This is a genomic window from Streptomyces echinoruber (genome assembly GCF_014651135.1).
GTDB lineage: Bacteria > Actinomycetota > Actinomycetes > Streptomycetales > Streptomycetaceae > Streptomyces > Streptomyces echinoruber.
The window spans coordinates 227860-339746 of the sequence record NZ_BMWH01000002.1; the positions used below are offsets into that span (position 1 = coordinate 227860).

Here is a 111887-nt window from a genome sequence, read left to right on the forward strand (position 1 = left end):
CGCACCGAGCCGCCGACGGATAAGGGACCAGGCAGGGGGATCGAGTAGCGCAGTCGCACAGGGATACGTCCTCTCGTGAACGCAGGGGACCGGACGGCCGGATAAACGAACGATGAACGCAGCGGTGACCCCGCACACGTTCACCTGTCCCTGACGCCGCAGTCGTCCCCTCCGGTTTCCGCCTGGCTCACGCCCCCTGGTCGCCCTGCTCGCCGCCGGCCGCCTTCGGCTTCGTCCGCGGCTTCGTCCTCCACGCGCCGGCATGACCGCGCTCGATGCTCTGCACTGTGCTGTGCGACGTGTGGATCATGGCACCGATCTTCCGGTACGAGACCTTGGCGGCGAGCAGGTCGAGGACGGCGTCGCGCCGCAGGTCGCGCCACGTCGGTTCCTTCTTCTCGACGTACTTCAGCACGTCGCTGATCACCGCGGCGCGGGTGACCGGATCCGCGATCCGCTCAATCTCCTCCAAGGCGTTGATCACCCTCTGCGACTCCTCGGCCAACTCGTCAGCCATGCCCGTCCCTTCACGCGGCGGGCCCCTTGCCCGAAGTGTATGGCGTGCCATACGCTTTCGGGTAGGGGCAGCACCTCTGCCTCTGCGCGGGCAGTCCCGGTCTTCGTGGTCGCTCTCGTCGGCCGGGACTGTCCCGCTACCCATCAACAAGACGGCGCCGAGCGGTGTTGTGGAAGGCCCGCCCGGCGCCCGTCGCCCACCTGACGCACCAGGAGGACGAACGTGAGCAAGATTAGCCGGGCGGTTCCCGCCCGCGAGAGCGGACGAGCAAGCGGCCTGTCGGCCGCCGAGAGCGGCGGCGGGCGCGCCGTCCCGCGCCCCCGCGACGGGGGTGACCGCTGATGACGTGCTGCGGTCGGCCGATGCGCCGCGAGGGCGGCGTGTTCGTGTGCGGCAAGTGCGGCGCCTCGTTCGACCCGGGCAGCAACCGGCGCGTGGTCGCGGCGGGCGTCATCCGCCGTGCCCCGCGCGGCCGCGTGCTGCGGCTTGTCGCCACGGCGATCGGCGTGGCCGGCAGCCTGCGCCCCGCGGGGGCGCCCCGGTGAGCCGCCGCATCAGCACCACGACGCCGAACCGCGTCCTGACCCAGCCGGCGACTGTGCAGGCCTGCCGGCAGGACCGGGGCACGCCGCAGGAGCGGGCCGCCCGAGCCGAGGAGGCCATCGGGCAGCGCGAGTCGGCGCAGTTCCACGCGAAGGCAAGCGCCGAGGCCGCCGGGGAGCACCGCTGATGGGCGCCTTCGGCAAGATCCGCTCGGCGTTCGGCGGCGGCCGGCCGACGCACTGGCCGCCGTCGACGCGCGAGATCGAACAGCAGCGGAAGGCGCAGGAGAAGGCGGCCGCGCAGAGCGCGGCCCGCCGCCGGCGCCACAAGGCGCTCGTCGCGCGGAAGGGCGACCGCGCGGGCATCCCCTTCGACCGCTGACCACTCCATGACCGGCCGGGCCCTCGACGTCCCTCGAGGGCCCGGCGGAAAGGCAACCATGATCCGCATCATCGGGTCCGCCGCTCTGGCCGCCCTGCAGGCCAAGGCCGACGCGGCGCAGGCCGACGCCGAGGCGGCGCAGGCCAGGGCCGCCGCAGCGCAGGCCGACGCCGCCCGGCACCGCGACAACGCCACGGCCGCCGCCTCCACCATCGGGAAACTGCGCGCCGCCCTCGCCCGCGCCGAGGGAGAGCTGGCCGTGCTGCGCGCACAGGCACACCTCGACGCCGAGGACCGGGTCGTGCTGCGGAAGCTGCTGAGCACGGCCCGCAAGCAGACGACCGCCCGCAACGAGGTCGCCGTCCTCCTCCGGCACGGGGAGCTCCACAGCGTCCACGCGACCCAGCAGGCAGCGGAGGCCGCGGCCGTGGCTGACGGCGCACCTCCCCAGGGCTGGGTATCGGTCGCCGCCGGCACACCGCTGCCGCCCGCGGCCGACGTCCCGTGGCGCGTGACGGTGCTGCCCGTCCACACCGAGCGGTAGAGGGAGCTGCCCCAGTGCGCTTCCTCTACCTGCTCGCTATGGCTTGGCCGCTGATCCTCGTGGCCTACCTGCTCGGCCGCTGACGTGCCGGCCGGATCCGCCCGAGGGCCTCCGCCGGCGCGCAGGCCCGGCCCTCGACCACACCGACGACCCGCAGAAGGGGCAGACGACATGACCGAGACGCGCAAGCTCACCGGAGGGCAGCGCGCCGTACTGATCGCCGCGAGGCTCCCGATGATCGGGTTCGGCGGACTCGGCGGCTGGGGCACGTTCACGAACGTCCTGTCGGAGTTCGGCCCGGACCGGCAGGCGACGGCGCTCGGCGTCGTCGCGGCCGGCGAGGGAGCGACGCTCGTGCTCGCCCTGGTCATGGTCCTGCTCACCATGTTCGAGCAGGCCGCACCGTGGCCTGTCCGGGCCGGCCTGTGGTCGACACCGACCGCCGCGTCGGTCACCGGGATCGTCGTCGCCGACAACCTCACCGAAGCCGTCGTCTACGGCATCACCCCGATGGCGATGTGCATCGCAGCCGAGGGTCTCGGCCTGGTCGCCCGGCGGCTCGTCGTCTACCGCACGCGCGCCGACGTCGAGGCGCAGCGCCGCAACGCACAGATCATGAGAAAGATCGCGTACCACCGTGCGCGCGCCGAGCGGCACCCGTGGGAGTGGGTGCGGCGCTGGTCCGCGCTCGTCGCCTGGTGGCTGCTGCGCCGGGCGGGGGAGGGTGACGCCGAACTCGGCGTCGACCTGATCCGCGTGCAGCGGACCACGCTCACCGAGGGCGCGGGCCTGGCGCTCGGCGACATGCTCGCCGCCGGCCCGCAGGTTCCCGCGCTGCTGCCCGCGGCTGAGGCCGCGCCCGTCCATGAGCCCGAGCCTGAGCCCGAGCCTGAGCCCGGACCGCGTGAGCCTGAGCCCGCGCGTGAGCCTGAGCCTGAGCCCGCGCCTGAGCCCGCGCCGGAACACGAGCCTGAGCCCGAGCAGCAGCGCGGCGAGACGCCAGACCCGGACGCCGAGGAGCAGCAGACCCACGACGCAGACACGGGCCAACCCCCCCTCGAGCCCGCGCGTGAGCCTGAGCCCGAGTCGGCGGTTGACGTCGAGCAGCGACAGATCATCAAGCTCGCGGCCCGTCTCCAGGACGGCGAGCGGGTCACAAAGAAGACCGCTGCCCCGCTGCTCGGCGTCAGCCCGGCCACGGCTCAACGACGCCTCACCCAGGCGCACCGCGTCGTCGCGCTCGCCAAGAGGCTCAAGGCCGGCGACCGGCTCACCCCGACGAGCGCGGCCCTGCTGCTCGGCATCGACGAACGCACCGCCGGCCGCCGCCTGACCGAAGCACGGCAGCTCACCGGAGAAGGACAGGGACTGTACCTGTGACCACTCACCACACCGAACCCGACGAGGCCGAGGCCCGGGCCGCGCTGCTCCGCCTCGGCGCCCGACCGGCCGGGCACGCCCTCACCGACGACGTCGACGACCAGGCCGCCGCCCCCGCCGCGCCGGCCGCCGTCCCGCCCATGCCCGACCGGCCGCCGACGGTCGGCGTGCCCGGCCCGCGCCGCGACGGCGCGCCCCGCCTGCCGGACTGGTGGAACTCGCACAAGCCCGAGCTGAGCGTCGTCGACGAGCAGCCCGAGCCGGCCGCCGACACCGACGAGCACGACGATGCCGGCGACGAGCCGGCCGCCCCGGAGTCCCGGCGACACCGCGTACTGCGCATCCTCAAGGGCGAGCGCGCTGCCGACAGCAGCGAACGCGACGACGAGGACGAGGACGAGATCCGGGAGACCGGCGGCCGCCGCCCGCGGCTGCGGCGAGTCAGCAAGGAGCCCGCCGCCGACCAGGGCGAAGAGTCCGGAGAGTACGACGACGAGATCCGGCCAGCGGGGGAGGGGAGGGGCCGCTGGCGCCGCCCCGCCGCGACGTCCGGCTACGAGCGCCCGCGCTTCTCCACGCCCGTGTTCCCTCGCGCCGGCCGGGAGCGGAAATCCTTCGCCCAGGCGTGGCGCGAGGTCGACCCGGCCACGAAGTGGGGCCTGTACCACCTGACCGGTCTCGCCGGCGGCCTGATGCTCGGTGTCGTCGGCTACGCGACCGACGTCACCGCGAGCCTCGCCGAGTCGCCCTTGCCGCTGCGCGACAACCCCGCCGCCTACTTCTGGGGCGCCGGTGCCGTCCTCGTCGTTGCTGTCGACCGCGTCACCCGCCGCTGGTTCTGGCTCATCGGCTGGTGCACACGCGCCGTGACGACGTCCGTGGTCGTCGGCGCCGTGCTGCACGGCTTCACCGCTGGCGAGGCCGTCGCCAACATGCCGACCCTCCTCGATCACCTCGCCCACCAGCACTGAGAAGGAATCCCAGCCCGTGAAATCCCTGATGCCCGCACTCGGGCCCGAAGGCCTCGCCCTGGTTCTCACGGCCATGCTCATCTTCGGTACGAAGGAGACCAAGACGGGCAAGGCGAAGCCACTCGGCTGGTGGTGGGTGCTCATCTTGAGCCTGATCGCCGGAGCCTCCTACGTGGCTGCCGGGTGGCCCTTCGACATCGTCCCGACGCTCGTCATGGGCGATCTGGTCGGCGTGATCGCGGCCATCAAACCAGGCCTGTCCCTGCCCGCGATCGGCCTCACGCTCATGGTGGTGCTCGCGTGGGTCGGGCTCACCCGCCGCCAGGTCGCTGTGATCGGCATCATTCTGTTCTACCTGCTGGCCGGCTCGGGCGGCGGGCTCGGCATCCTCGCCGAGAGGATCAGGGCCACCGCGGACCACTTCGCGTCATGACCACCCCCGCCACCCAGCAGGCGCCCGAGCCCGGCGGTGAGACCACTCCGCTCGCTGCCGGGCTCACCGGCGTGCAGGCTCACCCGCGTGAGCCTGAGCCGGTGCATGAGCGTGAGCCGGTGCGTGAGCCTGAGCCGGTGCATGAGCGTGAGCCTGAGCCCGATGGGCCTGATCCGCGTGAGCCTGAGCCCGTCCGTGAGCCCGATGCGGAGGAGGACGACCCCGGGCATGAGCCGGGGGAGCAGCCCGAGCCGCTTCCCGTCCTCGCCCTGCCGGACCTGCGCCCGTACGCCGACCCGAGAGCCGTCGTCGACGTCGCCCGCCGCGGCATCAGGGCGAGCCGCCGCCCGGCCCGCAGCCTCGCCCGGCGCGCGGCCGCCGGCACCGCCTTCACCGCCCGGCACACGCTCGCCGGCACCCGGACCCTGCTCGGCCTGCTCGTCGGCTGGCTCACCGGCGAGTACGGCAAGCACGGCTCGCGGCTGATGAGACTCGGGGGAGTGGTTGTCGTGCTGCTCGGCATCGTGCATACGTTCGCCGAGTACCCCATCGAGGGCGCCGTCGCCGCCGCCGGGGCGTGGTGCCTGGCCGCGATCGCCACCAGCCGCGGCGCCCTCGACACGCTGCTGAAGAAGGCCACAGGCGAGCAGCAGAAGGACAGCCGGAAGACGACGGCGGAACCCGCCGGCGACGCCCCACCGCCCCGCTGGAAGCGCCTCACCGGCCGGCGCGGCAAGAAGCCCGCACCGACCGCCGGCGAACAGCCCGAGCAGGCCCCCGCCGAGGCCCCCGCGGAGCCCCCGCTGACGGCCCTGATCCGGGAGCTGATCGGCGACGACAACGGGGTGCACCTCGCGGTCCTCCGGCCGGCCATGCGGGAGCGTCTCCCCGGCCTCGCCCAGGCCACCGACCAGCAGCTGCGGAAGGTGCTCGTCGACGCCGGCTTCGACCCCTCCCGCACGTTCCGCGCGAGGGGCGTCGCCGGGCGGGCCGGCATCCACCGCGACGAGCTGCCCCCGCCGCCCTCCCCCGATACCGGCCCAGGGGCGGAGAGAATCAGTTCTCCGCCCCCGAAGAGTGGCTCTGACCTGGGCATCTCTTCGCCTGCTCTCCGCCGCTCTCCGAGGGTGAAGAGTCGCGGAGAGCGGCTCCGGCAGCTCCCCGAGGGATGGACGGCCGAGGACATCGCACGCGGCTACCGGTGGGTCAACGACGCCGCGCGCGGCCCGTCCGCCTGGGTGATGGAACGCCTCGAAGACGTCGAGTGAAAGAGGGCAATCACGGGCCATCCGCGCGCCTCGTCGAGCATCATGAGCACCAGGGATGCGCACGTGAGGAAGGTCGCCATGTACGAGTACCGGTGCCGCCTGTGCGGGACGGTCGAACCCGCCGGCACCCGAGCCGAGGCGCGCGCCCTGCGCGCCGCGCATCGGGAGGAGTTCCACGGGCCCGACGAGATCGTTGAGGTGCCGCGCATGCGGTTCGTCGACCTGCCGCGCGAGCAGAAGATCGCGACCGTCGCCGTCGCCCTGGTCCTGCTCGTCGCCTTCCTGGTGAAGACCGGCTGACCCGGAACGTCGAAGGGGCCGCACCCGCGCGGGTGCGGCCCCTTCGACGTTCCGACGTTGGCCAGCTCAGGCAGACTCGGCGGGCTTTTCTCCGGCCGCCGGCTGCTCCTCCTTCCTTGGCCTCTTCCACGCCTTGTTCGGGTTCCGGGGCGGGACATCGAACTCCTGGCCGATGATGCGGAGCGTCGCCTCCGTCCACGGCACGATCGGGTGCGCAGCCACGGCCGCGTAGGGCAGCTCGGGGTTGGCCTTCAGCTCGTCGGCCAGTGCCCGCCGGGCGGCGTGGCGCCTCTCCTCCTCCAGCGCGACGGACTCCTCCCACGCCTTGATGGCGGCGCGGACGGCGTCGCTGGGCTTGTACTCGGGCAGCGGCTGTTTGCCGAAGTAGGGCTTGGGCATGACGCCAGTCTTTCACAACTCGGCTAGGAAAAGCCGAATGGAGAACGGCGGCCGCCGATCTTTGCCATTTCTTTAATTAATTAACTTCCTAAAACTGGCTAGGAAAAGCTAATTAGGTAAGAATGATGGAAGCACCACACACCAACCCCGCACAGGAAGGAAGGACCGACCATGAGCGCCGGACACCCCATCTACGACAACCGGCAGGCCGCAGCCGCTCACCAGCTCGGCCGGATCATCGACGCCGTCGACGCCGCCCGCGCCGCCGAGGCGGCCGAGCCGAAGGTGTGGCACTTCGCGAGCAGCGCCGACGCCCGCGCGGCCATCGACCAGGACCAGGTCGCCGACGGTGACGTCCTGGTCGTCGAGTCCGAGCGCGTCGTCGCGTTCGTCTCCGGCGTCTGGCCGGTCGCGATCACCGAGCAGTGCGGAGCCTTCGCGTCGTACGACAAGCTCGGCAAGCCGGCCCGCGCGTACTGCGCGGGCTCCTACATCCCCAGCGTCGAACGGGCCGAGCAGGCCGCCATCGAGCTGGGCTACACGCTCGCCGACCCGGCGGCCCGGATCACCGCGGGCCGGCCGGTGCCCATCGAGGTCCCGCGTCTGCTCGTCCAGCCCGGCGACATCCTGCACGCCTTCGGCGCCCGACTGCGGGTCGTCGACACCGGAACCCGCATCAGCCTGGAGAGCAGCCGGGCCGAGTGGTGGGCGCTTGTCGAGGGCGCCACCGAGGAGGACCGCCGGCGCACCTACCGCAGCCGGTGGACACTCGCGGTCCCCGTCGCCCTGGCCGCGTGGGACGTGGTGACCGTCGAGCGGAACCTGTCGTCGTCCCACGCCCAGGCTGGAGAGGAGAGCGCCGATGGCCGCTGACCGCGAAGCCGCCACCCGGCGGATGAACTTCGTCGACGACCTCGAACTGCACCTGACGGGCGGCTGCGGGCTCTGCGGCCTGGAGGCCGACTGGATGTGCGCCGCCTGCGGGCTGTGCAACTGCCATCGGCACGACCAGTGCAGCCGACCCTCCTCTGCCACCGCCTGACCTACCCCACCCGCAAGGGGCGATCCGCAGGCCTGTGACCTGCGGTTTTCTTAGGTACCTCTTTCCCTAATCTGCTTTCTCTATCTGGCTATAGAAAGTAGATTAGGGAATAATGAAAGTAGTTCAAAACATATTGACCGGCCCATCAGGAAGGAATCCGACCATGGCGCTCATGTCGCTCGAGATCGAGATCCTGGAAACCGTCCCCTCCGGACCTCGTAGGCCGTACGCCTACGCGGTGTGGACCGACCGGCGCGGTGACCTCCAGATGGGCCCGGTCCGGGACCGCTGGGTCGACCCGGACGACGGCACGGTCTACTACCAGTGCAGCCCGTTCCCGGGTGCGTGGGACAACCACGTTCCGCAGGAGCGGGTGCACCGCGTGCGACACCTCCAGGCGATGAGCCTTCAGGGCGCCGACGACGTGAGGTGAGCGAACCGCAGGCTCCCCGACCTGCGATTTTATTACCCCTTCTTTACTGAATCAGCTTTCAAAAACTGGATAGGTAAAGCTGATTAGGGAAGAATGAAAGTAGTTCAAAACACCACCATCGATGTAGGAGCGGACAATGCGCGCAAAGAAGGTCACTGAGCGCGACAGGTGCCTGAAGTGCCGTCGTCCGCTCCGCCGGCCTTCCCTCGACGGCTACGGCCCGAAGTGCCGGCTGAAGATCCGCCGCGCCGCGCGCACCAACACCACCCACCCGACGTGGCAGGTCGCCAAAGCGCTCGAACTCCTGGAGCTGGGCGCGGTGGTCCCGCTCCGCGCCAACCGGATCTTCCTCGTCGTCTCCGACGACGGCACCGAGATCTACCGGACCGCCGCCACGGGCCAGTGCAACTGCCCGGCCGGCCTGCGCTCCGCCCGCTGCTACCACACGGTCGCCGCCGAGTTCGTGGCCGCCGCCTGACCCGGAAGGAGAGGACACGCATGTCCGCCTACCTCGCCACCGCCCGCCGCTTGATGCACCTGGCCGCCGTCGTGCGCGGCCGGGCGTACCACCCGAAGCGCTACATGATCGACACGCTCGCCGGGGCACTCGAGGACGCCGCGATCGCGATCCAGTCGCACCCGGTCGACGAACCCGGCCAGCTCCCGCAGCCCGCCGCGGACGCGCTGCAGGAGGCCACCGAACTGCTCACCCGTCACGACTTCATGATCCCGGCGGTGATCGTCGGCTACGCGACCGCGCCGATCACCGGGACCATGCCGCAGATGAGGCCGCTCCATGCGGTCAGCACCCAGCTCGCTCACCAGGACGCGGACCTCCGCGCCCGCCGGCTGGCGCTCATCGAGCACGGACACCTCAGCTCGCGCGACGAGGAGGTGCTGCACGCGGCCCTCACCGGCCTGCTCGTCCTGCACCGCCGGCACGAGCGCCTGGCCGCCGTCATCGCCGCCGACAACGAGCGGCCCTGCAACCGCGGCAAGGCCCCCGCCTCCCTCGCCACCCACTGACCCGCCCACATCCAGACAGGAGAACCCCCGTGGTCACGTTCGCCACCCGCGTCGACCTCGTGCCGATCTGGTTCACGATGCCCTGCATCGCGTGCGAGATCACCGGCACGGACGGCGAGGCCGCCGGCCTCGTCTCCGCCACCAGCGGCCTCGGCCTCGCCTCGTGCGCGGCGCACCTGGAGATCACCGCGCGCGTCCTGCGCAGACTCCGCAGCTACGAGCTGACCGGCCTGCGCGCCGCGTTCGTGACGGCCGGGATCACCCCCGAGCCGCAGCACGACCGCGGCCCCGGCGAGGACCCCACCCACGGCAGCAGCCCCGTCCCCGACGCCCGCGACCACTCCCACTGACCACCCCCGGCCCGGCCCCGCCCGGGGCCGGGCCCCCACCCGAGAAAGGCGCGGACATGCCGATCTACCTGGCCGAGTACGAGCTGCGCGCCGACGATCCGGCGAAGAGGGACCTCGAGCTGGTCCACACCCGCTGCGGCGACCGCCTGTGCGACGCCGAGCCCGGCGACCACATGGAGATGCTCTTCGCCGTCCTCGTGGAGCACGCCGCCGCCTGCCCCCTCTGACCGCCTCGCACAGAACAGGAGACCGATCATGAAACGACAGCCGTGCCCCATCTGCGCCGCCGGCGGGGAGTGCCTCGCGTGCGACGGCTGCGGGGCGCACGAGGAACAGCCGTGCGAACCGTGGTGCGAGCACTACGAGGACGACCGGTACGAGACCGGGCCGGAGATCCCGTCGCCGTACGAGGAGCCCGTCCCGCCCGGCTGGTAGCAGCCCCCGATCCGGCAGCCTCCGGCCGCCCCGATCCGGGGCGGCCGGAACCGAGAACAGGACGACGATCATGAGCGGTGTCCAGACCCCCGAGCGGTTCGGCGGCGAGCCCGAGCACGACGAGACGCCCGCGCTGGAGGCCCCGCCGGGCACCGCCCCGGTCGAGGACCTGGCGGCGGACCGTCTCCACCGCGCCCAAGCGGAGGCCCTCGGCTGGTCCACCGGGCGGGTGGAGCGCGAGGAGCTGCCGCCGCTGGAGGCGGACGACCAGACACCCGAACAGCTCTCTTTGCTCAATCTTTAGTTAATAAGCTTTCTAAAACTGGCTAGGTAAAGCTCATTCGGGAAGAATGAAAGTAGTTCAAAACGCATTAACCCACTAGGAAAGGGAGTCATCGTGGACATCATCGGCATCTTCTCCAAGGCGGCCACCTCCACCACCTGGACCCAGACCAACCTCGGCAAGGTCGCCGAGGTCACCCACCAGGACCTGACCTGGACGGTCCTCCTCCCCGGTATGGGCACCGACGAGGCCGGCGAGTCCACCCCGAGCAAGGCCCGGATCACCGGCTACCAGGGCTACGGCGGCACGGAGTTCATGGAGGTGGAGGCCACCTGGGCCCAGACGATCGGCATCGTCGATGCGGCTCTGGCGGCCACCCGGATCTGACCCACCCACCCGGCCCGGCACCCCACGGGGTGCCGGGCCGGCCCATGTCTGCACGGAGGAAGCAATGGAACAGCTCGACCTCTTCGCCAGCCTCGGCGAGCCCGAGGCCCTCAAGCCGGAGAAGACGATCACCCTGCCGAAGCCGGTCGCCGGCCAGTGGGCACCCACCGTGGCGAAGCCGCAGCAGCCGACCGCCGCAGCCGCCGCCGGCCCCGGCCGCCGCGCCGAGTTCTCCATGCGCCCCGCCGACGGCCCCGCCTTCGGGGAGGCGATCGCCTCCGCCTGGCACCGGGCGCACGGCGGCAACCGCATGGAGATCCCTCTCGGCATCGTCGCCACCCTGGCGCTGTGGCCGCTGAAGGGGCACGCGCGCACCCTGGCCGACTTCTTCCGGGGCCTGGACGCGCAGCAGCTCCTCGCGTGCGTCCGGGAGGTCGCCGCCTACTGGTGGATGCGCCGCCCCGACCTCATCGACACCGCCAGCGTGCTCTTCCGGTGGGCCGAGGAGGAGGAGAAGTACACCCAGCACGAGCTGCACGCGATCCGGGCCACCTTCCACGCGGCGCTGGACCACAACGCGCTCGACCACACCGGGCACGAGGACCCCGAGGCGAACAGCTGGATCGACCTGATGTCGTGGACCATCACCAGCCTGAGGCACCACACGGCCCGGCAGGGCCTCGGCGAGTACCACACCCCGCCGGAGGTGTGCGACATGATGGCCGCGCAGATCATCGGCGAGGACCCCGAGGCGATCCACGAGGGCTACTCGCTGCTCGACCCGTGCGCCGGCACCGGCGGCATGTTCCGGTCCGCGGCGCAGCATCTGCGCGGCCTGGACCTGGACCCCGCCAAGTTCACGTGGTTCGCGCAGGAGATCGACCCGCTGGCCGCGGCCGGCTGCGCGGTCAACATGATCGTGTGGGGTCTGGGCCCGAACGCCATGGTGGCGTGCGGCGACACGCTCGCCGAGGGCGACCTGTGGCGCCGGGCCGTCGAGCACCGCCGCGTCATGGTCGAGCGCCGGGACGACGTCGCCGCGCAGATGGCCATCGCCTACGCGGTGCGTCGCGCCGAGCAGCTCATCGGTGCAGCCTCCGAGGCCACCTGACCGGCATCCTTTTAGGTTTCTTTACTGAATTAGCTTATTAAAAATGGCTAGGTAAAGCTAATTCGGGAAGAATGAAAGTAGTTCAAAACGCACCAATCAAGCCTAAAAGGACTGAGTCGCATGGCCTCCCTCCCCGCCTACATCACCACCGGACTCCGGTTCCCCACCACCGAGATCCTCTGCAAGGGCGACCGCGCGCAGCGGGGATGCGCCGCGGCCGACGGCGAGCCGGCCTACGCGATCCACACCTTCGAGGGCAGGCACTTCTGCGGCTACCACTCGCCGTTCGACAACGAGTACGTCCCCTGCGCCGACTGCGGCGAGAAGCCGGCGCTCGTACCCGTCGAGGGCGACGCCGTCTGCGACGACTGCTCCGAGAAGGCCCACGTCTGCGACGAGACCAAGGAGCGCGCCGCCTACGGCCAGTACATCTCCGACGGCCTGGCCGACACGGACGGCCACTTCGCGCCGGTTGACTTCGAGGCCTGGCGGACGCACTACCACCGGGCGATCGGCTACAAGGAGCCGCGCACGGAGAAGTGCACCGAGACGGAGTGCAAGGCTCCCGTCCACGAGCGGCGGCACTACTGGAACACCGGCACCCAGCGGAAGGTGCGCCACACGCACGTGTGCGGCTCCTGCCACGAGCGCAAGTTGGCCGAGTACCGCGGCAGCCGTCGGGCCGCCTGACATCCCCGGCCCGGCCGGGCGCCCGCCCGACCGGGCCGGCAGCCCGGCGAGGAAGTCCCCCAGCGGGGACGGGACGCCTCGCCCCCCTGGACGACTCGCAAGGCACCAAGGAAGGACTGAACAAGGTGAGTTCGAAGAAGACGGACCAGCTGGTCGCCAGGCTCCGCAAGAGCGGCGCGGTCGTGGAGAAACGCGGGTCTCGGTACCGCGTGACTCAGCCGGGCAAGGAGCTGTGCTTCCTGCCCGTCGTGGACCCCAAGGAGCAGAAGGGCCTGGAGAACAAGATCGCCGACCTCAGGCGCAAGGGCTACACGGTGTGATCCCCGACGGCCCGCGGCCCGACACCCCCCACCGCCGGCCCGGCACCCGCCGGGCCGGTCCCCAGGAGAAGAAAGGAATCACGCTCATGGCGCACGCACCGAACTTCGATGTCACCACCGATGCAGGGCAGGCGATCGTCGGCCTGTTCAACAAGATCAAGACCACCATTGAGGGCGGCGACGGCGAATGGAACGGCGGCGACGTCGTGGAAGCCCTCTACGGCTGGTTCACCTCCCTCGGCATCGACGCCGACGGCGCCCCGATCGACCTCGCTCCCTGACCGGCATCCTTTTATGATTATTTACCGAATCAGCTTTCTAAAACTGGCTGGGGAAAGCGAATTTGGGAAGAATGGAAGTAGTTCAAAACACCAACTTCTACGGAATGGGAGCCAGTCGTGAGCGACCTCTTCAAGATCTTCACCTCTCTCTCCGGCACCTACCTCCGGACCGAGGAGGAGGCCCGTAAGAAGCTGGCCCAGTGCATGACCGAGCTTGATCGGCGGGTCGACACGAGCCTGATCCGGGAGGCGATGAAGGCAGCTGCGATGGCCCTCCCGTACCGGACCGTCCTCAAGGACGCCGAGACGGCCGGCATCCGCGAGGCCCTGAAGGGCATGCGCGAGACCCTCACCCGCCAGCTCCTCACCCGCACCCCGGGCCACAGCACCTGCCCGATCACCAACGAGGCCGCTCTCATGGAGATCGAGGCGGCCCAGTCCTTCCTCGCCAACACTGACGGCATCTTGGACTACGCGGAGGACGCCCCCGAGCAGCCGGCCCCGGCGCCCGAGCCCCAGCCGGCCCCCGCGCCGGCTCCGGTGGAGGTCCCCAAGGTGACCCCGGCTCAGCGGCGCACCCTGGAGGCCATCCGGGACAACGGTGTCAAGTTCCAGGAGTTCAGCGTCGGCACCCTCATGGTGAGGGTCGAGCGCGGCACCAAGCCACGCCGGGACATGGTCGAGTGGGTCATCAAGCAGGGCTGGGCCAAGCGCGACACCTCCCACTCCCTCTTCCACGGCCAGCCGGTCGTCCTCACCCGGATCGGCGAGGCGATCCTCGCCGGCTGACCCCGGCCGGGCGGCTCTCGCCGGCCCGGCACTCGGGGCGCTCGAGGGCGCCCGGTGCCGGGCCGGCGGGAGCCGGAGCGGGGGCCGCACCCCGCCCCCCGGTCTGCGGTTCCTTGGAAGTTTCTTTGCCTAATCAGCTTTCTAAAACTGGCTAGGTAAAGCGAATTAGGAAAGAATGAAAGTAGTTCAAACCACCCCACCAGTCACGGTCGAGGAGAGCGCAATGAAGGTCACAGAGGTCATCGAGGAGATCGAGCTGATCGTCGAGGTCGGCGAGGCCGCAGACGCGCTCGACCTTTCCCGGCGCCTGGCCGGCGAGCACCACACCAACTGGGCGATCGGCGTCCGCCGGACCGTGGCGCGCGGCGAACTCGACCGCAACGCGCTCCGTGCGGTCGCGGACCGGATCGCCGAAGCGACCAGGCCGGCGCCGGTCGACTGGAGTCTGGTTGTCGAACTCCGTGCGGTGGAGGCCGGCCTGCGCGCCGCCCTGGCGGCCGACGCCGCGACGCCGAGCGCGGAGCGTCGCGAGCGCAGCAAGCGGCAGTGGGCCGAGCAGCAGCGGCACGAAGAGCGCGTGCGTGCCTACAACGCGGAGGTCGAGCGGGTGAACCGCGAGCGCGGCCGCGCTCGCAACCGAGCCCAGGCTGCTGCGGTGTTCGCGAAGACCTGCCCGACGTGCTTCCAGGTGCCCGCCGCCAGCGGTGAATGCGGCTGCTGACCTGCGGTTTCCTTGGAAGTTTCTTTGCCTAATCAGGTTGTTAAAACTGGCTAGGTAAAGCGAATTAGGAAAGAATGAAAGTAGTTCAAACCACCCACTACCTAGCGATTGGACGCGCTATGGCCACCACCGAGACCACCACCGAGGCCCCCGCGAAGGAGCCGGCGCGGAAGGCCCCCGCGGCGACCAAGGCGGCCCCCGCGAAGAAGCCGGCGCGGAAGGCCCCCGCGGCCACCAAGGCGGCCCCCGCGAAGAAGCCGGCCGACGGCGAGGTGCGGACGCAGCTCCGCACCATCCCGATCAGCAAGATCGACCGCGACCCGGGCCAGCCCCGCGAGCACTTCGACCAGGCGGCCCTCGAGGAACTGGCCGCCTCCATGAAGAAGCTCGGCCAGCTCCAGCCGATCAACGTCCGCTACAACGAGGACACCAAGCGGTACACGATCATCATGGGCGAGCGCCGCTGGCGGGCCGCCCAGATTGCCGGCCTCACCCAGATGAAGGCCGTCGTCATGCACGGCCTGGCGGAGGGTCGCGAGTCGTTCGCGATGGCCGTCGCCGAGAACGTCGGCCGCGCCGACATGACCCCGGTCGAGGAGGCGACGGCTTTCCACAAGCTGGTCGACGCCGGTTACACGGTCGACGAGGTCGCTGAACTGGTCGGTAAGTCCGCCGCCTACGTGCAGTGGCGGATCGACCTGCTGGACCTCTGCCCGGAGGCCCGTGAGGCCCTGGTGAAGGGCCAGCTCCCGGTCGGCCTCGCCTGGTACGTCGGGAAGCTGTCGAACCAGAATCAGGTGCGGTTCCTCGCCCGCTGGGTGCGCGGCGACTTCAAGAGCGCCCGCGACGCCGAGTCCTTCGCGCAGGCCCTCCACACCGAGGAGAAGCGGCAGGAGCAGCAGGGCAGCTTCTTCGTCCTGTCCGACGAGGCGGCCGCGGCCCGCAAGGACAACGGGCAGGACGCCCTGCCGGGCTCCCTCGACCTTCCCGAGGAGGAGCGGGAGCGGATCATCAGCGACCGCAGCAAGCTCGTCGGGAAGATCGACAAGCTGGGCCAGGCCGGGGAGATCCTGTCGCTGCTCGCGGCGAGCGACCCCGAGGAGCTGGCCCTGCTGCTCGCTGGCACCCCCGGCGGCATCGGCGGGCACCGCCTGCGCATCCGGCACCTCCAGGACATCGCGACCAAGGCGATGGCCAATCTCCGCAAGGCCGAGATGGTCGCCGAGGTCCGCGCGTCCGGCCTGACCGTCAACCCGGACGCCGAAGCCGCCGCCTGACCCCCACCGCCCGGGCCGTGTGGCGCACCGCGCCCAGCAGTGCGCCACACGGCCCCCTCAGCCCCGTTCAGGAAGCCTGACTCCCATCCATCCAGGAGGACCCGATGGAGATCCCAAGCGGCGTCTACGACGTCCTCGCCGACCCCCGTACGGTCATCGCCGACAACCGGGTACAGATCCCGTTCCAACTCGACCCCGCCCGGTACGAGCAGGTGAAGAAGGTCCTGAGGGAAATCGGCGGCAGGTGGGACGGCCGCAAGACGGTCCGCGCCCACGTCTTCCCGTTCCCGGTGGAGGAGTTCATGCGCGCGTGCCTGGCCGCCCGCGAGTTCCCCTCCCGGTACGAGCAGGGCTGGTACCCGACCCCGACGCGGGTGGTCGACGAGATGCTGGCCCACGCAGGTATCCGCGAGGGGATGCGCGTCCTGGAACCGTCGGCCGGCACCGGCTCGATCGTCGGGCCGGCGACCGAGTGCGGCGCGGTCGTCGACTGCGTGGAGATCGACGAGCGGCGCGTGCACGTCCTGCGCGAGCAGGGCGCCGCCCGCCGCGTCGTGCACGCGGACTTCCTCGACCTCGACCCGCTCGACTCCCCCCACGGCTACCAGCGGGTGCTGATGAACCCGCCGTTCTCGACGGCCGTCCGGCACGTGAAGCACGCGCTGGGGTTCCTCGACGACGACGGCACACTCATCGCGGTCATGCCCGAGACGGTCATGTGGCACAGCGACCGCGCCACGGCCGAGTTCCGGGAGCTGGTCGCCCGTGCCGGGGGGACGTTCGCCCCGCTGCCCGAGGAGGCCTTCGCGCCGTCCGGGGTGAGGGTGCGCACCGTGCTCCTCGTCGTCGACGCTGAGCCCGGCGGGCCCCTGCCCACCCGCGGCTGGCGCCAGCGGCAGCCTCGGCAGCTCGACCTGTTCGCGCTCGCCCGACCTGCATTTCTTTGACGATCCTTTACTTAATCAACTTCCTAGAACTGGCTATGTAAAGTCGATTAAGGAAGAATGTAAGTGGCACTACCAAGGAAAGGACGAGGATGAATCTCGCTCTCGCCACCTGCACCTACCAGGAGTTCCAGCCCCCCATGGGCGCTCCGATCCGCACCACCGCCGGGCACCCCCGCTTCCCGCTCGGCTACGAACTGGTCGGCCACGCGAAGCTCATCACGCCGACGCGGGAACTGCTCGCGCAGAACCTGCCGCAGGACGCATACGAATTCAGCTACCGGCGGATCTTGAACGGCTACGGCATCGACCGGATCTACGCCGAGCTGGCCGGCCTGGCCGCCAGGGCCGGCGGCGCCCGCCTGGTCCTGCTGTGCTTCGACAAGCTCAGCAAGCCCGGCGCCTGGTGCCACCGCACCCACTTCGCCCGGTGGTGGCTGGAGCAGACCGGCGAGGAGATCCCCGAACTCGGCGACCAGCCGGGAACCCCCCCGCCCAGCCTGTTCTGACCGACCCACCCGACAAGGAGGACGCCGTGGCCGGCGCCTACTGCAAGTTCTGCGGTCACCGCTGCTTCGTGTACCGCATCATCCCCGACGGCCCTCAGAAGGGATGGGCCGGACACCTCGCCACCTGCCCCCGCGGCATGGCACACGACCGCGAGCAGACCGGACACGACCACACGACGGCCATCAACCCGTCCCAGGACAGCGACTGAGACAGCCCACCCCGTGACGGGCGGGCGCCCGGCGCCCCGTCCGCCACCCGCACCCGGAAGGAACGAACCCGTGAGCGACACCATGCAGCGGCAGACCGGCCAGACGGCCGCCGGCCCGGTCGACGACGCCCTGACGGGCCCGCTGGCCCTCCTCGGCCCGCTGGGCGTCCTCGGCGCCCTGCGGTCCGGGGCCGAGTTGTTCGTCGAGTACGGCGACCCGAACGACGTCCTCAGCCTCACCCAGGTCGAGCAGCTCGACAAGCTCATCGAGTTCTTCGACCTGGCCTGACCCGCTCGACCAACCTCCCGTGACGGGCGGGACGCCCGGCGTCCCGCCCGTCACCCGTACCTGAACGGAACGAAGGAGTTCACCGTGCAGCACCTGACTGCGACTCGCGTCCTGATACCCGGCGTCATCGGCCCGTACGACGCGCACGTGGAACTGGCGGACGACTGGAACGGCCACGTCCGTCCCCTGTTCAGCCTCACCATCGTCCGGCAGATCGCCGCCGACACCCAGGCCCAGGCCGGCGAGTACGGCCACGACAACGTGATCACCGCCCACGTCATCGACGGCGACCCCGGCCGTGACGGCGAGCACCGCGCGGTCGTCCTGGTCGTCAACTGGCAGTGGTGGGACCAGGACGGCGGCGCGAGGAAAGTGACGGACATCGTCGAGCCCACGTCCTACGGCCTGTACGCGATCGGCGGCGACTCCTGGTGCTGGGAGTTCCAGACCTGGGACTGCCGCTGCGAGGAGAAGAACCCCTGGCACGTCACCGTCTGCCAGTGCGGGCAGCCCCGCGCCATGCAGGTCGCCGTGCCCAAAGGCATGAAGGCCACCCGGGTCGGCGTCGACGGCCTGGGCAGCTACCCGGCCTTCGTCGTCGAGCACGCCCGCCTCGGACAGCTCGTCGCCCCCCACTTCACCCTCGACACCGTTCGGCAGCTCGCGGACGACACTCAGAAGGCCGCCGCCCAGTACGACCCGCGCAGCGCCGAGACGATCCACGTCCTGGACGCCGCCCCGGCCCCGGACGGCACGCGCCGCTCGATCGTCCTGCACACCGACTGGTGCATCGAGGTCGACGACGGCCCGGCCGACGCCGTCCGCGTCGTCGCCCCCGACCAGTTCGGCCTGTACCCGGTCGCCCCCGACTGGCACTGGCGCATCACCACCTGGTCGTGCGTCTGCGGCAACGCCAACGCGTGGGACGACGACCAGTGCCACGCCTGCACCCTGACCCGCGCCGGGCAGCCGAAGACGGACCTTGAGGCCGCCGCCTGGAAGGTCGGACGCCTCCTGCGCGCCCAGGCACCCGAGGCCACCTCGGCCCTGATCGACCTCACCGAACTCGCTCACATCACCGCGGTCTACGCCGGCATCGACGAGATCAGCACGGCCGACGACGGCCCCTTCGACACCGAGACCCTCGGGACGGCCGACGCAGAAATCCAGCAGGCCCTGGAGAAGGCAGCGATCGGTGACCTGACCAACGCCGGCTGGGAGCCTGTACTGCCCTCCCGGTACCTGATCACCTTCGGCCGGCAGTAGTCCGCCCGGCCCGGATCCCCGGAACGGGGTACCGGGCCTCCCCTCCCTGTCCCCTCCCGCATGAAACGAGGACACCACATGGCCACTCAGCCATCCCCCCGCCCCGCCTACCAGCTCCCCAGCAGCCAAGCGCTCGGCGCGGCCGTCACCAAGGCCCTGGACGACGCCCGGCAGGCCACCGAACAGCTCGGCCGGGTCATGGCCGTCGTCACCGCCGCGGCGGTCCGCGACGTCCTGACCGGGCACCAGCCCAGCGCCCTCTTCGACGCGGCCCGCCTCGAGCTGGTCGAAGGAGAAGACGGCTCACTGTTCCCGACCGGCCGGTACTGGACGCAGGCCGGCGAGGAGCGCACCTTCACCGAGACGGTCGGGCAGACCGAAGCCGGGAACGCCGTGCACGACATGAGCGGATGGACGGCCTACCTGGACGACGCCACCCGGCACGCCTGGTACCCGCTGTGCGAGGAGTTGCCCGACCGCGACGGCCGGCCCGCCTACGCGCTCGACCTCGCCCGCGCGGCGGCCCTCACCATCGACGAGCCCGCCCCCGCCGAGCCGGCTGGCGAGAAGAGCACGATGGTCGAGGTCATGGTGTGCGCGAACGACCGCGACCGGTACCCGGCCCTGGTGGACCCCGCCGATCAGCGCGACGGGTACGTGCGGCCCTGGTTCGATCTCGCCACCGTGCGGCGGATCGCGGCCGACACGCAGCGGGACGCCCGCCAGCACGGGCACGGCTCGATCGACACGGTGCACGTCCTGAGCGGCAGGGTAAACCGCACGCGGCACACGGTGGTGCTGGTCGTCTGCTGGATGTGGCTCGGCGGCGACCGGCGTGAGCAGGCGGTCGAGGTCCTCCCCCCGAGCGCGGACGGCCGGTACGCGGTCGGCGGGTTCGACTGGTGCTGGTACGCCCTCGACGGCGACCTGAACCCGCAGATCCCGTTTCGGCCAGCGCCCTGACCTGGTTTTTTTCGAATTCTTTGCTTAACTAGTTTATTAAAACTGGCTAGGTAAAGCTAATTCGGAAAGAATGAGATCACACCAACCACCACCCCTAGCAGCGACAGGGAGATCCCATGCGCGCCAACATCCGTCGCACCAGCCTCGACGCCCTCCACTCCGACGCGGAGGCCGCCCTCGCGCAGCTCACCATCGACGAGTCCGCCACCTACACCTGGACCGTCACCATCCGGCAGCCCGGCCAGCCCACCACCGAGCGCACCGAGACCGTCCCCGGCCGCGAGCTCGCCCGACTGATCCGCGCCCAGCTCCTCACCTCCATGCACGAGATCGAGCAGGACGACACCACCGGCACGATCACCACCCGCTGGACCCGCCAGAGCAAGCGGAACAACTACCGCACCCAGGAGGCGGTGTTCACCAAGCTCACCAACGAGGAGGCCACCGAGCTGGCCGCTCGGGCCGCCGCGACCCCCCGCGTCCCGGCCCACGTCCTCGACGAGCCCGCGCGGTTCGTCAGCCGCCGCGTCCTGCCCCCCGCCCCGGCTGCGCCCACCCGGCGGCGCGTGACCGTCCCGGCCCGCCTCAGGGCCTGCGGCGGCTGCTTCCAGGTGCCCGCTGCGAACGGCACCTGCGGCTGCTGACCCCCACCCGACCGGCCGGCGCCGCCCCAACCGGGGCGGCGCCCCTCATGCCAGCAAGGAGAGAGCGACGTGGCCTACATTGACGCCACCACGCGCGCAGTGGCGGTGACGTCCACCGTCACCACTCCCCGACCGGCCCGCGCCTACAAGCACGACGGCACCGAACTCACGGTCATGGACTGGTTCTGCGGGGCCGGCGGCTCCTCGCAGGGCGCGGACGCCGTCCCGAACGTGAAGGTGACCAGGGCGGCGAACCACTGGAAGCGCGCCCTCGAGTCACACATGGAGAACTTCCCGGGTGTCGCGCACTACATGGGCGACATCCGCAAGGCTCCGGTCTGGGCGTGGCCGGTCGCCGACATCCACTGGGCCAGCCCGGAGTGCACGCATTGGTCCATAGCCCAGGGGAAGAAGCGCTCGTTCGAGAAGGCCGTGCAGGGGGACCTCCTCGACCTGTACGCCGAGCTGGAGGGCGAGAAGTTCCAGGCGAGAGACGACGAGCCGGACAGCGGCCCCACCGCGGAAGAGGAGGCCAGCCGCGCGCTGATGGAAGAGGTCCCGCTGTACCTGCGGGGCGTCATCGAGCGCGGAAACCTGGTCAAAGCGGGCGTCGTTGAGAACGTGGTCGATGTCCGCAAGTGGTGGGAGTGGGACCGGTGGGTCGCGGAGTTCCACAAGCTCGGCTACCACACGAAGTTGATCGCGCTGAACAGCATGCACGCCGACCCGAGGTCGGTGCACAAAGCGCCGCAGTCCCGTGACCGACTGTACTTCGCGTACTGGCACAGGAGCCTGGGCCGCACCCCGAACTGGGAAAAGTGGTTGAGTCCGCGCGCCTACTGCACGGGGTGCGGCGAGTGGGTGAGTGCGCGGCAGGTGTTCAGGCGGCCCGGCGTCGACATGGGTCGCTACAAGAGCCAGTACGACTATCGGTGCCCGAACGCGAAGTGCGGGCACCAGATCGTCGAGCCTGAGGTGCTCCCGGCCGCAGTCGCGATCGACTGGAGCATCAAGGGCATCCGCATCGGCGACCGCGAGCAGCACGGGCTGTGGCCGCTCGCCGAGAAGACGAGGAAGAGGATCCAGGCCGGCCTGGACAAGTTCGCCAGGCCGATGATCGTGCCGACCGGCGGCACCTGGCGGACCGAGGCGACGAGCCTGGGCGAGCCGATGCCGACGCGCACCACCCGCGAGAGCGACGCGCTGGCCATCCCGCCGCTCGTCGTCCCCTGCGACGGACGCGAAGGCAAGATCGCCCGGCCGGCCTACGGGCCGATGCAGACACAGACCGGCCGCGCGGAATTCGGGCTGGCGTGGATGCCGTTCATCGCGGAGATCCGGGGCGGCAGCAGCGACGCCCGGTCCATCACCGACCCTCTCGCCACGGTTTGCGCGTCCGGTAACCATCACGCGCTGGTGACTCCGCCGGCGATGGTGATGCGGAACAACGGCAGCACCGGGGACGGTGGCGAGCACTGCACGTCGGTCGCCGAGCCGCTGCGGACGCTGACGACGGCCGGCCATCAGTCCGTGGTGACCTGGGAACCGCTGCTGATGCCGTACTACGGCAACGGGCAGGCTAAGCCGGTCAGCGAGCCGGTCGGCACCCTGTCGACGCGCGACCGGTACGCCCTGGTGCAGGGCGAGGTGAGCGTCGATGACGTCCTGTTCCGGATGCTCCAGCCTCACGAGGTTCAGCGGGCGATGGCGTTCGCGGACGACTACGTGGTGCTGGGCAGCAAGCGGGATCGGGTGAAGCAGCTCGGAAACGCGGTTACGCCGAACGCGGCCGAGGTGCTGGTCTGCGCACTCGCCGAGTGCATCACCGGCGAGGAGATCGACCGGTACGCGACGGCAGCTTGACCTGCATTTCTTTGCGACTTCTTTACTGAATTAGCTTGTTAAAACTGGCTAGGTAAAGCTAATTCGGGCAGAATGAAAGTAGTTCAAAACACACCAACTCTCCACAAGGAGCGCGAAATGGCCACCATCACCCCCACCGCCCTCACCGCCACCGAGCTGGCCGACCGCCTGGCCGAGCAGATCGCCCCCCTCCGGGACCTGTTCCACTCTGGCAACGCCAACACCGCCACCGGCTCCCGGGTCGTGCACGACAGCGTGAAGGGCCTCATCAAGGCCCTGCGCGCCGGCGAGATCGACCCGGTCGTCGCTCAGGTCCGCCTGATCGCGATCAACAAGCGCGCGACCTTCTACAACGTGCGCCGCATCACCGCTGGCGAGATCCACTGACCCGCCCGGCCGGCCCGGCGCCCGCCGGGCCGGCCAGCACTCCCTGGGCGGCACGCGACGGACCACAGCCCAGCGCGTGCCGCCCACCCGGAAGGCGCCAGCCGTCCCCACCCCGGGGCCGGCTTCCCACCATCACGAGAGGAACCCACGTGACCGGCACCTACGCCACCGACCCGGCCACGGCCGCCCACTCGACGGCCTTCGAGATCGCCTACGACGCCGCCAACGCCGCCCGCCGCGCCCTCTACTCCCAGGCGGCAGCCTTCGCCGCCCACCTCGTGCGCGAGCACCTGCCCGAGGCCGCGGCTCTCACCATCGACGCCGACGCCAGGGAGCTGCACGAGGTGCTGGACGCCCACGGGCGCACCCTGTGGCACGCCCCCAGCAGCGCGGGCCACGGCCTGCCCGACAGCACCGTCGACGAGGTCGACGGCATCCTCCGCGACGCGATCCCCTTCGGCAACCTCCCCAACGCGGCCGGCTGGAGGATCGCCCCGCAGGGCCTGCCGTACCGGACCGTCCCCCTGCCGGAACTCCCGGCGTCGAAGACGTCCCGCCCGGCTCCCGCCCCGGACCGGGCCCAGGCCCACGTCTACGGAGAGTCCGCCGTGGTCCACGCGGCGATCACCCCAGGCGTCGGCTCGTTCATCCTCGGCGGCGTCCGCAACGAGCGGGAGACCCGGGACCGCGTCCGCGCGGCCATCGTCAACAGCGGCTACGACTGGCCCGCGGGCCGCATCACGGTCACCGTCGACACCGGCACCGACCAGCCCGCCGGCACCGCCAACGACCTCGCCATCGCCTGCGCGATCCTCGGCGCAGCCGGCCACTACGGCCCGGACGCCCTGACCCGGACCGCGCTCATCGGCGAACTCGGCCTGGACGGCCGGGTCCGGCCCGCGGTCGACGTCCCCGACCGCATCCGCACCGCCCAGAAGGCCGGCTACCTGAACTTCATCGTGCCCGCCGCGGACTTCGACGAGGCGAGCCGGAACAGCAACGTCACCGTGCTCGGCGCCGCCACCCTGGGCACGGCCCTCAACTTCCTGAAGGAGATGGCCGAGGCGTGGTGACCCACGCACCGGGGCCGGGGTGCAGGCAGCGCACCCCGGCCCCGGACACCATCCACCCGCTCCACTATCCCAGAGAGGCACCCGTGAACAGCTTCCCGCCCGACGTCCATCTCACGATCTACGGCCCCGGCCACTTCCCCGACCCCTCGCCGTTCGCCGAGCACGGCTACCTGTTCACCGTCCCCGGCAGCTACCCGGACGACACCCCGGCCCACACCAACGTCACCGACTGGGAGATGGCCGTCTACCTCACCGGCGACCGAGACGAGTGGGAGGTCCGCGACGTCAACGGCGAGCGGCGCGTGTGGGCAACCGCCGGCAGCCGCCGAGAAGCGATCGGCCTCGCCTTCCTGGAGATCGCCCGCAAACGGCGCCTCGAGGCCGCCGGCATCGCCGCCAAGCGTCGGGCCGCCGGCCTGGAACCCGTCCCCCCGTACGCGGTGGAGGTCACCAGCAGCATCACCCTCGTCGCCACCCCGGCGAAGATCGCCGTCCTCGACCGCATCGAGCCCGCCAAGGGCGACACCCCGGCCCGCTACCACGTGCACGACGTCAACGGGGGAGAGCCGTACGTGATCCAGGAGACCGACGGGGTCACGCTGCGCACCAGCACGGTCGGCGTGCTCCACGCCCGCTGCGGCCACACCCCGAAGGCGGCCGCCCGCTTCGAGGACGAGCCGGGCGCCCTCCGCTTCGCCCAGCGCGCCCTGGACGCGTGCTGGCCGTGCGACCACCTCCCCCAGGCCTGACCACACCCCGGGGCCGGAGCAGGCAGCGCCCCGGCCCCACCACCACAGAGGAAGGAACCACCCTGCATGGCCAGCAAGTCCTTCTGGAGCCAACGAGCAACCCGCAGGTGAGGGCCGGGGGACAGGCAGCGTCCCCCGGCCCCCACTGCTGTTCTACCGCGCCCACCGCGCGCCGACCACCACCACCCCGACCCGACCGAGACAGGACGCCACAGATGGCCACAGGATGGACGATCCGCCCGATCCGTCTCCCGGACGAGCACCTGCCGACCGGCCCGCGCGAGACCGACTGGACGTGCCGGACCTGCACCACGCCCTGGCCGTGCGAGACCGCCCGCGACCACCTCACCATGATCCGCTGCGTGTGCGGCGCCCCCACCTACCGGGAGACCCGCGGCCCCCGCCGCTGGCACAAAGGCCCCCGCTGCTACACGGCCGCCGACGTCGCCGTACAGCAGGCCGCCGACTGGAAGGCGTACCGGGAGGCACACCCCCACTACCCACCCAGCCACTACTACCCGCCCAAGCCCCGGCGGGCCCGCCGGCAGAAGCCGCCGTACCGGCACCGCCCGGCCGGGCCCGGCGACATCCGGCCCGGCACCTGGACGTGGGTCAAGCCCGGCGCCCTCCACCCCGGCTGGGGCGACATCCACCACCTCGCCATGATCACCCGGCCCGGCCTGCCCCGGTGCGAGGTGTGGCTGATCCTCGACGGCACCGTGCACGACGCGCGAGCCGACCAGCTCATCCTGGCCGGCGGCCCCCGCAAGGACCGGCCCGCCTGGTGGGAGTGGACGGTCGCCGCCCACCTGGAGCACAACAAACCCGCAGACCAGAGCGGCAACCGTACCGCGGTCCAACTGGACCTGCTCAGCGGCCACACGGACGTCTAAGGGGCCCAACCCCCAGAGCCTCCCCCATCCCCAAGACCTGGCAACGAGGCGACCACAGGCGGAATCGCAGCTCCCACTGGCCCGGATTCCGCCCTCGCCCCCACCGCCCGCAGGTAGCCTGACCGCACACGCGAAGGAGCAGCCATGGGAGCAATCCAGGAGCCCACCCCGGCCATGGGCCCCTACTGGGTCGAGATCCGCGGCGAGTCGTTCTACCTGACCCGCGGCAACGCCCCGGCCGGCGTCGTCACCCAGCCCGGCCGGCACGAGGTCGTCGTCCCAGCCGGGGACGCCCCCCACATCCTGGCCGCCCTCGACCAGGTCGCCGCGCACCCGCAGTGGCAGCGCTGGCCCCGGCCGGCCGAGGGCGAGCAGCCGGACACCTCCTGGACCCGCGCCCCGGGCGGGCAGGGCCCGGCCGCCGACCCGCACTGGACCGTCACCCTCGACGGCGACCGCCTCCACCTGCGCGGCCCGTGGGTCGTCTACCACGAGACCCACCGGCACCTCCTCGGCACCGAGCTGTGCTACCGGGACGTCCCGCAGCTCCGCGACGCACTCGCCGCTGTCACCAAGGAGGCGTGACCAGCAGTGAGCGAACCGAAGCCGGCCGAGTGGTTCTACGTCCTCACCGCCGACTGGGTCTTCAAAGACGGTGAGGCCGAAGGCGGGAGCGGAACCGTTCAAGGAGTTCTCCCCGGCCACCTCACCCGCTGGGAAGTGATGGAGCGGGCATACGTCAAGTTGCGGCGAAATCACGGCATCGCCGGCGAAGACGTCCGGATCGTCGTGACCCTGTGGTCCTGCGAACCGAACACGCCGCTGACCTGACACCGGGACCCGCCCGTTCCCGCACCCCTGGCACACCCCCCGCTGATGTACGATCCCATCGGCCGGTCGTTCTGAGCAGCGGCACGACCGCCACCCGCGCTGGTGCGTGTAAGTAGCACGCCCCGACTTCCAGTCGGGGGGTCCAGGTGCAAGCCCTGGCCGGCGCTCCACGAAGGACCCCGCCCCACCCACCCCGGGCGGGGTCCTTCGCATTCCCCCCCACCGCTGACAATGGGCCGACGAACCCGCAGGTAGCCCCTGCCCCGTCGGATCTCTTGGAGCGGCACATGTTCCACGGCTCGATACCCGCGCCCCTCCGGTCGATCATCTACGAGCACGCCGGCACCTGGCCCGGCGAGGACATCTACGTTGGCTGCTCCGGGAACTTCACCATCGAGCGGGTGCTGCACGCCCGGTTCGGCGACGCCCGCCGCATCCACGGCAACGACATCCAGGCGTACTCCTGCGCCCTCGGCTGGTACCTCGCCGGCGACCCGCTCAACTACACCCTGCGCGAGGAGTACGAAGCCGAACTCGGCTGGCTCAAGCCGTACCTGGAGGACCGCACCGACCTCCTCGCCACCCTCATGCTCGGCACCCGCTTCCTCCAGTACGTCGGCAAGGACGGCGCCTACTACCGGCGCATGATGGACGCCACCCGCGACCAGTGGGACCGGATGCACGACAAGACCGCCACCAAGCTGCGGAACCTCCAGACCCGCCTGGGCTCGTTCTACGCCGGCGACGTCCGCGACTACCTCGACCAGGAGGTGCCCCCCGACGCCCCGGTGGTGATGTTCCCCCCGTTCTACGCGAAGGACTACCAAGCGCAGTTCGCCAGCATCGACGCCGCCTTCCACTGGCCCGAGCCGGCCTTCGACGAGCTGACCGAAGACGGCAAGGAACGCATCATCGAACAGGTCCAGGACCGACCGAACTGGGTCCTCGGCCTGCACATCGAACGGCCCGAGCTGCGAGACAAGCTCGCCGGCGTCGTCCAGACCGCGAACCGCGGCCTGCCGATCTACGTGTACGCCGCCGCCGGCCCGCGCCGCATCGTCCGCCCCCACCAGCCCGTCGAGCCGATCCCCATGCCGAAGATCGGGCAGGACGAGGAACTCGGCGACCACATGACGCTCCACGTCCTCACCGGCGGACAGTTCGCGGCGATCCGCTCCCAGTTCATGTCCAAGACGATCAAGCCCGGCAGCCCGCTCATCGCGTGCGGCGTCGCCGTCGACGGCAAGCTGATCGGCGCGTTCGCATACCTGCCGCCGAAGTTCGACCCGACCACCGCCTACCTCATGTCGGACTTCCCGGTGTCGTGGACCCGCTACCGGCGCCTGGCGAAGCTCATCGTCATGGCGGCCTCCACGAAGGAAGCGCAGCTCCTCGTGCAGCGGTCCCTGTCGAAGCGGATCGACTCCTGGGCCACCACGGCGTTCACCGACCGGCCCAACAGCGCAAAGTACGGGCGCGGCATCCCCGGCGTGAAGCTGCAGAAGCGCACCGAGCCCGGCGCGGACGGCATCCACCGCTACCAGCTCCAGTACGGCGGCCCCCTCGGCGCCTACGACCTGAACGAAGCCCTGTCCCTGTGGAAGACCAAACACGGCAAGGACCTGCGATGACCACCACCAGCACCGGCGACAAGCGCATCCGGCCCCGCCTCGTCCAGCGCGACCCGCGCAAGCTCACCCGCCTCACGGTCAACGCGCACTACCAGACCAAGGAGGAGTACGACCGGCTCGTCGCGAACATCCGCGCGGACGGCTGCCTCACCAGCGTCCCCCTCATCTACGGGGCCGGCGAGTACCCGGAGGGCGAGGAGCTGATCGTCTCCGGCAACCACCGCTGCGACGCCTCCGTGGAAGCCGACCTGGAGGAGATCACCTGCCTGCTCATCGACGACCCGCAGGAGAAGGACCAGCTCATCGCCCGACAGCTGTCCCATAACGCCATCACCGGCAAGGACGACCCGGCCACCCTTCAGCAGCTGTACGACCAGATCGAGGACGTGGACTGGCGGGCCTACTCCGGCCTGGACGACGCCCAGCTCCAGCTCCTCGCCGAGGTCAGCCCCGAGGGCCTCTCCGAAGCCAACCTGGACTTCGCGACCGTGAGCCTGATCTTCCTGCCGTCCGAGCTGGAAGCCGCCCGCGAAGCCTTCGAGCAGGCCCGCCTCGGCCAGAACGAATCCTGGCTCGCGGCACGCGCCGACTACGAGCAGACCCTGGACACGCTCGCCTCCACGCACTCCGCGCACAAGGTCGGCAACGTCGCCACCGCCCTCCACGCCATCCTCGCGATCGTCGAACGCCACCTCGACGAACTCGCCGAGGGCTACACCAGCCCCGCCGGCGAGCCCCTGCACAACGGGCACGTCGGCCTGGAAACCGTCCTCGGCGCCCGCACCCTGCCCGCCCCCGCCGCCATCACCCTCAACAAGGCCATAGCCGCTGCAGAAGGACGCGGAGAGATCGAGCAGGGGCAGGGCTGGAAGCTCCTCGAACGCCTGGCAGGCGAGTACCTGTCCGGACCCAACCACCTCCCCAGCGACCTCGCATGAGCACCCGCCCACCCATCACCCTCGACCCCAACCTGGACCCGTGGGAACGTCAGCCCGGAGAGACCCCCCACAAACACGGGCAGTTCACCACCTACCGGGACCTCGGCAGGACCCGCACCCTGACCGAAGCCGCACGGAGGCTGACACTCGCGTACGGGCACGTGAGGAACCTCGCCGCCCAGTACCGCTGGCGCGAGCGGGTCGAAGCCTGGGACCGGCACCTGGACCGCCAGTACGAGGCGATGTGGCTGGAGGAGCGCCGGAAGGCTGCCGAGACCGACGCGAAGATCCTGGGCGCGGCGATCGGCAAGCTGGCCCAGCGCCTCACCACGCTGAACGCGGCCGAGCTGTCCGCCGGCGACTTCATCCGCCTCATGGACGTCGCCATGCGGCACCGCCGCGTGCTGTTCGGTGACCCCACGGAGACGATCGCCGTCACCAGCGAAGGCACCAACGCGCTCGCCAAGCAGTTCACCGAGTTCGCGCAGATGAGCCCGGAGCAGCGCCGCGCCCGCCTCGGGGAACTCGCGGCGTCGGTGAACCAGCGCATCCGGGCCGTGGACGGCAGCGACGACGAAGACGAGGAGGCGTAACCCGTGACGGTCGCCGTGGACGAGCTGGAGCACCTGGACGACGCCGAGGTGTACCGGCAGCTGGAGGCCGCGCGCCGCTCCATGAGCGCCGACCTGCTGCAGGATCCGGTGACGCTCGCCCGCGGCCTGGACCGCACCTTCCGGATGCGGCCGCACCTGAAGGTCATCGGCGACGCCCTCGCAGAGGTCGGCCGGGGCGAGGTAGACCGGCTGCTGATCCTGACCCCGCCCCAGGTTGGGAAGTCCACCACCGTGGCGGAGTGGTTCCCGTTCTGGTGGCTGTGCCTGTACCCCGGGGACCGGGTCGCGGTCACCTCCTACGGCGACGACCTGGCGCTGCGCCGCGGCAAGAAGATCCGCTCCTACGTCGAGGAGTACGGCGACGAGTGGGGGCTGCACCTGCGGCCCGGGTCGGGAGCGATGCAGGACTGGGAGGTCACCAAGGCCGGCGGCGTCCGCTCCGTCTCCGTCGGGAAGGGCCTGACCGGGCACCCGGTGAACCTGCTGATCATCGACGACCCGCACAAGGACCGCGCCGACGCCGAATCCGAGTCCGCCCGTCGCGCGCTGCACGACTGGTACAGCTCGGCCGCCCTGTCCCGCCTCCAACCGGACCGCTCCGCCGTGGTGGCGATCCAAACCAGATGGCATCCCGATGACTTCGCCGGCCGCCGCATCCACGAGGAGGGCCGCATCGAGGACGGCGGCCGGTGGAAGGTGATCCACCTCCCCGCGGTCGCCGACCCCAAGTTCGGCCCCGACCCGCTCGGCCGCGAGCCGGGGGAGCCGCTGCCGCACCCGAAGATCCCCACCCGGGCCGTGGAGCGGCTCAAGGCGTGGTGGGCGCAGAAGAAGGCAACGTCGATCGTCCGGGACTGGCACGCCCTCTACCAGGGCGACCCCCAGCCCGGTGAAGGAGCGCTCGTGTCCGAGGAACTGCTGCGCCTGCTGCGCGACACCACCACCCCCGTGGAGCCGCAGAAGATCGCCGTCTCGATCGACCCCTCCGGCGGTGGCCGGGACACCGCGGGCGTCATCGGCGGGTTCCTCGGCGACGACGGCCGCGTGTGGATCACCGACGACGTCTCCGCGCCGATGTCCTCGGCCGAGTGGTCCACCGCGGCGTGCCGGCTCGCGCACCGCACGAACGCGGGCATCATCTACGTCGAGTGGAACTTCGGCCGGGACATGTGCGTCCTGGCGATCCAGACGTCGTGGGAGAAGCTCCAGCGGGACGGGGAGATCCCGAAGAACGCGCTGATGCCGGCGATCCTCCCGGTGCGCGCCAAGCAGGGGAAGCTGCTGCGGGCGGAGCCGATCGCGCAGCAGATGGTGCAGGACAAGGTCCGCTTCCGCGGCGTGTTCACCGACCTGGAGCGCGAGTGGGCGACGTGGCAGCCCACCGACCCCGACAGCCCCGGCCGCATCGACGCCTCCTGTGTCCTGGTGTACGGCCTGATCCCGGAGGCCAACGCTGGAGCCATCGCCCATGCCCCGCTCCCGCAGGCCCCCCTCGGCGGCGGGAACCGGCCGGCGTCCCCCTACTCGCGCCGGATCGGCTGACCCTCCCAGAACCGCCCGCGAGAGCGCGACCGTCCCGGCACGAACTGACCACCAGCGCCGTCCCCGGCCCGGCACACTGAGGGGCGTGAAGCTGCCTCGCGTCGAATGCTCCGCCTGCGGCCGGTCCATCGCGGCCGGCCCGGTCGCCGGCCGCCTCAGCAAGGGCCGGGTGTGGCGCCACGACCCGCCCGGGAGGCCGCCGGGGAGTGCCCTGGTGTCCTGCCTCGGTTCGCTCGCCATCGTGGACCTGCCGCTCCCGGCCCGGCAGATGGAGCTGCCCGCCGACCCGGGCGAGCCGGACCCGGACGGCGCGGACGCCCTGCCCCTGTTCTGACCCGCAGCACTGCGCGCACTGGTGCGTACTGCTGCACGCTGTGCGCAGTACGATTGCCGCCGTTCGTGACCTGGGGTCTTCACCGGAGGCGGCCTGTGATCTCTCTGCCCGTGCTCGCACTGCTCGGCTTCGCCGCCTACCGCGCGACGCAGCTCGGCGTCCATGACTCGATCCTGGACGGCACCCGCCGCCGGCTCGGCGCCTGGCACGCCGACAAGATCGACAGCAAGGCGCGCGGCTTCATCGTGCAGCTCGTCAGCTGCATCTACTGCTTCGGGTTCTGGCTGTCCGGCGTGACGCTCCTCGCGTACCTCCTCGCCACCGACTCCTGGGGCGACGCCTCGTGGCTCGTCCACGGCATCGAGTGGTTCGCCGTCGCCGGCGCCCAGGCCCTGCTCAACCGCTTCGACGACACGCTGGACCACTGACCGTGCTCCGGCAGCTCACCGCGGCAGCGGCCCGCTACACGGTGAAGACCGCCAACATCGGCGGCAGCCAGCGCAAGAAGCCCGACGAGAAGTGGCAGACCGAGGCGTGGGAGCAGTTCCGCGAGGTCCCCGAGGTCCGCTTCTCCGGCGAGTGGGTCGGCAACGCCATGTCCGGCGCGGTCCTGTACGCCGGCCGCCGCAACGACGACGGCACGGTCGAACGCGCCCCCGACGACCACCTGGCGATGCAGATCGTCAAGGAGATCGCGGGCGGCCCCGACGGGCAAGCCAGCCTCCTCGGTGACTTCGGCGTGCAGCTCGTCGTCGCCGGCGAAGGCTGGATCGTCGTCCAGCCCAAGACCGACGACGACACCACCGGCGACGGCCCGGAGTACTCGTGGCACGTCCTGTCGAAGCTGGAGATCCGCGAGGAGAACGGCGGCAAGCTCATCGCGGAGATCGACGGCAAAGACGTCGAGATCCCCGCCCTGGACGACGAGACCGTGGACGCGCCGGACGCGCCGATCGCGATCCGCGTGTGGAAGCCGTTCCCCGGCCGGCACATCGAAGCGGACTCCCCGATCCGGGCATCCCTGCACCTCCTCGAACAGCTCCAGCTGCTGAACGCGGCGATCAGTGCGATAGCACGGTCCCGGATCACCGGCCGCGGTGTCCTCCTCGTCCCCAAGGGCACCAGATTCCCCACCCAGCCCGGCCAGACCGGCGACGCCGAGGACGACCTGATCGAGATCTTCCTCGAGGTCGCCGCGACCGCGATCCGTGAACCCGACAGCGCGGCCGCGACCGTACCGATCGTGCTGGAGGTCCCCGCCGAGTCGATCAGCGACATCAAGTGGCTGTCGTTCGAATCGACGTTCGACGAGCTAGCGATCCGGCTCCGTGAGGAGACGATCCGCCGGATCGCGAACGCCGTCGAGGTCCCCAGCGAGATCCTCCTCGGCCACCTGGGCGACGTGAACCACTGGGGGGCCTGGGCGCTCACCGCCGAGGCGATCCGCTTGGGCGTCGAACCCAGGCTGCGGATCGTGTGCCACGCCCTCACCACGCAGTGGCTGCGCCCCATGCTCAAGGCGCAGAACGCCGAAGACGCCGACGACTGGCTGGTGTGGTTCGACACCAGCCAGCTCCGCGTGCAGGCCAACCGCGCCCAGACCGCCCTGGAGGCCTACCAGGCCGGCCTCATCAGCGCCGCCGCGGCCCGCCGGGAGACCGGCTTCGACGAGGCCGACGCCCCCGACGGCGAAGACCAGCAGGACCAGAACCCGCCGGATGACACCGCCCCCGACGACACCTCCAACGACCCAGACGAGGAGACCCAGAACAACGTGAGCACGCTGCCCGTGGGAGAGACGACCAGCATCCCCGACACCCTGCCCGCCTCGGCCGCCCCCCGCCTGCCTGACGGGCTCGTGGCCGCCGCAGACGCCCTGATCTGGGCCGCGCTCGCCGCCGCCGGCGACCGGCTCCGCAACAAGCCGGCCTGCCCCCGCAGCGAGCGTGCCCGCGCCCGCGAGATCAAACCCGGCGAGCTGCACACGGTCTTCCCCGTCGACCCGGACCAGATCGACGCCTGGCACCTGCTGGACGGGGCGTGGGTCCGCGTCCCCGAGGTCGCCCACCGGTACGGCATCGACGGCCCGTGCCTCGTCCTCGCCCTCGACGAGTACGCGCGGGCCCTGATCGCCGCCCGCAAGTCCCACCGCTACGAAGAGACCGAAGCCGTGCTCCGCTTCGCGAAGTGCCTGGGCCTGGCCGCATGACCCCCGACCGCGCCCGCCAGCGGCCGCGTACCGCCGCGCCGCACCCCTCGGTGGCCAACGTGCGCACCGGCCAGTGGTGCGCCGCCTGCAAGGCGTACAGCGGCTTCACCACGGACGTGGTCTCTCTCTACCCGGCCGGCGTCACCGTCGTCGGCTCCGTCACCGGGTGCGTGCTCTGCAACGACCCCGACGACCCGGAGGTGAACCGTGCCTGACGTCGAACAGCAGCTCCGCACGGCCGAGGAGGACGTCGCCCAGGAGGTGCGCGCTGCTCTCGATGAGGTGGCGGCCGACACCGACCGCGAACTGGCCGACGCGACGGAGATCGTCGCCGCCCGGTTCTCCCTCGCCCAGATCGGCTGGTTCTGGAAGGCGCGGGTGCCGCGCATCGTCCGCCGGCTCCTCGGCGTCGCCGAGAGCGCCGCTGCGCAGGCGGCGGCCGACACCGGCACCGCCCTCCCGGACGGCTGGGAAGACCTGCCCGGACGGTACGACGATGGCGCCCTGCCTCCCTCGCTGGGCTCGTACGTCACCGACACCGAGCACCTGCTGCGCGCCGTCGGTGACCGGCTCACCGCCGCCGCGCTGGCCGAGCTGGCGGCCGGCCTAGACGCGGGCGAGAACGTCCCCCAGCTGAAGGCCAGGCTGCGGGAGGTGTTCTCCCGCGAGGGCGCACAGCTCGGCGAGACCCGGGAGGAGCGCATCGCCCGCACCGAGGCGACCCGCGCCTGGAACGCGACCACCCTCGCCGCCGCACGCGAGCTGACCGGCCCCGGCCGGCCCTTGGTGAAGCAGTGGGTCACCCGGCACGACGCCCGGGTCCGGCACGCCCACAACGCCGTGGACGGTGCGCTGCGCCTGATCGACGAGGCGTTCACCGTCGCCGGCGTGCCGATGCAGTACCCCGGGGACCCGCTCGCCCCGGCCGAGCTGACCGTGAACTGCCGGTGCATCCTTCGGTTGGCTCCCGAAGCACGCACAGCAGCCGCAGGATCTCAAGTGCCCGCGCGAGGCGGCGTCTTCGAATCGAAGGAAGACCGATTCCTGCGCGCCTTCCACGGCACCCGCGGCCGGCCCAGCTACATCAAGTACCACCCGAGCGGCCGGAACAAGCGGCGCACCGGTTTGACGAGACACGCGAACGGCGGATGGCTGGGCTCCGACCGCTTCACCGAGGACGAGCACAGTGCGGTGCTGCGCCGGTACACCGGCAGCGGCTACGAGAGCATCAACAGCGCCCTGCGAAACGGCATCGACCCGAGCACCAGCGAGAGAACCGCCGAGCGGCTGCGGCAGCAGATATCCGCGCTGACTGACCTGATCAGCATCCAGGACCCGGCCCCATCGGAGACCACGCTGTACCGGCGGATGGAGCACTTTCAGCTGGAGCTGAACGAGGGCGACGAGTTCCACGACAAGGGCTTCCTGTCCACGTCGAAGCGGGAAGATGTCCTGCCGATCGAGATAGACCCGGACGACCCCAACCACACGTTCTTCAGGATCGTCATGCCCAAGGGCGCTCGGATGCTCGACGTGGATTCCGTGAGGAGCGGCGGCTTCGCGGCCGACGAGCAGGAGGTCATCCTGCCGCCCGGCACGAAGTTCCGGGTTCGGAAGGTAGTCGACCGGGGCGGCCCGACGAGCCCGCCGTACTACGAGCTGGAGCCCCTCAACGCGCTCACCGCTGCTGCGCGCGTCCACGCCTCCCGCTCCGCCGCGGTGCTGGCAGCAGCATCCGGCGGCAGCGACTTCCAGAAGCGAATCACCTGGGCCCACGAAGACATCGTGATCGACCGCCGAGCCAAGGCCAGTGCAGCAGTGACAGCGGCGGCCGCCGCACACACCGGCGCGATGATCGCTCTCCTGCCGGCGCAGGAGGACGCGCAGCGCCTGGCCCTTGCCGACGGCGAACCCCCCGAGGAACTGCACTGCACGCTGATGTTCCTCGGCGAGGCCGACGACTGGAGCACCGAGCAGCGCGAAGCCCTCGTGGCGATGGTGCGGGAGTACGCGCCCCGACAGCCAGTAGCCGCACACGCGTTCGGCGTCGCCCACTGGAACCCGCACGGCGACGACCCGGTGTGGGTGTGGAACATGAGCGACCACCGGGAGGGCCGGCACCCGAGCGGCCCCGACCTGCAGGACGCGCGGATCGCCGCCCTGTACGCCGTCGAGGACGCCCACGACGCCAGCACGCTGCCCGAGATCCCCGTGCAGCACTCGCCGTGGCAGCCCCACGTCACCGCGGTCTACGACACCGCCCCGGAGCGCTTCCACGACCTCGTGCAGCAGGTCGGCCCTGTCGTCTTCGACCGGCTGCGTGTCGCGTTCGCTGGCGAGCACGTCGACATTCCGCTCGCACCGCAGGAGGAGGACCCCACCATGGCCACACCCACCGAGGCGGAGGCGCCGATGCCGCCGCCGGTACGTACCTGGTCCACCCCCGACGGGACCGCGCTGGCCTACCTCGGCCAGGCCACCGGCGACGGCCGGATCTTCGCCCAGGACTCCCTCTACTGGGACGGCGACGGCCCGTGGCCCCTGTCGTACTGCGAGCGGATGGGGCAGGCCCACGACGGCGCGGAACTCGCCGGCGCGATCCAGGCCCTCGCCGTGGAAGGCGACCGGCTCACCGGCAGCGGAGTGCTCTACCTGACTACCAGCGCGGGGTGGGAGGCGGCGAACCTCCTCGACCAGGAAGCCCCACTCGGTGTGAGCGTCGACCTGGACGACGTCAGCGTGCAGATCCTCGACAACACCGCCCGCGCCGACGAGGACACGCCGATGCTGCTGGAGGCGTCGTTCTCGACCGCGAGCGTCGTGCAGCTCACCGACGGCGCGTGGCAGATCACCGCGGCGAGTCGCCCCGAGTGGACCGCGTCCGGCGCCGAGATGGCGCACACGACCCGCACCGTCACCCTGTTCACCAGCCCCGGCGGTGTCATCTCCCCGGCGACCGCCCGGCAGGTGTTCGGTGCGCAGCTCACCGCGGCGGCCGGCGACCCCGACGACCCAGACGCCGGTGTCGTCGTGCACGAGGAGGAGTCCGGCGCGTACCTGCTGCGGATCACCCGCGCCCGGGTGCGCGGCGCCACCCTCGTGGCGATGCCCGCGTTCGATCAGGCCCGCATCGTCCTGGACGCGGTCACCGAGCAGACGGCGTCCGGGCCGGTCGTCCTGGCGGCCGGCGGCGACAACCACGAGCGGGTCGTCACCTACGTGTGCAGCAGCCCGGTGCCCGTGACGGCCCGTGACATCGCCGAGGCCCTGTCGCTGGACACGGCCGCGGTCCGCTCGCACCTGAACCGGGCCTTGGAGGCCGGGCGGATCGTGCGCCTGTCCCGAGGCCTGTACGTGGGCGCATCCACCGACCCTGAGGGCGAAGTGTCGGCGAGCATCGGCCACCCGCAGACCCTCGACGCCGGCATCGTGGCCTCGGCGATGCAGGTGATGCAGGCCCGCGACCCGTTCCCCGCCGCGTGGTTCCGTGAGCCCACCGAGGAGGAACTCCCGCCGGACAGCGGCGGCGTGCACGTCGTCGACGGCCGCGCCTACGGCTGGGTGGCGCAGGCCGGCGTGCCGCACGAGGTCCACGGCCGGAAGGTCACCATCGACAAGCTCGCCCAGCGCGGCATCGACACCTCGTACTTCCTGCGGACGAAGCTGCGCCTGGACGACGGCTCGGAGGTCGCGGTCGGGCCGATGACGATGAACGTCGGCCACCACCGGGACGGCTTCGAGTGCGAGACGTCGGTGTGCCAGTTCGACGACTCCCGCACCGTCGGCGCGGTGGTGACGGTCGGCATCAACGAGCGCGGCATGTGGTTCTCCGGCGCGGCAGCCGACTGGCTGTCCCCGTGGGACGGGCTCGTGTACCGGGCCTGCCAGCCCAGCTACCACATGACGCAGGGCAGCGACGGGCGCTGGCAGCTGAAGGCGGTGCTGTCGGTGCCGACCCCCGGGCATCCGTCCCGGCTCGCCGCGTCCGGTGCCGATGCTGTGGCCGCCGTCATCGACCGGTCGAACATCGCGATCACCGCGGCCGCCGCCGCCCTGGCCGAGGCGCCGCCCGCCGATCCGCACCCGAAGCACGCCCGCGCAGCGGCTGAGACGCCGGGCGTGGACCTGGGCGCGCTCGCCACGGCGATCATCCAGGACACGGGCCTCGTCGACGCCCTCGTGGACGCGTTCGACCGCAGGCAGGCGGCGCGTGCCGCCGCCCGCGCCGAAGCCGACCAGCTCGCCGCTCTCCTCGGCGAGCCCGCCAGCGCCCCGGCACAGCAGGAAGGGAACTGACCGTCATGGGATGCAACTGCGGGAAGAACAAGACGCAGTACGAGGTCGTCGAGAACGGGCGGCGCGTGTTCGGACCCACCCCGTACAAGACGACCGCCGAGTCCGTTGCCGCCCGGGGCGCCGGCCGCGAGGTCCGCGAGGTCACGAAGGGAGCCAGCTGATGGGCTGCGGCTGCGGCAAGCAGCGGACCGTGGTCACCGCATCCGGCGCCCGCGTGCCGGCCCCCCTCTACAAGGTGGTGCTGCAGGGCGGTGAGGGCGCGGTCGTGTTCCAGACGCACGACCTGGCCAAGGCGCGCACGGTGAACAAGAACTACCCGGGCAGCGTCATCGACCCCGACCCGGACGCCGCCCAGGCGGACGAGTCGCCGGCCGCGGACGCCACCCAGGCCGGTGAGACGGCCGAAGCCGCGCCCGGCGCGTGAACCCCTCATGCACGGCCAGGCCGGTGCCTTCCGGGGCCCGGCCTGGCCGTGTAGGCAGCTAATATGCCTTTTCAGTCGATGGTTGAGGGCCTGACTCCTGCGAAGCCTTCAGGAGTCCCCTATGCCCAAGCCGTACGAGCTTCCGGACGACATCACCGCCCTCAGTAACGAGGAGCTGGAGCAGCACCTCGCCGCCGCCCGCACCGCGTTCCAGGCGAAGCGCGAAGACCCCAACCTCGACATCGCCGACATGCCCGCGGTGCGGACGCTGGCGGCCGGTATCAAGGCGATGCAGGCCGAGCAGGACGCCCGGGTCGAGCAGGCGAAGGAGGCCCTCGCTGAACTCGACACCCTCGCCGCCGAGGTCGGCCTGACCGTCGAGAACCCCGCCGAGACGGCCGCCGGTGAGGAACTGGAGACACTGGCCGTCGAGCCCCCGGCCGTCGAGCCCCCGGCCCAGGAGGCCCCGGCCGTCGAACCGCCGGCCCAAGCGGAGGAGGTCGCCGCCTCCGCTGTCGTGCCGCGCCGGCCGGTGCCGCTGCTGTCCACGGTGCGCCTGCACCAGCCGAAGCAGCTCGTCCCGAGGAACGGCGGCACGGGCATCACCATCACTGCGTCGGCGGAGGTCCCCGGCGCCCAGCTCGGCACCCCGCTCGACATGGACGCCCTGACCGAGTCCGTCACCAAGGTCGCCGGCCTGGTCGCGAACGGCGGCAAGGCCATCGCCGCGACGTACCAGCTGCCGTTCGCGCAGGACCTCATCGTCAACGACGCGGGCTCGCCCGAAGAGGGCACGATGAAGGTCCTGAAGGCGGCCGACCAGCGGCGCCTGAAGGGCGGCGACCTCGTCGCGAGCGGCGGATGGTGCGCGCCCAGCGAAACGATCTACGAGTTCGTCGAGTACAGCTGCCCGGACAACCTGTGGGACCTGCCCGAGATCAACCTCAGCCGGGGCGGCATCCGCTACTACATGACGCCCGAGCTCGACATCAACGCGATGACGTGGGAGTGGACCGAGGCCGATGACATCAGCGCGGTCGACGGCGATCCCACCAAGCCGTGCTTCAAGATCCCCTGCCACGACCCGGTCGAGGTCCGCTGCACCGCGTACGGCGCGTGCGTGCAGTCCGGCATCCTGTCGCAGCGGTTCTTCCCGGAGCTGAACACCTTCTACATCCGGCGCGCGATGGTCGCCTACGAGATGCGGCTGAAGGCCGCCATGTACGCGCAGGCCCGCGCCAAGTCGACGCCGGTCACCACCGCCCCGAGCTTCGCGTCCTTCACCGCGGTGTACGGCGCGCTGGCGCTCCAGGTCGCCGACATGGTGGAGCGCTGGCACCTGTGCGACACGATCAACCTTGAGGTCGCGATGCCGTGGTGGCTGCGGAACATGTTCCTCGCCGACATCGCCCGCCGCTCCGGATCGCAGGTCTGTGACCTGCCCGCCACCTGCATCGAGGACAAGTTCGCGGAGATCGGCGTCCGCGTGAACTGGGTGAAGAACGTGCCCCCCGCGATCCCGGCCGAGATCGGCGGCACCGCGCCGGCGACGGACTGGCCGTCCCAGGTCGAGGTGCTGCTGTACCCGGCCGGCGCGTTCCAGATGGGCCGCGGCCCGGAGGTCAACCTGGGGGTGGTGCACGACAGCACGCTGCTGCGGACGAACGACATGACCGCCCTGTGGTTCGAGTCGTGCAACGCGCTGATCTACCGCGGCCCGGAGTCCCGCCGCGTCACCATCCCGGTCTGCGCCGACGGCTCCGTGGGCCCGCGCCTGACCCCCACCTGCCCGACCGCCTGACCCGACCCTCCTCGCGCAGCCCCGCGCCTACTGCCCGGCCGGGGCTGCGCCTCCAGGTGAGAGGACGTGAGGCAGATGGCAGGGCCCTCGAAGACGGTGGCCGCGATCCGCGGCAACCCCAGCCCTTACGGCCTCCTCGGCGGGTGCGTAGAGGTCGTGGACGTCACCGACCTGCACGAGCTGAACGGGACGCAGATGGTGCCGCTGTCGTGCGCGGAGGCGCACACCTGGCAGCGGGACTGCCCGCCCCCGGCCGCACCGAATCCGGCGTCGAAGGTGTTCGACCGGCCCGGGGTGTGCGAGTTCGACCCGGTGACGGTGTACGCCGGCGTGACGTGCTCCACGTTCGGCATGACGCAGGACGAGGCGTTCATCCACGTGACGGAGACGATCCGCATGGGTGAGCAGCGCGCCCTGGAGGCGTGGTTCATGGTGAACGCGCTGTGCACCCTGGCCGCCGGCAACGACCTCACCCCCGCCAGCGGGGCACTTCAGGCCGCGCAGGGCATCGCGGCGCTGGAAGGCTGGCTGGCCGAGCACTACGGCGGTCAGGGCGTTCTGCACGTCCCGGCTGGCGCTGCGGCGCTGCTCGGCTGCTGCAACGTCGTCACCCGCACCCGCGACACCCAGTGTCCGGAGACGCTGATGGGCAACGGCGTCGTGTTCGGCGCCGGCTACGCCGCGAACGTGGGCGGTGCGACCTGCGCCCAGGCCCCGCCCGGGGAGGCCTGGATCTACGTGACCGGCCCGGTGCGGGTGCGGCGCGGCCCGCTCGACCTCCTGCCGGCCAGCGAGGCACAGAGCATCGACACCCGCCTGAACGACCGCTACGTGCTCGCCGAGCGGACGTCCGTCATCGAGACGGCGTGCTGCGAGGCGGCGGCAGTGAGGATCTCGACGTGCTGCTGACGATCAGGGTGAAGCCCGCCCCGCACCTGCGGGCGGCGTTCGCGAAGTGGGCGGTCGCCCAGACCCCGAAGGTGGACACCTGCTCCCACAGCGAGTTCTGCGTGCCGCCGGACCTGTTCACCCTCGTTCCCGAGGAGCTGCTGATCGGTGCGACGGTCGACGGTCACCGGTACCGGTCTCCGCTGGAGGACGAGCAGCTCGCGGCCGGGCCGCAGGAGCGCGAGCCGGTGCCGGGCCAGCCGCCGCCCGGCGGCCAAGTCGTCGCCGGCGACGCCCAGGACGACAGCGGCCGGGCCGGGGCGGCGGCCCCGGCGAAGACGCGGGCACGCCGCACCCCCGCGGCGGCCGGCGGGCGTCGCAAGGCCAAGCCGGAGGACGGTAGGTGATGGCGCTCTCATACGACGGGTGCTGCGGCGCCGACGATGAGGACAGCGGCGTGTGGGATGAGCCCGCGCCGCTATGGCCCCTTATCTCGAACTCCTGATCGCTAGACTGGTGGCGCCGCATGGTTGAGGGCCTGGCTCCTGCGAGTAGAGGAGCTACGGCCCATGTCTTGCCCCCTGATCGCGAACGGGGACGTGATGCGCGTGACGCGACTGGACCAGTGCGGTCACCCGGTCCCGGGCCCCAACGGGTTCGTCTTCGACTGCTTCAGCAGCCTGGCGATGAACGTCAACTCGGACGACGGCGACGACATCGAGTACAAGGCCGCCAACGGCCGCGTGTGCGGGTACAAGAAGGGCTGCCCGACGTTCCGCGGGTTCGACCTGGAGCTGAACATCTTCAGTGTCTCCCCGGAGCTGATCGAGATCCTGACGGGCAATCCGGTCTACATGGACTGGGACGGGAAGCCGATCGGTTTCGACACCTGCTCGATCAAGTGCGACAGCGGTTTCGCGTTGGAATTGTGGGCCGAGGTCCTGGGCAACGAGTGCGAGGACGGCGCGCAGGGGCAGTGGGTGTACTTCCTGCTGCCGTGGGTCAGCAACGGGCTGCTGGGCGACCTGGAGATCGGATCGGAGGCGGTGACGCTTCAGGTCACCGGCTCGACCCGCGCGGGCGGCGCGTGGGGTGTCGGCCCGTACAACGTGCAGCCGGCCGACGCTTCGGGTAAGCCGGGCCCGATGCTCACCCCGCTCGGTGACCAGTGCCACCGGCGGACGTTCATCACGACCACGCCACCGCCGGTGCCGTCCTGCGAGTACGCGACCGTTCCCGCCCCGGTCTGACCCGGTGGGGTTCGTGTCCGGCCCGCGGGCAGCCGCGCCGGCCCGGCGCCGCGCGGCTGCCTGGCGCCATGTTCCTCGGAGGCCCTGATGCCGCTCCAGCCCACGCCGTGCGAGCCGTGGCCGTTCGAGCCGGACTGCTGCCAGCTGTCCGAGGACACCCCGCAGGAGAAGATCGACAAGTGGCGGCGCGTCGCAACGAACCTACTCTGGGCCCTATCCGGCCGACGCTGGGGGCCGCTGTGCCCGATCACGGTGAGGCCGTGCCGTCGCTCCTGTCTCGACGACTACGCGGGCGCGGTGCGGTGGGGCACCGCGGGCCCGTGGATCCCGTACCTGGGCAGGGACGGGAAGTGGCGCAACGCCCGCGTGTGCGGCTGCCGTTCCGACTGCTCGTGCACCGAGCTGTGCGAGGTACGGCTCGAAGGGCCGGTGCACGACATCGTGTCTGTGCAGATCGGCGGTGAGACCCTCGACCCGGCCGCGTACCGGGTGGACGCGGCGGGTCTCCTCGTCCGCACGGATGGTGGTTGCTGGCCGGACTGTCAGGACATGGCGGCGCCGTGTGGCGAGGCCGGGACGTTCTGCGTGACGTACCGGATGGGGCTGCCGCTGGATGAGGCGGCCATCGCGGCGTTCTCCGCGCTGGTGTGCCACCTCGTCAAGGGCTGCGGCGGCGCCTCGTGCGGCTGCAACCTCCAGCGAAACCGCAACGTCAGCAGAGTGTCGCGGCAGGGCGTGGACCTGGAGTTCCAGGACCCGACCGCGATGTACGCGGACCTGCGCACGGGCCTGCCCGAGGTCGACTCGTGGCTGGTCGCGGTGAACCCGTACCGGCAGCCGTCCGTGTCGCGCGTGTGGTCGGTGGACTACCGCCGGCCCCGCACCACTACAAACCCGTGAGGCCCTGATGGCGCTGAGTCCGCTGGCGATCGATGAACTCGCCGAGACGGTGCTGGGCTGCGTGTGCGCTGCCCTCGACGAGGTGGCCGAGGAAGTTCCGGGGCATCCTGGCTGCCCGGACTGCCGGCGCTGCGTCGTCCCGGGCCTTCCGGCCTGGGACGGCTGCGAGGACCCGTGCACGGAGCACACGGGCGGGCAGCTGTCGGTGAACGTGACCCGCATCTTCCCGTCGACGGTGTCGAGTTTCCCCCAGCAGGACCAGACGGTGCGGGATGCCCGGAACTGCCAGCCGCCGCCGGTCACCGCGGTCGAGCTGGTCATCACGGTGCTGCGGTGCGCGCCGGTCCCCACCGAAGAGGGCTGCCCGCCTGGCTGCGAGGAGCTGCGGGAGGCCGCGCGGATCCTGCACGTGGATGCGCTGACGGTCTACAACGCGCTGCTGTGCTGCCTGCCGCACACCGCGCCCGAAGGCCGGCGGGGCCGCCGGTTCGTGCTCGGTCAGCAGCGCACGGTCGGCCCGCAGGGCGGCTGCGTCGGTATCGAGCAGACCGTCACGGTGGCGCTGCCGCCGTGCCTGCCCTGTGCGGGGGTGCCGGTGTGAGCGTCGAGGTGAGGATCGAGACCGGGCGGATCGCCAGGTTCCTGCGGATGCGGGGCGGCCGCGTGGAGCGGAAGCTGAGGGAGCGCACCGCGAGGGTGGCGCGGATCGCCCAGCAGGAGGCGCCCGGGTCGATGGGCCGGTACGTCGACTGGCACATCGAGGAGGGGCCCCGCGGTCTTGAGGGCGTCATCACCTGCGACCACCCGGCGGTGCACTACGTGCTGAACGGCACCCGCCCCCACCTGATCCGCCCGCGCAGGCGCGGCGGCGTGCTGCGGTTCGAGGTCGGCGGGGAGGTGGTGTTCACCCGGCTGGTGCGGCATCCCGGCACGCGCCCGAACAACTTCCTGGGCCGCGCGCTGCGGTTGGGCCGCTGAATCCGCGGCCGGCTGCCGCGGCCGCGTGCCATCATGGCGGTCGCGCTGGGAGGTCATGACCCTGGCGTGTTCCTGAGCCGCTGGCGTCACGGCCGGGCAGGGGACGCTCCAGAACGGCCCCGCACGCAGGTGCGGGGCCGTTCTGGTGTCCGGATACCCTCGTGGGTGCCGACTGGTTGAGGGCCGGGCGAGGAGCGGGAGACAAGGACATGACCCGTGCGGAAGACGATCGCGCTCAACACCGAGCCCCACATCATCGAGGTAGGCCCTCACGAGCTGGAGCTGCAGCCGGAGGTGTACGGCGACGAGTTTGTTGACGCCTACGTCGAGCTGAGCGAGGCGCAGAAAGCGAAGGGCGTCGACCTGGAGAACCTCGACGAGGCCACCGACCCGCAGGTGCTGCGCAGGACGATGCGTGCGGTGCGTGTCTTCCTGGCGCGGCAGATGCTGCCGAAGTCGGCCGAGTTCTTCCTGCGCCTGGACGTCGTCCAGGACGGGAAGGCGCTGAAGTCGTTCCAGGACCTCGACGAGGCGCAGGCGTTCGCCGACGGGCACCCGGGCGCGCGGGTGCGGGACGCGCTGCGGCTGCCGACGCGGGCGGTCGTCGAGATCCTTGAGACGGTCGTCGAGCTGTACGGGGGCGGGGGGCGCCCTACTACACCGTCTTCCGGCTCTGCGCGCAGGTCGCGGCCTGGTGGGACGAGTGGGACGGCGCCCTCGCTCTCCAGGGCGTCGACCCACATCAGTGGCCGCTGAAGCGGATGCTGAACGCGGCCGAGGCGCAGCTTGCGGCCGGCGCGAAGGACGACAGCGAGCGGGCCCGGCAGCGGGCGGAGCTGTACGCGCCGCCGAAGGGCCACCGGGCCCGTGCGGGGGCGCCTGGGCGGTCGAGACCGGCCGGGATGGGCCTCGGTGACGCTCGCGCGCTGATAGCTGCGATGGCAAGTGAGGACGCGCGGCTGACGGGCCGCTAGCGGATAATCTGAAGATCGACCGCCCCGCAGCACGGGGCGGTCGGAGCCGTCTGGTTCAGGGCCGGGCAACCACACGCGGAAGCGGGGTTGCCGGTGGCCGGCGAGGACGAGGACTACGGCTCCGCGCGCATCACGATCGACCTGGACGACAGGGGGGTCGTCGCTGACGCGCAGCAGCTCGGGCAGCGGATCCAGAATGCCCTGAACCGGGCCACGAACGGCATCGCGCGGCAGATCCGCAACAGCATCCAGAACAGCCTTCGCGGTGTCGCGGTGCAAATCCGGGTGGACCCGGACCTGTCCCACTTCGATACCGCACTGCTGCGCGAGCTGCGGCACCTGGACTCCATCAACATCCCGGTGTCTCCGGACCTGTCCCGGTTCGATGCGCGGCTGCTGAGTGGGCTGGCCGGGGTCGACTCGCTGGACATCCCGGTGGCGCCGGACGTCAGCGTGTTCATGGAGCGGCTGCGGGCCGCTCTCGCGGACGAAGAGGTGTCGATCCGGGTCGTCCCCGACCTGGACGGGCTCGACGACCGGATACGCCGGCACCGCCCGCCGAACGTCAACGTCGACGCGGACGTCGACACCAACCGGCTCACACGCTCCCTGGCCGGGCTGGCCGGGATCGCAGGCGGCGTCGGCAGAGTCCTGGCGCAGGGCCTGAAGCTGGGGGCCTTCGGGATCGCGGCGGTCGGGGCCGCGAAGGGCGTGGCGACACTGACCGGTGCGCTCGCCCCCGCGGTGGGGATCGTGGCGGCGTTCCCGGCCGCGTTCCTCGGCGTCCAGGCGGCGCTGGGCACGCTGCGGCTGGCCGTGGCCGGTGTCAGCGACGCGTTCTCGGCGGCGCTGACCGGTGATGCGAAGGAGTTCGAGAAGTCCCTCGAGGACCTGACCCCGGCCGCGCGGTCCGCGGCGAAGGAGGTGCGGGCGTTCAAGCCCGCGCTCGACTCGCTGAAGTCGAGCGTGCAGCAGGCGTTCTTCAAGCCGCTGAAGGGGGACATCGAGGCGGCGGGGAAAGCCCTGGGCGGGCCGCTGAAGACGGGGATGACGGCCGTGTCCGGCGAGCTGGGGCGGCTGGCGTCGTCGGTGCTCGGGTTCGCGAAGTCGGCGTCTGCCGTGCAGCTCGTCAAGGGCGTGTTCGCCGGGCTGAAGGCCGAGATCGCTGGGATCAAGTCCGACAGCGTCGACCGGCTGCTGAAGGCGATCTCCGGGTTCGTGTCGTCGACGCTGCCCGCGTTCAACGGGCTGGGCGGCGTGCTCGACCGGCTCGTCAACCGGCTCGCTGCGTTCCTGGAGAACGCCACGAAGGCCGGCAAGGGCCTGTCGTGGATCCAGACCGCGCTCACGGTGCTTCAGCAGCTCGGCGGGATCGCCCAGAACATCGGCTCGATCCTCTCCAGCGTCTTCCGGGCCGCTGGCGACGCCGGCGGCGGGTTCCTCGCGAACCTCCAGACGATCACCGGGCAGGTCGCGGCATTCCTGAAGACCGCCTCTGGGCAGTCGGCGGTCGGGAACATCTTCGCGACCATCGGGACGATCGCGACGCAGCTCGGGCCGATCCTGTCGGCGCTGGTGACGCAGCTTGGGCAGATAGCGCCCGCGCTCGCTCCGATCTTCTCCACCCTGGGCCCGGCGATCACCTCTCTGATCGGCTCGCTGGGGCCGGCGCTCGCGGCGATCGCGCCGAGCCTGCAAGCGGTGGCGACGTCTCTGGCGGCCGGGCTGTCGGTCATCGGGCCGTCGCTGGCGCCGCTGGGCGCCGCGATCGGCAACGCTGTCACCGCGCTCGCCCCGCTGCTGCCGCTCGCAGGTCAGCTCGTCGCTGTCCTCGCGCAGGCCCTCGCCCCCGCCTTGAACGCCGTCGTGGTGGCCTTGCAGCCCGTCGTCGAGGAACTCGTCGCCGCGCTGATGCCGGTGCTGCCGCAGCTCGGGGCGGCGTTCGTGTCGCTGGTGACGGCGATCACGCCGCTCGCGACCGGTGTGGGGCAGGCCCTGGCCCAGCTCGTCGCCAACCTGGCGCCGCTCATGTCCACGCTGGCGGGGACGCTCGCGCAGGTCGCGGCCGCGCTGGTGCCGGTTGTGCAGGCACTGACCAGTGCGCTGCTGCCGGTCCTGCCGGCGCTGGTGCAGGCGTTCACCGCGGTGATGCAGGCGCTGATGCCGCTCCTGCCGGCGATCGCCAACCTCGCGGTCGCGCTGTCCCCGCTGCTCGTGATGATCGTGAACCTGCTCGCGCCCGTGGTGCAGGTCGCGGCGGCGTTCGCGACGTGGGCGGCCATCAGCGTCGTTGTGCCGGTCATCTCGACCGTCGTGTCCGCGCTGACCGGCCTGTATACGGGGCTGGCGTCGGTGGTCACGTTCATCACCCAGCTGCCGTCTCTGATCATGGCCGGGCTGTCGACGCTCGGCTCGCTGCTCGTGTCGGCGTTCAACGGCGTCGTCGCGTTCTTCGCCGGCCTACCCGGAATGATCATGGCGGGGTTGTCGGCGCTGCCGGGGCTGCTCGCCTCCTTCTTCCACGGGGCGCTGGTTGCGGTCGGCACGGTGATCGGCGTCCAGATCGGCCTGATCATCCTGCTGTTCACGCGCGTGCCGGGCATGGTCCTCAGCGCCCTGTCGTCGCTGGCGTCGGTGATCGGCGGGCTGTTCACGTCGGCGTTCTCCCGCGCCCGCAGCCTGACGACGTCGTTCGTCTCGCAGGTCGCCGGATTCCTCGCCGCGCTGCCGGGCCGGGCGGTGGCGGTACTCGCGTCCCTGCCGGGCCGGGTGCAGTCGCTGTTCCGGTCGGCCGGCAACGCGGGCATGAGCGCCGCACGCAACTTCGGCACGCAGGCGGTGGTGTTCTTCGCGGGCCTGCCCGGCCGGGTGCGTGGAGCGCTGTCCGGCGCGGCGAGCGCGCTCACGAGCGTCGGCCGGGATCTGGTCCAGGGCATGATCAACGGCGTCAAGGCGATGGCCGGCTCGCTGGTGTCCGCGGCGAAGACGGTCGTGTCCTCGGCGATCAGCGCGGCCAAGAGCGTGCTGAAGATCGGCTCGCCGTCCCGCGTGTTCATGCAGATCGGCAAGGACACCGGGAAGGGCTTCATCATCGGCCTGACCGGCACCGCCTCGCAGATCAAGGCCACCACGGAGAAGATCGCCAAGGACATCACCGCGGCGTTCAAGGGCAAGAACACGCGGCTCGACGACCGGCTGCTGAAGCTGGTCGCGGACGGCAACAAGCGGCTCACCAGCCTCGCGACCCAGCGGGACGCGATCGCGAAGAAGATCGCGGACGCGCAGAAGTTCGCCACCGACACCGCGGCCTCGGCGCTCCAGTCGTTCTCCCTGCAGAACCTCACGCAGTCCGGCGTGAACGGGTTCAACATCGTCGAGGGCTTGGACCAGGCGCTCCGGCAGGTCAAGTCGTTCACGAAGCAGATCAACGACCTGTCCAAGCGGGGCCTGCGCAAGGACCTGTTGCAGCAGATCATCGGGCTCGGCCCGCAGCAGGGCGCCCAGCTCGCGCAGTTCCTGTCGAGCCAGTCCACGGCCAGCCTGAAGCGGATCAACTCCTTGCAGGCGCAGCTCGTGTCGGCGACGAACAAGCTCGGCCGGGACGCCGCCGACGACTTGTTCGACGCGGGCAAGCAGGCCAGCAAGGGGTTCCTGAGCGGGTTGAAGGGCCAGCAGAAGGACATCGAGGACCTGATGCTGGAGATCGCCAAGGGGATGCAGAAGGCGATCCGTTCGGCGCTCGGCATCCACTCGCCGTCGCGGGTGTTCGCGCGGATCGGCGATCTGACGGGGCAGGGCCTCCAGGTTGGGCTCCTCGGCCGGCTCGCCGCCGTGCGGAAGATGACGCGGGCGGCGGCCTTCGCGGTCGCCGATGCTGTGCGCGCGCCGCTGGCGTCTCTGCCGCGGCAGATGCCCGGCCCGGAGGTGCGTCCGATGCTCGCCGCGATCAGCGACGGGGGCGATCCGGTGCGGCTGACGCGCCGGCCGGGCGGCACGCAGGCGGCACGAGCTCTGGCCGCGGCCGCGGCCGGGGGCGGTGTGACGAACAACTTCAACGTCACGGCCGCGCAGGACCCCGAGCAGACCGCCCGCATCGTCATGCGGCGCCTGGCCCAGGCGGGACTGGCGTGAGCGGCGGCGGGCAGCACGACGATGAGGAGCGTCCCCCTTGCTGACTGACTACATCAGCGTCGGCGGTGTCGAGATCGCGAACACGGCCCGGCTGCGGGAGTACCTGCGGACCGTGGGCTCGCCGCTGGACAGCGGCGACGACATCTGTGCCTGCGACACGCTGACGGCCGGCGTGCTCGGCGACGAGCCGTATACGACGCCCGACGACCCGGCGTCGCCAGCGCCGTGGTACGACCCGGATGATCCGGCGTCGGCCGAGTTCGCCGGGTTCCTCGTCCTCCAGGTCGAGGGCGTCGACGACTTTCCGGTGAGACGCTCGGTCACGACCGCGGTGACCGGCGGCGGATCCCTCGGCCCGGCGCGGGTGCAGCCCCGCGAGATCGTCGTCAGCGGCATCCTCCTCGGCGCGACGTGCTGCGGCGTGGAGTTCGGGCTGCGGTTCCTCACGCAGGCGTTGCAGGGCTGCACGGGATCGCAGTGCGGCGGCGACTGCGTCACCATGTACGACTGCTGCCCGGGTGAGGAGATGACCCCGGAGCAGTTCAACGCGGCGCATCGGCGCACCTATCGGCGGGTGGCGCTCACCTCGGGGCCGGCGGTGACCGGCCGGGCCGGCACCGGCTCGTGTGGCGGGGGACGCTGCTCGATCGGCGCCGACATCGTCAGCGTCGAGTTCACGCTGACCGCGGCAACGCCGTGGGCATACACGGACGAGGTGCCGCTCCTCGACGTCAACCTGCCCGCCGACGACGACTCGCAGTGCATCACCTGGTGCCTGCACGACTCGACGGGCGCCTGCGCCGACGGGGCGTGCCGGCTGGCGCCGTGCGTCGACACGCAGAACCTGTGCGCCGATCCGTCCTGCGTGCCGCCCGCCCCGCCGGTCCCGACCATGCCGCAGACGTGCTTCTGCCAGGCGCTCGCCACCAACGCCGAGTGCTACGAGATCGACCTGTCGAACCGATCCGGGTGGATCGACGACGTGCCGGTCATCAACGTCTTCGCGGGCACCACGGACCTGCGGCGGCTCACCATCAGCCTGTACCAGCGCACCGCCGCGGACGAGGGCCTCACCTGCGCGCAGCTCGCCGAGAAGAAGCGCTGCGACCCGTACGCGCGGTGGGAGGTGGCGTTCCTGCCGGCCGGGGCCGAGCTGCTGCTGGACGGGCAGACCGGGCGGGCGACGATGGACTGCAACCGGCAGTGCTCGACGGCGACGACCGTCTACGGCCGAGACGGGGCGCCGCCGACCTGGCCCGTGCTGAACTGCGCCGAGTTCTGCCTGTGCCTGGAGACGGACGCGTTCGTGCCGCCGTCGCCGGATGCGTCGCTGTCGCTGTCCATCTCGGGGCGTGCGTGATGGCCGGCCTGGGGTGCGCCGCGGAGTACCACGCGGTCATCGCCGACCGTGGCGGGGCGATCCTCGCCAACCTCAGCACGGTGACCGACGTCGAGTGGTACCGCGTGCTGAGCGACGCCTCGACGGCGCGCGTCGTCGTCGAGCCGGATCTCGACTGCTGCGCGAGCCTGGGCGGCGTGCGCTCGTGGCGGCACTGGCTGCACCTGTACCGCAGCGGCCGGTACGTGTGGGGCGGGCCGGTGCTGACCGGCGAGTGGAGCCTGGGCCGGTTCGAGGTCACCGCTGGGGACCTGATCTCGGTGCTCAACACGCGCACCCCGCACGCCACGCGCGCGTTCACGGACACGGACCTGACCGAGATCGCGGCCTGGCTGGTCGACGACGCGCTCGCACCGGACGACCCGGGCCACAGCGTGAACGTCCTGGCCCCCGCGGGTGTGAGCGGGGGCCGCGAGTACACCGAGGACACCGGGCAGAGCGGCGACCACCTAAAGGACCTCGCGGACGCGGGCATGGACTTCACCGTCGTCGGCAACTCGGTGCTGCTCATGCCCGACGGGTGGAGTGCGCGCGTGGGCCTGCTGACCGATGCCGACCTGCCGGACGGGCTGAGCGTCTCCGAGGACGGCACGGCGCTCGCTACGCGGTGGGTAGTGCACGGCGACGAGGCGAGCGGCGTCAAGGGCGTCGCCGGCGGCGTGCACCCGTACTACGGGCTCATCGAGCGCGTCGTGCAGGACACCAGCATCAAGGACCAGGCGTCGGCGCAGGCGGCGGCCCAGTCCCGGCTGAACGCGTCGCTGCCGGTGCCGGTGTTCATCGACACCCAGGAGGTCACGCTCTCCCCGGACGCGGGCGTGGACGTGGAGCGGCTCGTGCCCGGCTGGTGTATCGACCTGGCGACAACGACGACGTGCCGGGACATCTCGCAGCGCATGAAGATCACCGGCGTGCATGTGACGGCCGACGGCGACGGCGAGTCGGTCAAGGTGCAGCTCGGGCCGGTCAGTACGGTCAGTGCGGAAGGGGACGTGTGATGGCGTACAGGCCCGCAGCGCGGCGCCTGCCGGGCAATCCGCTCGGGGGCATTCTGCGCGACCTGGACCGCACCGGCCGCCGGCCCGGCCCGCGCGGCCCGCAGGGCACCTCGGGGCCGCAGGGGGAGCCAGGTCCGCAGGGGGAGCCGGGGCCGCCCGGCCCGCCCGGCGCACCGCCGGCCGCAGCGGTGGTGACCACGGGCAGCGACGGCCGCGCCGTGTGGGCGCTCCCGGCGCCGTTCGCCGGGCCGCCGGTCATCACCGCGCTCGCCGTCGACCCGGCCCCGGACGACGACCGCACCGTGACCGTGGCCCTTGAGGCGGTCACGGCGACAAGCGTGACGGTCCGCGTGTGGCAGACGCAGCCGATCGCCGAGCTCGGCCTGCTCCCACTCACCCCCGCCGGGGCCGATGTGCAGGTTCACCTCACGGCGAGCGGGCAGCCAGCCGTAAGCTGAAGATCGCCGCTGGTTGTGGGCCGGGCACCGAACGCCACCCGGAGGGGTTTCATGGCCCGCGCCTGCGCCTGCGACCGCTACTTCACCGTCAACACGGCCACCGGCGAGCTGTGCCTGAAGCCCGGCACACAGGGACTTCGGCAGGTACTCGTCTACGACGACCCCGGCACCTACACCTTCAAGAAGGCCGACTACCCGTGGCTGGCCCGCGTGCGGGTGCGGGTGCAGGGCGCGGGCGGCGGCTCGGCCGGCGCGAACGCCAACACCGACCAGTGCATCGTGCGGCCCGGCGGCGCTGGCGGCGGATACAGCGAGTCGTTGATCGAGGCCTCCGCGCTCGGCGTGTCGGAGACGATCGTCGTCGGCGGTGGCGGCGCCGCGGGGACGGCCACCACCAGCGGCGGCGCCGGTGGCGGCAGCAGCTTCGGCGGGTTGGTCACAGCGAACGGCGGCGAGGGCGGGCATGCGCTCCAGACGAGCGGCACTGCGATGGACGTCTCGACCGGCGCGAACGGGCCGCTCGCCGGTAAAGGAGAGATCGCGATGGGCGGTGGTTCGGGCGGGCCTGCGGTCCGCCTGAACGGCGCGAACGGGATCTCCGGCTCGGGCGGTGACAGCTTCCTCGGCCACGGCGGTCAGTCACGCGCGTATGAGACGGACGGCTCGGGCCCGCGCGGCTACGGCGGCGGTGCCGGCGGTTCGCTGTCGTACGGCGGCGCGGTCGATGGCGCGACGGGCAACGACGGCGTCGTCATCGTCGAGCTGTACGGCTAAGGCCCTGGCAGGTCCCCGCCGGGCCCTAGACTTTCGGTAGCCGCTGGTTGTGGGCCGGGCCAAGGACACACCACAAGGAGCGGTGACCTTGGCCAGGTGCCAGTGCGGCGGAGGCGGCTGCAACTGCGTCGTCATCGCCGGTGAGAACACGGACGTGACGGGCAGCGGCAGCCCCGCGAACCCGTACGTGGTGAACGCCGAGACGAACTGCGGCCAGGTGCGCACCTGCATCGCGGCCGGGCCGGGCCTCGACTACGACCCCGCGACCGGCATCGTCAGCGCGGACCTGTCCGAGCAGGCCGGCAACAACCTCATCCTCGCCCCGGACGGCGGCCTGTTCGTACCGACCGGCGCGGCGACGGTGTCGGCCGGCTGCGGCCTGACCGGCAACGGCTCGGCGAGCAACCCGATCCGAGTGGCCACCGGCTCGTGGCCGTACGAGTGTGATCTCGACACGCTCGCCTCCGGCGTCTACTGCGACAGCACCGGCGTGCTGCGGAGCGAGCCCCCGGCGCGGGCCCGGTTCCAGCAGAACACCCTGAACAACACCCTGGCCAGCCCGGCGCTGGTGCCGACCGTCTCCGAGCAGCAGGTCGCCACGCTTCAGCTGAGCATCGTCAACCCGGACCCGTGCCGGGACGCGCTGTGCCTGCTGTTCCAGGAGGTCGACATCGACCTGACGTTGCCGCCGAACTCCGGCGGCATGTACGGGATCGACACCGACGACATGGTGCACCTCGGCAACACCGGCAGCGGCACGATCACCGGCACGCACGCGCAGGTCAACAAGTTGACGAACCTGACCTTGACGGCGGGCGAGACGAGCACGCACACCATGTCGATCGTGATGGGCCGCGGCTCCGGCAGCGCCCGCTACTCCCGCATCCAGGCCACGCTCCGCGCGTGGGTGATCTCCCTCCCGACCGCCTAGGGGCCCGCCGTGTACGAGAAGACGTTCTACTACCTGTATCCGGACGGGTCCATTACGGCCCGGACCGTCGTTGGCGACGGGCCCATCACGCACCCCGAGGGCGTCGTCCTGCTGTCCCGCGAGGAGTACGAGCAGCGGCTCGCCGCGATCGAGGCGCAGCGCGCGCAGGAAGCCGAGGACACCCGCGCGGCGGAGACGGAGCAGAAGCGGCTCGACTACCTCGCGCTGATCGCGCTCGGCCTGCCGCCCGAGACGGCATCGCGGATCACCGGCTACGTCCCGCCGCCCGAGCCGGAGCCCGACGAGCAGACCGATCTGCCGCCGACCGACGAGCCCGCGTCGACCGAGGAGAGTGACTGATGTCCTGGTGCCCGTTCGCGAAGAAGTTGGAGCTCCAGCCGGAGAGCGATGTGCAGCCGGCGATCCGGCCGACGCAGTTCGTCGTGCACAGCATCGTCGCGCCGTGGACGCCCGAGCGCACGTACGAGTATTGGCGCGACTCGACAGCCCTTGAGAGTCACTTCGGGCTCGGCTACGACGGCGCCCTGGCACAGTTCATCGGCACGCAGACCCGCGCGGACGCCAACGCCGCGGCGAACCGCCGGGCCGACGGCACCGGCGCCGTGTCGCTGGAGTCGGCCTCCAACCTGCAGGCGTCGGATCCGTGGACGGCGGCGCAGGTCGAGACGCTGATCCGGCTCGGCGTGTGGCTGCACCAGGAGCACGGTATCCCGCTGAGGCTGTGCCGCACCTGGGACGACCCCGGCTACGGCTACCACCGCATGTTCCCGGAGTGGAACCCCGACGGCCACACGTGCCCCGGCGATGCCCGCGTGCAGCAGTTCCGCGAGGTCGTCTTCCCCGGGATCGTCGCGCGTGCCAACGGCCAGACCCAGCCCCCGAAGGAGGACGACGCCGTGCCCGACTTTGTGAACCTCGGCCTGGCCAAGCCGTTCACGCTGAAGCCTGGCTCCTGGGACAGCGTGGAGTTCACCACCGAGTGGAGCGACGAGCCCGATGGCCACGCCGCCGGCGGCAGCGTGTTCGTGCGCGGCGCCGCGCGCTTCACCGGCAGCGTCGCCCTGGCCCTCTCCGGGCTGCCCGTCGGCCAGGTCGTTCAAGTCCGGCCGTCGGAGTACGAGGGCGACACCCACAAGGCCGACCACCCGATCAGCGAGATCACCGGCACGGCCGGCGGCACGTACAGCGTCGTGCCCCTGACCGGGAAGCTCGCCGCCGGGCGCGGTATGCGCGTGCGGCTGCTGAACCAGTCGAGCGTGCCGGTCACCATCACCAGCGCCGTACTGAAGGCGCTCATCTTCAAGGAGTCCTGATGCTGCTGCCCTCCGTTCTGCGTACTGTGGTGCCGCTCGTCGCCGGGTGGATCATCGTTGCCCTGACCCACCTCGGGTTCAGCCTCGGCAGCGACACGGCGCAGACAGCTGTCACGCTCGCCGTCGCAGGCTCCTACTACGTGCTGTTCCGGCTCGTTGAGCGGCTCGCCGAGAAGCTGGGCGGCCCGGCGTGGGTCAAGGGCGCGGCCGGGGCGCTGCTGGGCTGGGCGCGGCCGCCGCGGTACCGGTCGACGGACGACGTCGCCGACCTGATCCGGCAGAGCCGGTCATGACCACGCAACCGCCGGACCCCGGTGTCTACATCTCGCCGGCGCAGACCTACGCCGAGGTGCAGCGGCTCGGGCGGAAGGTGGACCAGATCGACGGCAAGCTCGACCGGCTCCTTGAGGACAACCGGGAGATCAAGAGGGACCTGTCGGATCACGAGTCGCGTATCCGCTTGCTGGAACTCGGCGAGACGCCGCGGCAGCAGCGGGATGAAGCCCGGCTCGTCGCGTTGGAGACGCGGCGCTGGCCGCTACCGACGATCGGCGCGGTGACTGGCGTCGCGGGCGTGGCGACCGCCATCATCGCGCTGTTCGTGCGCTGACGGCCCTGGACTGAGCCCTCGTCCCTACCCCGCTCCGGGGGGCGGGGGCTCTGCCATGCTGGCGGGTATGGATGACGCATCTGACCTCGATGAGTGGTTCGCCCGCCTGCCCAAGCCGTCGCCGAGCGAGGGACTCGCCGAGCTGCTGGCCGCGCGTGAGGCTGCCGCAGCGGCGCCCGAGCTGTCGACGATACCGATGCCCGAATTCCCGTATCCGCTGTCGCACCCGCTCGGCGGCACCATGCGGTTCTCGTGTGCGCTCGGCTGCGGCTGGTACCACGACGAGAACCCGATACGCGAGGAGCGTGAGCCGCTCGTCCTGCCGGCCGACCCCGAGAAGTGGCGACAGGCGCTCGCCGTGCGCGCCGAAGTCCGCGGCGCCGCGTTCCGGGCGCGCGTCGAAGGCGCGATCGCCGACCACTTCGCGCAGGCCCACCCCGGCCGCTGACGGCCCCGGCCGCCGGGCGGTGTCCGCCCCTGGCGCTACTCGGTAGGTCCCGCCCCTGCTCGGCTGCTCGCCGACGGGGGCGGTGACGTCACGCGGTCGGCCCGACGTCGTTCTGGAAAAGCGCGCCCCACTCCTCGAGGAGGCGTTGGTACTGCGCTGCACGCTCGGCGGCGTTGACCGGGGTGACGGGCTGGGACATGAGCCGGCGGATACGGTCGTTGACGTCTGCGAGGGCAAGGCAGAGCTGGCCGTGAGGCCGCGGGCAGGCGTGCATGGCGTAACGGTACGAACCGGCGCTGACAACGCCCGTAGCCAGGGCGGACGTCGACGGTCACGCGGAAGACGGCGGCTGAGGCCCGCTGGCCTACTTGTCCTTCGGCTCGCCCGCGGCCAGGCCGGGGGCGAGCCGGGCACAACGCGCGGCGTAGGCCGCGAGATGGCGGGCCTCGAACACGGTCGCGTCCCAGTCCTCCGCCCGTACGTCACCGCCCGGCCAGATGTATGCCCAGCCGGACGTGCCGTTGGACAGGAGCACTTCCCGTAGGTCGTACCGTTCATCCTCGAACGCATCAAGGATGCGCCATTCCTCGCTGCTCAGGTCGGTGAGGACCACCCCGGACGCCGCGCCTCCGAACCTGTTGACGACGAGTCCGGGGTAGACACGGCCTTCGAGCGCGGCGGCGCGATACCCGGGGGCGCACGCTGGGGCCCGTTCCGGAATCCGCCCCAGCAGGGCCTTGAGGACGGCGTCGAACTGGAGCGTGCCGTAGCAGAACAGCACGTCGGGGTCTTGCGAGAGTCGGTTCCGGCGACCAGAGGTCTCCGGGACCGGGGCGGGGCTGGTGATCGTGTGCGTCATGTGCGTTCCGGTGTCTCAGCAGGAGGGCAGGTACATCGCGTCGTAGACGGGCGACTCTGGAGCGTGCTTGATCTGTCCCAGGATCGTGTACCCCCACCGAAGGTATGCACCGTGGGCGGGCTCGTTGCCTACGATGCAGGTCAATACGGTGACCCTCTCCGTGCGGCCCGCGATCACCGTGTCGTGGATTTGGCGGCCAAGTCCCCGGTTCTGCAGTTCGGGGAGCACCATCAGCTCGCGGAGCCAGAAGATGCCGCCGGCGCCGGCTAGGTCGACCAGCTCGGTGGGCCGCCGGTTACCGAGGGAGACCCACCACGGCTTGTCGGCTGGCAGTGTTGCGCCGTGCACGTATCCGACGATCCGGCCGTCCAGCCGGGCAGTGACGGTCTCGAATCCCTCGGTGTCGTAAGCAGCCTCCAGCCTGGACCGGAAGGACTCGACTGAGAAGAACGGGTCACCGATGTACGGGGGAACGTCGTACACCTTGGCGTAGACGTCGACCAGCTCGGAGGTTATGGCCTTCGCCGACTTTGCATCATGCCGCTGGAACCCAAGGTCCACGGTGTGTACTCACTCTCCTCGTTCTGCTCACGCGACGTACGCGCGGATCTGTTCCAGTAGGTCCCCCACTCCGCGGGCGCGGTGGTGGAGAAGCATGTCGTCATGAACGATCTTCAACTGAGCGACCGTCCGCGCGGAAGACACGCCGCTCTCGACAAGCCTGAGCGCGGCGGACGCGGCCGCTATTCCGTGGTCGACGTCACCGTTCGCGACCGCCGCAACCGATAGCCGGCCGAGGCACATACCCCGGTTACGGGAGTGGGCGACGTCTTGCAGTGCTTCGGAGCGAGCGAGGAGCTTTTGCGCACGATCCGTCTGGCCGAGGTCGAGACGGCACATTCCCTCCAGGCAGGTCAGCTCTGCAAGGTTGAGGAACAAGACCCAGTCCGGGTCCTGGTCGCTTTCTCCACGCTCCCACTCCTGCCAGGCCCGCTTGATGGCAGCCTCGCAGTTGAAGGCGTCTCCGACCCGGGCGTGGCCCTGCGCCTCGCGGATCGCGAGGAGAGCGGTGACACGGGGAGGCGCGTTCCAGAGTTCCGCATGCCGCTGGCCCAACCGTGCGAAGCGAATCGCCTCACGACCCTTGTTCAGGTCGACTGCCTGTCGAGCCATGTTGCCCAGCGTGCGGCTGGCCAGCACGTCGTCGCCGGTGTAGTTGGCCGCGTTCAGCGCCTCGGAAAAATACTGACGGGCCTTCGTCTGGAGACCGGCGTCATAGCAGAACCACCCGAGCGATGTGGTGAGCTTCCCAGCCAAGGCATGGAGCTGCTGTCCCAAGGGCTCGTCGTAGATACCCCGATCGATCATGTGGTGTGTCCAAAGAAGGTGCGCCCGGGTCGGCCGCCACAGCCGACCAGCGCCGAACTGCTGATCGATCGCGTAGTTGTCGTCCGCGGCCTCGGAAAGCAGTTGCACTTCGTCCGGCGAGATTCGCCATGCCCCCGACCGATTCGTACCGGTGGTGGTCTCGGTCAACCACGGTGGTGGTGCTTCATCGTTGAGGGCGCTCGAACTCTCGGCGGCCAACACCGGGTCGACCGGGGAGTCCTGGCCGAGCAGAGGTACCGGGGTGAGGACTTGAGGGTCGCTGCGGTCGCGCAGCGGCGGCCGCAACCCCAGCTCCTCGACGGGACGCTTCCAGTAAGCCTCCAACACCGCGCGGGCCTCGGGGTGCGGCCACGGGGGTTCGTCTGCCGTCTCCCACTTCCTCAGCTGGCGGACACTGAACGTGGGCGCCTTGCGGATGCGACGCTCGGCGTAGAGACGCCTGGCCAAGGCGCCGAGTTCTTCAACCACGTCCTCCTGCGTCCGGTTCGTGCGGATGCGTAACCGCATGAGTTCACGCATGGCCACCCCTCGACGTCCGGCTTCCGCCTCACCGTAGCGACTTCGGCCGCGGTACGTGAGGATTCGTCAACAGAAAGCCCTGGTCAGAGGGAAAGGACCGGCGAAAGGGCCGGTGCGGGGCCGGTAAGGGACCGGAAGAGTTCCGGCCGAAAGACCTGTTCACATCCCGGCGTCTTCGCTGCACTAGGTCACGCCGCACACACCGTGTGTGCCGCCGTGATTCCGGGAGGGCTCATGGAAACGCGCGAAGCCGTCGAAGCCGAGGCACTGTCCGCGTGGTTCGCTGCAGCGACCTCGGATCCGGACACCTCGGTTAGTCGGTGGCGAGAGAACCCCCACCTCCCTCGGCGGCTCCAGTGCGGCATGACGTTCGACGTCGTGATGGCCGACCGTTCCCTGATCGACACGGCGTACCGGCTCCTCGCTGAGTACGAGCAGCCGCTCGGTCCCGCCGTGCAGTTCACGGCCCTGCGCTCCGCGGCCGTCTTGGTGCCCGTAGGAACCGCTGTTCGTTGGCCCCGTCTCGTGGGTACCGCGCAGTGGCCCGAGCGACGCCCCCGGCCTGTCTGTCTCAGCGCCGGACACATGATCCTCGTGCCCGCCCCGGCTCCGACCGGCCACCTCGCACAGTGGCTGGAGCCGCCCGACGTCGAGCAGCTCACCGGCGGAACACCGTTGCTCACCAGCCCCGTCCCTCTCGCACGCTGCATCACAGAAGCCCAAGCCCTCCTCGGTCCCACACAGCGGCCTTCTCTGCGTAGGACCACGTCGGCCGTCAGGTCGCTCCTGCACGCCCTCCAGAGGACGTGATGACGGCGACAGCCGTTTAGGAACCGCTGCCCGCTCCCCGTTCCCTTCCGTGGGGAACGGGCACAGACCAGGGAGTACCCGTATGCCCTCCAGAGCTGCCGGAGAGCAGGCCGTGGACCGGCTCCAGGACGCTCCACCGATCGACCTGCCGGCCTTCGACATAGCGCTGCCCTGCGAGCCGTCCCGTGTCCGGGTCGCGCGGCAGGCATGCACGGCGTGGGCCCGGCAGCACTGCCGACTGCCGGAGCCGCAGGTCGGCGTTCTGGAACTGGTGGTCTCCGAGCTGTGCACGAACGCGGTCCGGCACGGCCGGGGCGAGGAGTTCCTCGTACGCGGCTGGATGCCGACGTGCCTCTGGGTGCGCCTGGAGGTTCACGACCGCACGCCGTCGGCCGTCCCCGTTCCCCAGCGCGCCGGCCCGGAGGCCGTGGGCGGGCGAGGCCTGTTCCTCGTCGACGCGCTCCTGGCGGACCTCAAGGGCACCTGGGGGTTCAGCTCCAACGGCTCGATGGCCTGGTGCCAGGTGCCCACCACCCTGCCCTGTTCCAACCTGAGTGTTGAGGAACTCGATGTCTGACCCCGTGTCCCCCGCCCGTCCCGGCGCGCACCGCCGGGGCGGTGCGCGCCGGTCGCCGGTCGAACGGCTGGTGTACGACCAGATCCGCTCGGCGGTGGCGGCGTCCCTCGTGGCCGCGGTCGCCGTGCTGGGCGCGGTCGTCGCCGTGTGCCGGCTGCTCCAGCTCTCCACGGGGCATCTCGTGCTTGCGTTCGCCGGCGGGATGCTCATAGCGGCGCTCGTCGGTGCGCGCCGGGCCGATGCGGCCGCGGGTGCGGTGTGCCGGGCCCGGGCGGCGGAGTGGCAGCGGATCATGGAGGCGGCGGAGGCCCTGGAGAAGGCCGCGGCCTGGACAGCGGAGGAGCTGTGCCGCGGCGGGCGCCCCGCCCTGCCCGACGCTCCGGCGCGCGCGGTGGGCGGGGACCTGGCCGCGCAGGCCGAGGCGGCCCTGATCCGGGCGCATGCGGAGGCGGTGCGGGCGCTGTTCCACGTGCACGAGCGGTCGCAGTCCGCGGTCCTGCGGTCGCTGCTGCGGCACCTGACGCGGCGCCAGCACGCACTGGTGAGCCGGGCGCTGGAGGGCCTGGACCGGCTGGAGGGGCGGACCGAGGATCCGGAGCTGCTGCACGGCCTCTTCCAGCTCGACCACCTGATGACGCGGATTCGCCGCCTGCTGGAGAGCCTGGGGGTGCTGGGCGGTGAGTCGCTGCGCAGCACCCGCACCCCGGTCAGCGTGGTGACTGTGCTGCGCGGGGCGGTCTCGGAGACCGTGCAGTATGCGCGGGTGCGAGTCGCGGCGGGCGTCGCGGGGATCCGGCTGGCGCTGCCGGGCTATGTGGGTCCGAACCTGGCCCACCTGCTGGCCGAGCTGATCGAGAACGCGACGGAGTTCTCCCACCCCAACACGCAGGTGCAGGTGCGCGCCCAGGAGGTGCCCGCGGGACTGGCGATCGAGGTCGAGGACCGCGCGGTGCCCCTACCCGATGACCTGCGGGCCCGGCTGAACCGCCTGCTGGCCGCCCCGCAGGAGGTGGACCTCAGCACCCAACTGCGCGAGGGGCAGATCGGCCTGCTCACCGCAGCGATGATCGCCCGGCAGCACGGGATGCGGGTCGAGCTGCACCAGAATGCCGCCGGCAGCACCACGGCGGTGGTGATCGTGCCGGCCAGGCTGCTGGTGGAACTGGAGCCCCCCGAGCTCATCCCCGCCGCCACGCCCGCGGCAGACGAGCCGCCGCGCCCGGCCCCGGCGGCGCCCCCGGCGCCAGCCGCCCGGCCCGCGCCGGCCGCCTCCCAGGCCGAGGACCCCGCGTCGGGGCCGCAGGCAGCGCCCGCGGGCCCGCCGCCCCTGCCGCGCCGGCAGCCCGAGCAACTGCCGCCGCCGTCCGCGCGGCCCGCCGCCCCCGCTCGTCCCGCCACCGCGGGTCTGGCCGCCGCGTTCCGCCGCGGGCAGCAGGCCGCGCAGCCGCCGGCGCCCGGCGGCGGCCCGCACCAGCACCCTTAAGCCCCACGCGTCCCGAACAGGGGCGAGTTGTCGATCTTTCACGGAAGTGGTTCTCGATGACCTACGACATGAGTCCGCACCCTTCGCGGGACAAGGGCCCGCAGGAGGAGATCGCCTGGCTGCTGGACCAGTTCACCACCGAGCCGGGCGTCGAGCACGCGCTGCTGACCTCGCGGGACGGGATCAGGCTGGTCTCCAGCAGCGGCCTGGGGCGGGATGCGGCAGACGCTCTGGCCGCCGCGTTCTCGGGGCTGTCCTCCCTGGCCGCCAACCTGCCCGGCCTGTCCGGCCGCGGCGCGCCCGTGCAGCAGGTGCTGGTCGAGCGGGACAGCGACCTGTTCTTCGTCGTCAGCGCGGGCGCCACCAACGCCTTCCCCAGCCAGCCGCTCGGCGCCGGGGGCTCGGTGGAGACCGTGCTCGGGGTGATCGCCCGGCCGGACGCGGACGCGGGCAAGATCGGCTTCGAGATGCAGCGCCTGGTGCAGCGGTTCGCGCCCCACATGGTCACCGCCGTGCGCCAGGGCGACGGCGAGCGGTGAGGCCGCACTCCGGGCCCAAGCCCTTATCCGCCGGGGCGTCGGTGGAGGTGGCCGACTTCGTGCGGACCTACACCCTCACCGGGGGCCGGACCCGCCCGCGTCACCGGCTGCGCCTGGAGACGGTGCTGGAGCTCGGCCCCGGCCGGCCCGGTCCCGCACTGCCACTTGAGTGCGAGCAGATCCTGGTGCTGTGCCGGATCCGGCGGCGCTCCGTGGCGGAGCTGGCCGGCACCCTCGGCCGCCCGGTGAGCGCCGTCAGGATTCTCGTCTCGGACCTGCTGGACACGCGCGCCCTGCGGGTCCCCGTCCCCGCCGCCGACTCCGCCTACATCCCCTCGTCCGACCCCGCGGCGGGCAACGACCCGTCCGTGAAGTTGCTGGAGGCAGTCCTTGCCGGTCTCAAGACCCGATTCCCCGATGCGTACCCCCAGGCCGGGTGAGCGGCCCGGGTCCGGCGGTGCGGGCCGCGCGCTGCGGGCGGTGGGCGGCCCGGCGGTCATGAAGCTCGTGGTGGCCGGCGGGTTCGGCGTCGGCAAGACGACGTTCATCGGGGCCGTCAGCGAGATCCCACCGCTGTCCACCGAGGAGCACCTCACCCAGGCCGGCGCCGCCACCGACCACCTGACCGGCGTGGAGCACAAGACCACCACCACGGTGGCCTTCGACTTCGGCCGCCTCTCCCTGGACGTGCCGGTGCCGCTGGAGCTGCTGCTGTTCGGCACACCGGGCCAGGACCGCTTCCTGGACATCTGGTACGACCTGGCCGCGGGCGCGATCGGCGCCGTCGTCCTGGCCGACACCCGCCGCCTGGAGGCGAGCTTCACCGCCGCCACCTTCTGCGAGCAGATCGGCCTGCCCTTCGTGGTCGCCGTCAACGAGTTCGACGGCGCCCACCGCTACCCCGAGCACGCGATCCGCGACGCCTTCGCCCTGCGCCCCAACACCCCCGTGGTGGCCTGCGACGCCCGCGCCACCTCCTCCGTCGCCGCGGTGCTGCTCACCCTGGTCCAGCACGCCCTGGCCGCCGCGCTGGCCCGCCCCGCCCACTCCACCGATTCCACCCTCCTGGATGCCTGATGACCCACCAGCCTTCCCCGCCCCGGCTGCCGCGCCGGACGGCCGCCCCCGGCCTGCGCCTCGCGCCCGCCCGGCCGGTCGCCCCCGGCCCGCGCCTCGCGCCCGCCCGGCCGGTCGCCGACGCCATCACCCCGCCTGCCAGCCTGCTCACCCCGGGCACCGGCACCGCCAGCACCGAGACCGCCCGGGACTTGGCGGAGCTGGCCGCCCGCAGGGAGCTCATCGACCGCCTGGGCATCCCCACCGGCCCCGATGCCGTCTTCGACACCATCGCCACCCAGATGGCCACCGCCGCCGGCTTCACCCATGCCATGGTCAACGTGTTCCTGGACGAGCAGATCTTCGTCGGCCTGCACAACCCGCCCCAGGGCAGCGGTCACCCGATCGTCGGGCGCACGATGGACCTGGGGCACGGCTACTGCCCGGAGGTCGTCCGGCGCAAAAAGGCCCTGCCACTGCACAACGTGCACGCCGCCCCCCGCTTCTCCGGCAACCCGGTCGTGGACGCCATCGGCATCCAGTCCTACTACGGCGCGCCCCTCATCCACGCCGAGAGCGGCCTCACCCTGGGCACCGTGTGCATCGTCGACCCCGAACCGCGCCGCCTGGAGGACTCCCGGCGGCTGCTGGACATCGTCGCGGGCGGCCGCAACACGGTCCTGAGGGTGATCACCGGCAGGACGCCCGCCGCCTGACCCGCCCACCGGCACCGGGCCCCGTACGCGGATCCGGCCGCACCCCACCCTTTGCGACCACCCCAGGGAGAGCCAACGACCATGCCCACCACACCCGTCCCACGCTCGGCCACCGGGTATGCAGCGCTGCGCCGGCAGGTCGAGACCGTCGCCCGCGACGAGATCGCCCCGCTCGTGGCGCGCATGGAGAACTCGCCCGGCCGGGTCGAGCGCGACGTGCCACGCATCCTCGCCGAGCAGCGCTGGTTCGGGGTGACCATCCCGCCCGAGTACGGCGGCATGGGTGCCGGCCACGTCGCCAAGACCCTCCTCATCCACCGCCTCGCCACCGTCTCCGGCGCCGCGGCCGCGATCCTGCAGGCCGGCCTGATCCCGATTGCCGCGCTGCTGCACTTCGGCACCGACGAGCAGAGAACGCGGTGGCTGCCGCAGGCCGCGCGCGGCACGGCGCTGTTCTCGATCGCGGTGACCGAGCCGGAGGCGGGCGGGCACCTCGGCGGCATCCAGACCACCGCCGAGCGCAGCGGCGAGGAGTGGGTGCTCACCGGCAGCAAGGCCCGCGTCGGCAACTCCGACCTGGCGCACGCGCACATCGTCATCGCCCGCACCGCCCCGCCCGGTGTGCGCACCTCTCAGGCGCTGACCGCGTTCCTGGTCGAGCACGACCGGCCGGGGCTGACCGTGCGGCCCCACCGCCCCGCGCTGGGGCTGCACGGCTTCTCCTTCGGCCGCCTCGACCTCGACGGCGTGCGCGTCCCCGCCGCCAACGTCCTCGGGATCGTCGGCGGAGGCATGCACGTCGCGCAGAGCAGCAGCATCCTGTACGGGCGGCCCAACCTCGCCGCCCTCAGCCTCGGCCTGCACGAGGCGATCGTGGAACTCACCACCGAGTTCCTGCGAGAGCGCCGCCGCTACGACGCCACCCTGGCCGACCTGCCCGTGCTGCGCGACCGCCTCGGCGCGATGGCAGGCCGGCTGCGGGCCGCCCGCGGCCTGGTCTACGAGGCCGTGACCCTACTCGACGACGGGCGGCCCTGCGACACGGAGCTGATTAACTCCAAATACTTCAGCCACGAGTGGGCCGTGCGCTCCGGCCAGGACGCCATGGAGCTGCACGGCGCCCGCGGCCTGGACACCGACTACCCCCTGGAACGGCTGTGGCGCGATGTCCAGTGCACCTACGCGCCCGCCGGCACCGGCGAGGTCCAGCGCCTCCGCCTGGCCGACGCCGCCCTGGGCACGGACACCCCCCAGTGGTCCCAGATTCTCGCCGCCGGCCTCAGCCGGCCGCAGCCCGATCCTGCGGCCAGCACCGTGTGACTCCCGCGCGCGGCGGCGGCCCGTCCCCGCTACCGCTGCCGCGCGCGGGTTCCAGCCTCCGCCCTCGACGAGCTACACCGCCCCGCCCGCCCGCCTGTCCAATTGCCGCATAGGAATTTCCGCCATGCCCACCACCGCCCCGCCCCGCTTGCTCACGCCCGGCGAGCTACGCGTCGCCGAGCTGCTTGTCCGCGGGCTGAGCCCCGGCAAGATCGCCGCCGATCTGGGCCTGTCGCGGCACACGGTCCGCGGCCGCCTCTACCGCATGCGGGCCAAGCTGCACTGCCCGCCCCGCTGCCCGCGCCCGCTCCTGGTGCATCTTCTGCTCACCTCACGGCAGGTCACCCCGCCCGAGGTGCAGCGGCCGGCACCACCTCTCAGCCCGGAGGAGCTGCGGCTGCTGCACGTCCTCGCCGCGCACCACAAACCCATGGCCGACGTGGACTTCCGCAGCTTTCGCCGCGTGCTCAAGGGGCTGCTCGCCAAGACCGAAGCGGCCAACGCCGCCCATCTCATGGCCCTGGCGCACGCGTGGAAACTGCTGGGCGCCCGACAGGGCACCGCAGCACCGGCCGGAGCGAGCCGATGACCGCCGCCGAGAGCCAGGCCTCGGACACTGCGGCATCCGGGCAGCCGGCCGTCCTGCGGCGGCAGGTGCTCGATGACGCGCTGGAGAAGGCCCGTTTCGCTGCGCGGGTCGACGCCGGAGACGACGGGGCCGCCCTGAAGGTCACCGTGCTCAGCAGCAAGGCGCCGTTCGACCGCACCGTGGGGGACGCCACCGCGTGGCTGGCCGGTGCCGGTATCGAGGGCACCGCCGCGCTCAACGACGTCTACGACATCGTCCTCACCCTGCGCACAGCCGCCTCCGTGGACCGGTGCATCGCCGTCCTGCTGGACCCGTACATCGGCGCCCACACCGCCGCTGCCCACCTGGACGACTGTCTGAAGGGCCACGGCCTGACCGGCGAGATCACCGTCCTGGAGACGCACGTCGAACTCGCCTTGCCGGACGACGAGCTGGGCTCGGCGGTCACGCTCGCTGCCCTCCTCGGCGCGCCCGGGATCGGCGACGACCTCGTCCTGACCCGCCGGCGCGGACTGCGCCGTCTCGCCGAACGGCTCCGGTGGCTCCTCACCGGGGCGGTCGGCTCCGTGGTCCCGGTGACGGCGGAGCCCGGCTGCGCGCACGCCCCGGAGCGCGTCACGGTCCACCTGACCATCGGCCAGGCGCACCGCCTGGCGCAGTGCCTCGCCCGGCCCGCGCAGGACACCCCGCCGGCCGGCTGTTCCGGCTGACCGTGCCACCCCATCCACGAGCCGCACTACGCCCGCATTGGACGGAATCACCACCTATGTCTCACCGTATCGAGGACTACGCCCTCATCGGCGACCTGCACACCGCCGCCCTGACCAGCCGGACCGGCTCCCTGGACTGGGCCTGCTTCCCGCGCTTCGACTCCCCCAGCGCCTTCACCGCGCTCCTCGGGGACGACGCGCACGGCTCCTGGCAGCTGGGCCCGCGCGGCGACGGCGTGCCGGCCACCCACCGCCGCTACGTCGACGACTCCCTGGTGCTGGAGTCGACCTGGGTCACGCCGGACGGCACGCTGCGGATCACCGACTTCATGCCGCCCGCCGAGCACGAGAGCCACACCCCGCGCGTGGTGCGCATCGTGGAGGCGGTCAGCGGCCGGGTCACCGTCCGCTCCCGCCTGCGGCCCCGCTTCGACTACGGCTCGGCCTGCCCCTGGGGGATCACGGTCGGCGGCCGCTGGGGCCTGGTGGCCGGGCCGGACGCGCTCTGGCTGGACACCCCGGCGCCCACCCGCCTGCACGACGGCGCCCTGTGCTCGGACGTCACTCTCTCCGAGGGCGAAGAGACCACCTTCACGCTCACCTACGGCGACTCCCACCAGGCGCCCCCGCCCGGCATCGACCCGTGGGCCGCCCTGGAGCGGACGCTGGCCTACTGGAAGCAGTGGATCTCCCACTGCACCTACCAGGGCGAGCACCGCGAGGCGGTGGTGCGCTCGCTCATCACCCTCAAGGCCCTGACCTACGCGCCCACCGGCGGAATCGTCGCCGCCCCAACCACCTCGCTGCCCGAACAGATCGGCGGCGCCCGGAACTGGGACTACCGCTACTGCTGGCTGCGGGACGCGGCGATCACCCTGTCCTCGCTGCTGCGCACCGGCTACCGCGAGGAGGCCCGCGCGTGGGCCGCGTGGCTGCTGCGCGCCGTCGCGGGAGACCCCGCCAGCGTGCAGATCATGTACGGGATCACCGGCAAGCGGCGCCTGCCGGAGTCCGTGCTGCCGCACCTGCCCGGCTACGAGAACTCCTCCCCCGTGCGCATCGGCAACGGCGCCGCCGGCCAGCTCCAGCTCGACGTCTACGGCGAGGTCATCGCGACCCTCGACCTCGCCCGCCGGGCCGGCCTGGGGGTGGGCGAGACCGCCGCCGACCTCCAGGTCGCCCTGGTCGAGTGGCTCGAAGGGCACTGGGACGAGCCCGACGAGGGGATCTGGGAGGTGCGCGGCCCGCGCCGCCACTTCGTGCACTCCAAGGTCATGGCGTGGGTGGCCGTCGACCGGACCGTCAAGCTGGTCGAGTCCGGGGCCGCCGACGGCCCCCTGGAGCGCTGGAAGGAGCTGCGCGAGGAGATCCACCGGGAGGTGTGCGCCAAGGGCTACGACAAGGAGCGCAACACCTTCACGCAGTCCTACGGCTCACGCGAGCTGGACGCCGCCCTGCTGCTCATCCCCCAGGTGGGCTTCCTGCCGCCGGACGACAAGCGGGTCATCGGCACCGTCGAGGCGATTCAGCGGGAGCTGTCCACCCCGGACGGCTTCATCCTGCGCTACCCCACCGCCGGCAACGCCAAGGGCGTGGACGGCCTGACCGGCGACGAGGGCGCCTTCCTGGCCTGCTCGTTCTGGATGGCCGAGGTCCTGGCCATGATCGGGCGCGTGGACGAGGCCCGCCGGCTGTTCGAGAAGCTGCTCGCCCTGCGCAACGACGTCGGCCTGCTGGCCGAGGAGTGGGACCCGCACCTGGAGCGCCAGGTGGGCAACTTCCCGCAGGCCTTCAGCCACCTCGCCCTCGTGGACGTCGCCGCAGCCCTTCAGCGCCACACCACGGCGCCCACGACCGCGCGGTAGCCCCCACCGAACCCCGACCCGGCCGGCACGACGAGGAGAAGGCGTTGACGATGAACGACACCATCCGCCTGGGGCTGGTGAACCTGGAGCACGACGGCGGGCCCGAGGAAACGCCCGGGGTGCTGCCCGATCGGTGGCGGACCACGTACGAGCAGGTCCTGAAACCCCGGCGGCTGGACTGGCTGGGGATGACGGAGCTGACGTACTCGCAGAGCAGGCCCGACGCCACCGAGCCGGAGAAGGCCGCCGCGGACCGCCGCTGGCGCGCGGCCCAGGAGATGCTGGGCATGCGGGGCTTTCGCGCCGAGATGGGCCAGGGCCGCAACCCCACCGGGGTGCTCATCCGGGAATCCACCTTCCGCGTGCGCGCCCAGCGCCACCACCCGAGAGTCTTTCGCACACCGCCCGCCCACGTGGTGCTGACGCTGCCCGACGCCCCCGACGTGCCGATCCTCAGCGCCGCCTTCCACAGCTCCTTCTGCTCGCCCGTGGGCCGGCAGGCGGAGGCCTACGAGCTGACGGCCCTGGTGGACAAGGTCAAGGCCCAGCACGGCGCCGACCCGGGCCGGTCGTGGGCGGCGTGCTGGCTGCTGGGAGACACCAACGAATACCCCCTCCCGGCCGGCGAGCAGGTACCGCAGATCGACTGGGACTCCCCGGCCGTCACGGACGTGGTGCACCGCCGCCACCGCGCCCTCAAGCGGCCCGACGGGTCGTGGCAGAGCTGCACCTTCCTGGACGAGCTGCTGCACGACTGCGGGATGCACGACGCCGCCCGGTACGCCGCGCACCACCTGGGCCAGTCCGGCGCGCTGGCAGCAACCGCCGGCGCCAACCGGCCCGACCAGGGCGGGGCAAGCCGCATCGACCGCGCCTATCTGGATGCCTGGTCCGTCCAGGCCGTCGAGACGGTCACCGTGCTGGACATGACCGGGCTCAGCGACCACCACGCCCTCATCGTGGAGCTGTCCCGCCGCAAGCTCGCCGAGGGCCTGCGCCGGCACTACCCGCCACTGCCCCCCGGGATTCCGGCGGCGTGACGACCCAGCCTCCGCGGAGGAACCCCACCGCCGGCCGCCGGGAGCACCCCCTCGCCTCCCCGCGGCAGGTCCCCACGACGCCCAAGGACAAGGAATGCCCCGGCAGTTCTACACCCCGGACGGCCTGCACGTGCCGTTCATCGCCGCCTGGTCCAGCGAACCCCTGCGCACCACCCCGGTCGTCCTGCACCACGGCAGGGGCGGCGCGGGCATCGGCTACAAGGACGAGGACAGCGACCTCGACCGGAGCACCGGCGGCGTGCTGTGGGTGCGGGTGCCCGCCACGCGCGGAGTCGGCGAGGCGCACCTGGCCAAGGTGCACCCGCTGCGGCAGCGGGCGGCGATGGACCGGCTGCTGTGCCAGGTCTGCGGCGAGCACACCTACGACCCCCGCGACAAGCGCCGCCTGTTCCTGCTCGCCGGCGGCGAGGACCGGCCCATCCGCGAGGGCGAGAGGACGGCGGCGCCGCCCGTGCACGCACCCTGCGCGCAGGAGGCGATCCGGGACTGCCGGGCCCTGCGCAAGGGCTGGTCGGCCGCGCTCGTGCGCTCCGCCCTCGCCTGGGGCGTCGCCGGCATCGTCCACGACCCCGCCACCCTTCAGCCGCTGCCCGACCGGCACGGCGACGGGCTGGACTTCGTGGGCTACGACGATCCGCTGATCCGCTGGACCCTCGCCCACCGCGAAGTCGTCCGGCTCACCGGCGTCACCCCCATAACCCCGGCCGAGCTGGACGCGATGGCCGCATAGACCCCTGCCCGGCGGCCGGACGCGGCCTCCTTCCCGGCCGCCGGGCAGGCCACGCCCCGCCCGCCCGCGCGACCACCCCACCGGGTGGGGCGAGGTGCCAGCCGTCCGGCTCCTGTCCCCCCCCCACGGCAAGGTCATCGCTCCGCGCCGGGGCGCCAAGAAGCTGCCTGTCACCCAGAAGTCTCCACAACGCAAGGAGAAGACCGCAGTGGAACATCCGCCGTCGTTGAACCTCGCTCCTGCCGTGCGCCGGAGCAGGACGCTGCCGTTGCTGACGGCTCAGCAGATCGCGAAGCTGACACCGAAGCTCGCCGACGTGATCGAGTACCGCAAGTCCGGGCTCTCGCTCAATCACGTGATCGGATGCCCTCTGGAGTGCGGGTACTGCATCCGGCACCTGTACGGCAACTGGGGCATGAAGACCCCGCGGCTGCTGATGAGCGACGAGGACGCCGTGGCCGAGCTGATCGGGCACCGCTACTTCCGCCCGCACATCACCCCGGTGCAGCTGTTCAACAAGGCCACCGACCCGATGCTGCCCGTCGTCAAGCCCCACACGCTCAACACGCTGCGGCTGCTGGACGAGCAGGGCCTGACCAACCACGTCCTGGTGATCACGCGGTGGCGCGTCGAGCCCGAGGACTGCCAGGCGCTGAACAGCTACCGGAACTTGAAGGTGACCGTGCTGGTCACGCATTCGAACATCCAGCACGACGGTATCGAGCCGGTCGACTCGAACATCGCCGCCACCAGCTTGAAGGTCCTGCACGAGCACGCCGACCGCTACCGGGTCATCCTGTACTGGCGGCCGATCGTCCCCGGCCTGAACGACTCCGACGAGGACATCGCCCGCGCGGCCGAGCTGGGCCGCCGCGCACACGCCACCGTCTTCACCGGCCTGTTCTACCGGAACGAGATCGCTGCCTACTACCGGGAGATGGGGCTGCCCGAGCCCTACGACACCACCGCTCGCCGCAAGATCATGCCGGAGACGCTGGAGTCCCGCATTCTGGCGGCCTTCCGCCGCCCCAGCGACGAGGAACAGCCCTTCGGGCCGCTGTTCCGCAAGACCTCGTGCGCGGTCGCCTACGCCCACCAGATGGCGGACTACAACGGCCATTACGGCATCCGGGAGTTGTGCGACATCTGCCCGCGGAGGCAGGTCGGCCTCTGCGCGCAGGCGTGGAAGGCGCCTGCTCAGGAGGACGTCGACCGCGCGGCGGCCCAGCTCGGTGCGACCGGCCCGGTGCAGATCACCGATCGGGCGGTCATCACCGAGGGACTGGGCGAGCAGCCCCGGTACTTCCTCCAGCACGGCTACGGTTTCCAGGTCCACGACCGGAGCCACCCGCACCGGCCGCGGCGGCACGGCCGCGCGGAAATCGGCTGGCAGGACTCGGAAGGAACCCCCCGCCCGTGAGGTATGCCGACTGGCCCCGTCCCCTCCTCGTCGTCGACGTCGAGGGGAACGGGGCCAATCCGCCCGACCTGGTCGAGGTCGCGCTCTTTCCCGTCGAAGGCGGCCGGGTGCGCCCCGAGCGGGCCCGGCAGTGGCTCATCCGCCCGCCCGTCCCGATCCCGGATCGCATCATCCGCATCCACGGCATCACCAATGAGATGACCGCCACGGCTCCCCGTTGGTCGGCCGTCGCGAAGGAGGTCGGCGCCGCCCTGGAGGGGGCGTGGATCGCCGCCCACAACGCCGGCGTCGAATACGGCGCTCTGACCCGGCATCTGCCCGGCTGGCAGCCGGCCGGGGTCATCGACACCCTCCGCCTCGCCAGGGCCGCTCTCCCCGGCCACAAAGGTTTCGGCCTCGACGCGCTCCTGGCGCACACCGGCATCACCCTCGACGGCGTCACCGGCACCCGGCACCGCGCCGCCTACGACGCCCACGCCACCGCCCTGCTCCTCCTCCACCTCGCCCAGCACTACGCCACCTGGGAGGAGATCGCAGCCGCGGCTGTCCCGCCCGGCATGCCCGGACACCCCCGACACGAGGAGAACACCCTGTGGTGACCACCCCCGTCCGCATAGCCGTCGCCGGCACCCACTCCACCGGCAAAACCACCCTCGTGCGCCGCCTGGAGACAGAACTGCGCGCCCACGGCTACACCGTGGCCCGCACCCCCACCTCGTTCGCCGCCCAGGCCGCCGACCTCGGCTTCCCCAAGCTCCAGCAGCAGACCGCCGAGTGCACCGAATGGATCATCGCCGCCTCGGCCGCGGCCTCCGCACAAGCCACCCTCGCCGCCGCCGACGCCGTCCTGATCGACCGATCCGCCCTCGACCCGGTCGCCTACTACCTCGCCGCGCTCGAACGCAGCGACCGGCAACCGCCCGCCGGGGCCGACGCCTACCTGCGGACTCTCGCGCACGCCTACGCCGCCGGATACGACCTGCTGCTGGCCACCGTGCTCGACCCGGACGTGCCACTGGGGGAGCACCGCGACCGCGACCTCGACTACCGGGCGGCTGTAGACGCCCACCTGCACCAGCTCCTTGGCGCAGTCCGCCACCAGAAGGTCCGCAACCACCCTTCCGACCAGGAGGCCGCCATCCAAGCCGCTCTGACCGCCGTCGAGGAAGCCGACCGATGACCCCCACCCCACCCGCGGGCACCCTCACCCTCGCCGGAACGACCGTCTCCCGGCTCGGATACGGCACGATGCGGCTCACCGGTCCCGGCACCTGGGGCGACCCGGCAGACACCGCGCAGGCCGTCGCGCTGCTGCGCAGCGTGGTCCACGAGCACGGCATCACGCACATCGACACCGCCGACGCCTACGGGCCCCACACCGTCGAGCACCTCGTCCGCCAGGCCCTCCACCCCTACCCCGCAAACGTGGTCATCGCCACCAAGGTCGGCATGATCCGCCCCGGCCCGAACGTGTGGAGACCGCTCGGCCGACCCGACTACCTCCGTGCCGCGGTCGAGCAGAGCCTGCGCCGGCTGGGCACGGACTGCCTGACCCTGTGCTACCTGCACCGCATCGACCCGACCGTCCCCTTCCTCGACCAGATCGGCGCCCTCGCCGACCTCCAGCAGGAAGGCAAGATCGCCCACATCGGCCTGTCCAAGGTCACCCCGGCCCAGATCGACCTCGCCGGCACGGTCATCGACGTGGCCGCCGTCCAGAACAAGCTCAACCCGGCAGTTCCCGACGACGCAGCAATCACCGTCGAGCACTGCCGAACCCGAGGCATCCCGTACATTCCGTACGCTCCCCTCGGCGCCGGAGCCCTCGCCCACGGCGGCGGAGCCGTCACCGCCCTTCGCTGGCTACTGGACCTCGGCCCTCACATCGCGCCGATCCCCGGCACCACCTCACAACACCACCTCAAGCAGTTGACTGGACATGGCTGAGATGGCGGGTCTGGTCCGCCGGGCGGCCGTGACCGAGTTGGAGTACACCGCCTGGTTGTCGAGGAAGGGCCAACCCGGTCCCGTCCGTCCGCCGCTCCCCGCGCGGTGGGCTGGCGGGACTGCTCGGTGTCCGTGGCTGTTCGCCGGCGGCCGGGCGTGACTGCACGCGGTGCGCGCCCGGCGATGGGTCTGCGGGCGCACGAGCAGTGGGGGGGCGGGCCGATGTGAGCGTCGCGGCGCCTGCTGAGCGCTGACGGCGTGGTCAGGCTGCGTTGCCCTGTGGGGTGGTTGGATCGGGCACGGTCAGGACGCGGCGCAGGTCGGCGGTGACGACGCGGTACTTGCGGCCCGCGCGGATGACCTTGCACGGGAACTCGCCGGCGCGGACCAGCTTGTACGCGCTGTCGCGGCCGATGCCGAAGGCCCGGCCGGCGAGTTCGACGTCGATGGTGGGCGGCAGGCTCAGCAGGTCGGCCGTCCGCAGGGTCTTCTCGTCGAGGGCCTCGTGGGTGGTCATCGGGTGCCTTCCTCCTCCGGCTACTACGCACTACTGCGCAGCACTGCGCATCACTGCATCGCACGGTACGGGATTGGTTGTCACGGCACAACACGACCGTTACGGTCGGCTGTCCGGCGAGATTTGATCAGCGGGCGTCGCCCCGTTGCTCGCCGATGTGGACGCAAGACGCCCGGCGGCGACCGCTGCCGGGCAGGGGAGGGACGTATGGCCGGGGCCAGACGAGCCGGCGGGATCACGCGACGATGCGAGTGCCGAGGTGACGACGGGCGCAGGCTGGGGCAGCAGTGCCCGCAGCTCAAGAAGCGCAACCACGGCACCTACCAGCTGAGGCAGGAGCTGCCGTCCGCTGCGGACGGCACGCGCCGGGTCTTCCGCCGGACCGGGTACGACGGCGTCAAGGAAGCGCAAGGCGACCTCGACAAGATCCGCGCGATCCTCGATCTCGCCGGCGGTGACGAGCAGTACGCACAGCAGATCGGTGACCTGCTCGCGAAGGTCCAGCGCGACCGCGAGGACATTCCCGACGTCGCCGAGGTGAAGCGGCGCCTGGCCGGCGGTGTCGCGCTGAGCAGCGACATGACGGTCGGCGAGTGGCTGGATGCGTGGCTGGACGCGAAGAAGACCAAGCGGCGCACGACGAGCAGCTACGAGTCGCATATCCGCGTGCACCTGCGGCCGGGCCTGGGGCACTACAAGCTCGACCGGCTCAACGTCGGTCACGTCCAGGCCTTCTTCGACTCCATCGACGAGCGCAACGAGGTGATCCGGGCTCAGAACCAGGCGCGCCGCGAGCAGGAGGCGCGCTGCAGGTGGAAGCCCGGCACGAAGGGCGGCCGGCCGTCTCCCGAGGTGTCCGAGCAGCTGGCGGCCGAGCGGGAGAAGCTCGCGGCGATGCCGCCGTACCAGCACGTCACCGGGCCGGCGACGCAGCAGCGCATCCGGGCGACGCTGCGGGCCGCGCTGAACGCGGCTATCCGCAAGCAGTTGATCACGTTCAACCCGGCGCAGTGGGTCGAGCTGGCGTCGGGGAAGCGGCCGAAGGCGCGGCTGTGGACCGCGCAGCACGTCGCGCACTGGCGCCGCACGGGGGAGAGGCCCAGCCCGGTGATGGTGTGGACGCCCGAGCAGCTCGGGCAGTTCCTCGACGAGGCCGAGTCGAGCAGGTTGTACTCGTTCTTCCAGCTGATCGCGTTCCGTGGCCTGCGCCGCGGTGAGGGCGTCGGGCTCGCCTGGTCGCACGTCGACCTGGACGCGGGGCTCATCACGCCGGCGAAGACCCTCGTGGTCGACCGGTGGGAGGTGTTCGAGGACGACCCGAAGACGGAGGAGTCGGCGTCGACGATCGGGCTCGACTCGCTGAACGTCGCCGCGCTGCGCGAGCGTCGCCGGCAGCAGCTCGCCGAGCGGGATGCGTGGAACCGGTACGCGGCCGAGCAGCGCGCGGCCGGGAAGGACGTCGCGGACTGGGTCGACACGGGGAAGGTGTGGACCGAGCCGGACGGGACGTGGCTGCACCCGGAGAAGGTCAGCGAGGAGTTCCGGCGGATCCGTGACCGTGCCGGGCTGCCGCCGGTGAGCCTGCGGGACCTGCGACACCTGGCGGCGACGCTCGTGTACGCGGCCGGCGGTGACGTGCACGCGGTGAAGACGGTGCTGCGGCACTCGTCGGTGCAGCTGACGTCTGGCACGTACACGGAGGTCCTCGAGGACGTCGACCGGGCGATCGCGGAGAAGGCCGCGGACCTGGTGCCGCGCGCCCGGCGTGCCGCAGCGAGTGAGCCGGCCGACGCTGGGGACGGCGGGGGCGGCGACGCCGTGGAAGCCGCGTAGGCTGTCGGGCGAGTAGAACGTGAAGGGGTCCGTCACCGCAGGTGGCGGGCCCCTTCTGCTCGCCCGGTGCTCGCCCGAACGCTTCATAACGGTCCCGCAGAGGGCATCACGGGATCGCATGGACGGGATAGGGTGGGAGTGCGGAAAGGGCCGCTGACCTGCACTGTTCCGCACGGGGCATCACTGGATCGCACGAGGCAGTACGACGGCCGCTCAACGCTCGCCGGACTCATAATCCGTCGGCCGTGGGTTCGAGTCCCACCCGCCCCACCAGGCGCAGGTGGACGCAGGACCGTTTCTACCTGCAGGAACGAGGGAACGAGGGCCGCCACTCCAGGGTGGCGGCCCTCGTTCATACGTTCAGACCAAGATCCAGGGGACACGCAGGGGACACGGTCGGGTGACATGCGAGTCGTAGCCGGAATTGACCGTATCGCCCCATGGGTGTCGTGAGGGGAAAGTGCCGAGCGAGGCCTCGGCGCTGTGCTGCCTCTGTCGTACGCCGGGGCGCCGCGACTCCGGGGCGGGCATGTCGGCGGTCGGTGTGTCCGCATGGGAGCGCCCGCACTGCGCTGTCGGCTCGGCCCGCCGCTGTGAACGGGACGAGCGGTCGGGTGCTCTCTGTCGGCGGCGTTGCCCTGCGTGGTTCGGGCCGGTGATGGTTCTTCGGGCCGGGTCAGTAGTGGTACCGAGCCTGGACGATGATCAACTCATCGTCGGTCGGTTTGTAGACGAGTCGGTGCGTGTCGTCGATCCTCCGAGACCAGTAGCCCGACAGGTCACCTTTCAGGGGCTCCGGCTTGCCGATGCCCTTGAAGGGATCGCGCGTGGTGTCGTCGATCAGCTTGTTGATGCGCCTGACCATCTTGCGGTCGCTCTCGGCCCAGTAGGTGTAGTCCTCCCAGGCGTGGGACGTGAACGAGATCTTCACGCACGCTCCGCGCCGGGGTCGATCAGCGCGCGATTCCGGGTCTTGCCGGCCTCCGCCTCGGCGATGGAGTCGAGCAGGCGGCGGGCGTTCTTGGGGGAGCGCAGGAGGTGCACCGTCTCGGTCCAGGAGTTGAAGTCCTCTTCGGACATGAGGACGGCGTTCCCCTTGCGGGAGGTGATGTGAACCGGAGCGTGGTCCTCGTTGACCTGTTCGATCAGGGGGAACAGGTTCTGTCGCGCCTCGCTGGCGGTGATGGACATGCTTGCCGCCTCCTCTCACTTGATTTGTACAAGATATGGTACGAGTCCTGATCGTGTCCACAGTTCCCGGCGCACGGTGGAGTGGTGGAGCGAAGGCCACTCGGTGGTCTCGTTTGCGGCAGTGCGGTGAGTTCGGTGGGTGGGGCGGCCCGTCTCGTCGATTTCTGTCTCGATCGGGTGGAGGCGGGCCTTGGCCGGCAAGGCCGAGTCCCCTGGGGCAGGGGCCTCGGTCCCCTCATCGTTCAGCTTGGCCGGCACCGCGCCTTGTGCGGTTGAATGCCGGTGTGGCGCGGAAAGTGGTGGGATTCGACGAGGGCGATCTGAGGACGCTGGCCGGGACTCGGTCCTTCGAGCGGGGGCTGGGCTATCTGGACGCGGTGAGTGGGCTGGAGGTGGGGGAGGGCTCGGTCACCGCCGTGGTGCACGGTACGGATGTCTACGAGGTGGAGCTCACTCTCGGCGGCGGCGAGGGCATCTCGGGGTGGTGCGACTGTCCGTACGGGCAGGAGGGAAACTTCTGCAAGCACTGTGTGGCGGTCGGGCTGACCGTGCTGCGGCGGGCGAAGACGATTCCGCATCAGGAAGCCGCGGCGCGGGAGCGAGCTTCCGGACTGCAGGCATGGCTTTCGGCGCTGTCACGTGACGAACTCCTGGCGCTGGTGCGGGAGCAGATCGCTGAGGACCGGGAGTTACGCCGGCGCCTGGAGTTGCGGGCAGCCACTGCCCGGTCCGACCTCGGTGCGGTCCGGGACCGGATCATCGCGCTGATCGATCCGCGGCCGTTCGCCCGATACGGGTACGTCGAGTACGCCGATACCGCTGGGTATGGGCGGCAGGTGGCCGAGGCTGCGGCCGCGCTGCGTGCCCTGACCGCCGACGGGCAGGCGGCGCAGGCGGTCGGTCTGGCCGAGGAGGCGCTCCGCGTGCTGGGGCAGGCGTACGGAGAGATCGATGACTCCGACGGGGTGGTCGGGCAGGCCGCCGCTGCGGTGGCCGAGGCTCATCTGGAGGCCTGCCGAGTCGCCTGCCCCGATCCGGAGCGGCTGGCCGAGTGGCTGGTCGGCACGGTGCTCGACGACAGCGACGACGTGACGGACCTGGATCCGCTCGACTACGCCGACGCGCTGGGGCCGAGTGGACTGGCCCGCCTGCGGCACCTGGCGGCCGAGGCGCTCAGGCGCAGGCCGTCCGGCTGGTCGGAGCGGTATCTGATGGAGCGCCTGGTCAGGGCGGAGGGCGACGTCGACGCGCTGGTCGCCCTGCATGCGCAGAACCTCGACCCGTCCGGGGCCACCCATCTGCTCATCGCCGAGGAGCTGGAATCGGCGGGACGTGCGGACGAGGCGCTCGTGTGGGCGGAGCGGGGACTGCGGGAGTGCGCCACCAAGGCGTACATCGACGGCCGTCTGGTCGACTACGTGTGCGTGCGGTACGCGCAGGCGGGCCGGGCGGCCGACGCGGTCGCGGTACGCCGGGACCGGTTCCGTCTCGAGCGGTCCCTGGCCGCCTACCGGCAGTTGCGCTCCGCCGCCCGGGCTGCAGACTGCTGGGAGGCCGAGCGCGCGGCGGCGCTGGCCGTCTTGGAGGAGGACGCCCGCCGTGCGCGCGGCGGCCGGTACGGCGGGCCCGTGCTGATCGACGCGTTGCTCGACGACGGCGACCTGGACGCCGCCTGGCGCGAGGCGTCCGGCCGCGCCGACGACCGGCAGTGGGAGACACTCGCCGACCTCTCGCGCGAGACCCGCCCGGCCGAGGCGCTCGGCGTGTACCTGCGGCTGGTCGAGCGGTCGAAGGAACCGACGGGGGACCACGCCTACGAGCGCCTGGCACGGCTGCTGTCGGCTGCCCGTGACTGCCATCGCGCGCTGGGGACCGAGGATGCGTTCACCCTGTTTCTCGCCGGCCTGCGGAGGGAACTGAAGCGCAGGCGGAAGCTGATGAGCATCCTTGACCGGCACGGGCTGTGAAAGGGCTCTGGCAGAGGCCCATCGGCGAGGGGAGGACGACCGGGACAGGGGTCGGCCAACCGCCAGGGACACGCAGGGGACGGAAGGACCCGGAGGAATCAGGAAGGCCCGCACGGAGCCAGAACGGCACAGTGCTGGTCCTGCCCGGGGCGGGGCATCCATCCGTCACGGAAGCATGGGAAGCATGGGAAGCATGGGAAGCATGGTTGGCCGTGCGGGGGCACGGACCGGCCGGGGCGGGAGGGGCCAGGGTGCTCGTCTTCGCCGGAGCCGGCGGAGAGTTCGCCGGAGCCGACGGAGAGGCGGAGGGAGCCGGGTGCTGTCGCGCCTGGGAGGTCCACTCGTTCTTCGACGACCCCGTCAAGGCGGCCTCCTGGCTGCTGGGCCTGACCCGCGACCAGTACGTGACGGTGAATCAGCACGCGGAATCCTCGCTCTTGGGGACCCTGCCGCAGCCGGGCGGGCCCCTCGCGGACGAGACCGGAACCGCTGTCCGGGGCGTGACCGTGCCGCTGCTGTCCGGCCCTCAGCGCCAGGGCGACATAGGCGTGATCCCCGTGGAGATGGCGGGCTGCCCGGCTGAAGGGGGCGGCACGCTCGTCCCCGCCGAGGGGGTGATCATACGGGCCGGGTGGGACGAGCACCCCCACTGCCTCCTCGCGGAGGGGGCCGTGACGTGGCGGCCGCTACGCGCGGACCAGCGCGACGTGGGCGTCTTGACCGTGGAACCCGGCGCCGCGGCGTTCCTGACGCACGGGCCGCTTGCTCCGCTCGGCTGCGCCCCGGGATCGTACCTGGTACGGCGTCATGTCCCCCCGGGGGACAACGGTTTGTTCCTGAAGGGCGTCCTGTGAGCCGGGTCCGGGGCGCTGGTCCCGTGCCGGCACGGCCGGAATACTGGCTGTGTGGCTGACTGGCTGGTGTTCGCGGGCTGCCTGGCGGTGCTGCTGGCCGTGTTCTTGTGGGAAGACCATGTGACCAGGCGCGCCGCGAGGAGCGCGCCACCGCTTCCTCGCCCGGGAGCGGCAGGCGGAGGAACAGCGACAGAGTGTGCGCGGTGCCGAGGCGCAGGACGAACTCGGCCCGGTGGAGCTGGGCCTGCTGACCGGTGGGGAAGCCGGTGCGGTGGACGTGCTCGTGGCCGGTCTGATCGCGGACGGGGTCCTGCGGAGGACCGAACCCACAGCGGAGTCCCCGGAACGCTGGGCGGCCACCGCTTCGAGCAGGGAGCCCGCCTCCGGGCTGGAGCAGGAGGTGCGCCGGGTTGCGTCAGGGAAGGGCCTGTACCTGTGGGAACTGACGCCCCACTTGCTGCCCGCCGTAGAGGAGACGAAGATCGCCCTGCTCTCCACGGGGCACCTGCGGCCGGCCGGCCCGCCCGGCTCCGATCGCCGGCAGGGCACGGGCGGCCTGCCCTACCCGGTGCCGGAGCCGGCCGGCCGTCGTCCGGTACTTGCCGCGGCCGGCGTGCTGGCCGTGCTGGCAGCGGTGGTGCTGGCCGTGGACGGCGCATGGGTACGGGCCGTGCTGGCCGTGACCGTCGGCGGTGTGGTTTCCGCGCACCGGCCTGCCGACCTGGCGTACCGCGCCCTCCCACTGCCGCCGGTGACCGCCAAGGGCATCCTCGCCGTCGAACGGGCTCGCGCCCGGCACGCACAGCTGGACCCGCGCTCTCGCCCGCAGACCCTGCCGTACACCCCGTGGGAAGCGCGCCTGGGCGTCGCGCTGTTCGGCTCGCTGGACCGGATTCATCCTCGTCTGAGGGCAGACCGCCAGGCTCCGTTGCTGTATGTCGACGGCCCCGGCGAGTGACCCCCTTGATTCTGCTCCACCCCGCAGTGGCCGGCCGCTTCGTCCTCGGCAGGCGCTACATTGACCTCGCCGTGGTGCGACAAGGGGGGACAGGGGGAGGACATGAGGGATTTGGTGCCCGAGGATCCCCGGACACTCGGCCCGTTCCAGCTGACCGCCAGACTCGGGGAGGGCGGCATGGGGCAGGTCTTCCTCGGCCGGTCGCCGGGAGGACGACGCGTCGCCGTGAAGACCGTACGGGCCGAGATCGCGGCCGATCCCCGTTTCCGGGAACGCTTCCGGCACGAGGTGGAGGCCGCGAAGCGGGTCGGCGGCTTCTGGACGGCGTCGGTCGTGGACGCGGACCCGGACGCGGACGTGCCGTGGGTGGCCAGCGACTACATCGACGCGCCCGACCTGGCCCAACTGGTCGGCCGCGACGGCCCGCTGGCGGAACCGGACGTGCTGCGGCTCGCCGGCGGACTGGCCGAGGCGCTCCAGTCGATCCACCGGGTCGGGCTCGTCCACCGCGATCTGAAGCCCTCCAACGTCCTCGTCACGGACGACGGCCCCCGCGTCATCGACTTCGGTATAGCCAAAGCCCTGGAAGGCGCACCGACCCTCACCTCCACGGGCCTCGTGATCGGTACGCCCGGCTTCATGTCCCCCGAACAGGCAGGCGGCCACCGGGTCGGAGAACTGAGCGACATCTTCTCCCTCGGCGCGATCCTCGTGTACGCGGCGACCGGAGTGGGTCCCTTCGGGGAGGGTTCGGCGCCCGCGCTCCTCTACCGGGTCGTGCACGACGAGCCCCGGCTGGACGGGGTGCCCGCGGGACTGCTGCGGGAGGTGGTGGAGGAGTGCCTGGCCAAACGCCCGGAGGACCGGCCCACCGCCGGGGAACTGCTGGACTGGCTGAACGAGGAGGAGTACCCCACCGCGCCGACGGAAACGGTGACGGCCGTACGGGACACGATCGCGGTGACCGCCGTACGGGACACGACGCCGGGGACGGCGACGCGCGTGGCGCCCGAGCCGGGGGACCCGACCGCCGCGCCGGTGCGCGTGGAGTACTCCGCGTACTTCCGCAAGCGCGGCTGTGGCTGCGCCACCGTCGGGGTGCTGACCGGCGTCGCCTTCTGGTGCGTGCCGCGGCTGGCGGGCGGCTGGAGCTATGCGCTCCTGGTGCCGTTGCTGCTTCTCGGGCTGATGTCCCTGTGGTCGGGCCTCACCATGCTGTGGCGTCCTAGCCGGGGGACGGTCGAGGTGGGAGCGGACGGTCTGACGTTCCGGAACACGGGCTTGGGGGGCGCCGACGTCTGGCGCGGCCGCTGGGACACCATCGCCTGCGTCACCCTGACGCCCGTCGCCTTCCGGAGAGCGCCGAAACACCTCGCCGTTCGTGTCGTGGCCACCCCGCCACCGGGCGCGGAATGGCAGGTGCCCCCGATCTTCACGGTCCGGCTGTCGGATGCCGAGCTGAACACCCTGCGGACGGCGCACAGCGCACTGAACGGCACCGGAAGGGCCGTCGCCGCGACCTCGACCATGCTCTACACGGACTTCGAAACCGCCCGTCATGAGATCGTCCGGCTCCACGAGGCCCTGCTCGCCCACGCCCCCGCCCGTTATCGCCCCGACGCCAACTTGGTTACGGTGCTGGGTCGTTGAGTGCCGTGGCTCGGACGACGCCCTGTCTTCGTACGATGTCGGATGCCTCGGCCGGATGCCTCGGAAGAGTCGTGTACGACGGGGTGTTGACCGTGTCTCCGAGCCGGCTCCATGACGCCCTGATCGCTCCCCCGGAAACGCGGGACGACCCACCGGGCCTCGGCGGACCGTAGCGAGGCGCTCCGCCGGACTGTCGCCGTTCGGGCAGGGTCAGTCGCCACCGCCGCTGTCGCTGACGGACGAACCGGAAGAGAGCGATGTCCTTCTGGATGAGGCCGATCGCGCCGAGGAATTGGCCCGGGCTGCCCCCTCCGGTGAGGACGAGTGTGCCCGGGCTTCAGGGCGCGCCTGAGATCGGAGACCGAGTGGTGGGCGACCAGGCCGAGGACAACGTCGTATCGCCGCCCGGAGCGTGCGAAGTCCTCCTTGGTGTGGTCGACGGCGTGGAGGTCAACGAGTTTGGGCCGCACCTTCGTTCCCGCGTCCTGATCAATGCGGTGTCGGTTGCGAGGGGGGCGTGGTGGTCGTCAGGGTCGCGCCGGTAGGTTTCGCGCGAACGACTGCTTGGTCGCCGCGTGGCCCGAACAGGTGCAGGATTTCCACCGTGTTGGTGTCAGCGGGGCCGAACCAGTGCGGTTCCCTGGTGTCGAACTCGGCGACCTCGCCCGGGTGGAGCGTGTGTTCGTGGCCTCCCAGGATGAGGCGCAGTTCGCCCGCGAGGACATAGAGCCACTCGTAGCCCTCGTGGGTGACCAGCTTCGGCTCGCGGGGCGCGAGGATGTGCTTGAACACCTGCACGCGGCCCGGGTACTGGGTCAGGGGCAGGACGATGCTGCCGTCGCTCTTGCGCACAGGCGTGAGGTGTATCCGAGGGTCACCGGTGGCCGGTGCGGCCACGAGTTGGTCGAGTGCGACACGGTACGCCCGGGCAAGCGGGATGAGCAGGTCCAGGGTCGGGCGCCGTCTGCCCGATTCGAGACGGGAGAGCGTGCTCACCGAGATCCCGGTCGTGGCCGCCACCGCCTGCAGCGTGAGTGCTCTGTCGCGGCGCAGCGTGCGCAGCCGCGGACCGATGCCGCCGAGGATCCGCTCCAGCTCTGTGTCCACGTCCTCCAGTCTCCGTTCTTTTGCGGTCTTCGCAAAAATGCTGGTCGGTGGCGGTCGCTTCGCCCGAGGCTGACCGGGAAGGCACTCCCGGACGTGAAAGGCGGACCATGACCGCGACAACGACCCACCCAGTTCAGGCCTCTCTGAGCGCGGGCAGGCGCTGGACCGTGCTGGCGGTCTGCTGTCTGAGCATGTTCCTGGTGGGGCTGGACACCACCATCGTCAACGTGGGTCTGCCCGCCATCGGGCGCGGTCTGGACGTCGGCATGCGCAGTCTGGAGTGGACCGTGGACGCGTACACCATCGTCCTGGCCGGTTTGCTGATCTCCTCCGGCGCGCTGGCGGACCGCTTCGGACGCCGGCGGGTGTTCCAGTGCGGGCTGGTCCTGTTCGGTGCCGCCTCGTTGGTCTGCGCGATGGCACCTTCGGTGGGCTGGCTCGTGGCGTCCCGCGCCGTTCAGGGCATCGGCGCCTCCATGCTCAGTCCCGTGGCCCTCGCGATCGTGGTGAACGCGATGCCGGACCCGCGGGAGCGGGCGCAGGCGATCGGCATCTGGGCGTCGGTCTTCGGGCTCAGCATGGCCATGGGCCCAGTCACCGGTGGTGCGCTCCTCGCCGGACTCGGCTGGCGGTCGCTGTTCTGGATCAACGCTCCGGTCGTCGTGATCGCCCTGGTGCTCAGCTCGCTGTTCGTACCCGAGTCCCGCGGGCCGCAGGCGCGGCGACTCGACCTTCCAGGGCAGGCCCTGCTGACCCTGGTCATCGGCGTCGGTGTCGGCGTCCTGATCGAAGGCCCGCGTATCGGCTGGACGTCACCCGTCGCACTGGCCGCCTACGGGTTCACGTCCCTGGCGACGGTCGCCTTCGTGCGGGTGGAATCCCGCCGCCCCGAGCCGCTCATGGATCTGCGGCTCTTTCGCAGTCCGCAGTTCAGCAGCGCCGTCCTGGGCGCCGTGACCGTCTTCGTCGCCCTGAACATCACGCTGCTGCTCAACACTCTCTACCTGCAGCACACCCGGGGATTCACACCGCTGAGCGCCGGGACGGCGACCCTGCCCATGGCCGCCGGAGCGACCATCTGCGCACCCTGGTCCGGCCGTCTGGTCTCTCGTCTCGGACCACGCGTGCCGCTGACTCTGGCCGGCGTCTTCCTCTTGGCCGGCGGACTCTGCCTGGTCGGGCTCGACCGGCACACGAGCCTGGCCCTGCTGCAGGTCGCCTACCTGCTCATCGGCGTCGGCTTCGGCTTCGCCAACGCACCGATCACGAACACCGCCGTAGGCGGACTGCCCCCGGGCCGCGCCGGCGTCGCGGGTGCGATCACGTCCACCGCACGACAGGTCGGCTCGGCCCTCGGCGTCGCCCTCGCGGGCGTCCTCGTCGCTCATGCCGCCCCGGCGGCGCTCGCACACGCGTCCCGCCCCGGCTGGTTCCTGGTGGCCGGCTGCGGTTTCCTCCTCCTCCTCATGGCGCAGGTACCACGGCCGAAGAGATGAGCCGATGTCCGCCGAAGTGAATCAAACCCGGACAAGCGTCGTGTGGCGAAAGATTGGCGATCTGCTGGACTCTCGCTCTCCCTTTGCTGGGCTGTCTCTCAACAGCGGGTTTCTAGGGTCGTTGTCGTCCCCCGGAGGCCCGGTCTCACAGGCCTCTGAAACCGCAAGTGATTCCCCAGTCTTTGGAGGCACCCTGATGCGTGCTCTGCCCCGTCGTGCCGTGCTGGCCGCTCCCTGCGCCGTGCTCATGTTCGCGCTGGTCGCCTGTGGTGGTTCCGACTCCGGATCCGACAGTTCCAAGGCGGCGGGCACCCAGCAGTCGGCCCAGGGCGCGGGGGGCGACGAGGCGGCAGGCGAGGCCGGTGACACCGACGACAAGACCGAGCCTCCGCTGACCGGTGACATCAAGCAGAAGGCCGAGGCCGCCGCGCTCGCCAAGTACCCGGGCACGGTCGTGAAGTCCGAGGAGGACGTGGAGAAGCCCGGCATGTACGCCGTGGAGGTGAAGCAGAAGGACGGCACCTCGATCGAGGTCTACGTCGACAAGTCCTTCAAGGTCACCGACACCAAGAAGGAAGGCACCGAGGAGACCGAGGAGGCCGAGGACGCCGGCTGACAAAGAGGCCCTGGGGCCCTCGGAGGGAGAACCCGGTGCCGACCGAACCCGGGCACGCCTCCGTCGCCTCCTCCTCGGACGCCGAGGAGACAGCGATCACGGCCGCGGTATCCGGCACGCCGACGCCGGTCGGTTACGGGGACCGCTTCGCGGAGGACGCCTTCGGCCACCCCTCGCCGTCGGCCGCGCACGCCTGGTCCGCCGCGCACGCCTGATCCGCCGACGCGGCGCCCGCGCCGGCTGCGGCCGCCGGTGAGGCGGCCCCCACGCCGTGGGCGCCGAGCGGAACACGCGGCACCGGACGTGGCGGGGCGCGCGGAGCGGCCGGACGGCACCCGCTTGTCGACCATCGTTCCGTACGTCTCCCCGGCCCCAGGCGGCTTCCCGTGAACTCTTCAACTCCCCTGGCACACCTGTGCGAGCCTTACGCCATGCGGTTGCTGCTCATCGAAGACGACGACCGAATCGCCGGCCCCCTTACCGAGGGCCTGGGACGCTACGGGTTCACCGTGGACCACGTCCGCACCGGCGCCGCCGGACTCGCCGACGCCGAAGCTGCGCCGGATCTGGTGCTGCTGGATCTCGGCCTGCCCGACATGGATGGCCTGGACGTCTGCCGCAGCCTGCGTGCCCGCTCCGCCGTACCGATCATCATGATCACCGCCCGGGGCGAGGAGGCCGACCGCGTCGTCGGCCTCGAACTCGGCGCCGACGACTATCTCGCCAAGCCCTTCGGGGTGCGGGAGTTGATCGCCCGCATCCGCGCCGTCACCCGCCGGGCCGGAGCACCCGCGTATGACCCGACCGGGCCCGTGGAAGCGCCGGAAATGCCCCCGCCGACGTCGGGCGCGCAGACATGGGGGCCGCTGACGGTCAACCGCCGCACTCGCGAGGTCCACCTCGATGGCCGGCCGGTGGCGCTGACTCCGCGCGAGTTCGACCTGCTCGCCCACCTCGCCGAGGATCCCGGAACGGTCTGCTCCCGTCAGCAGATCATGGACACGGTGTGGGATCCGCACTTCTTCGGCCCCACCAAGACCCTGGACGCCCACATCGCCGCGCTGCGCCGCAAGCTCGGCGATCCGGGCTGGATCACCACCGCCCGCGGGGTCGGCTTCCGCCTGACCGTTCCCGGCGACCGCACCGCCTCAGAGGCGGCCGGATGACCCGGCGCCTGCTGTTCAGCTACCTCGCGCTGGCCCTGCTCGTGCTGGCCGGCCTGGAGATCCCTCTCGGCTTCATCTACGCCCGCGGCGAGACCTCCCGCGCGTCGCAGAGCGTGGAACGCGACGCGTCCATGCTCGCCGAGATCACCGAGGAGAACATCGAGAAAGGCCGGCTCGACGCACTGCCCGATGTGGTCGGCGACTACGCCGAGCGCACCGGCGGCCGCGTCGTCGTCACCGACAAACACGGCATCGTCCTGACCGACTCCGCACCGCACGGCCGCATCGGCGTGAGTCTCGCCGGCCAGCCGGACATCGCCCGCGCCCTGCGCAACCAGCCCACCGTCACCACCACGACGGACAGCGCCGGAAGCGGCGTCCTGTCGGTCACCATGCCCGGCGCCTCGGGCACCGTCGTCCGCGGCACCCTGCGCCTGACCTACCCCCTGTCCGAAGTCGACGCCCGTATCCACCGCATCTGGGGCGCCCTCGCCCTGGCCGGAGCGGGCATCCTCGCCGTCGTCGCGCTGGCCGCGTTCAGCCTGGCCCGGTGGATCACCCGCCCGCTGCGCACCCTGGAAGCCGCAACGGCCCAACTCGCCGACGGACAGCTCACCCACCCGCCCGACGCCACCACCGGACCGCCCGAGCTGCGCAGTCTGGCCGCATCCTTCACCCACACGGCCACCCGCCTGCAGCAGCTCCTCAAGGCCCAGCAGGCGTTCGCCTCGGAAGCCTCCCACCAGCTGAAAACCCCGCTCACCGCACTGCGGCTACGGCTGGAGAACTTCGAGCCCTACCTCGATCCACGCGCCCATCCCAGCCTGGACGAGGCCGTCGGCGAGGTCGAACGCCTCGGCCGCATGATCCAGGGCCTGCTCGCCCTCGCCCGCATGGAGAACGCCGCCACCACCACCGAACCCGTCGACCTCGACGCCGTCCTCGCCGACCGCGCCGCGATGTGGGAGCCGCTGGCCGCCGAGCAGTACGTGGCCATCGACATCACCGGCCCACCGGTCGGCCACGTGTGGGCGATCCCCGGCGCCCTGGAACAGATCATCGACAACCTGCTCGCCAACGCCCTGCGTGTCTCCCCGCCCAGCACCACCATCACCCTGCACCGCGCCCCCGGCACCGAACTCCACGTCATCGACCAGGGCCCTGGCATGAACGAGGCCGACCGCGAGCGCGCCTTCGACCGCTTCTGGCGCTCCTCCGACTCCCACCACGACGGAACCGGTCTCGGCCTGCCGATCGTCCGGCACCTCGTCGACGCCTCCGGCGGCTCCATCACCCTGCACCCCGCCCCCGGCACCGGCATCGACGCCCGCGTCCGGCTACGTCCCGCCACCGCACGCCCGCGCGGCCCGCACTCCACGCCGGAAGACTTCCGCTCACCCCACGCCCCCAACCACCGGACGCAGGTGGCTGATCGAGGCTGAGATCGTCCCGCAGACGCACGAAGCGCACGGGGTACCTGGATCGTCGACCAGCTCACCCATCCTCCCCTCGGCCGAGAGTTCAAGGCGAGCCACGAGGAGTCGTGCCCCATGCGTGCCAGGCGGTGCGAGAAACCACGGGAACAGCAAGCACCACGTGCGCGTCCACCGAAGGACCGGCGTCACTCCGCCACAGATCAACCCGACATCCACCCGTAGGCAACCCAAGCTTTCCAGGCTGAGACCTCGGTGAGATCTCCCTGCCATCACTCCTGGGTCCGTCCGCCTGACGCTCAGTCCCCAGCCGGAGGGCGGGGCCTCGCGCCGCATTTCGTCAAGATGACGCGAAAAGAGGAGAACATGCATCCGCCTCCGGATCGGTCTGCGATCCTGGAGGCTGATCGAGAGGGGCCGCAGGTATGGAGTGGAAGACCCACGGTGAGCGTCAGATCTACACCAACAAGTGGGTGAACCTGTGTCTGGTCGACGTCCAGCAGCCTGATGGGCGCAGGTGGGAGTACCACGTCGTGCGGCTCCGGCACCTGGCCGTGGCCGCCGTGGTCAACGACCGCAAAGAGGTCCTGATGATGTGGCGGCACCGCTTCATCACCGACTCGTGGGCGTGGGAGCTGCCCATGGGCCTGGTCGAGGAGGGCGAGACCCCGGAGGAGGCGGCGGCCCGCGAGGTCCTGGAGGAGACGGGCTGGCGCCCTGGGCCCATCAAGCCCCTCATCTACGCGGAGCCGGCCAACGGCATCACCGACTCGCAGCACCACGTCTTCCGCGTGGACGGCGCGACCTACGCCGGGCCGCCCACGGAGAAGAACGAGTCCGACCGTATCGAGTGGATCCCCCTCTCCGAGATCCGGGGCATGATCGACCGCCGGGAGATCGTGAGCAGCGGATCGCTGGTGGGTCTGCTGTATCTGCTCATGGACGAGGCGATCCGCTGACGGGCGGGAGGAGTTCGCGCAGCCGCGCCTCGAAGGCCAGGGCTACGGGCTCTTGCCGGTGCGGGGCCAACTGGTCGTAGAACTCCCTGAGATGGCCCGTCACGCGCTCCGAGGCGACCGCCGACGCGGGTTCCAGGGCTTGCGTGGCCGTGTGGCATGCCTGGTCGAGCTTGCCCTGGTCCAGCTGCGTCCGTGCCAGCCAGAACGAGTGGAACGCGCGTCCTCGCTGGTTGGTGCGGGCCTCCCGCCGCAGAGCGTCCGCGATCAAGGGCTCGGCGGTTGCTGCTTCGCCCAGTCGGCCATGGGCGATGCCCGTGTCCACGATGAGCTTCGGCTCGTCGAAGTAGGTCACCCATGACGGGTCCGGGTCGCTCGGCCTGATCCGCCCGAAGTGGCGGTGCGCTTCCCCGATCGCCCGGTGGGTGCCGGCGCGGTTCCCGAGGGTGGCGTGGGCGAACGCCTCGCGCATGGACAGCATCGACAGAACGCGCGGGGTGGTACCGAGGGCCGAGCGGGCCTGGTCCTGGGCGGCGGTCACAAGCGCGAGGGAATCCGCGGGCTTGTCCTGGTAGGTGGCCTGCAGGCTCATGCAGGCGAGGACGTTGGCCATGAACTGCCGGTCGTCGATCTCCTTGGCCAGGTGCAGCGCCTCGGTGAAGTAGGCGCGGGCCTGGTGGTACTGGCGGGCGTCGAAGTACGTCCAGCCGGTGAGGCGGGCCAGCTCGGCCGCGATGCCGTACAGGCCGTTCTGGATGGACGGCGGCCTGTGCTCCTTCAGCAGGCCGACGACGTACCGGAGCTGGCCTACGATGGCCGGCCTCAGCGTCTCGCCGCCGTGCTGGTCGTCTCGCCGCCAGTAGTCCTGGATGGAGGAGCGGAAGGCTTCGAGTGTCGCTGCGCTGAGCTTCGTCTGCGTGGCCAGGGCCAGGATGCTGTCGACGTCGGGGCCGGGTAGCGACGCGCGGGTCTGCTGCTCGGGCTCGGGCGGTTGCGGCGCCTGTCGTTCGGATACGGCGAGGGCCTGGGGCGTCTCCCACGGCCTGCGGGCAAGTCCGAGCATGTGTCCTGGGATGCGCAGGCCGTCGGAGATCCGCTCGATGACGTCCATGTGCTGCAACTGGCGCCGTCCTGCGATGACTTCGCCGACGCGGCTCGGGGTCAGATCGCACCGCCGGGCGATCATCGACGGGTAGATGCCGGCCTTGGTCTTCACCAGCCGGAAGACTCTGGCGAAGTCCCGTACCCGACACGCTTCGATCATCTCGGGATCGGTGAGCAGCCTGGCAGGAAGTTCCTGCGGCCGGTCGGTGTCGGGCATCGGGTGGCTCCCCACTGCGAGGGCTACGCAACGTTGCTGGTTGTTTACGTGTCGCGATATTACCCAAGTTGGGTAATCAGCCTGACCTTCTGTCAGGGCTCTCCGTCCCGGGATGCTCCTGTGCATGGCGAGCAACCAGCAGACCAGACCAGGCATCGGTGAACTGGCGAAGGACACCGCCAGTGGACGTATCGGCGTCGTCATGGGCGAGGTCGGCGGCCGTGTGCAGATAAGGCCGATCGGTGGCGGCGTGGAGTGGGAGGCCATGCCGGGCAACGTGGTGGCGCCGAGTGCGCGGGAGGAACTGAGCGCACGCCTGGCCGTCAGGAACGGCAACAGCCGATGCGGGCTGTGATGCGCGCCGTCGGCCGGTATGCGGGAGTCCTGCTCATCGTCATGATCAGCGGGTCGTGCGGCCTGGTGATCGGCGTGGCTCTCGCCACCGGCCAGTAGACCGGCCGCCCCGGACGGGTGCCCGTTCCCCGGCTCCCCCCACCCGTCCGGGGTGGCCTTCCAAGCCCGCCTCCTGGTCGTCCTCGCACCAAGGATCGGCGACCGATGCGGGCGGTAACTGCCATGCACCGCCACACACAAGGAGCAGTCGTATGACGGCAACGGCGAACGACCAGAGGACCGGCCGCGCGGTGGCGGGTGAGGAGCTGTTCGCAAGCCTCACCCGCTTCGTGGCCGCCCACAACGGGCAGTCGCCCGAGCGGGCCGAGCGGATCGCGGACCAGGCGGTCGCCTTCGTGGTCACCGCGGCCACCGCCACCGTGCCCATGGTCCCGTCGGACGACGTGGACCTCGGCCTGCACGCGCTCATCCTGCACACCAAGGAGTACGCGGCCCTGTGCGAGCGGTACGCGGGCCGCTTCCTGCACCACAACCCGGCGCCGGGCGGCGGGGCCCGCGATCCCGAGAAGGTCGCCGCCTCGGCCCGTGCCATGAAGGCGGCCGGGTTCATGGTCTTCGACGACCTGTGGACCGTGGACGGCACGAACCTCGCCCAGTGCGACTCCGACTGCGGCCGGCCCTACGGTCAGGCGTAGCACACGACAGCAGCGACGCGGCCGGCCTCGATCCCCGGCCGGCCGCGCTCGCCCGGAAGGAGAAGAAGCGTTGTCCGGGTCATCCCCTGAACTGCCGATCGTGGTGCTCGACGCGCTGATGCCCACGGCACAGCGCCTGGTCGTGAACCGCCGGGGCTCCATGGTCTGGGAGGTGGAGAGCGATCGGGGCCACTACGCCGTGAAGGTCGGCCACCCGATCGAGGCCACCGCCGACTGGCCGGCCCAGCCCTGGACGGCCCTCGCACCCGCGCGCGAAGGAGCCGTGCTGCACCGCCTCGGCCGCGACGACTTCGCCTACGGCGAGTGGGAGCGCGGGACGTGGAACTTCCAGCCGTGGCACGAAGGGCCGGACCTGTACCGGCTGTGGGAGCCCTGCCGCAGGAACGACCGGCCCTTCGAACCGCACGCCGACGTCGCGCTGCGCTGCGTGGAAGCGCTGGCCGAACTCCACGCCAAGGGATGGGCCCACGGCGACGTGCAGCCCGCCCACTTCATCATCGGGCCGGAACGGACCCATCTCATCGACCTCGCCCTGGCGCGGGGCGGGCGCATCCCCGCGGGATACGACTTCCCGTTCCGCGGCTGCCTCGTCCACTACGAGGCACCGGAGATCGCCCGCAGCGTCCTCGCGACCGGAGGAGCCGAACCGACACAGGAAGCCGACATCTACGCGCTCGGTGCCTCTCTCCTCATCTCCGCCACGGGCCGGCGCGCCGTCGAGTACCCGGACGACGCTCCGCGCCCCGTGCAGAGAGAAGCCGTGGCGAAGGGACGACGCCGGCCGGTGAAGGTACCCGGCGAACTGGGCGAACTGATCGAAGCGATGCTCAGCCACGCACCGGAGGACCGACCGACCCTTCACGAGGTGAAAAAAGCCCTGAGCTGACTTCCAACAACCCAAAGACCGGACCACCCCTCAGCCTGGACGGCACCCCGGGTGGTCCGGTCGCGGAAGCCCTGATCAGTACGGTCATGTCCGCTGCAGTGGTGTGCCGAAAGCCGCTCGGTGGTCTCGTGTGCGGCTGTGCAACGGCGCCGGCCGGTCACCGACAGTGCGCGAGCGCGCTCCCGTCGGCGATCCTTCGGGACGCGTACGGCGCGCCGCGCACGTCTTGTCCCCGCCGTTCCCGTCGGCCCGGCGCTACGTCGGGGGCATCACCCCGTGGATCCGCGACAGCGTGAACACCCGCTCCGCGTCGCGGAGATGACACCACGCGTACAGATACGGAGGGTCGAGTTCGAGGCCGCTGATGGTGCGGATCGTGCGGCTGCCCGTGGCGTCGACGTACTCGACGGTGACCGCCGTACCGTCGTCGACGGCGTGGGCGAGTTGGCGGACGTCGGCGTGGGAGAGCCGGGTCGCGCATCCGGCGATGATCTCTTCGGTGTCGGTGGCGAAGGGGAGGCCGTGGTACGGGTCGGGGGCGGGGTGGGCGAGCGGGGCGTCCGCGAGCCGGGCGGCCAGTGCGGTCAGCTCGGCTCGCCCGGGGGCGGCGGTGGACCGGACACCGGGCCCGTCGGCCGCTCTGCGCGGGGCCGGTACCGGCGCCTTCACCCGGTGCCTGCGCGGCCGTTCGACCCGCACGGTTCCCTCGGCCGTCTCCGCGACCGGCGCGTATCCCTCGGCCCGCAGTGCGGCGAGGGTTTTCTCCAGCGGGGTGCGGCTGACGAGGACGGTCGGGGCGAGGTGCCGCAGGCCCAGTCGGGAGAGTGTGCGGTGGGCGGCGATCTCGGCGAGGAGGGCGGGTTCCTCGCCGTGGAGGACGCAGGCGGCCGAGGCGATGCGGATCCGGCCGTGGCCGCGCGCCGTGTCCGTGATCAGGTAGGACAGGGGCTGGGGCAGCGGGCCCGCGGCGACGGCGGTCAAGTCGGCCTCGATGGAGTCCGGGCCGCGGCCGGCGTCCAGGGCGCGGCGGACGCTCGCCGCGCTGAACCGCCACAGCGAGGCCGTGCCGCTGGTCTCCCGGTCGGCGACCGAGTCCAGCAGCGTGACCAGCCGCGCGGCGGGCGTGCCGGTGACGACGGCGGTCAGGTCGCTGCCGAAGCGGGCCGTCGTGGTGGCGGCGGGAAGCAAACGGTGGCAGGCGGCGGCCAGTTCCTCGGCGCTTTCGGCGAGCAGGGCGGCGCGAGCCGGGGCAGTGCGAGGGCGACCGAGCCCGGGCGTTGCAGGCGTTCGGCCAGTTCGCTCACCGAACGGGGCTCCGGCGGGGACACCGCGTCCGGCCGTGCCGCGAGCACCTGCGCCAGGGGTTCGGCGCCGAGGCGGTGCAGCCACGCCGCCAGGGTCGACTTACCGGACTTCTTGCCGGACTTCACTGATCAGTCCACCTCGTGAAGGGAAACGCCACGCAGTGCGCCGGCGGGCCGGGCAACACGTGGTATGCCGTACGGCCTCCCAGCATGGCGCATCCGGCCGGTCCCGTTGGCGCCGTTCCGGGGGGTGTGAGCCGGCCGAAGCCGCCGGCGTCCCTGTCCGCGGTCGCAGGCCGGACTGTCCGGGATGATCAACTCCCTGAGACCGGACGGTCCTTGAGATCGGACGGTCCTTGAGAGCGGTCAGTCCCTGAGATCGATCATCCGTACGGGTTGTCCGGTCGTACGGGCGATCGTCTCCCGGGCGTGGAGCCGCGGCGCCCGGCCGGGCGCCGGCGTCGTCAGAAGGTGTCCGTGCCGGTGTCCGACCAGGTCTCCTCGCGTCGCTCCCAGGGCTCCTTGTGCGTCGCGCTCCGGTGCAGTGCCAGGCTCTGGTCTTCGTCCAGGGCTTGCATGGCCGGATGTTCCGGCAACCGGGCGCAGTGCTGCCGGAAGACGTCGGGCACGCCGACCCACAGTCCCACCGCCAGCAGAACGAGCGGCACCGCGATCAGCAGCCCGAGGAGCGGGGTGGTGATGAGCCCGGCCAGGAACTCCCGCCATCCCTGGAAGGCCGCCCCGGTCAGCCACCACAGTTGCACGGCGTAGAACAAGGACAGCGCCAGCAGGGACAGGGTGGCCGTGCGGAAGAGGGTGTCCGTCTTGTCCTCGGCCGGCCAGACGGGGACCCTTGCCTGCTGCCGGCTCAGGAAGTTCTCGCGACGCTCGCGGTAACCGCTCTCCGAGGTGAGTCTCCGCAGGTAGGTCGGCGTTTCCGTGCGCCGCAGGGTGTCCAGCAGGGCGGCGGGGAGGGGGTGTTCCGGTGTGTTCATCGGCTCGGCGCCGCGCTCGGTGAGGGTGATGCCGCCCTCGGAGTCGATCCGCGCCAGGCCGTCGACGATCAGCGCGGCCGCCGCTGCCCGGTCGACATCCGTCGTCCAGCCTGTCGTGTAGACGGCGTGGTAGGGGTCGATCTCGAAATCGGCGAGCGCCGCGTCGAGTCTGCGGCTGGCGCGGCGACGCACCCACCAGGCCACGCTGAGCACGGCATACACGACACCGGCGCCGGCCAAGCACCACTGAACGACCGTGAGTTGGTTCACCATCCGAGGGTGGCAGCCACCGGCGGCCACGGCCAGATGCCGGGCCTTCGCGGTCTTCCGGCACGCGGTCGCCGGCAGGCGTCCGCCTCCGTCCCGCCCGCGCTTGGCACGTCGTGCGCGGGGGTATCGTCCGCGTGTGCCGGGAGGCTCCGCCGCTGGATGCCGAGGGGGAAGGCGATGGTGTGGTTCGGGGTGCTCGCCGTGCTGTGCCTGCTGGTCGGTGCGGCCGCCGTGCGTTTCCGCCGGGCCTATCGGCGCCTCGTCGACGCACCGGTCACTCCGCGCCCGCAGCACGAGGAGTTGAGCCTGTACGAGGTGGCGTTCCTTCACGGACAGGGCTGGCGCGTCGTGCTCACGGCCCTGTCCGCCATGATGCTCGGCGGGCGGCTGACCGCGTACGGCAAAGAGGTCACCATCACCGACCCCGTCCCCCGGGACGAGGTCGAGGCCGATGTCATCAAGGTCATCGGCCTGGCACCACGCCGGCGCGTGTGGGACCGCATGCACCGGCTCGGCGAGAGCGCGAGCGTCGACGCCGTCGGCGACCGTCTGGCCGGGCAGGGGCTGGTGGGCAGCCCCACCCGGTGCCGCGCCGCCGACGCGGCCTTCACCAATCTGCTCGTCTGGCTGTGGTGCACCGTCGTCTTCGCCCTGGTCGCCGCGGTGTTCGCCGCTTTGGGCGACCGTGCGGCCCTGATCGCCCTCGCCGTCGCCGTGCCGGCGCTGGCCGGTGGTTTCCTCGCCCAGCGGCACTCCGAGAAGTGGGATCCCGGCGTGACCGAGGCGGGACGCCGGGCCATGGTCCCGGACCGGAACCGTGACGGTGACCGCTTGGTGCCGCGCACGAACGACGCCCTGTCCTCGTACGACGTCAGATGCCTCGAAAGAGTCGTGTACGACGGGGTGTTGACCGGGTCTCTGGACCGGCTCCATGACGCCCTGATCGCTCCCCCGGAAACGTGGGACGACCCACCGGGCCTCGGCGGACTGTAGCGGGCGGACTGCAGAGGGCGGACCGCAGAGGGCGGACCGCAGAGGGCGGACTGCAGCGGGGCGGGAGCCGGAGCGGAGCCGCCCCGGCCGTCCTCTCCGGCGGTCCGTTCCGGCCGTCCTCCCCGCCCGCCCGCATCCGGGCAACGCGACGACCGTTGACAGCGGCAGTCGGACTCCCCACTATGGGAGCGCTCCCACGGCTCTGGTTCCCAGCTCTGGCTCCCCAGTTCTGGCTCCACCCTTCCGACGGAGACGCGGCACGCGGACCCGCCCGTCCCCGTCTCCCATGCCCGCAGCCATGCCCGCGGCCGTGCCCTCGCGCGGCGCCCCCACCGGGAGGAAACCGCTGTGCCGTCTCGCGACAGATCCGCCCGTCCCCACCGCCACCGCAGACTCGCCGCGGTGGCCGCGACCGCCCTCGCCGCTCTCGCCGGCGTGCTCCCCCTGTCGTCCCGGGCCTCGGCCGCCGCGGCGGACGCCACCGTCACCGTGAACGCCGACGCCGGGCTGGGCGTTCTGGGCCCCGCCGCGCTGGGCGCCAACGCCGCCATCTGGGACGCGCACATGAACGACCCGGAGGTGGCCTCCCTGATGAAGGCCGCGGGCGTGGGCGCCCTGCGCTACCCGGGCGGGTCGTACGCGGACATCTACCACTGGAAGGACCACAGCGCGCCCGGCGGCTACGTCGCGCCCGGCACCGGGTTCGACGACTTCATGGGCACCGTGAAGGCCGCGGGCGCACAGCCGGTGATCATCGCCAACTACGGCTCCGGCACTCCCGAGGAGGCCGCCGACTGGGTCAGGTACGCCAACGTCACCCGGCACTACGGCGCCCAGTACTGGGAGATCGGCAACGAGATCTACGGCAACGGCCACTACGGCAGCGGCTGGGAGAACGACACCCACGCCGACAAGTCGCCGAAGGAGTACGCCCGCCAGGTCAAGGCCTACGCCGCCGCGATGAGGGCCGTCGACCCCACCGTGAGGATCGGCGCCGTGCTGACCACGCCCGGCAACTGGCCGGACGGGGTCATCGGCAGCGGCGACGCCGGCGACTGGAACCACAGCGTGCTCGCCGAGGTCGCCCACGACATCGACTTCGTGAGCGTGCACTGGTACCCGGGCGGCTCCGCCGACGACCCGGCCGTGGACAAGGTGGCGCGGCTTCCCGGCGAACTCCGCGAGATACGCAACCTGTTGGACCGCTACGCCGGGACCGACGCGGCGCGGATCGGCATCGCCATGACGGAGGTGAACGCGAGCACGGGCGGCACCCCGTTCACCACCCGCCCCAACGGCCTCTTCGCGGCGGACGCCATGATGACCGCCCTGGAGAACGGCGTGTTCACGGTGGACTGGTGGGACACCCACAACGGGGCGGGCACCGTCTCCACCGTGGACGGGGAGACGGACTACGGTGACATGGGCATGCTGTCCAATGCCACCTGCTCCGGGTCCGTGTGCGAACCGGCCGCCAACACCCCGTTCGCCCCCTACTACGGAATCAAGGCCCTCGCCGCACTCGGCGGCGCCGGCGACACCATGGTGGCCTCCGGCTCCTCCTCCCCGCGCGTCTCCGCGCACGCCGTCGAGCAGGCGGACGGCGACCTGGCCGTGCTGCTGGTCAACAAGGACGCCGGCGCGGCGCACACCGTGGACCTGGACTACGCCGGCTTCACCCCGGACCGCGGCGCCCCGGCGGTGCTGCGCTGGGCACCCGGCGACGCCGACCTGGTGCCGGCGCCCGGCACGGCCTCGTCCTCCCGGGCCGTCCTGCCCCCGTCCTCCCTCACCGTGCTGACCCTTCACCCGCAGCCGGACAGCGGCCCGTCGACTCAGGTCGGCACCCCGGGCACGCCCCGCACCACCTCGGTGAGCGACACCTCGGTCGATCTGTCCTGGCCCGCCGCCACCGGGAAGGTGGTCCGCTACGGCGTCTACGAGCAGTCGGGGACCGGCCTGCGGCTGCTGGCCGAGTCCACCGGCACGTCCGTGACCGTGCCCAACCTGCCGCCGGGGTCCGTCCACACGGTCAACGTCCTGGCCACCGACGCCGCGGGACGCCTCTCCCGGCCCTCGGCACCCCTGACCTTCACCACCGGTTCGCCTCGACGGAGCACCTGCGCGGTCGAGTACCGGGTGACGGCCGGCTGGGGCAACGGCTTCGTCGCCGCCGTCACCCTGACCAATCTGGGCCCGGACCCCGTCGACGGCTGGAGCCTGGACTTCGACTGGCCCGACGCCGGGCAGTCCGTGACCGGCGCGTGGAACGCCGAGGTCACCGACGACGACGGGCACGTGCACGCGACCGGCGCGGACGGCAACACCCGCCTGGCGGCCGACGGCGCCTCGACCGTCTCGTTCGGCTTCACGGGCGCCAACGACGGCCCCAACCCCGCGCCGACGGTCTTCCGCATCAACGGGACGGTCTGCACCACGAGGTCCTGAACCACGAGGTCCTGAACCAGGAGGTCCTGAACCAGGAGGTCCTGACCGCACACCTGCGGCGCGCCCGCCTCCGGACCGCCCGCACGAGGCCCTGGGGCGGCCGCCGGCACCGTGCTCCCGGAGCCGCCGCCGAGCCGTGCCGGCGGATCACCGGGGAGGCCGGCGGGGGTCGGCGCACTCCAGGCCGGCGTGGCAGGCGTCCCGGTAGGAACGCTCGTAGGCGCGCTCCCCGGCGGATTTCAGGAAGAGCAGGACGCCGCAGGCGACGACCACCATCACGGCCTGGCCGACGGCGACCGCGCGCACGCGCCGGATCCCGGCCACGACCGCGGCGACCAGGGCGGCGATCGCCACCGCCAGGACCTTCCCGGCGTAGGGGCCCGGCGGATCGCCCTGGTGCTGCGGATCCCACGACCAGTAGGTCGCCCACCACGACAGGAGGACCAGGACGAGAGCTGCGGACTCGACGACGGCCAGGACCACGGCAGGCCCCCGCCCCCTGCGCTCGGTGTTCACCCTCACCAGGCGACCATCGCCCAGGCGGCCGCGCGGTGTCGTGAGTACCCGTACTCAATCTGCCCGCGGAGAGCTCCCGCCTGCGACATGGTGTCCCGTCCATGGCGAACTCCCGCCCGCGGCGAGTGCGAGCCGGGCCCGTCCGCGACAGGGCCGCCGCCCTCTCCACCCGCGGGGCCCCGCGCCCGGGTCGGGCGGTTCTGCGGCCTGCGGGAACGGCATAGCCCCCGGCGGGTGCGCCCGGGGCTTCCCCGTCTCCGGATCCGGGTCGGTCCGGCAGTGGGGGTCGGCAGGGCAGTGTAGCGAGGATGCGGGTGCAACTCCCTTATGGCAAAGGTCACAACACCCCCTCACCTCGTCAACTTGCCCTGCACATATGACCAGTTCGGCGTCATCCTTCGAGCCCGCGGTCACAAACCGTGGCCGCCCGGCCCCGGCGCCACCGCCCGGCGACCGCTTCGGGCCCGGCTTGTTCGAACAGTACGCGGCTGGCTACAGTCGGCCCGCGTGACCGCAGACCCCTCACTCATCCGAAGCAGCTTCGCGGCCGTCCAGTCCCACGGGCCACAGCTGACCGAGTACTTCTACGACCACCTGTTCACCCACCACCCCGAGCTGCGCCCGCTGTTCGCCGCCCACCTCGACGAGCAGCGCGACCGCCTGTGGGCCGCGCTGGGTGCCCTGGTCGCCAACCTGGAGAACACCGACACGCTGGTGGGCATGCTGCAGAACCTGGGGCGCCGCCACGCCGGCTACGGCGCGCTGGCGGAGCACTATCCCGCCGTGGGGGACAGCCTGATCGCCGCCCTGCGCCACTACGCGGGCGACGCGTGGACGCCGGCCGTCGAGGAATCCTGGACGGCGGTCTACGGCGTGATCAGCAGCACCATGGCGGCGGCCGGCGACCCCGCCGCACGCTGAACCCGAGCCCGGCACACAGTTTCTGACGAGCCGTCGAACGGCTCCCGAGCATTTCGGAGGTCCCCCCTGATACCAGCCACCGGAGGGCGGACATGAGCGATTCCCAGGCACTGCGAGATTCCTTCGCCCTGGTGGGCAAGTCGGGGGACGAGGTACCCCGGTACTTCTACTCGTACCTGTTCCTCATCGCGCCGGAGGTCCGGCCGATGTTCCCGGTCTCCATGGACGTGCAGCGCGATCGGCTCGTCGCCGCCCTGGGCCGGATCGTCGCGGACGCGGACAACCCGGACCGGCTCGTTCCGTACCTGCAGCAACTGGGCCGCGACCACCGGAAGTTCCAGGTGGTGGCGCAGCACTACGAGGCCGTGGGACAGGCGCTGCTGGCCACGCTGGCCTACTTCCTGGGCGATGCGTGGACCCCGGAGCTGCAGCGCGGCTGGACCGATGCGTACACCCTGGTGGCCCGCACCATGGTGGAGGCCGCGGAGGCCGACAGCAGGGTCAACCCGCCGTGGTGGAACGCCGAGGTGGTGCACCACGAGCGGCGCGGCTTCGACCTCGCGGTCCTCACGCTGCGCCTGGACCATCCGATGACGTACCTGGCCGGCCAGTCCGTCATGGTGCAGACCCCGACGGTGCCGAGCACCTGGCGGTCGTTCACCCCGGCCAACGCGCCGCGCGCCGACGGGACCGTCGAACTGCACGTGCGCGCCGTCGACGGCGGCCTGGTCAGCCCGGCCATGGTCTACGGACTGCGACGGGGCGACGTGCTGCGGCTGGGGGCCCCGGTCGGCGACCGGCTCACGCTGCGGGCGTCCGGCGGCCGGGACCTGGTGCTGATCGCCGGAGGCACCGGACTGGCCCCGCTGCGCGCCCTGGTGGAGGAGATCGCCCGGCACGGGCCGCACCGGCAGGTGGACCTGTTCGTCGGGGCACGCGACACGCACGGCCTGTACGACCAGCCCGTGCTGCGGCAGTTGACCGAGGCCCACCCGTGGCTCCGGGTCACACCGCTGGTCGGCGCGGACGCCGGCACCTTCGACAACCGCAGCCTCGCCGGCCCGGTCCTGCGCGCCGGCGCCTGGCACGGGCGTTCCTTCTACGTCTGCGGCTCGCCGGCCATGGTGTCCGCGACCGTACGCGATCTGGCGAGCGCGGGCGTCCCCCACGACCTGCTGCACTTCGAAGACGCTCGGTGATCGGAGACACGTGAACAGGACAGGAGCACGCCATCCGGGGGAGTACCGGGTGACCCCCGAGGCACTGCGATCGATGACCTTTCCCCGGGCCTCCCTGACGCGACGCGGCTACAACGAGGAAGCGGTGCACGACGCCCTGCGCCGCTGCGCGACGGCCCTGACCGAACTGAAGGAGGAGAACGACCGCCTGCGGGCGGACATGCAGCGCCACCGGGACTGGATCCGCGCGAACAACATCGGCGACGGCAGCGGCCCGACCGGTGTGCCGACCGTGGACGCCGTGCTGCAGCAGGCCCGCGCCCAGCAGGCGGCCGAGCAGACCGTCTCCGTCGCCCGGGAACAGGCCCGGAACATGGTGCGGGCCGCGCGGGCCCAGGCGGAGGCGATCCTGCAGCAGGCGTGGGAGAAGACCGCCCATGCGGGCGACGGCGGCCCGGAGGAGACCGAACGGCTCATCTCCTACCTGCGCCAGATCGCGCGGTCCCTGTCGGTCACCGCGGACGAGTACGCCGCCAAGCGCGCCCGGGCCGTCCCGTCGGCCGCCGCCCCGGCCCCTCCGCCCGGCCGCTGACCGGCCCACCGCCGCGCCGCCGACGCACGGACCCGGAGCGGCGGCGGGACGGCCCGTCGGTACGGCGGACGCCGCCTGCGGGGAGCGGACCGCCTGGCGGTCCCGCCCGGCGATCCGGCGGAAGGGACGGCACCCGGCGCGGAACACCGGCCGGTCCTCGTCCCCGTCCGCCGCGTCACCCGGCGCGGCCCGGACGCGGGCGGGGACGCGGAAGGGGACGGGGCCGCTTCCCGGGCCCCGCGCGGGGCCGGACCCCGTTCGGGGCCGAAATCCGCTCAGAGCCCGAGCCCGCTCAGAGCCCGAGCCCGCTCAGAGCCCGAGCCCGCTCAGAGCCCGAGCCCACCTAGAGCCCGAGCCCACCCAGGGCCGGAGCTCCAGGCCGGAGACCGAGCCCCAGGCCGGAGCCCGCTATTCCTTCTCGCCCCCCGGCTCGGGGACGTCGTCGCGCTCGCCCTCCGCCTGGGACGGCGTCGTCCGCGGCGGCTCGGGCCGCTCGTCGGCGGAGGTGTCCCGCTCGCCCTCCGCCTGGGACGGTGTCTGTTCGCTCATCGTGGTGACTCCTGGGTGCGGTGCCGGTCTCTCGGGGAGGTTCGGGGACCGGGTACCCCGCCGGCGGCCGCGGAAGACGGCCCCGCCGGCGGCCGCGGCGGTCCCGGCCCCGACCGGCCGGCCGGCGCCCCGCCGGTGGGCGGAGGCCGGTGCGTCTACCCGTTCCTGCCCATGGCCTTGCGCACCGCGTCCCGGGTGCGGTCCATGACGGACGCGACCGGGCCCAGCATCAGGTTCTTCACCGCGGACTCGGTGCCCGGGTGCGGGCGGGTCGGCGCCACGGCCTCGGCCGCGCGCAGCGCCGCCGCCATCGCGGCCAGGCGGGCCGGGCCGGCGGTGCGGCGGATGTGGTTGAACTCGTAGCGCTCCTCGGCCCGGGCGTGCGCCATCACCTCCAGGCGGAAGGCCTCCAGCGCGGGCAGGAACTCCGGGCTGTCCGGGTCCATGTCGTCCAGTTGGGAGAGGGTCTCCTTGGCCTTCCGTTCCTCCCGCAGGCGGTCCTCGACCACCTTCTCCCCGTCCGGGACGGACAGGCGGGTGAAGGGGTGGACGATCTCCTCCTCGGCCGTCTCGTGCACGGCGAGGAGCTGCACCAGGCGGCGGAAGGCGGCCCGGCGCTCGTTCCCGGTGGCCCGTTCCACCTCGTCGAAGAGGGTGCGGATGTCGCCGTGCTGACGCATCAGCAGGGCGACCACGTCGGTGTCGGAGGCGGTGATGCCGGCCATGTCACTTCTCCCTGGACGCGATGTCGGGGTGCGGGCCCTCGGTCTCCATGCGGTACTCGCGGCCGAACATCTCCCGGTGCTGCGCCATCACCTGCTCGCTCGGCGGCTCCTGGCCGCCGTGGATCCGCTCCTGCATCCGCTGGAACCGCTCGTGCGCGTCGCGGACGTAGCCGGCGCCGAGGGTGGTGAGGTCCATCTGCGTGTCCAGCAGGTGGCGCACGAACTGCTTGTTCTCCTCGAAGGTGAGCACGTTCGGCAGCTCCGGGGCGAGGATCTCCCGCGGCTCGCGGCCGTCGTGACGGCGCATCAGGTCGCAGGCGATGCGCAGGTGCTCCAGCTCCATGTTCAGGTGCAGCTCCCAGATCGCCCTCACCTTCGGGTCGGGCTCCTGCTCCATGAAGGAGTGGTAGAGGTAGCACTCGTTGTACTCGTGGTTGACGAGCTGCTCCCACCACGTCTCGCCCGGGTCGACGAGGGACTCGTAGTGGGTGACGTGCTCCTCCTCGATCAGGCCGATCTCCTGGTAGAGCCGCCGCGCGATCGGCTCCATGTACTGGGGGCCGACGTTCATGTAGAAGTTCATGGTCTGCTGCTCCGCCGACATGATCGTCAGCGCGTGCAGCTTGGAGAGCGGGTCGGTGGTGCCGCGGTCGTACGGGTCGCGCACGTTGTCGTACGGGTCGCGGTGGTGGAACTTGGTCGGGCGGCCCGGCATGACCTCGGTGAGGCCGTCGACGATCGACTCCGCCTTGCGGTGCTCGATCATCTCGTACAGGTTCGCGTACCGGTACAGGTGGTCGAAGTCCTCCAGCACGCCGAACTCGTACGCCTGCCGCAGGTACGGGTCGGGCTCGTGGCGGGCGACCCAGCCGGTGAGGTCGACCGCGACCTGCTCGTAGGCGATCGTCGTCTCCAGCACCGAGGCCAGGCCCGGCAGCAGCCAGTTGACCGCCTTCTGCTGCTGCGCCTCGACGTAACGGACCTGCGCGAGCTGCCGCTTCACCTCCGCGTCCGGGCAGTGGCGGGCGAACTGGTGGTTGAAGAGGATCGCCTCCACCTCGATGCCGTTCATCGTGATGATGCGGCAGCGGGTGTACGGGTCGCCCCGGTCGGGGTCCACGGGATCGACGTCGAGTTCGCGCCAGTCGCGGACCTGGCGTTCCAGGGGGATGCCTTGGTGTTCGAGGGGATTGAAGCCCATGGGGGGTCTCCTCGGCGGAGGGCCGGTACCGGGGTGCCCCGGGTACCCGTGCCCTCTGCCGGGCTAACGGCGGCGGGGCGGCGCGATCGGGTGAATTCCGGGCTGGGGTGGCGGGGCGTGCGTCTCCGACGGGGCGGGCCGAGGGCATGGGGCGGGCGGCGGACGGCCGGGCGGGAGGCCGGGAAGTCCTGGAAGCCCGGGAAGCTCGGAAAGTTCGGGAGGCGGTGGGGCGCGGATCAGTCCGTGAAGGTGCGGGCGCCAGTCCGTGAAGGTGCGGGCGCCAGTCCGTGAGGGTGCGGGCGTCAGTCCGTGAGGGTGCGGGCGTCAGTCCGTGAGGGTGCGGGCGTCAGTCCGTGAGGGTGCGGGCGACCGCCCTGCGCAGAGCGGTACGGATTTCGGGGGGCGGCGGCGGGGCGCCGGGGCCGGCGCTGGCGGTGACCGCGGCGGCCACGGTGCGCAGCTTGGTGTTGGACAGCTGGGAGGTCTGCCGCAGGATGGTCCAGGCCTGCTCGGAGGTGCAGGCGTGGGCGGCCATCAGGATGCCGCGGGCCTGGTCGATCACCGGGCGCGAGGTGATCGCGTGGCGGAGCTGGGCGATCTCCGCCTGCAGCCCCCGCATCTCCTCCTCCAGCAGCCGCAGCCGCTCCGCCCGCTCCCGGGCCACCGCCGAGGAGGCGAGGGCGGGAGCGGCGGGGCCGTCCGCCGGGGCGCGCAGCGGGTCGGTGGTGTCCAGGCCGGCCAGTTCCAGGACCCGGCGCGGCTGCCCCCGCCAGCCGGTGGTGCCGACCGGCACCGCCCGGCGCCGGCCGTGTTCGGCGAGGGTGTCGAGGAACTCCAGGCCGGCCGAGTCCATGAACGTCACCCCGGCCATGTCCAGGTCGATCCCGCGCACGCCGGGCGGCAGCGCGGCCAGCGTCTCGGCCAGGAGGCCGGGGCCGCCGCGGACCAGCTCGCCGCGCGGCCTGAGCACGGCCCGTCCGTCGCCCTCGATCCGGCGGTCGATCTCCAGGACGCGCAGGCGGGGGGTGACGCGGCCGCCGGGGGCGGCCGGGGCGGGAATGCCTCCCATGGGAGGGTCTTCGGCCGGGGCGCCTTCCGCGGAGGCGCCGGCCGCCGCGCCGCCTGCCGGAGCGCCCTCCACCGGAGCGCCCTCCACCGGAGCGCCCTCCGCCGGGGTGCCCTCCACCGGGGTGCCCTCCACCGGAGCGTCCTCCACCGGGGTGCCCTCCACCGGGGTGCCCTCCGCCGGGATGCCCCCTGCCGGAGCGTCTCCGGCCGGGAGCCGCCCGGTCGCGGAGGCGCCGGGCCGGTCGGTGTGAGGTCGTCCTGCGAGAGGTGATGGTGCCGCTGAGGTCATGTCCCGCCTTGGTGGTCCCCGACAGTGTGCGTGCGCCGTTCCGGCGTGGCCTTCCCCCGTCGCCGCCCGCCCGGACGACGGACGGTTCCGCCCCCGGGCGGCGCTGCGGTTCGCCTGCCCGCTTTGTGGCGTCCTACACCCGGTCGGCGGGCGGGGATCACCCGGCCGGGCGACGGCGTGCGCCGCCACCGCCCTCGCCGGGGCTGACCGCCCCCGCCCCGGGTACACGGGCGGAACGGAGCGCGGGCGTGGAGAATACTGGGCGGCGCGTCCGGGAGCGCGAGGGAGACGGTGGGGAGGACCCCTGCCGGGTGCGGACCCCGGCCGGCGGTGTCCCACCGCGGGCGGGGGCGCCGGGGCGGGCGGCCCGGCCGCTGCCCGGGCGGTACCGGCCGCGGGCGACGGGGGAGACCGGCCCGGCCACGCGCGCCATGCGGGAACGCGCGCCGGAACAGGCGCTACGTGAGGGTGAGGACGTGTACGACCTTGAGCTTCCGGCCGTGACCGGCGCAGCCGGCGCCGCTGACACCGCCGCCGACTCCGACGCCGCTGACACCGCCGCCGGCGTCGGCGCGTCCGCGGCCGCCGCGCGCCGCCCCGCGCCGGCCCGGCGGCGCGGCACGCACCGGCCGCCTCCCGAGCCGCCCCGGATACCGGAGCCGTTCCGGCAACCGTTCCGGCCCGGCCCGCCGGCGGGCGAGGGGGTGGGGCGATGACGTCCGCGCCCGCCGGGGCCGGGCTGCCGCCGCGTCCGGGGCCCTTCGTCCATCCCGCGCTGTTCTACCGCGACCAGGAGGAGTACCTGGCCGGCATCGTGCCGTTCGTCCGGGCGGGCCTGGCCGGCGGGGAGCCGGTCGCCGTGGCCGTGCCCGGGGAGAACCTGGAGCTCGTCCGGGCCGCGCTGGGCGAGGACGCGGAGCGGGTCCGGCTGCTCGACATGCGCCGGGCCGGCCGCAACCCGGGCCGGATCATCCCCGGCGTGCTGCGTGCCTTCGCCGACGCCCAGCCGCCCGGCCGCCGGGTGCGGATCGTCGGCGAGCCGATCTGGGCCGGCCGCAGCGCCGCCGAGTACCCGGCCTGCGCCCAGCACGAGGCGCTGATCAACGCGGCCTTCCGCGGCCGCGAGGCGACCATCCTGTGCCCGTACGACGAGCGGCGCCTGGACGAGCGGGTGCTGGCCGACGCGCACGCCACCCACCCCGTCGTCATCCCGGCCGGACCGGGCCGGCAGCGGGACAGCGCGGCGTACGACCCCGACCGCGTCGTCGCCGGCTACAACGAGCCGCTCCCCGTCGTCCCGCACGCCCTGACGTTCCCCTTCGACGCCGCGCTGCTCTCCCGCGCGCGGCACGTCGCCACCGGCGAGGGCGCCCGGCTCGGCCTGACCGGGATCCGGCTGGAGGACCTGGCCCTGGTCACCGCCGAGCTCACCACCAACAGCGTGGTGCACGGCGGCGGTTCGGGCGTGCTGCGGGTGTGGGCCGAGGACGGCCACGTGCTGTGCGAGGTGCGCGACCGGGGCCGCATCACCGACCCGCTGGCCGGGCGCCGGCCCGCGCCGCGCGAGCAGCGCGGCGGGCGCGGGCTGCTGCTGGTCAACCTGGTCGCGGATCTGGTGCGGGTGCACACGGGGGCGGACGGTACGACCGTACGCTGCTGGTTCGCCCGCTGAGAGCGCCGCCGGCCGCAGCGGGCCCGGCGGCCCGGCCGCGCCGTTTCGCCGCGCGGCCGCCCGGGCAGGGAATCGGCAGCGTGGTCCCGGTCATGGGCCCGGGGGAGGGGGACGCGGCGGTGCATGACCAGGTGCGGACGGCGGACGGGCGGCGGTTGCGGTTCGACGTCTCGGGGGATCCGCACGGCAGTCCGGTGTTCCTGCTGCACGGCATGCCCGGCAGCCGGGTCGGTCCCCGGCCCCGGCCGATGTTCCTCCACCAGCGCGGGGCGCGGCTCATCAGCTTCGACCGCCCCGGCTACGGCGGCTCGGACCGCCGGCCCGGGCGGCGGGTGGCGGATGTGGTGGCGGACGTGGCCGTCGTCGCCGACGCGCTGCGCCTGGACCGGTTCGCGGTGGCCGGCCGCTCCGGCGGCGCCCCGCACGCCCTGGCCTGCGCGGCGCTGCTGCCCGAGCGGGTGACCCGGGCGGCCGCGCTGGTGGGGCTCGCGCCGCGGGACGCGGAGGGGCTGGACTGGTTCGCGGGCATGGCGCCGTCCAACGTCAGCGAGTTCCGCGCGGCGTGCACCGACCCGGAGCGGTACGCGGCCCGGCTCATCCCGCGGTCCCTGGCGATCCGCAGCAACCCGGCGCGGCTGCTGGAGGAGCTGCGCGCGGATCTCACCGACGAGGACCGGATGATCGTCTCCGACCTCACCATCCGCTCCATGCTGCTGCGCGCCTACCTGGAGGCGCTGCGCACCTCGCCCTACGGCTGGCTCGACGACGTGCTGGCGCTGACCGGCCCGTGGGGGTTCGACCCGGCGCAGATCCGGGTGCCGGTGCTGCTGTGGCACGGCGCGCGGGACGTGTTCTCGCCCGCCTCCCACTCCTCCTGGCTGGCCGCGCGCATCCCCCGCGCCACGGCGGTGCTGGAGCCGGCGGCGGCCCACTTCGCGGCCCTGCGCGCCCTGCCGGACGTGCTGGACTGGCTGCTGGAGGGCACACCGCGGACCTGAGGCGCCGGCCGGGCCCGCGAGGGCGCCGCCGGTCACACCGCCAGCGGCTCCAGGTCCCGGTACACGCGCCGCTCGTGGGTGGTGAAGTGGGTGATGCCGTTGTTCTCGCCGAGCTGCCGGAGCTGCCGCACCAGCTGGGTCAGGGCCTCCTCGCGCAGCAGGCGGGCCTCGTCGGTGCGGCCGAGGGCGTGCAGTGTCAGGGCGGCGTTGCCGACCACGGCGAGGGTCTCGGGATGCTGCGGGCCGAGCACCTCGCGCAGCGCGTCCATCGCGTGCTTCTCCCGCTGCCAGGCCTCCTCCGGCCGGTCGGTGCCGGCCAGCACGATGGCGTAGTTGGCCGAGCAGAACAGGGTGTGGGGGTGGCGGTCCCCGAGCACCTCCGTCATACGGCCCAGCACGCGCCGGAAGACGGCCTCGGCCTGCTCGGCGTCGCCGCAGCCCCAGTGGAAGATGCCCAGGTTGTTCAGCGCGGCCTGGGTGTAGGGGTGGGCCTCGCCCGGCACCTTCAGGTACGCGGCGAGCACCCGCTGGGCCACCCGGCGGGCCTCCTCCTGCTCGTCGGCCGCGTACAGGTCGGCGGCGAGGTTGAGTTCGCAGGCCAGCGAGTCGGGGGTGGTCTCGGGCAGCGCCCGGTACCGCTCCAGCGTGGCCGTGGTCAGCCGCCGGGCGTCCTCGAACCGGCCCGAGCGGCGCAGCGACACCGCGAGCGACTTGGCGCACCGCAGGGTGCCCGGGAATTCCTTGCCCAGCGTCTGCTTGTACTGGGCGTAGGCCCGCTCCAGCACCTCCACGGACTCCGTGTACCGGCCCACCTCCCGCAGGTCGCGGCCGCGGCCCTCGGCGGAGGCCAGGGTGTAGGGGTGGTCGGGGCCGAGGACGCCGGTGCGGCGGGCGTGGGTCTCCTGGTCGATGCGCAGGGCCTCCCGGTAGTCGCCGACCATGCGCAGGGCCAGCGCCAGGTTGTTCGCCGCGTTCAGGGTGCGCGGGTGGGACTCGTGGAAGATCTGGCTGAACCCCTCGTGCGCCTCCTTCGCGAGCTGCACCGCCCGCGTGTACTCGCCGAGCGCGGCCAGGTCGCTGGAGAGGCTGGAGGTGGTGACGTAGGTGTGCGGGTGGGTGGTGCCCAGCACCCGGCGCTGCCGCTCGCGCAGCCTCTCGTCGATCTCCCGGGCCTCGACGTACCGGCCCTGCGAGCGCAGCACGTTGGCGAGCTGCCACTCCAGGTACAGGGACTGCACGTCGTCCTCGCCGAGCAGGGCACGCCAGTGGGCGAGCAGCTCCTCGGCGAGCTGCTGGGCGCGCACCAGCTCGCCGCGCTTCCACAGGTAGCGGACCCGGTCGATGAGCAGCCGGCGCGGCTCGGCCTCCCGGCAGTTGCGCACGTCCGCGGCGGCCAGGTGCGGCCAGATGACGTCGAACTGGCCCCAGCTCTTGTTGTCGTCCACCGGCTCGTCGCCGTCCGGGCGGGCGCCCGCCAGCACGGTGTGCACCACGTGCCGGGCCTGCCGCTGCTCGTCCTCGCTCATCTGGGAGCGGATCACCGCCTGCACCAGGCGGTGCACCTGGACGGAGCTGGAGACCTGGTCGACCTTGGCGAGCGCGAGCTGGCCGATCTCCCGGATGACCCGGCCCAGCAGCAGGCTCTCCTGCAGGGAGGGGTCGTAGGGCTTGAGCGCCTCGATCATCTCCTTGCCGTACAGCAGCTTGGAGGAGATCGGCTCGGGGGCGAGGAAGGCGCACAGCTGCAGCAGCCGCACCGACGCGGGGGAGCGCTCCTTGAGCCGCTCGATGGAGATGTTCCAGGTCGCGGCGACCGTCTCGGGGTAGTCGGCGGCCTGGTTGAGGGCCAGCACCGCGGCCGTCTGCTCGGTGAGCCGGCGCAGGTACTCGCCGGTGGGGGTGGCGGTCTCGGCGAGCCAGGCCGCGGCCTGCTCCACGGCGAGCGGCAGGTCGCCGACGGCGGTCGCCACCTGGTCGGCCTCCTCGGGGGTGAGGCCGGGGGCGCGCCGGGAGAGGTGCTCGACGCTCTCCTGCCGCTGGAAGACGTCGACGGCGAGGGTGGCGCCCCGCTGCGACCAGGCCTGGTTGCGGGAGGTGACGAGGATGTGCCCGCCGCTGCCGGCCGGCAGGTAGGGGGTGAGCTGCGCGGGGTCGTCGGCGTTGTCGAAGACGAGGATCCACCGCTCGGTCGGCTTCCCCCGCGCCAGCATGTGGACGGCCTCCTGACTGGTCAGCGCCATGTCCTCGCCGCCGGGCGCGCCGATGCGGGCGCCGAGTTCGGCGAGCGAGGCGACCACGTTGTCGACGTGCTCGGCGGACACCCACCACACCAGGTCGTAGTCGGCCATGAAACGGTGCACGTACTCCAGCGCGATCTGCGTCTTGCCGACCCCGCCGAGACCGAACAGGGCCTGCGGCTGCGGCAGGACGACGGACATGCCGCCGCGCAGCTGCTCCCGCAGCTCCTCCAGGATGCGGCCGCGCCCGGTGAAGGTGCTGTTGCGCTGCGGCGCGTTCCAGTACATGGGGGTGCGGCCGGGGAAGCGGGGCAGGGCCGGGCCCTCCTGCGGCGGCTGCGGGCGCAGGTTCAGCGCGCCGAGCAGGACATCGGCGCACTGCGACTCGTTCAGCCCGTGCAGGTCGACCAGGCCGGGCGGCTCCGGGTACGCCTCCGGCAGCCGCACCTCCTCCACCCGCAGGGGCACCAGGGTGCCCGGCGGGATTCCGGGGTCGGCCAGCAGGCCGAGGACGGCACCGGCCTGCCGGGAGCGGGTCAGGGCGGTGGAGAGCACCACCAGGGTGCGGGCGGCGGCGTCGGGCGGGCCGAGGGGGGCGGCGGACAGGTCGTGCAGGGTGGTGTCGCAGCCGGCCCGCTTCAGCAGCGACTCCAGCCACTCGGCCCACATCCGGTTCTCCGCCGGATACGCCACGACGACCTCGGTGGCGCCGGCCGGCGGACGGCGCCGGATGAACGCGTCACGGCAGCGCTGCCGCACCGGTTCCGGGATCGGCGGCAGCGCGGTCACCTCCCCGTCGGAGAGGACCGCGGTGAGCCGTTCGAACGCCGACAGCAGCGACTTGGGGTCGCCGGTCTCGTCCCCGAAGGTCGCCAGCGTCTCCTCGTAGGCGTAGTACGGGCGGTAGGGGATCTCCACACTGCCCCAGTAGGCGGTGGTCTCCTCACCGCTCAGCGG

General features: G+C 71.8%; 127 protein-coding genes (2 of these 127 only partly in view). 107 read left to right on the forward strand and 20 right to left on the reverse strand.

Annotated features, from left to right (window positions below; all coding sequences use genetic code 11):
• Together IE225_RS03920 and IE225_RS03925 are read right to left on the reverse strand one after the other, a co-directional pair.
• Window positions 1–59 carry the start of a hypothetical protein gene (locus tag IE225_RS03920; RefSeq protein ID WP_190055868.1) on the reverse strand. Its footprint begins 199 nt before the window's first position, so the window shows 59 of its 258 coding nt (coding positions 1–59); it begins with the start codon at window positions 57–59; its stop codon lies beyond the left edge, outside the window.
• A gap of 128 nt (window positions 60–187) precedes the next feature.
• Window positions 188–517, reverse strand: coding sequence for a hypothetical protein (locus IE225_RS03925; protein ID WP_190055869.1), 330 nt, complete (start codon window positions 515–517; stop codon window positions 188–190).
• 341 nt (window positions 518–858) lie between these two features.
• Between IE225_RS03925 and IE225_RS03930 the strand changes: the two genes are divergently transcribed.
• The 9 genes from IE225_RS03930 to IE225_RS03970 all read left to right on the forward strand — a co-directional run bounded on the left by IE225_RS03930 (window position 859) and on the right by IE225_RS03970 (window position 6337).
• Entirely contained in the window at window positions 859–1062 is a 204-nt protein-coding gene (locus IE225_RS03930; RefSeq protein ID WP_190055870.1) for a hypothetical protein, read from the forward strand.
• On the forward strand, window positions 1059–1247 hold the full coding sequence (locus tag IE225_RS03935) for a hypothetical protein (RefSeq protein WP_190055871.1): 189 nt from the start codon (window positions 1059–1061) through the stop codon (window positions 1245–1247). The genes IE225_RS03930 and IE225_RS03935 overlap by 4 nt, the downstream gene beginning before the upstream one ends.
• Window positions 1247–1441 carry a hypothetical protein gene (locus tag IE225_RS03940; RefSeq protein WP_190055872.1) on the forward strand — a complete coding sequence of 65 codons (195 nt, stop codon included), beginning with the start codon at window positions 1247–1249 and terminating at the stop codon, window positions 1439–1441. Before IE225_RS03935 ends, IE225_RS03940 begins: the two co-directional genes overlap by 1 nt.
• A 58-nt stretch (window positions 1442–1499) precedes the next feature.
• Entirely contained in the window at window positions 1500–1985 is a 486-nt protein-coding gene (locus IE225_RS03945) for a hypothetical protein (RefSeq protein WP_190055873.1), read from the forward strand.
• Window positions 1986–2156: 171 nt separating this feature from the next.
• Complete coding sequence (locus IE225_RS03950) at window positions 2157–3365, forward strand: conjugal transfer protein (protein WP_190055874.1); 1209 nt, start codon at window positions 2157–2159, stop codon at window positions 3363–3365.
• Window positions 3362–4336: a hypothetical protein gene (locus IE225_RS03955; RefSeq protein ID WP_190055875.1), complete on the forward strand. Its 975-nt coding sequence runs from the start codon at window positions 3362–3364 to the stop codon at window positions 4334–4336. The genes IE225_RS03950 and IE225_RS03955 overlap by 4 nt, the downstream gene beginning before the upstream one ends.
• Window positions 4337–4352: 16 nt before the next feature.
• Complete coding sequence (locus tag IE225_RS03960) at window positions 4353–4769, forward strand: hypothetical protein (protein WP_190055876.1); 417 nt, start codon at window positions 4353–4355, stop codon at window positions 4767–4769.
• Window positions 4770–4906: 137 nt separating this feature from the next.
• Window positions 4907–6037 carry a hypothetical protein gene (locus tag IE225_RS03965; RefSeq protein WP_190055877.1) on the forward strand — a complete coding sequence of 377 codons (1131 nt, stop codon included), beginning with the start codon at window positions 4907–4909 and terminating at the stop codon, window positions 6035–6037.
• Window positions 6038–6079: 42 nt separating this feature from the next.
• Window positions 6080–6337, forward strand: coding sequence for a hypothetical protein (locus tag IE225_RS03970; protein WP_190055878.1), 258 nt, complete (start codon window positions 6080–6082; stop codon window positions 6335–6337).
• A 66-nt stretch (window positions 6338–6403) separates the two neighbouring features.
• On the opposite strand, the gene IE225_RS03975 is transcribed toward IE225_RS03970, so the two are convergent.
• The gene (locus tag IE225_RS03975; RefSeq protein WP_190055879.1) at window positions 6404–6736 is read right to left on the reverse strand and encodes a hypothetical protein; all 333 of its coding nucleotides are present in this window, start codon (window positions 6734–6736) and stop codon (window positions 6404–6406) included.
• Window positions 6737–6907: 171 nt separating this feature from the next.
• Between IE225_RS03975 and IE225_RS03980 the strand changes: the two genes are divergently transcribed.
• The 61 genes from IE225_RS03980 (at window position 6908) to IE225_RS04280 (ending at window position 56363) form a co-directional block, all read left to right on the forward strand.
• Entirely contained in the window at window positions 6908–7609 is a 702-nt protein-coding gene (locus tag IE225_RS03980; protein ID WP_190055880.1) for a hypothetical protein, read from the forward strand.
• Window positions 7599–7778, forward strand: a complete 180-nt coding sequence (locus tag IE225_RS03985; protein ID WP_190055881.1) for a hypothetical protein — start codon at window positions 7599–7601, stop codon at window positions 7776–7778. Before IE225_RS03980 ends, IE225_RS03985 begins: the two co-directional genes overlap by 11 nt.
• Before the next feature lie 163 nt (window positions 7779–7941).
• On the forward strand, window positions 7942–8211 hold the full coding sequence (locus IE225_RS03990; protein ID WP_190055882.1) for a hypothetical protein: 270 nt from the start codon (window positions 7942–7944) through the stop codon (window positions 8209–8211).
• A gap of 136 nt (window positions 8212–8347) precedes the next feature.
• The gene (locus IE225_RS03995) at window positions 8348–8689 is read left to right on the forward strand and encodes a hypothetical protein (RefSeq protein ID WP_190055883.1); all 342 of its coding nucleotides are present in this window, start codon (window positions 8348–8350) and stop codon (window positions 8687–8689) included.
• Between the two features lie 20 nt (window positions 8690–8709).
• Window positions 8710–9237 (forward strand): hypothetical protein, encoded by a 528-nt coding sequence (locus IE225_RS04000; RefSeq protein WP_190055884.1) that lies wholly within the window; start codon window positions 8710–8712, stop codon window positions 9235–9237.
• 29 nt (window positions 9238–9266) lie between these two features.
• Entirely contained in the window at window positions 9267–9587 is a 321-nt protein-coding gene (locus IE225_RS04005; RefSeq protein WP_190055885.1) for a hypothetical protein, read from the forward strand.
• Window positions 9588–9643: 56 nt separating this feature from the next.
• Window positions 9644–9814: a hypothetical protein gene (locus IE225_RS04010; RefSeq protein ID WP_190055886.1), complete on the forward strand. Its 171-nt coding sequence runs from the start codon at window positions 9644–9646 to the stop codon at window positions 9812–9814.
• Between the two features lie 28 nt (window positions 9815–9842).
• Window positions 9843–10022 carry a hypothetical protein gene (locus tag IE225_RS04015; RefSeq protein WP_190055887.1) on the forward strand — a complete coding sequence of 60 codons (180 nt, stop codon included), beginning with the start codon at window positions 9843–9845 and terminating at the stop codon, window positions 10020–10022.
• Between the two features lie 70 nt (window positions 10023–10092).
• Window positions 10093–10326: a hypothetical protein gene (locus IE225_RS04020; RefSeq protein ID WP_190055888.1), complete on the forward strand. Its 234-nt coding sequence runs from the start codon at window positions 10093–10095 to the stop codon at window positions 10324–10326.
• Between the two features lie 93 nt (window positions 10327–10419).
• A complete protein-coding gene (locus IE225_RS04025; protein ID WP_229879216.1) occupies window positions 10420–10692 on the forward strand; it encodes a hypothetical protein in 273 nt (90 codons plus the stop codon).
• Between the two features lie 64 nt (window positions 10693–10756).
• Window positions 10757–11803, forward strand: a complete 1047-nt coding sequence (locus tag IE225_RS04030) for an N-6 DNA methylase (protein WP_190055889.1) — start codon at window positions 10757–10759, stop codon at window positions 11801–11803.
• Window positions 11804–11923: 120 nt separating this feature from the next.
• Window positions 11924–12493 (forward strand): hypothetical protein, encoded by a 570-nt coding sequence (locus tag IE225_RS04035; protein ID WP_190055890.1) that lies wholly within the window; start codon window positions 11924–11926, stop codon window positions 12491–12493.
• Window positions 12494–12618: 125 nt separating this feature from the next.
• Window positions 12619–12813, forward strand: a complete 195-nt coding sequence (locus IE225_RS04040; protein WP_190055891.1) for a hypothetical protein — start codon at window positions 12619–12621, stop codon at window positions 12811–12813.
• Window positions 12814–12899: 86 nt separating this feature from the next.
• Window positions 12900–13094: a hypothetical protein gene (locus tag IE225_RS04045; protein ID WP_190055892.1), complete on the forward strand. Its 195-nt coding sequence runs from the start codon at window positions 12900–12902 to the stop codon at window positions 13092–13094.
• A gap of 117 nt (window positions 13095–13211) precedes the next feature.
• Window positions 13212–13883, forward strand: a complete 672-nt coding sequence (locus IE225_RS04050) for a hypothetical protein (protein WP_190055893.1) — start codon at window positions 13212–13214, stop codon at window positions 13881–13883.
• 223 nt (window positions 13884–14106) lie between these two features.
• Window positions 14107–14604, forward strand: coding sequence for a hypothetical protein (locus tag IE225_RS04055; protein WP_190055894.1), 498 nt, complete (start codon window positions 14107–14109; stop codon window positions 14602–14604).
• A gap of 119 nt (window positions 14605–14723) precedes the next feature.
• Window positions 14724–15881 (forward strand): ParB/RepB/Spo0J family partition protein, encoded by a 1158-nt coding sequence (locus IE225_RS04060; RefSeq protein ID WP_190055895.1) that lies wholly within the window; start codon window positions 14724–14726, stop codon window positions 15879–15881.
• Between the two features lie 104 nt (window positions 15882–15985).
• Window positions 15986–16828 carry a class I SAM-dependent methyltransferase gene (locus IE225_RS04065; RefSeq protein ID WP_190055896.1) on the forward strand — a complete coding sequence of 281 codons (843 nt, stop codon included), beginning with the start codon at window positions 15986–15988 and terminating at the stop codon, window positions 16826–16828.
• Between the two features lie 89 nt (window positions 16829–16917).
• Window positions 16918–17334 (forward strand): hypothetical protein, encoded by a 417-nt coding sequence (locus IE225_RS04070; protein ID WP_190055897.1) that lies wholly within the window; start codon window positions 16918–16920, stop codon window positions 17332–17334.
• A 26-nt stretch (window positions 17335–17360) separates the two neighbouring features.
• The gene (locus tag IE225_RS04075; RefSeq protein ID WP_190055898.1) at window positions 17361–17543 is read left to right on the forward strand and encodes a hypothetical protein; all 183 of its coding nucleotides are present in this window, start codon (window positions 17361–17363) and stop codon (window positions 17541–17543) included.
• 70 nt (window positions 17544–17613) lie between these two features.
• Window positions 17614–17832, forward strand: coding sequence for a hypothetical protein (locus IE225_RS04080; protein WP_190055899.1), 219 nt, complete (start codon window positions 17614–17616; stop codon window positions 17830–17832).
• A gap of 84 nt (window positions 17833–17916) precedes the next feature.
• Window positions 17917–19098, forward strand: a complete 1182-nt coding sequence (locus tag IE225_RS04085) for a hypothetical protein (protein ID WP_190055900.1) — start codon at window positions 17917–17919, stop codon at window positions 19096–19098.
• 78 nt (window positions 19099–19176) lie between these two features.
• Entirely contained in the window at window positions 19177–20061 is an 885-nt protein-coding gene (locus IE225_RS04090; RefSeq protein ID WP_190055901.1) for a hypothetical protein, read from the forward strand.
• Window positions 20062–20177: 116 nt separating this feature from the next.
• Complete coding sequence (locus tag IE225_RS04095; RefSeq protein WP_190055902.1) at window positions 20178–20705, forward strand: hypothetical protein; 528 nt, start codon at window positions 20178–20180, stop codon at window positions 20703–20705.
• Between the two features lie 69 nt (window positions 20706–20774).
• Complete coding sequence (locus IE225_RS04100) at window positions 20775–22568, forward strand: DNA cytosine methyltransferase (protein ID WP_229879218.1); 1794 nt, start codon at window positions 20775–20777, stop codon at window positions 22566–22568.
• Between the two features lie 117 nt (window positions 22569–22685).
• On the forward strand, window positions 22686–22955 hold the full coding sequence (locus tag IE225_RS04105; RefSeq protein WP_190055903.1) for a hypothetical protein: 270 nt from the start codon (window positions 22686–22688) through the stop codon (window positions 22953–22955).
• 149 nt (window positions 22956–23104) lie between these two features.
• Window positions 23105–24028, forward strand: a complete 924-nt coding sequence (locus IE225_RS04110; RefSeq protein ID WP_190055904.1) for a magnesium chelatase domain-containing protein — start codon at window positions 23105–23107, stop codon at window positions 24026–24028.
• Between the two features lie 83 nt (window positions 24029–24111).
• Window positions 24112–24777 (forward strand): hypothetical protein, encoded by a 666-nt coding sequence (locus tag IE225_RS04115; RefSeq protein ID WP_190055905.1) that lies wholly within the window; start codon window positions 24112–24114, stop codon window positions 24775–24777.
• A gap of 215 nt (window positions 24778–24992) precedes the next feature.
• Window positions 24993–25670, forward strand: coding sequence for a hypothetical protein (locus IE225_RS04120; RefSeq protein WP_190055906.1), 678 nt, complete (start codon window positions 24993–24995; stop codon window positions 25668–25670).
• A 144-nt stretch (window positions 25671–25814) separates the two neighbouring features.
• A complete protein-coding gene (locus IE225_RS04125) occupies window positions 25815–26255 on the forward strand; it encodes a hypothetical protein (RefSeq protein ID WP_190055907.1) in 441 nt (146 codons plus the stop codon).
• A gap of 6 nt (window positions 26256–26261) precedes the next feature.
• Window positions 26262–26501 (forward strand): hypothetical protein, encoded by a 240-nt coding sequence (locus IE225_RS04130; RefSeq protein ID WP_190055908.1) that lies wholly within the window; start codon window positions 26262–26264, stop codon window positions 26499–26501.
• Between the two features lie 287 nt (window positions 26502–26788).
• The gene (locus tag IE225_RS04135; RefSeq protein ID WP_190055909.1) at window positions 26789–28132 is read left to right on the forward strand and encodes a putative antirestriction adenine methyltransferase; all 1344 of its coding nucleotides are present in this window, start codon (window positions 26789–26791) and stop codon (window positions 28130–28132) included.
• On the forward strand, window positions 28129–29070 hold the full coding sequence (locus IE225_RS04140) for a ParB N-terminal domain-containing protein (RefSeq protein WP_190055910.1): 942 nt from the start codon (window positions 28129–28131) through the stop codon (window positions 29068–29070). Before IE225_RS04135 ends, IE225_RS04140 begins: the two co-directional genes overlap by 4 nt.
• Window positions 29067–29663 (forward strand): hypothetical protein, encoded by a 597-nt coding sequence (locus tag IE225_RS04145; RefSeq protein WP_190055911.1) that lies wholly within the window; start codon window positions 29067–29069, stop codon window positions 29661–29663. Before IE225_RS04140 ends, IE225_RS04145 begins: the two co-directional genes overlap by 4 nt.
• A 3-nt stretch (window positions 29664–29666) precedes the next feature.
• Window positions 29667–31226: a terminase large subunit domain-containing protein gene (locus tag IE225_RS04150; protein WP_190055912.1), complete on the forward strand. Its 1560-nt coding sequence runs from the start codon at window positions 29667–29669 to the stop codon at window positions 31224–31226.
• Between the two features lie 85 nt (window positions 31227–31311).
• Window positions 31312–31560 carry a hypothetical protein gene (locus tag IE225_RS04155; RefSeq protein ID WP_190055913.1) on the forward strand — a complete coding sequence of 83 codons (249 nt, stop codon included), beginning with the start codon at window positions 31312–31314 and terminating at the stop codon, window positions 31558–31560.
• Window positions 31561–31655: 95 nt separating this feature from the next.
• The gene (locus IE225_RS04160; protein WP_190055914.1) at window positions 31656–31988 is read left to right on the forward strand and encodes a DUF1360 domain-containing protein; all 333 of its coding nucleotides are present in this window, start codon (window positions 31656–31658) and stop codon (window positions 31986–31988) included.
• A 2-nt stretch (window positions 31989–31990) separates the two neighbouring features.
• On the forward strand, window positions 31991–33769 hold the full coding sequence (locus tag IE225_RS04165; RefSeq protein ID WP_190055915.1) for a phage portal family protein: 1779 nt from the start codon (window positions 31991–31993) through the stop codon (window positions 33767–33769).
• Window positions 33766–33984, forward strand: coding sequence for a hypothetical protein (locus tag IE225_RS04170; RefSeq protein ID WP_190055916.1), 219 nt, complete (start codon window positions 33766–33768; stop codon window positions 33982–33984). Before IE225_RS04165 ends, IE225_RS04170 begins: the two co-directional genes overlap by 4 nt.
• The gene (locus IE225_RS04175) at window positions 33977–38065 is read left to right on the forward strand and encodes an ADP-ribosyltransferase (protein ID WP_190055917.1); all 4089 of its coding nucleotides are present in this window, start codon (window positions 33977–33979) and stop codon (window positions 38063–38065) included. Before IE225_RS04170 ends, IE225_RS04175 begins: the two co-directional genes overlap by 8 nt.
• A 5-nt stretch (window positions 38066–38070) precedes the next feature.
• A complete protein-coding gene (locus IE225_RS04180; protein WP_190055918.1) occupies window positions 38071–38226 on the forward strand; it encodes a hypothetical protein in 156 nt (51 codons plus the stop codon).
• A complete protein-coding gene (locus IE225_RS04185) occupies window positions 38226–38489 on the forward strand; it encodes a hypothetical protein (protein ID WP_190055919.1) in 264 nt (87 codons plus the stop codon). Before IE225_RS04180 ends, IE225_RS04185 begins: the two co-directional genes overlap by 1 nt.
• Window positions 38490–38610: 121 nt before the next feature.
• A complete protein-coding gene (locus IE225_RS04190) occupies window positions 38611–40290 on the forward strand; it encodes a major capsid protein (protein ID WP_190055920.1) in 1680 nt (559 codons plus the stop codon).
• Window positions 40291–40365: 75 nt separating this feature from the next.
• The gene (locus IE225_RS04195; RefSeq protein WP_190055921.1) at window positions 40366–41199 is read left to right on the forward strand and encodes a cupin; all 834 of its coding nucleotides are present in this window, start codon (window positions 40366–40368) and stop codon (window positions 41197–41199) included.
• Window positions 41190–41585, forward strand: a complete 396-nt coding sequence (locus IE225_RS04200; RefSeq protein ID WP_190055922.1) for a hypothetical protein — start codon at window positions 41190–41192, stop codon at window positions 41583–41585. The genes IE225_RS04195 and IE225_RS04200 overlap by 10 nt, the downstream gene beginning before the upstream one ends.
• Before the next feature lie 162 nt (window positions 41586–41747).
• Window positions 41748–42428: a hypothetical protein gene (locus IE225_RS04205; RefSeq protein ID WP_190055923.1), complete on the forward strand. Its 681-nt coding sequence runs from the start codon at window positions 41748–41750 to the stop codon at window positions 42426–42428.
• An 87-nt stretch (window positions 42429–42515) separates the two neighbouring features.
• The gene (locus IE225_RS04210; RefSeq protein WP_190055924.1) at window positions 42516–43328 is read left to right on the forward strand and encodes a hypothetical protein; all 813 of its coding nucleotides are present in this window, start codon (window positions 42516–42518) and stop codon (window positions 43326–43328) included.
• Between the two features lie 7 nt (window positions 43329–43335).
• Window positions 43336–43929, forward strand: coding sequence for a hypothetical protein (locus IE225_RS04215; protein ID WP_190055925.1), 594 nt, complete (start codon window positions 43336–43338; stop codon window positions 43927–43929).
• Window positions 43926–44306, forward strand: a complete 381-nt coding sequence (locus IE225_RS04220) for a hypothetical protein (RefSeq protein ID WP_190055926.1) — start codon at window positions 43926–43928, stop codon at window positions 44304–44306. Before IE225_RS04215 ends, IE225_RS04220 begins: the two co-directional genes overlap by 4 nt.
• A 216-nt stretch (window positions 44307–44522) precedes the next feature.
• The gene (locus IE225_RS04225; protein ID WP_190055927.1) at window positions 44523–45062 is read left to right on the forward strand and encodes a hypothetical protein; all 540 of its coding nucleotides are present in this window, start codon (window positions 44523–44525) and stop codon (window positions 45060–45062) included.
• Window positions 45063–45373: 311 nt separating this feature from the next.
• Complete coding sequence (locus IE225_RS04230; RefSeq protein WP_190055928.1) at window positions 45374–49411, forward strand: phage tail protein; 4038 nt, start codon at window positions 45374–45376, stop codon at window positions 49409–49411.
• A 37-nt stretch (window positions 49412–49448) separates the two neighbouring features.
• A complete protein-coding gene (locus IE225_RS04235; protein ID WP_190055929.1) occupies window positions 49449–50771 on the forward strand; it encodes a hypothetical protein in 1323 nt (440 codons plus the stop codon).
• A complete protein-coding gene (locus tag IE225_RS04240) occupies window positions 50771–51808 on the forward strand; it encodes a hypothetical protein (protein ID WP_190055930.1) in 1038 nt (345 codons plus the stop codon). The genes IE225_RS04235 and IE225_RS04240 overlap by 1 nt, the downstream gene beginning before the upstream one ends.
• Window positions 51808–52266, forward strand: a complete 459-nt coding sequence (locus tag IE225_RS32825; protein ID WP_229879219.1) for a hypothetical protein — start codon at window positions 51808–51810, stop codon at window positions 52264–52266. Before IE225_RS04240 ends, IE225_RS32825 begins: the two co-directional genes overlap by 1 nt.
• Window positions 52267–52317: 51 nt before the next feature.
• Complete coding sequence (locus IE225_RS04250; protein WP_190055931.1) at window positions 52318–53040, forward strand: glycine-rich domain-containing protein; 723 nt, start codon at window positions 52318–52320, stop codon at window positions 53038–53040.
• An 88-nt stretch (window positions 53041–53128) separates the two neighbouring features.
• Window positions 53129–53971, forward strand: a complete 843-nt coding sequence (locus IE225_RS04255) for a hypothetical protein (RefSeq protein ID WP_190055932.1) — start codon at window positions 53129–53131, stop codon at window positions 53969–53971.
• Window positions 53972–53980: 9 nt separating this feature from the next.
• Window positions 53981–54331 (forward strand): hypothetical protein, encoded by a 351-nt coding sequence (locus tag IE225_RS04260; protein WP_190055933.1) that lies wholly within the window; start codon window positions 53981–53983, stop codon window positions 54329–54331.
• On the forward strand, window positions 54331–55305 hold the full coding sequence (locus IE225_RS04265; RefSeq protein ID WP_190055934.1) for an N-acetylmuramoyl-L-alanine amidase: 975 nt from the start codon (window positions 54331–54333) through the stop codon (window positions 55303–55305). The genes IE225_RS04260 and IE225_RS04265 overlap by 1 nt, the downstream gene beginning before the upstream one ends.
• The gene (locus tag IE225_RS04270; protein ID WP_190055935.1) at window positions 55305–55598 is read left to right on the forward strand and encodes a hypothetical protein; all 294 of its coding nucleotides are present in this window, start codon (window positions 55305–55307) and stop codon (window positions 55596–55598) included. The genes IE225_RS04265 and IE225_RS04270 overlap by 1 nt, the downstream gene beginning before the upstream one ends.
• Window positions 55595–55915: a hypothetical protein gene (locus IE225_RS04275; protein ID WP_190055936.1), complete on the forward strand. Its 321-nt coding sequence runs from the start codon at window positions 55595–55597 to the stop codon at window positions 55913–55915. The genes IE225_RS04270 and IE225_RS04275 overlap by 4 nt, the downstream gene beginning before the upstream one ends.
• Before the next feature lie 67 nt (window positions 55916–55982).
• Complete coding sequence (locus IE225_RS04280; RefSeq protein WP_190055937.1) at window positions 55983–56363, forward strand: hypothetical protein; 381 nt, start codon at window positions 55983–55985, stop codon at window positions 56361–56363.
• An 88-nt stretch (window positions 56364–56451) separates the two neighbouring features.
• On the opposite strand, the gene IE225_RS04285 is transcribed toward IE225_RS04280, so the two are convergent.
• The 4 genes from IE225_RS04285 to IE225_RS04300 form a co-directional block, all read right to left on the reverse strand.
• Window positions 56452–56637 (reverse strand): hypothetical protein, encoded by a 186-nt coding sequence (locus IE225_RS04285; RefSeq protein WP_190055938.1) that lies wholly within the window; start codon window positions 56635–56637, stop codon window positions 56452–56454.
• Window positions 56638–56727: 90 nt separating this feature from the next.
• Window positions 56728–57222, reverse strand: coding sequence for a gamma-glutamylcyclotransferase family protein (locus IE225_RS04290; protein ID WP_190055939.1), 495 nt, complete (start codon window positions 57220–57222; stop codon window positions 56728–56730).
• Between the two features lie 15 nt (window positions 57223–57237).
• The gene (locus IE225_RS04295; protein WP_190055940.1) at window positions 57238–57783 is read right to left on the reverse strand and encodes a GNAT family N-acetyltransferase; all 546 of its coding nucleotides are present in this window, start codon (window positions 57781–57783) and stop codon (window positions 57238–57240) included.
• 27 nt (window positions 57784–57810) lie between these two features.
• Window positions 57811–59130 carry an NsdA family TPR-like regulatory protein gene (locus IE225_RS04300; RefSeq protein ID WP_190055941.1) on the reverse strand — a complete coding sequence of 440 codons (1320 nt, stop codon included), beginning with the start codon at window positions 59128–59130 and terminating at the stop codon, window positions 57811–57813.
• A gap of 892 nt (window positions 59131–60022) precedes the next feature.
• Here IE225_RS04300 and IE225_RS04305 point away from each other — a divergent pair.
• The 16 genes from IE225_RS04305 (at window position 60023) to IE225_RS04380 (ending at window position 73953) form a co-directional block, all read left to right on the forward strand.
• Window positions 60023–60517, forward strand: a complete 495-nt coding sequence (locus IE225_RS04305) for an ATP-binding protein (RefSeq protein ID WP_190055942.1) — start codon at window positions 60023–60025, stop codon at window positions 60515–60517.
• A complete protein-coding gene (locus tag IE225_RS04310; RefSeq protein WP_190055943.1) occupies window positions 60510–62000 on the forward strand; it encodes an ATP-binding protein in 1491 nt (496 codons plus the stop codon). Before IE225_RS04305 ends, IE225_RS04310 begins: the two co-directional genes overlap by 8 nt.
• 56 nt (window positions 62001–62056) lie before the next feature.
• On the forward strand, window positions 62057–62539 hold the full coding sequence (locus tag IE225_RS04315; RefSeq protein WP_229879220.1) for a roadblock/LC7 domain-containing protein: 483 nt from the start codon (window positions 62057–62059) through the stop codon (window positions 62537–62539).
• Entirely contained in the window at window positions 62536–62979 is a 444-nt protein-coding gene (locus tag IE225_RS04320) for a DUF742 domain-containing protein (RefSeq protein WP_190055944.1), read from the forward strand. The genes IE225_RS04315 and IE225_RS04320 overlap by 4 nt, the downstream gene beginning before the upstream one ends.
• A gap of 58 nt (window positions 62980–63037) precedes the next feature.
• Window positions 63038–63616, forward strand: coding sequence for a GTP-binding protein (locus tag IE225_RS04325; protein WP_190056100.1), 579 nt, complete (start codon window positions 63038–63040; stop codon window positions 63614–63616).
• Window positions 63616–64311 carry a GAF domain-containing protein gene (locus IE225_RS04330; RefSeq protein ID WP_229879221.1) on the forward strand — a complete coding sequence of 232 codons (696 nt, stop codon included), beginning with the start codon at window positions 63616–63618 and terminating at the stop codon, window positions 64309–64311. Before IE225_RS04325 ends, IE225_RS04330 begins: the two co-directional genes overlap by 1 nt.
• 81 nt (window positions 64312–64392) lie before the next feature.
• Window positions 64393–65631, forward strand: a complete 1239-nt coding sequence (locus IE225_RS04335) for an acyl-CoA dehydrogenase family protein (RefSeq protein WP_190055945.1) — start codon at window positions 64393–64395, stop codon at window positions 65629–65631.
• A 124-nt stretch (window positions 65632–65755) separates the two neighbouring features.
• The gene (locus IE225_RS04340) at window positions 65756–66220 is read left to right on the forward strand and encodes a response regulator transcription factor (RefSeq protein ID WP_190055946.1); all 465 of its coding nucleotides are present in this window, start codon (window positions 65756–65758) and stop codon (window positions 66218–66220) included.
• Window positions 66217–66930 carry a hypothetical protein gene (locus tag IE225_RS04345; protein ID WP_190055947.1) on the forward strand — a complete coding sequence of 238 codons (714 nt, stop codon included), beginning with the start codon at window positions 66217–66219 and terminating at the stop codon, window positions 66928–66930. The genes IE225_RS04340 and IE225_RS04345 overlap by 4 nt, the downstream gene beginning before the upstream one ends.
• Window positions 66931–66986: 56 nt before the next feature.
• Window positions 66987–68795: a glycoside hydrolase family 15 protein gene (locus IE225_RS04350; protein ID WP_190055948.1), complete on the forward strand. Its 1809-nt coding sequence runs from the start codon at window positions 66987–66989 to the stop codon at window positions 68793–68795.
• Window positions 68796–68845: 50 nt separating this feature from the next.
• Window positions 68846–69835, forward strand: coding sequence for an endonuclease/exonuclease/phosphatase family protein (locus IE225_RS04355; protein ID WP_190055949.1), 990 nt, complete (start codon window positions 68846–68848; stop codon window positions 69833–69835).
• 94 nt (window positions 69836–69929) lie between these two features.
• Window positions 69930–70586 (forward strand): hypothetical protein, encoded by a 657-nt coding sequence (locus tag IE225_RS04360; RefSeq protein WP_190055950.1) that lies wholly within the window; start codon window positions 69930–69932, stop codon window positions 70584–70586.
• A 208-nt stretch (window positions 70587–70794) separates the two neighbouring features.
• A complete protein-coding gene (locus IE225_RS04365) occupies window positions 70795–72006 on the forward strand; it encodes a radical SAM protein (RefSeq protein WP_229879224.1) in 1212 nt (403 codons plus the stop codon).
• Window positions 72003–72605, forward strand: coding sequence for a 3'-5' exonuclease (locus IE225_RS04370; RefSeq protein WP_190055951.1), 603 nt, complete (start codon window positions 72003–72005; stop codon window positions 72603–72605). Before IE225_RS04365 ends, IE225_RS04370 begins: the two co-directional genes overlap by 4 nt.
• Window positions 72602–73186, forward strand: a complete 585-nt coding sequence (locus IE225_RS04375) for an AAA family ATPase (protein WP_190055952.1) — start codon at window positions 72602–72604, stop codon at window positions 73184–73186. Before IE225_RS04370 ends, IE225_RS04375 begins: the two co-directional genes overlap by 4 nt.
• Window positions 73183–73953 (forward strand): aldo/keto reductase, encoded by a 771-nt coding sequence (locus tag IE225_RS04380; protein WP_190055953.1) that lies wholly within the window; start codon window positions 73183–73185, stop codon window positions 73951–73953. The genes IE225_RS04375 and IE225_RS04380 overlap by 4 nt, the downstream gene beginning before the upstream one ends.
• A gap of 262 nt (window positions 73954–74215) precedes the next feature.
• Here IE225_RS04380 and IE225_RS04385 read toward each other — a convergent pair whose 3' ends face one another.
• Window positions 74216–74470, reverse strand: a complete 255-nt coding sequence (locus IE225_RS04385; RefSeq protein WP_190055954.1) for a helix-turn-helix domain-containing protein — start codon at window positions 74468–74470, stop codon at window positions 74216–74218.
• Between the two features lie 207 nt (window positions 74471–74677).
• Here IE225_RS04385 and IE225_RS04390 point away from each other — a divergent pair, with 207 nt between their 5' ends.
• Window positions 74678–76303 carry a site-specific integrase gene (locus IE225_RS04390; protein WP_190055955.1) on the forward strand — a complete coding sequence of 542 codons (1626 nt, stop codon included), beginning with the start codon at window positions 74678–74680 and terminating at the stop codon, window positions 76301–76303.
• A 676-nt stretch (window positions 76304–76979) separates the two neighbouring features.
• Here the strand turns inward: IE225_RS04390 and IE225_RS04395 are convergent.
• The gene (locus tag IE225_RS04395) at window positions 76980–77234 is read right to left on the reverse strand and encodes a Txe/YoeB family addiction module toxin (protein WP_190055956.1); all 255 of its coding nucleotides are present in this window, start codon (window positions 77232–77234) and stop codon (window positions 76980–76982) included.
• Window positions 77231–77494 carry a type II toxin-antitoxin system Phd/YefM family antitoxin gene (locus IE225_RS04400; RefSeq protein ID WP_190055957.1) on the reverse strand — a complete coding sequence of 88 codons (264 nt, stop codon included), beginning with the start codon at window positions 77492–77494 and terminating at the stop codon, window positions 77231–77233. The genes IE225_RS04395 and IE225_RS04400 overlap by 4 nt, the downstream gene beginning before the upstream one ends.
• 284 nt (window positions 77495–77778) lie before the next feature.
• Here IE225_RS04400 and IE225_RS04405 point away from each other — a divergent pair, with 284 nt between their 5' ends.
• The 4 genes from IE225_RS04405 (at window position 77779) to IE225_RS04420 (ending at window position 82923) form a co-directional block, all read left to right on the forward strand.
• Window positions 77779–79461 carry an SWIM zinc finger family protein gene (locus tag IE225_RS04405; RefSeq protein ID WP_229879225.1) on the forward strand — a complete coding sequence of 561 codons (1683 nt, stop codon included), beginning with the start codon at window positions 77779–77781 and terminating at the stop codon, window positions 79459–79461.
• A gap of 251 nt (window positions 79462–79712) precedes the next feature.
• Window positions 79713–80315, forward strand: a complete 603-nt coding sequence (locus IE225_RS04410; protein ID WP_190055958.1) for a DUF8820 family protein — start codon at window positions 79713–79715, stop codon at window positions 80313–80315.
• A 196-nt stretch (window positions 80316–80511) separates the two neighbouring features.
• Window positions 80512–81273 carry a hypothetical protein gene (locus tag IE225_RS04415; protein ID WP_190055959.1) on the forward strand — a complete coding sequence of 254 codons (762 nt, stop codon included), beginning with the start codon at window positions 80512–80514 and terminating at the stop codon, window positions 81271–81273.
• A 102-nt stretch (window positions 81274–81375) separates the two neighbouring features.
• A complete protein-coding gene (locus IE225_RS04420) occupies window positions 81376–82923 on the forward strand; it encodes a serine/threonine-protein kinase (RefSeq protein ID WP_190055960.1) in 1548 nt (515 codons plus the stop codon).
• 489 nt (window positions 82924–83412) lie between these two features.
• Here IE225_RS04420 and IE225_RS04425 read toward each other — a convergent pair whose 3' ends face one another.
• Window positions 83413–84030, reverse strand: coding sequence for a helix-turn-helix domain-containing protein (locus IE225_RS04425; protein ID WP_190055961.1), 618 nt, complete (start codon window positions 84028–84030; stop codon window positions 83413–83415).
• A gap of 107 nt (window positions 84031–84137) precedes the next feature.
• Here IE225_RS04425 and IE225_RS04430 point away from each other — a divergent pair, with 107 nt between their 5' ends.
• The 6 genes from IE225_RS04430 to IE225_RS04455 all read left to right on the forward strand — a co-directional run bounded on the left by IE225_RS04430 (window position 84138) and on the right by IE225_RS04455 (window position 89700).
• Window positions 84138–85526, forward strand: coding sequence for an MFS transporter (locus IE225_RS04430; protein WP_190055962.1), 1389 nt, complete (start codon window positions 84138–84140; stop codon window positions 85524–85526).
• Between the two features lie 196 nt (window positions 85527–85722).
• Entirely contained in the window at window positions 85723–86142 is a 420-nt protein-coding gene (locus IE225_RS04435; RefSeq protein ID WP_190055963.1) for a PepSY domain-containing protein, read from the forward strand.
• 35 nt (window positions 86143–86177) lie between these two features.
• Window positions 86178–86357 (forward strand): hypothetical protein, encoded by a 180-nt coding sequence (locus tag IE225_RS04440; RefSeq protein ID WP_190055964.1) that lies wholly within the window; start codon window positions 86178–86180, stop codon window positions 86355–86357.
• 216 nt (window positions 86358–86573) lie between these two features.
• Window positions 86574–87308, forward strand: a complete 735-nt coding sequence (locus tag IE225_RS04445; protein WP_190055965.1) for a response regulator transcription factor — start codon at window positions 86574–86576, stop codon at window positions 87306–87308.
• Window positions 87305–88750, forward strand: a complete 1446-nt coding sequence (locus tag IE225_RS04450) for a sensor histidine kinase (RefSeq protein ID WP_190055966.1) — start codon at window positions 87305–87307, stop codon at window positions 88748–88750. The genes IE225_RS04445 and IE225_RS04450 overlap by 4 nt, the downstream gene beginning before the upstream one ends.
• Before the next feature lie 416 nt (window positions 88751–89166).
• On the forward strand, window positions 89167–89700 hold the full coding sequence (locus tag IE225_RS04455; RefSeq protein WP_190055967.1) for an NUDIX hydrolase: 534 nt from the start codon (window positions 89167–89169) through the stop codon (window positions 89698–89700).
• Here the strand turns inward: IE225_RS04455 and IE225_RS04460 are convergent.
• Window positions 89678–91018, reverse strand: coding sequence for an NsdA family TPR-like regulatory protein (locus IE225_RS04460; RefSeq protein WP_190055968.1), 1341 nt, complete (start codon window positions 91016–91018; stop codon window positions 89678–89680). The genes IE225_RS04455 and IE225_RS04460 overlap by 23 nt on opposite strands.
• Window positions 91019–91130: 112 nt before the next feature.
• Between IE225_RS04460 and IE225_RS04465 the strand changes: the two genes are divergently transcribed.
• The 3 genes from IE225_RS04465 (at window position 91131) to IE225_RS04475 (ending at window position 92974) form a co-directional block, all read left to right on the forward strand.
• Window positions 91131–91373, forward strand: a complete 243-nt coding sequence (locus IE225_RS04465; RefSeq protein WP_190055969.1) for a hypothetical protein — start codon at window positions 91131–91133, stop codon at window positions 91371–91373.
• Window positions 91374–91623: 250 nt separating this feature from the next.
• Entirely contained in the window at window positions 91624–92067 is a 444-nt protein-coding gene (locus IE225_RS04470; protein ID WP_190055970.1) for a glycine-rich domain-containing protein, read from the forward strand.
• 70 nt (window positions 92068–92137) lie between these two features.
• The gene (locus IE225_RS04475; protein ID WP_190055971.1) at window positions 92138–92974 is read left to right on the forward strand and encodes a protein kinase domain-containing protein; all 837 of its coding nucleotides are present in this window, start codon (window positions 92138–92140) and stop codon (window positions 92972–92974) included.
• Window positions 92975–93229: 255 nt separating this feature from the next.
• On the opposite strand, the gene IE225_RS04480 is transcribed toward IE225_RS04475, so the two are convergent.
• Window positions 93230–94162, reverse strand: coding sequence for a helicase C-terminal domain-containing protein (locus IE225_RS04480; protein WP_229879229.1), 933 nt, complete (start codon window positions 94160–94162; stop codon window positions 93230–93232).
• Between the two features lie 580 nt (window positions 94163–94742).
• Complete coding sequence (locus IE225_RS04485; protein ID WP_190055972.1) at window positions 94743–95486, reverse strand: hypothetical protein; 744 nt, start codon at window positions 95484–95486, stop codon at window positions 94743–94745.
• A 216-nt stretch (window positions 95487–95702) separates the two neighbouring features.
• Here IE225_RS04485 and IE225_RS04490 point away from each other — a divergent pair, with 216 nt between their 5' ends.
• Both IE225_RS04490 and IE225_RS04495 read left to right on the forward strand, forming a co-directional pair.
• Window positions 95703–96536: a TIGR04222 domain-containing membrane protein gene (locus IE225_RS04490; protein ID WP_190055973.1), complete on the forward strand. Its 834-nt coding sequence runs from the start codon at window positions 95703–95705 to the stop codon at window positions 96534–96536.
• 402 nt (window positions 96537–96938) lie between these two features.
• Window positions 96939–98984: a cellulose binding domain-containing protein gene (locus tag IE225_RS04495; RefSeq protein ID WP_229879230.1), complete on the forward strand. Its 2046-nt coding sequence runs from the start codon at window positions 96939–96941 to the stop codon at window positions 98982–98984.
• Window positions 98985–99131: 147 nt separating this feature from the next.
• Here IE225_RS04495 and IE225_RS04500 read toward each other — a convergent pair whose 3' ends face one another.
• Window positions 99132–99506, reverse strand: a complete 375-nt coding sequence (locus IE225_RS04500; RefSeq protein ID WP_190055975.1) for a DUF6234 family protein — start codon at window positions 99504–99506, stop codon at window positions 99132–99134.
• A gap of 501 nt (window positions 99507–100007) precedes the next feature.
• On the opposite strand from IE225_RS04500, the gene IE225_RS04505 reads away from it, so the two are divergent.
• From IE225_RS04505 to IE225_RS04515, 3 genes are all read left to right on the forward strand, one after another.
• Entirely contained in the window at window positions 100008–100421 is a 414-nt protein-coding gene (locus IE225_RS04505) for a globin family protein (protein WP_190055976.1), read from the forward strand.
• A 92-nt stretch (window positions 100422–100513) separates the two neighbouring features.
• Window positions 100514–101620, forward strand: coding sequence for a globin domain-containing protein (locus IE225_RS04510; protein WP_190055977.1), 1107 nt, complete (start codon window positions 100514–100516; stop codon window positions 101618–101620).
• A gap of 49 nt (window positions 101621–101669) precedes the next feature.
• Complete coding sequence (locus IE225_RS04515) at window positions 101670–102191, forward strand: DivIVA domain-containing protein (protein ID WP_268249986.1); 522 nt, start codon at window positions 101670–101672, stop codon at window positions 102189–102191.
• A gap of 408 nt (window positions 102192–102599) precedes the next feature.
• Here IE225_RS04515 and IE225_RS04520 read toward each other — a convergent pair whose 3' ends face one another.
• The 4 genes from IE225_RS04520 to IE225_RS04535 all read right to left on the reverse strand — a co-directional run bounded on the left by IE225_RS04520 (window position 102600) and on the right by IE225_RS04535 (window position 105735).
• The gene (locus tag IE225_RS04520) at window positions 102600–102740 is read right to left on the reverse strand and encodes a hypothetical protein (protein WP_190055979.1); all 141 of its coding nucleotides are present in this window, start codon (window positions 102738–102740) and stop codon (window positions 102600–102602) included.
• A 155-nt stretch (window positions 102741–102895) separates the two neighbouring features.
• A complete protein-coding gene (locus IE225_RS04525; protein ID WP_190055980.1) occupies window positions 102896–103465 on the reverse strand; it encodes a hemerythrin domain-containing protein in 570 nt (189 codons plus the stop codon).
• 1 nt (window position 103466) lies between these two features.
• Complete coding sequence (locus IE225_RS04530; RefSeq protein WP_190055981.1) at window positions 103467–104666, reverse strand: hypothetical protein; 1200 nt, start codon at window positions 104664–104666, stop codon at window positions 103467–103469.
• A gap of 346 nt (window positions 104667–105012) precedes the next feature.
• The gene (locus IE225_RS04535) at window positions 105013–105735 is read right to left on the reverse strand and encodes an ANTAR domain-containing protein (RefSeq protein WP_190055982.1); all 723 of its coding nucleotides are present in this window, start codon (window positions 105733–105735) and stop codon (window positions 105013–105015) included.
• Window positions 105736–106735: 1000 nt separating this feature from the next.
• On the opposite strand from IE225_RS04535, the gene IE225_RS04540 reads away from it, so the two are divergent.
• Together IE225_RS04540 and IE225_RS04545 are read left to right on the forward strand one after the other, a co-directional pair.
• Window positions 106736–107695, forward strand: coding sequence for an anti-sigma factor RsbA family regulatory protein (locus tag IE225_RS04540; protein WP_190055983.1), 960 nt, complete (start codon window positions 106736–106738; stop codon window positions 107693–107695).
• A gap of 119 nt (window positions 107696–107814) precedes the next feature.
• Entirely contained in the window at window positions 107815–108693 is an 879-nt protein-coding gene (locus IE225_RS04545) for an alpha/beta fold hydrolase (RefSeq protein ID WP_229879249.1), read from the forward strand.
• Window positions 108694–108725: 32 nt separating this feature from the next.
• Here the strand turns inward: IE225_RS04545 and fxsT are convergent, their stop codons facing one another.
• Window positions 108726–111887, reverse strand: the 3' portion of a protein-coding gene (fxsT, locus tag IE225_RS04550) for an FxSxx-COOH system tetratricopeptide repeat protein (RefSeq protein ID WP_190055984.1). The gene runs 861 nt beyond the window's last position; the window shows 3162 of its 4023 coding nt (coding positions 862–4023); its start codon lies beyond the right edge, outside the window — the gene reads right to left on this strand; its stop codon occupies window positions 108726–108728.

Bases quoted from the DNA above. Each gene is read 5' to 3' on its own strand.
- IE225_RS04510 (WP_190055977.1), top strand. From the start codon at position 100,514: ATGAGCGATTCCCAGGCACTGCGAGATTCCTTCGCCCTGGTGGGCAAG.
- IE225_RS04060 (WP_190055895.1), top strand. From the start codon at position 14,724: ATGGCCACCACCGAGACCACCACCGAGGCCCCCGCGAAGGAGCCGGCG.
- IE225_RS04465 (WP_190055969.1), top strand. From the start codon at position 91,131: ATGCTCCTGTGCATGGCGAGCAACCAGCAGACCAGACCAGGCATCGGT.
- IE225_RS04010 (WP_190055886.1), top strand. From the start codon at position 9,644: ATGCCGATCTACCTGGCCGAGTACGAGCTGCGCGCCGACGATCCGGCG.
- IE225_RS04270 (WP_190055935.1), top strand. From the start codon at position 55,305: ATGCTGCTGCCCTCCGTTCTGCGTACTGTGGTGCCGCTCGTCGCCGGG.
- IE225_RS03980 (WP_190055880.1), top strand. From the start codon at position 6,908: ATGAGCGCCGGACACCCCATCTACGACAACCGGCAGGCCGCAGCCGCT.
- IE225_RS04265 (WP_190055934.1), top strand. From the start codon at position 54,331: ATGTCCTGGTGCCCGTTCGCGAAGAAGTTGGAGCTCCAGCCGGAGAGC.
- IE225_RS04070 (WP_190055897.1), top strand. From the start codon at position 16,918: ATGAATCTCGCTCTCGCCACCTGCACCTACCAGGAGTTCCAGCCCCCC.
- IE225_RS04180 (WP_190055918.1), top strand. From the start codon at position 38,071: ATGGGATGCAACTGCGGGAAGAACAAGACGCAGTACGAGGTCGTCGAG.
- IE225_RS04340 (WP_190055946.1), top strand. From the start codon at position 65,756: ATGCCCACCACCGCCCCGCCCCGCTTGCTCACGCCCGGCGAGCTACGC.
- IE225_RS04280 (WP_190055937.1), top strand. From the start codon at position 55,983: ATGGATGACGCATCTGACCTCGATGAGTGGTTCGCCCGCCTGCCCAAG.
- IE225_RS04315 (WP_229879220.1), top strand. From the start codon at position 62,057: ATGACCTACGACATGAGTCCGCACCCTTCGCGGGACAAGGGCCCGCAG.
- IE225_RS04105 (WP_190055903.1), top strand. From the start codon at position 22,686: ATGGCCACCATCACCCCCACCGCCCTCACCGCCACCGAGCTGGCCGAC.
- IE225_RS04215 (WP_190055925.1), top strand. From the start codon at position 43,336: ATGGCGCTGAGTCCGCTGGCGATCGATGAACTCGCCGAGACGGTGCTG.
- IE225_RS04290 (WP_190055939.1), bottom strand. From the start codon at position 57,222: ATGACGCACACGATCACCAGCCCCGCCCCGGTCCCGGAGACCTCTGGT.
- IE225_RS04140 (WP_190055910.1), top strand. From the start codon at position 28,129: ATGACCACCACCAGCACCGGCGACAAGCGCATCCGGCCCCGCCTCGTC.
- IE225_RS04430 (WP_190055962.1), top strand. From the start codon at position 84,138: ATGACCGCGACAACGACCCACCCAGTTCAGGCCTCTCTGAGCGCGGGC.
- IE225_RS04435 (WP_190055963.1), top strand. From the start codon at position 85,723: ATGCGTGCTCTGCCCCGTCGTGCCGTGCTGGCCGCTCCCTGCGCCGTG.
- IE225_RS04450 (WP_190055966.1), top strand. From the start codon at position 87,305: ATGACCCGGCGCCTGCTGTTCAGCTACCTCGCGCTGGCCCTGCTCGTG.
- IE225_RS04360 (WP_190055950.1), top strand. From the start codon at position 69,930: ATGCCCCGGCAGTTCTACACCCCGGACGGCCTGCACGTGCCGTTCATC.
- IE225_RS04355 (WP_190055949.1), top strand. From the start codon at position 68,846: ATGAACGACACCATCCGCCTGGGGCTGGTGAACCTGGAGCACGACGGC.
- IE225_RS04400 (WP_190055957.1), bottom strand. From the start codon at position 77,494: ATGTCCATCACCGCCAGCGAGGCGCGACAGAACCTGTTCCCCCTGATC.
- IE225_RS04310 (WP_190055943.1), top strand. From the start codon at position 60,510: ATGTCTGACCCCGTGTCCCCCGCCCGTCCCGGCGCGCACCGCCGGGGC.
- IE225_RS04300 (WP_190055941.1), bottom strand. From the start codon at position 59,130: ATGCGTGAACTCATGCGGTTACGCATCCGCACGAACCGGACGCAGGAG.
- IE225_RS03930 (WP_190055870.1), top strand. From the start codon at position 859: ATGACGTGCTGCGGTCGGCCGATGCGCCGCGAGGGCGGCGTGTTCGTG.
- IE225_RS03995 (WP_190055883.1), top strand. From the start codon at position 8,348: ATGCGCGCAAAGAAGGTCACTGAGCGCGACAGGTGCCTGAAGTGCCGT.
- IE225_RS04540 (WP_190055983.1), top strand. From the start codon at position 106,736: ATGACGTCCGCGCCCGCCGGGGCCGGGCTGCCGCCGCGTCCGGGGCCC.
- IE225_RS04390 (WP_190055955.1), top strand. From the start codon at position 74,678: ATGGCCGGGGCCAGACGAGCCGGCGGGATCACGCGACGATGCGAGTGC.
- IE225_RS04330 (WP_229879221.1), top strand. From the start codon at position 63,616: ATGACCCACCAGCCTTCCCCGCCCCGGCTGCCGCGCCGGACGGCCGCC.
- IE225_RS04455 (WP_190055967.1), top strand. From the start codon at position 89,167: ATGGAGTGGAAGACCCACGGTGAGCGTCAGATCTACACCAACAAGTGG.
- IE225_RS04210 (WP_190055924.1), top strand. From the start codon at position 42,516: ATGCCGCTCCAGCCCACGCCGTGCGAGCCGTGGCCGTTCGAGCCGGAC.
- IE225_RS04020 (WP_190055888.1), top strand. From the start codon at position 10,093: ATGAGCGGTGTCCAGACCCCCGAGCGGTTCGGCGGCGAGCCCGAGCAC.
- IE225_RS04530 (WP_190055981.1), bottom strand. From the start codon at position 104,666: ATGGGCTTCAATCCCCTCGAACACCAAGGCATCCCCCTGGAACGCCAG.
- IE225_RS04350 (WP_190055948.1), top strand. From the start codon at position 66,987: ATGTCTCACCGTATCGAGGACTACGCCCTCATCGGCGACCTGCACACC.
- IE225_RS04420 (WP_190055960.1), top strand. From the start codon at position 81,376: ATGAGGGATTTGGTGCCCGAGGATCCCCGGACACTCGGCCCGTTCCAG.
- IE225_RS04015 (WP_190055887.1), top strand. From the start codon at position 9,843: ATGAAACGACAGCCGTGCCCCATCTGCGCCGCCGGCGGGGAGTGCCTC.
- IE225_RS04490 (WP_190055973.1), top strand. From the start codon at position 95,703: ATGCCGAGGGGGAAGGCGATGGTGTGGTTCGGGGTGCTCGCCGTGCTG.
- IE225_RS04250 (WP_190055931.1), top strand. From the start codon at position 52,318: ATGGCCCGCGCCTGCGCCTGCGACCGCTACTTCACCGTCAACACGGCC.
- IE225_RS04045 (WP_190055892.1), top strand. From the start codon at position 12,900: ATGGCGCACGCACCGAACTTCGATGTCACCACCGATGCAGGGCAGGCG.
- IE225_RS04195 (WP_190055921.1), top strand. From the start codon at position 40,366: ATGGCAGGGCCCTCGAAGACGGTGGCCGCGATCCGCGGCAACCCCAGC.
- IE225_RS04520 (WP_190055979.1), bottom strand. From the start codon at position 102,740: ATGAGCGAACAGACACCGTCCCAGGCGGAGGGCGAGCGGGACACCTCC.
- IE225_RS04385 (WP_190055954.1), bottom strand. From the start codon at position 74,470: ATGACCACCCACGAGGCCCTCGACGAGAAGACCCTGCGGACGGCCGAC.
- IE225_RS04190 (WP_190055920.1), top strand. From the start codon at position 38,611: ATGCCCAAGCCGTACGAGCTTCCGGACGACATCACCGCCCTCAGTAAC.
- IE225_RS04345 (WP_190055947.1), top strand. From the start codon at position 66,217: ATGACCGCCGCCGAGAGCCAGGCCTCGGACACTGCGGCATCCGGGCAG.
- IE225_RS04095 (WP_190055902.1), top strand. From the start codon at position 20,178: ATGCGCGCCAACATCCGTCGCACCAGCCTCGACGCCCTCCACTCCGAC.
- IE225_RS04460 (WP_190055968.1), bottom strand. From the start codon at position 91,018: ATGCCCGACACCGACCGGCCGCAGGAACTTCCTGCCAGGCTGCTCACC.
- IE225_RS32825 (WP_229879219.1), top strand. From the start codon at position 51,808: ATGGCGTACAGGCCCGCAGCGCGGCGCCTGCCGGGCAATCCGCTCGGG.
- IE225_RS04240 (WP_190055930.1), top strand. From the start codon at position 50,771: ATGGCCGGCCTGGGGTGCGCCGCGGAGTACCACGCGGTCATCGCCGAC.
- IE225_RS04145 (WP_190055911.1), top strand. From the start codon at position 29,067: ATGAGCACCCGCCCACCCATCACCCTCGACCCCAACCTGGACCCGTGG.
- IE225_RS03990 (WP_190055882.1), top strand. From the start codon at position 7,942: ATGGCGCTCATGTCGCTCGAGATCGAGATCCTGGAAACCGTCCCCTCC.
- IE225_RS04525 (WP_190055980.1), bottom strand. From the start codon at position 103,465: ATGGCCGGCATCACCGCCTCCGACACCGACGTGGTCGCCCTGCTGATG.
- IE225_RS04000 (WP_190055884.1), top strand. From the start codon at position 8,710: ATGTCCGCCTACCTCGCCACCGCCCGCCGCTTGATGCACCTGGCCGCC.
- IE225_RS04185 (WP_190055919.1), top strand. From the start codon at position 38,226: ATGGGCTGCGGCTGCGGCAAGCAGCGGACCGTGGTCACCGCATCCGGC.
- IE225_RS04065 (WP_190055896.1), top strand. From the start codon at position 15,986: ATGGAGATCCCAAGCGGCGTCTACGACGTCCTCGCCGACCCCCGTACG.
- IE225_RS04285 (WP_190055938.1), bottom strand. From the start codon at position 56,637: ATGCACGCCTGCCCGCGGCCTCACGGCCAGCTCTGCCTTGCCCTCGCA.
- IE225_RS04120 (WP_190055906.1), top strand. From the start codon at position 24,993: ATGGCCACAGGATGGACGATCCGCCCGATCCGTCTCCCGGACGAGCAC.
- IE225_RS04205 (WP_190055923.1), top strand. From the start codon at position 41,748: ATGTCTTGCCCCCTGATCGCGAACGGGGACGTGATGCGCGTGACGCGA.
- IE225_RS04170 (WP_190055916.1), top strand. From the start codon at position 33,766: ATGACCCCCGACCGCGCCCGCCAGCGGCCGCGTACCGCCGCGCCGCAC.
- IE225_RS04445 (WP_190055965.1), top strand. From the start codon at position 86,574: ATGCGGTTGCTGCTCATCGAAGACGACGACCGAATCGCCGGCCCCCTT.
- IE225_RS04275 (WP_190055936.1), top strand. From the start codon at position 55,595: ATGACCACGCAACCGCCGGACCCCGGTGTCTACATCTCGCCGGCGCAG.
- IE225_RS04325 (WP_190056100.1), top strand. From the start codon at position 63,038: ATGAAGCTCGTGGTGGCCGGCGGGTTCGGCGTCGGCAAGACGACGTTC.
- IE225_RS04335 (WP_190055945.1), top strand. From the start codon at position 64,393: ATGCCCACCACACCCGTCCCACGCTCGGCCACCGGGTATGCAGCGCTG.
- IE225_RS04305 (WP_190055942.1), top strand. From the start codon at position 60,023: ATGCCCTCCAGAGCTGCCGGAGAGCAGGCCGTGGACCGGCTCCAGGAC.
- IE225_RS04135 (WP_190055909.1), top strand. From the start codon at position 26,789: ATGTTCCACGGCTCGATACCCGCGCCCCTCCGGTCGATCATCTACGAG.
- IE225_RS03970 (WP_190055878.1), top strand. From the start codon at position 6,080: ATGAGCACCAGGGATGCGCACGTGAGGAAGGTCGCCATGTACGAGTAC.
- IE225_RS03975 (WP_190055879.1), bottom strand. From the start codon at position 6,736: ATGCCCAAGCCCTACTTCGGCAAACAGCCGCTGCCCGAGTACAAGCCC.
- IE225_RS03950 (WP_190055874.1), top strand. From the start codon at position 2,157: ATGACCGAGACGCGCAAGCTCACCGGAGGGCAGCGCGCCGTACTGATC.
- IE225_RS03925 (WP_190055869.1), bottom strand. From the start codon at position 517: ATGGCTGACGAGTTGGCCGAGGAGTCGCAGAGGGTGATCAACGCCTTG.
- IE225_RS04055 (WP_190055894.1), top strand. From the start codon at position 14,107: ATGAAGGTCACAGAGGTCATCGAGGAGATCGAGCTGATCGTCGAGGTC.
- IE225_RS04535 (WP_190055982.1), bottom strand. From the start codon at position 105,735: ATGGGAGGCATTCCCGCCCCGGCCGCCCCCGGCGGCCGCGTCACCCCC.
- IE225_RS04030 (WP_190055889.1), top strand. From the start codon at position 10,757: ATGGAACAGCTCGACCTCTTCGCCAGCCTCGGCGAGCCCGAGGCCCTC.
- IE225_RS04125 (WP_190055907.1), top strand. From the start codon at position 25,815: ATGGGAGCAATCCAGGAGCCCACCCCGGCCATGGGCCCCTACTGGGTC.
- IE225_RS03985 (WP_190055881.1), top strand. From the start codon at position 7,599: ATGGCCGCTGACCGCGAAGCCGCCACCCGGCGGATGAACTTCGTCGAC.
- IE225_RS03945 (WP_190055873.1), top strand. From the start codon at position 1,500: ATGATCCGCATCATCGGGTCCGCCGCTCTGGCCGCCCTGCAGGCCAAG.
- IE225_RS04380 (WP_190055953.1), top strand. From the start codon at position 73,183: ATGACCCCCACCCCACCCGCGGGCACCCTCACCCTCGCCGGAACGACC.
- IE225_RS04090 (WP_190055901.1), top strand. From the start codon at position 19,177: ATGGCCACTCAGCCATCCCCCCGCCCCGCCTACCAGCTCCCCAGCAGC.
- IE225_RS03940 (WP_190055872.1), top strand. From the start codon at position 1,247: ATGGGCGCCTTCGGCAAGATCCGCTCGGCGTTCGGCGGCGGCCGGCCG.
- IE225_RS04035 (WP_190055890.1), top strand. From the start codon at position 11,924: ATGGCCTCCCTCCCCGCCTACATCACCACCGGACTCCGGTTCCCCACC.
- IE225_RS04470 (WP_190055970.1), top strand. From the start codon at position 91,624: ATGACGGCAACGGCGAACGACCAGAGGACCGGCCGCGCGGTGGCGGGT.